106 protein-coding genes (1 of these 106 running past the window's edge) are annotated in these 115,343 nt (G+C 40.1%); 32 read left to right on the top strand and 74 right to left on the bottom strand.

Annotated elements, in window-relative coordinates; translation table 11 throughout:
- From ACFPA1_RS04000 to ACFPA1_RS03970, 7 genes are all read right to left on the bottom strand, one after another.
- Positions 1-398, bottom strand: partial view of a nucleoside deaminase gene (locus ACFPA1_RS04000; RefSeq protein ID WP_378581390.1) — the 5' portion only. It extends 58 nt beyond the left edge of the window; only the first 398 of its 456 coding nucleotides appear in the window; it begins with the start codon at positions 396-398; its stop codon lies beyond the left edge, outside the window.
- A gap of 40 nt (positions 399-438) precedes the next feature.
- A complete protein-coding gene (locus ACFPA1_RS03995) occupies positions 439-1,980 on the bottom strand; it encodes a xanthine permease (RefSeq protein WP_378581389.1) in 1,542 nt (513 codons plus the stop codon).
- 31 nt (positions 1,981-2,011) lie between these two features.
- Positions 2,012-2,974 (bottom strand): carbamate kinase, encoded by a 963-nt coding sequence (gene arcC, locus ACFPA1_RS03990; RefSeq protein ID WP_213140491.1) that lies wholly within the window; start codon positions 2,972-2,974, stop codon positions 2,012-2,014.
- Positions 2,975-2,989: 15 nt separating this feature from the next.
- Positions 2,990-4,162 (bottom strand): ankyrin repeat domain-containing protein, encoded by a 1,173-nt coding sequence (locus ACFPA1_RS03985; protein WP_378581388.1) that lies wholly within the window; start codon positions 4,160-4,162, stop codon positions 2,990-2,992.
- 119 nt (positions 4,163-4,281) lie between these two features.
- Positions 4,282-5,709, bottom strand: coding sequence for a DUF1116 domain-containing protein (locus tag ACFPA1_RS03980; protein WP_213140493.1), 1,428 nt, complete (start codon positions 5,707-5,709; stop codon positions 4,282-4,284).
- Between the two features lie 2 nt (positions 5,710-5,711).
- Positions 5,712-7,259: an acyl-CoA synthetase FdrA gene (gene fdrA, locus ACFPA1_RS03975; RefSeq protein ID WP_213140494.1), complete on the bottom strand. Its 1,548-nt coding sequence runs from the start codon at positions 7,257-7,259 to the stop codon at positions 5,712-5,714.
- The gene (locus ACFPA1_RS03970; RefSeq protein WP_213140495.1) at positions 7,237-8,142 is read right to left on the bottom strand and encodes a DUF2877 domain-containing protein; all 906 of its coding nucleotides are present in this window, start codon (positions 8,140-8,142) and stop codon (positions 7,237-7,239) included. Before ACFPA1_RS03970 ends, fdrA begins: the two co-directional genes overlap by 23 nt.
- Before the next feature lie 253 nt (positions 8,143-8,395).
- Between ACFPA1_RS03970 and ACFPA1_RS03965 the strand changes: the two genes are divergently transcribed.
- The gene (locus tag ACFPA1_RS03965) at positions 8,396-10,105 is read left to right on the top strand and encodes a PucR family transcriptional regulator (protein ID WP_213140496.1); all 1,710 of its coding nucleotides are present in this window, start codon (positions 8,396-8,398) and stop codon (positions 10,103-10,105) included.
- Positions 10,106-10,389: 284 nt separating this feature from the next.
- Positions 10,390-11,697 (top strand): cytosine permease, encoded by a 1,308-nt coding sequence (locus ACFPA1_RS03960; RefSeq protein ID WP_378581387.1) that lies wholly within the window; start codon positions 10,390-10,392, stop codon positions 11,695-11,697.
- A gap of 146 nt (positions 11,698-11,843) precedes the next feature.
- On the opposite strand, the gene ACFPA1_RS03955 is transcribed toward ACFPA1_RS03960, so the two are convergent.
- The 7 genes from ACFPA1_RS03955 to ACFPA1_RS03925 form a co-directional block, all read right to left on the bottom strand.
- Positions 11,844-12,551 carry an ankyrin repeat domain-containing protein gene (locus tag ACFPA1_RS03955; protein WP_378581386.1) on the bottom strand — a complete coding sequence of 236 codons (708 nt, stop codon included), beginning with the start codon at positions 12,549-12,551 and terminating at the stop codon, positions 11,844-11,846.
- 49 nt (positions 12,552-12,600) lie between these two features.
- Positions 12,601-13,290: a response regulator transcription factor gene (locus ACFPA1_RS03950; protein WP_213140499.1), complete on the bottom strand. Its 690-nt coding sequence runs from the start codon at positions 13,288-13,290 to the stop codon at positions 12,601-12,603.
- 13 nt (positions 13,291-13,303) lie between these two features.
- Positions 13,304-14,761, bottom strand: coding sequence for a sensor histidine kinase (locus tag ACFPA1_RS03945; protein ID WP_213140500.1), 1,458 nt, complete (start codon positions 14,759-14,761; stop codon positions 13,304-13,306).
- Positions 14,762-14,886: 125 nt separating this feature from the next.
- Positions 14,887-15,882 carry a DUF4822 domain-containing protein gene (locus ACFPA1_RS03940; RefSeq protein ID WP_378581385.1) on the bottom strand — a complete coding sequence of 332 codons (996 nt, stop codon included), beginning with the start codon at positions 15,880-15,882 and terminating at the stop codon, positions 14,887-14,889.
- Positions 15,883-16,130: 248 nt separating this feature from the next.
- On the bottom strand, positions 16,131-17,351 hold the full coding sequence (locus ACFPA1_RS03935) for an amidohydrolase (RefSeq protein ID WP_213140502.1): 1,221 nt from the start codon (positions 17,349-17,351) through the stop codon (positions 16,131-16,133).
- A 17-nt stretch (positions 17,352-17,368) separates the two neighbouring features.
- Entirely contained in the window at positions 17,369-18,607 is a 1,239-nt protein-coding gene (locus tag ACFPA1_RS03930; RefSeq protein ID WP_213140503.1) for an amidohydrolase family protein, read from the bottom strand.
- Positions 18,608-18,690: 83 nt separating this feature from the next.
- Positions 18,691-20,247 carry a glutathione ABC transporter substrate-binding protein gene (locus tag ACFPA1_RS03925; protein ID WP_213141279.1) on the bottom strand — a complete coding sequence of 519 codons (1,557 nt, stop codon included), beginning with the start codon at positions 20,245-20,247 and terminating at the stop codon, positions 18,691-18,693.
- Between the two features lie 362 nt (positions 20,248-20,609).
- Between ACFPA1_RS03925 and ACFPA1_RS03920 the strand changes: the two genes are divergently transcribed.
- The 8 genes from ACFPA1_RS03920 (at position 20,610) to ncs1 (ending at position 28,768) form a co-directional block, all read left to right on the top strand.
- Positions 20,610-21,464 (top strand): ABC transporter permease, encoded by an 855-nt coding sequence (locus ACFPA1_RS03920; protein ID WP_241113662.1) that lies wholly within the window; start codon positions 20,610-20,612, stop codon positions 21,462-21,464.
- Between the two features lie 15 nt (positions 21,465-21,479).
- Positions 21,480-22,400 carry a nickel ABC transporter permease gene (gene nikB, locus ACFPA1_RS03915; RefSeq protein WP_213140505.1) on the top strand — a complete coding sequence of 307 codons (921 nt, stop codon included), beginning with the start codon at positions 21,480-21,482 and terminating at the stop codon, positions 22,398-22,400.
- A 16-nt stretch (positions 22,401-22,416) separates the two neighbouring features.
- Positions 22,417-23,433 carry an ABC transporter ATP-binding protein gene (locus ACFPA1_RS03910; RefSeq protein ID WP_213140506.1) on the top strand — a complete coding sequence of 339 codons (1,017 nt, stop codon included), beginning with the start codon at positions 22,417-22,419 and terminating at the stop codon, positions 23,431-23,433.
- The gene (locus ACFPA1_RS03905; RefSeq protein ID WP_213140507.1) at positions 23,433-24,428 is read left to right on the top strand and encodes an ABC transporter ATP-binding protein; all 996 of its coding nucleotides are present in this window, start codon (positions 23,433-23,435) and stop codon (positions 24,426-24,428) included. The genes ACFPA1_RS03910 and ACFPA1_RS03905 overlap by 1 nt, the downstream gene beginning before the upstream one ends.
- A 98-nt stretch (positions 24,429-24,526) precedes the next feature.
- Positions 24,527-25,294 (top strand): sensor histidine kinase, encoded by a 768-nt coding sequence (locus ACFPA1_RS03900; RefSeq protein WP_213140508.1) that lies wholly within the window; start codon positions 24,527-24,529, stop codon positions 25,292-25,294.
- Complete coding sequence (locus ACFPA1_RS03895) at positions 25,291-25,983, top strand: response regulator transcription factor (RefSeq protein ID WP_213116054.1); 693 nt, start codon at positions 25,291-25,293, stop codon at positions 25,981-25,983. The genes ACFPA1_RS03900 and ACFPA1_RS03895 overlap by 4 nt, the downstream gene beginning before the upstream one ends.
- Complete coding sequence (locus ACFPA1_RS03890; protein WP_213140509.1) at positions 25,980-27,281, top strand: hypothetical protein; 1,302 nt, start codon at positions 25,980-25,982, stop codon at positions 27,279-27,281. Before ACFPA1_RS03895 ends, ACFPA1_RS03890 begins: the two co-directional genes overlap by 4 nt.
- A gap of 29 nt (positions 27,282-27,310) precedes the next feature.
- Complete coding sequence (ncs1, locus tag ACFPA1_RS03885; protein ID WP_241113645.1) at positions 27,311-28,768, top strand: NCS1 family nucleobase:cation symporter; 1,458 nt, start codon at positions 27,311-27,313, stop codon at positions 28,766-28,768.
- A gap of 38 nt (positions 28,769-28,806) precedes the next feature.
- Here the strand turns inward: ncs1 and ACFPA1_RS03880 are convergent, their stop codons facing one another.
- The 4 genes from ACFPA1_RS03880 to aspA form a co-directional block, all read right to left on the bottom strand.
- Complete coding sequence (locus tag ACFPA1_RS03880) at positions 28,807-30,027, bottom strand: amidohydrolase (protein ID WP_378581384.1); 1,221 nt, start codon at positions 30,025-30,027, stop codon at positions 28,807-28,809.
- Between the two features lie 78 nt (positions 30,028-30,105).
- The gene (locus ACFPA1_RS03875) at positions 30,106-31,674 is read right to left on the bottom strand and encodes a glutathione ABC transporter substrate-binding protein (protein ID WP_213140511.1); all 1,569 of its coding nucleotides are present in this window, start codon (positions 31,672-31,674) and stop codon (positions 30,106-30,108) included.
- Positions 31,675-31,784: 110 nt separating this feature from the next.
- A complete protein-coding gene (locus ACFPA1_RS03870; protein WP_213140512.1) occupies positions 31,785-33,269 on the bottom strand; it encodes an amidohydrolase family protein in 1,485 nt (494 codons plus the stop codon).
- A gap of 220 nt (positions 33,270-33,489) precedes the next feature.
- Entirely contained in the window at positions 33,490-34,914 is a 1,425-nt protein-coding gene (gene aspA, locus ACFPA1_RS03865; RefSeq protein ID WP_213116060.1) for an aspartate ammonia-lyase, read from the bottom strand.
- 431 nt (positions 34,915-35,345) lie between these two features.
- Between aspA and ACFPA1_RS03860 the strand changes: the two genes are divergently transcribed.
- Positions 35,346-37,760 carry a cytochrome P450 gene (locus tag ACFPA1_RS03860; protein WP_378581383.1) on the top strand — a complete coding sequence of 805 codons (2,415 nt, stop codon included), beginning with the start codon at positions 35,346-35,348 and terminating at the stop codon, positions 37,758-37,760.
- A gap of 43 nt (positions 37,761-37,803) precedes the next feature.
- Here ACFPA1_RS03860 and ACFPA1_RS03855 read toward each other — a convergent pair whose 3' ends face one another.
- Positions 37,804-38,232, bottom strand: coding sequence for a MarR family winged helix-turn-helix transcriptional regulator (locus ACFPA1_RS03855; RefSeq protein ID WP_378581382.1), 429 nt, complete (start codon positions 38,230-38,232; stop codon positions 37,804-37,806).
- A gap of 183 nt (positions 38,233-38,415) precedes the next feature.
- Between ACFPA1_RS03855 and ACFPA1_RS03850 the strand changes: the two genes are divergently transcribed.
- The gene (locus ACFPA1_RS03850) at positions 38,416-39,657 is read left to right on the top strand and encodes an MFS transporter (RefSeq protein ID WP_378581380.1); all 1,242 of its coding nucleotides are present in this window, start codon (positions 38,416-38,418) and stop codon (positions 39,655-39,657) included.
- A 52-nt stretch (positions 39,658-39,709) separates the two neighbouring features.
- On the opposite strand, the gene ACFPA1_RS03845 is transcribed toward ACFPA1_RS03850, so the two are convergent.
- The 7 genes from ACFPA1_RS03845 to ACFPA1_RS03815 all read right to left on the bottom strand — a co-directional run bounded on the left by ACFPA1_RS03845 (position 39,710) and on the right by ACFPA1_RS03815 (position 45,378).
- Positions 39,710-40,552 carry an aldo/keto reductase gene (locus ACFPA1_RS03845; protein WP_213140516.1) on the bottom strand — a complete coding sequence of 281 codons (843 nt, stop codon included), beginning with the start codon at positions 40,550-40,552 and terminating at the stop codon, positions 39,710-39,712.
- Positions 40,553-40,803: 251 nt separating this feature from the next.
- Positions 40,804-41,586 carry a sirohydrochlorin chelatase gene (locus ACFPA1_RS03840; protein WP_241113646.1) on the bottom strand — a complete coding sequence of 261 codons (783 nt, stop codon included), beginning with the start codon at positions 41,584-41,586 and terminating at the stop codon, positions 40,804-40,806.
- A gap of 15 nt (positions 41,587-41,601) precedes the next feature.
- Positions 41,602-42,201 carry an adenylyl-sulfate kinase gene (cysC, locus tag ACFPA1_RS03835; protein ID WP_213140518.1) on the bottom strand — a complete coding sequence of 200 codons (600 nt, stop codon included), beginning with the start codon at positions 42,199-42,201 and terminating at the stop codon, positions 41,602-41,604.
- A gap of 11 nt (positions 42,202-42,212) precedes the next feature.
- Positions 42,213-43,361 carry a sulfate adenylyltransferase gene (gene sat / locus ACFPA1_RS03830; protein ID WP_213140519.1) on the bottom strand — a complete coding sequence of 383 codons (1,149 nt, stop codon included), beginning with the start codon at positions 43,359-43,361 and terminating at the stop codon, positions 42,213-42,215.
- A gap of 27 nt (positions 43,362-43,388) precedes the next feature.
- Positions 43,389-44,438: an inorganic phosphate transporter gene (locus ACFPA1_RS03825; RefSeq protein ID WP_213141281.1), complete on the bottom strand. Its 1,050-nt coding sequence runs from the start codon at positions 44,436-44,438 to the stop codon at positions 43,389-43,391.
- A 34-nt stretch (positions 44,439-44,472) separates the two neighbouring features.
- Complete coding sequence (locus ACFPA1_RS03820) at positions 44,473-45,192, bottom strand: phosphoadenylyl-sulfate reductase (RefSeq protein WP_378581378.1); 720 nt, start codon at positions 45,190-45,192, stop codon at positions 44,473-44,475.
- 75 nt (positions 45,193-45,267) lie between these two features.
- The gene (locus ACFPA1_RS03815) at positions 45,268-45,378 is read right to left on the bottom strand and encodes a YezD family protein (protein WP_378581377.1); all 111 of its coding nucleotides are present in this window, start codon (positions 45,376-45,378) and stop codon (positions 45,268-45,270) included.
- Positions 45,379-45,756: 378 nt separating this feature from the next.
- Between ACFPA1_RS03815 and ACFPA1_RS03810 the strand changes: the two genes are divergently transcribed.
- The gene (locus tag ACFPA1_RS03810; protein WP_213140521.1) at positions 45,757-46,626 is read left to right on the top strand and encodes a cation diffusion facilitator family transporter; all 870 of its coding nucleotides are present in this window, start codon (positions 45,757-45,759) and stop codon (positions 46,624-46,626) included.
- 72 nt (positions 46,627-46,698) lie between these two features.
- Complete coding sequence (locus tag ACFPA1_RS03805; RefSeq protein WP_378581375.1) at positions 46,699-47,556, top strand: MBL fold metallo-hydrolase; 858 nt, start codon at positions 46,699-46,701, stop codon at positions 47,554-47,556.
- A 191-nt stretch (positions 47,557-47,747) separates the two neighbouring features.
- Here the strand turns inward: ACFPA1_RS03805 and htpG are convergent, their stop codons facing one another.
- Positions 47,748-49,628: a molecular chaperone HtpG gene (gene htpG / locus ACFPA1_RS03800; protein ID WP_213140523.1), complete on the bottom strand. Its 1,881-nt coding sequence runs from the start codon at positions 49,626-49,628 to the stop codon at positions 47,748-47,750.
- Between the two features lie 167 nt (positions 49,629-49,795).
- Positions 49,796-51,268, bottom strand: a complete 1,473-nt coding sequence (locus ACFPA1_RS03795) for a PAS domain S-box protein (protein WP_241113663.1) — start codon at positions 51,266-51,268, stop codon at positions 49,796-49,798.
- Positions 51,269-51,617: 349 nt separating this feature from the next.
- On the opposite strand from ACFPA1_RS03795, the gene ACFPA1_RS03790 reads away from it, so the two are divergent.
- Positions 51,618-52,235 carry a YitT family protein gene (locus tag ACFPA1_RS03790; RefSeq protein WP_213140525.1) on the top strand — a complete coding sequence of 206 codons (618 nt, stop codon included), beginning with the start codon at positions 51,618-51,620 and terminating at the stop codon, positions 52,233-52,235.
- Positions 52,236-52,283: 48 nt separating this feature from the next.
- Here the strand turns inward: ACFPA1_RS03790 and ACFPA1_RS03785 are convergent, their stop codons facing one another.
- From ACFPA1_RS03785 to ACFPA1_RS03760, 6 genes are read right to left on the bottom strand one after another with little or no spacing between them, the layout of a single operon-like run.
- Positions 52,284-52,838 carry a hypothetical protein gene (locus ACFPA1_RS03785; RefSeq protein ID WP_241113647.1) on the bottom strand — a complete coding sequence of 185 codons (555 nt, stop codon included), beginning with the start codon at positions 52,836-52,838 and terminating at the stop codon, positions 52,284-52,286.
- A 32-nt stretch (positions 52,839-52,870) separates the two neighbouring features.
- Entirely contained in the window at positions 52,871-53,470 is a 600-nt protein-coding gene (gene cysC / locus ACFPA1_RS03780) for an adenylyl-sulfate kinase (RefSeq protein WP_213140526.1), read from the bottom strand.
- Positions 53,457-54,626 (bottom strand): sulfate adenylyltransferase, encoded by a 1,170-nt coding sequence (gene sat / locus ACFPA1_RS03775; RefSeq protein WP_213140527.1) that lies wholly within the window; start codon positions 54,624-54,626, stop codon positions 53,457-53,459. The genes cysC (ACFPA1_RS03780) and sat (ACFPA1_RS03775) overlap by 14 nt, the downstream gene beginning before the upstream one ends.
- Positions 54,627-54,655: 29 nt before the next feature.
- Positions 54,656-55,369: a phosphoadenylyl-sulfate reductase gene (locus ACFPA1_RS03770; RefSeq protein WP_213140528.1), complete on the bottom strand. Its 714-nt coding sequence runs from the start codon at positions 55,367-55,369 to the stop codon at positions 54,656-54,658.
- Positions 55,370-55,388: 19 nt separating this feature from the next.
- On the bottom strand, positions 55,389-55,922 hold the full coding sequence (locus tag ACFPA1_RS03765; protein WP_213140529.1) for a histidine phosphatase family protein: 534 nt from the start codon (positions 55,920-55,922) through the stop codon (positions 55,389-55,391).
- The gene (locus ACFPA1_RS03760; RefSeq protein WP_213140530.1) at positions 55,907-56,674 is read right to left on the bottom strand and encodes a phosphosulfolactate synthase; all 768 of its coding nucleotides are present in this window, start codon (positions 56,672-56,674) and stop codon (positions 55,907-55,909) included. The genes ACFPA1_RS03765 and ACFPA1_RS03760 overlap by 16 nt, the downstream gene beginning before the upstream one ends.
- Before the next feature lie 187 nt (positions 56,675-56,861).
- Between ACFPA1_RS03760 and ACFPA1_RS03755 the strand changes: the two genes are divergently transcribed.
- The 3 genes from ACFPA1_RS03755 to ACFPA1_RS03745 all read left to right on the top strand — a co-directional run bounded on the left by ACFPA1_RS03755 (position 56,862) and on the right by ACFPA1_RS03745 (position 59,372).
- Positions 56,862-58,088: an MFS transporter gene (locus ACFPA1_RS03755; RefSeq protein WP_338088249.1), complete on the top strand. Its 1,227-nt coding sequence runs from the start codon at positions 56,862-56,864 to the stop codon at positions 58,086-58,088.
- A gap of 14 nt (positions 58,089-58,102) precedes the next feature.
- Positions 58,103-58,387, top strand: coding sequence for a hypothetical protein (locus ACFPA1_RS03750; protein WP_213140532.1), 285 nt, complete (start codon positions 58,103-58,105; stop codon positions 58,385-58,387).
- A gap of 220 nt (positions 58,388-58,607) precedes the next feature.
- Positions 58,608-59,372, top strand: a complete 765-nt coding sequence (locus ACFPA1_RS03745; protein ID WP_213140533.1) for a sulfite exporter TauE/SafE family protein — start codon at positions 58,608-58,610, stop codon at positions 59,370-59,372.
- 54 nt (positions 59,373-59,426) lie between these two features.
- On the opposite strand, the gene ACFPA1_RS03740 is transcribed toward ACFPA1_RS03745, so the two are convergent.
- From ACFPA1_RS03740 to ACFPA1_RS03725, 4 genes are read right to left on the bottom strand one after another with little or no spacing between them, the layout of a single operon-like run.
- On the bottom strand, positions 59,427-60,530 hold the full coding sequence (locus tag ACFPA1_RS03740) for a GerAB/ArcD/ProY family transporter (protein WP_213140534.1): 1,104 nt from the start codon (positions 60,528-60,530) through the stop codon (positions 59,427-59,429).
- Positions 60,527-60,745, bottom strand: a complete 219-nt coding sequence (locus ACFPA1_RS03735) for a hypothetical protein (protein WP_241113648.1) — start codon at positions 60,743-60,745, stop codon at positions 60,527-60,529. Before ACFPA1_RS03735 ends, ACFPA1_RS03740 begins: the two co-directional genes overlap by 4 nt.
- 3 nt (positions 60,746-60,748) lie before the next feature.
- Positions 60,749-61,903, bottom strand: coding sequence for a Ger(x)C family spore germination protein (locus tag ACFPA1_RS03730; protein WP_213140535.1), 1,155 nt, complete (start codon positions 61,901-61,903; stop codon positions 60,749-60,751).
- Positions 61,900-63,459 carry a spore germination protein gene (locus ACFPA1_RS03725; RefSeq protein ID WP_378581369.1) on the bottom strand — a complete coding sequence of 520 codons (1,560 nt, stop codon included), beginning with the start codon at positions 63,457-63,459 and terminating at the stop codon, positions 61,900-61,902. The genes ACFPA1_RS03730 and ACFPA1_RS03725 overlap by 4 nt, the downstream gene beginning before the upstream one ends.
- Positions 63,460-63,623: 164 nt before the next feature.
- Between ACFPA1_RS03725 and ACFPA1_RS03720 the strand changes: the two genes are divergently transcribed.
- Positions 63,624-63,899, top strand: coding sequence for a YqhV family protein (locus tag ACFPA1_RS03720; RefSeq protein ID WP_213140537.1), 276 nt, complete (start codon positions 63,624-63,626; stop codon positions 63,897-63,899).
- Positions 63,900-64,013: 114 nt separating this feature from the next.
- On the opposite strand, the gene odhB is transcribed toward ACFPA1_RS03720, so the two are convergent.
- Positions 64,014-65,267 (bottom strand): 2-oxoglutarate dehydrogenase complex dihydrolipoyllysine-residue succinyltransferase, encoded by a 1,254-nt coding sequence (gene odhB, locus ACFPA1_RS03715; protein WP_378581366.1) that lies wholly within the window; start codon positions 65,265-65,267, stop codon positions 64,014-64,016.
- Positions 65,268-65,661: 394 nt separating this feature from the next.
- Positions 65,662-68,550, bottom strand: a complete 2,889-nt coding sequence (locus ACFPA1_RS03710; RefSeq protein ID WP_378581364.1) for a 2-oxoglutarate dehydrogenase E1 component — start codon at positions 68,548-68,550, stop codon at positions 65,662-65,664.
- Between the two features lie 168 nt (positions 68,551-68,718).
- Here ACFPA1_RS03710 and ACFPA1_RS03705 point away from each other — a divergent pair, with 168 nt between their 5' ends.
- Positions 68,719-69,603 (top strand): LysR family transcriptional regulator, encoded by an 885-nt coding sequence (locus ACFPA1_RS03705; protein ID WP_213140540.1) that lies wholly within the window; start codon positions 68,719-68,721, stop codon positions 69,601-69,603.
- A gap of 55 nt (positions 69,604-69,658) precedes the next feature.
- Here the strand turns inward: ACFPA1_RS03705 and ACFPA1_RS03700 are convergent, their stop codons facing one another.
- The 3 genes from ACFPA1_RS03700 to ACFPA1_RS03690 all read right to left on the bottom strand — a co-directional run bounded on the left by ACFPA1_RS03700 (position 69,659) and on the right by ACFPA1_RS03690 (position 71,364).
- Positions 69,659-69,883, bottom strand: a complete 225-nt coding sequence (locus ACFPA1_RS03700) for a hypothetical protein (protein ID WP_378581362.1) — start codon at positions 69,881-69,883, stop codon at positions 69,659-69,661.
- A gap of 117 nt (positions 69,884-70,000) precedes the next feature.
- Positions 70,001-70,675: a 3-oxoacid CoA-transferase subunit B gene (locus tag ACFPA1_RS03695; RefSeq protein WP_378581360.1), complete on the bottom strand. Its 675-nt coding sequence runs from the start codon at positions 70,673-70,675 to the stop codon at positions 70,001-70,003.
- Positions 70,675-71,364 carry a CoA transferase subunit A gene (locus tag ACFPA1_RS03690; protein WP_378581358.1) on the bottom strand — a complete coding sequence of 230 codons (690 nt, stop codon included), beginning with the start codon at positions 71,362-71,364 and terminating at the stop codon, positions 70,675-70,677. The genes ACFPA1_RS03695 and ACFPA1_RS03690 overlap by 1 nt, the downstream gene beginning before the upstream one ends.
- Positions 71,365-71,834: 470 nt before the next feature.
- On the opposite strand from ACFPA1_RS03690, the gene ACFPA1_RS03685 reads away from it, so the two are divergent.
- A complete protein-coding gene (locus ACFPA1_RS03685) occupies positions 71,835-73,217 on the top strand; it encodes an MFS transporter (RefSeq protein ID WP_378581356.1) in 1,383 nt (460 codons plus the stop codon).
- A gap of 97 nt (positions 73,218-73,314) precedes the next feature.
- Here the strand turns inward: ACFPA1_RS03685 and ACFPA1_RS03680 are convergent, their stop codons facing one another.
- Positions 73,315-73,959: a GntR family transcriptional regulator gene (locus tag ACFPA1_RS03680; RefSeq protein ID WP_378581354.1), complete on the bottom strand. Its 645-nt coding sequence runs from the start codon at positions 73,957-73,959 to the stop codon at positions 73,315-73,317.
- Between the two features lie 255 nt (positions 73,960-74,214).
- Entirely contained in the window at positions 74,215-75,459 is a 1,245-nt protein-coding gene (locus ACFPA1_RS03675; RefSeq protein ID WP_378581854.1) for an aminopeptidase, read from the bottom strand.
- Positions 75,460-75,708: 249 nt separating this feature from the next.
- Between ACFPA1_RS03675 and ACFPA1_RS03670 the strand changes: the two genes are divergently transcribed.
- The 4 genes from ACFPA1_RS03670 to ACFPA1_RS03655 are packed head-to-tail and all read left to right on the top strand — an operon-like array spanning position 75,709 to position 78,407.
- Positions 75,709-76,269 carry a tyrosine-type recombinase/integrase gene (locus ACFPA1_RS03670; protein ID WP_378581351.1) on the top strand — a complete coding sequence of 187 codons (561 nt, stop codon included), beginning with the start codon at positions 75,709-75,711 and terminating at the stop codon, positions 76,267-76,269.
- 52 nt (positions 76,270-76,321) lie between these two features.
- Entirely contained in the window at positions 76,322-76,822 is a 501-nt protein-coding gene (locus tag ACFPA1_RS03665; protein ID WP_213140547.1) for a cation:proton antiporter regulatory subunit, read from the top strand.
- 6 nt (positions 76,823-76,828) lie between these two features.
- The gene (locus ACFPA1_RS03660; RefSeq protein WP_213140548.1) at positions 76,829-78,085 is read left to right on the top strand and encodes a cation:proton antiporter; all 1,257 of its coding nucleotides are present in this window, start codon (positions 76,829-76,831) and stop codon (positions 78,083-78,085) included.
- A gap of 16 nt (positions 78,086-78,101) precedes the next feature.
- Positions 78,102-78,407, top strand: a complete 306-nt coding sequence (locus ACFPA1_RS03655) for a hypothetical protein (protein ID WP_378581349.1) — start codon at positions 78,102-78,104, stop codon at positions 78,405-78,407.
- Positions 78,408-78,442: 35 nt separating this feature from the next.
- Here ACFPA1_RS03655 and ACFPA1_RS03650 read toward each other — a convergent pair whose 3' ends face one another.
- The 11 genes from ACFPA1_RS03650 to ACFPA1_RS03600 form a co-directional block, all read right to left on the bottom strand.
- Positions 78,443-79,162 carry a LutC/YkgG family protein gene (locus tag ACFPA1_RS03650; RefSeq protein WP_378581347.1) on the bottom strand — a complete coding sequence of 240 codons (720 nt, stop codon included), beginning with the start codon at positions 79,160-79,162 and terminating at the stop codon, positions 78,443-78,445.
- A 4-nt stretch (positions 79,163-79,166) separates the two neighbouring features.
- Entirely contained in the window at positions 79,167-80,591 is a 1,425-nt protein-coding gene (locus tag ACFPA1_RS03645) for a LutB/LldF family L-lactate oxidation iron-sulfur protein (protein WP_378581345.1), read from the bottom strand.
- Positions 80,592-80,630: 39 nt separating this feature from the next.
- Positions 80,631-81,347: a (Fe-S)-binding protein gene (locus ACFPA1_RS03640; protein ID WP_378581343.1), complete on the bottom strand. Its 717-nt coding sequence runs from the start codon at positions 81,345-81,347 to the stop codon at positions 80,631-80,633.
- Between the two features lie 163 nt (positions 81,348-81,510).
- Positions 81,511-82,173 carry a hypothetical protein gene (locus ACFPA1_RS03635; RefSeq protein ID WP_378581342.1) on the bottom strand — a complete coding sequence of 221 codons (663 nt, stop codon included), beginning with the start codon at positions 82,171-82,173 and terminating at the stop codon, positions 81,511-81,513.
- Positions 82,174-82,268: 95 nt separating this feature from the next.
- Complete coding sequence (locus tag ACFPA1_RS03630; RefSeq protein WP_378581340.1) at positions 82,269-83,096, bottom strand: GNAT family N-acetyltransferase; 828 nt, start codon at positions 83,094-83,096, stop codon at positions 82,269-82,271.
- Positions 83,097-83,125: 29 nt separating this feature from the next.
- Positions 83,126-83,851: an amino acid ABC transporter ATP-binding protein gene (locus tag ACFPA1_RS03625; RefSeq protein WP_378581853.1), complete on the bottom strand. Its 726-nt coding sequence runs from the start codon at positions 83,849-83,851 to the stop codon at positions 83,126-83,128.
- A gap of 51 nt (positions 83,852-83,902) precedes the next feature.
- Complete coding sequence (locus ACFPA1_RS03620; RefSeq protein ID WP_378581338.1) at positions 83,903-84,559, bottom strand: amino acid ABC transporter permease; 657 nt, start codon at positions 84,557-84,559, stop codon at positions 83,903-83,905.
- Between the two features lie 12 nt (positions 84,560-84,571).
- Positions 84,572-85,360 (bottom strand): transporter substrate-binding domain-containing protein, encoded by a 789-nt coding sequence (locus ACFPA1_RS03615; protein WP_378581336.1) that lies wholly within the window; start codon positions 85,358-85,360, stop codon positions 84,572-84,574.
- A gap of 32 nt (positions 85,361-85,392) precedes the next feature.
- Complete coding sequence (locus ACFPA1_RS03610) at positions 85,393-86,502, bottom strand: mandelate racemase/muconate lactonizing enzyme family protein (protein WP_213140556.1); 1,110 nt, start codon at positions 86,500-86,502, stop codon at positions 85,393-85,395.
- 95 nt (positions 86,503-86,597) lie between these two features.
- A complete protein-coding gene (locus tag ACFPA1_RS03605) occupies positions 86,598-87,935 on the bottom strand; it encodes a hypothetical protein (protein WP_213140557.1) in 1,338 nt (445 codons plus the stop codon).
- 115 nt (positions 87,936-88,050) lie between these two features.
- Entirely contained in the window at positions 88,051-88,749 is a 699-nt protein-coding gene (locus ACFPA1_RS03600) for a pirin family protein (RefSeq protein WP_213140558.1), read from the bottom strand.
- A gap of 204 nt (positions 88,750-88,953) precedes the next feature.
- Between ACFPA1_RS03600 and ACFPA1_RS03595 the strand changes: the two genes are divergently transcribed.
- Together ACFPA1_RS03595 and ACFPA1_RS03590 are read left to right on the top strand one after the other, a co-directional pair.
- The gene (locus ACFPA1_RS03595) at positions 88,954-89,808 is read left to right on the top strand and encodes a chemotaxis protein (protein WP_378581334.1); all 855 of its coding nucleotides are present in this window, start codon (positions 88,954-88,956) and stop codon (positions 89,806-89,808) included.
- Between the two features lie 46 nt (positions 89,809-89,854).
- Positions 89,855-91,120 carry an erythromycin esterase family protein gene (locus ACFPA1_RS03590; RefSeq protein WP_378581332.1) on the top strand — a complete coding sequence of 422 codons (1,266 nt, stop codon included), beginning with the start codon at positions 89,855-89,857 and terminating at the stop codon, positions 91,118-91,120.
- A gap of 45 nt (positions 91,121-91,165) precedes the next feature.
- On the opposite strand, the gene kduD is transcribed toward ACFPA1_RS03590, so the two are convergent.
- From kduD to ACFPA1_RS03520, 14 genes are all read right to left on the bottom strand, one after another.
- On the bottom strand, positions 91,166-91,948 hold the full coding sequence (gene kduD / locus ACFPA1_RS03585; protein WP_213140561.1) for a 2-dehydro-3-deoxy-D-gluconate 5-dehydrogenase KduD: 783 nt from the start codon (positions 91,946-91,948) through the stop codon (positions 91,166-91,168).
- Positions 91,949-91,992: 44 nt separating this feature from the next.
- Positions 91,993-92,823 (bottom strand): 5-dehydro-4-deoxy-D-glucuronate isomerase, encoded by an 831-nt coding sequence (gene kduI / locus ACFPA1_RS03580; protein WP_378581330.1) that lies wholly within the window; start codon positions 92,821-92,823, stop codon positions 91,993-91,995.
- 267 nt (positions 92,824-93,090) lie between these two features.
- A complete protein-coding gene (locus ACFPA1_RS03575; protein WP_378581328.1) occupies positions 93,091-93,906 on the bottom strand; it encodes a sulfite exporter TauE/SafE family protein in 816 nt (271 codons plus the stop codon).
- Positions 93,907-93,968: 62 nt separating this feature from the next.
- Positions 93,969-95,540 carry a class I adenylate-forming enzyme family protein gene (locus ACFPA1_RS03570; RefSeq protein WP_378581326.1) on the bottom strand — a complete coding sequence of 524 codons (1,572 nt, stop codon included), beginning with the start codon at positions 95,538-95,540 and terminating at the stop codon, positions 93,969-93,971.
- A gap of 28 nt (positions 95,541-95,568) precedes the next feature.
- A complete protein-coding gene (locus ACFPA1_RS03565; protein WP_378581324.1) occupies positions 95,569-96,741 on the bottom strand; it encodes an acyl-CoA dehydrogenase family protein in 1,173 nt (390 codons plus the stop codon).
- 159 nt (positions 96,742-96,900) lie between these two features.
- Positions 96,901-97,809, bottom strand: coding sequence for a LysR family transcriptional regulator (locus tag ACFPA1_RS03560; protein ID WP_378581322.1), 909 nt, complete (start codon positions 97,807-97,809; stop codon positions 96,901-96,903).
- Between the two features lie 102 nt (positions 97,810-97,911).
- The gene (locus ACFPA1_RS03555) at positions 97,912-99,147 is read right to left on the bottom strand and encodes an MFS transporter (RefSeq protein ID WP_378581320.1); all 1,236 of its coding nucleotides are present in this window, start codon (positions 99,145-99,147) and stop codon (positions 97,912-97,914) included.
- 326 nt (positions 99,148-99,473) lie between these two features.
- Positions 99,474-101,465 carry an alkyl/aryl-sulfatase gene (locus ACFPA1_RS03550; protein WP_378581318.1) on the bottom strand — a complete coding sequence of 664 codons (1,992 nt, stop codon included), beginning with the start codon at positions 101,463-101,465 and terminating at the stop codon, positions 99,474-99,476.
- 205 nt (positions 101,466-101,670) lie between these two features.
- A complete protein-coding gene (locus ACFPA1_RS03545; protein ID WP_378581316.1) occupies positions 101,671-102,786 on the bottom strand; it encodes a M20 metallopeptidase family protein in 1,116 nt (371 codons plus the stop codon).
- A 102-nt stretch (positions 102,787-102,888) separates the two neighbouring features.
- Positions 102,889-104,310 carry an amino acid permease gene (locus ACFPA1_RS03540; protein ID WP_378581314.1) on the bottom strand — a complete coding sequence of 474 codons (1,422 nt, stop codon included), beginning with the start codon at positions 104,308-104,310 and terminating at the stop codon, positions 102,889-102,891.
- 176 nt (positions 104,311-104,486) lie between these two features.
- On the bottom strand, positions 104,487-105,131 hold the full coding sequence (locus ACFPA1_RS03535; RefSeq protein ID WP_213140571.1) for a GntR family transcriptional regulator: 645 nt from the start codon (positions 105,129-105,131) through the stop codon (positions 104,487-104,489).
- Between the two features lie 90 nt (positions 105,132-105,221).
- Positions 105,222-105,545 (bottom strand): hypothetical protein, encoded by a 324-nt coding sequence (locus ACFPA1_RS03530; protein ID WP_378581312.1) that lies wholly within the window; start codon positions 105,543-105,545, stop codon positions 105,222-105,224.
- Between the two features lie 58 nt (positions 105,546-105,603).
- The gene (locus tag ACFPA1_RS03525; RefSeq protein ID WP_378581310.1) at positions 105,604-106,572 is read right to left on the bottom strand and encodes an NAD(P)H-dependent flavin oxidoreductase; all 969 of its coding nucleotides are present in this window, start codon (positions 106,570-106,572) and stop codon (positions 105,604-105,606) included.
- Positions 106,573-106,635: 63 nt separating this feature from the next.
- A complete protein-coding gene (locus tag ACFPA1_RS03520; protein WP_378581308.1) occupies positions 106,636-107,361 on the bottom strand; it encodes a metallophosphoesterase in 726 nt (241 codons plus the stop codon).
- A 669-nt stretch (positions 107,362-108,030) separates the two neighbouring features.
- Between ACFPA1_RS03520 and ACFPA1_RS03515 the strand changes: the two genes are divergently transcribed.
- Genes ACFPA1_RS03515 through ACFPA1_RS03505 form a run of 3 tightly spaced genes read left to right on the top strand, consistent with a single transcriptional unit; the run spans position 108,031 to position 109,923 of the window.
- Complete coding sequence (locus ACFPA1_RS03515) at positions 108,031-108,231, top strand: PLD nuclease N-terminal domain-containing protein (RefSeq protein WP_213140574.1); 201 nt, start codon at positions 108,031-108,033, stop codon at positions 108,229-108,231.
- A 31-nt stretch (positions 108,232-108,262) separates the two neighbouring features.
- Entirely contained in the window at positions 108,263-109,168 is a 906-nt protein-coding gene (locus ACFPA1_RS03510) for an ATP-binding cassette domain-containing protein (protein WP_378581306.1), read from the top strand.
- Positions 109,165-109,923 (top strand): ABC transporter permease, encoded by a 759-nt coding sequence (locus tag ACFPA1_RS03505; RefSeq protein WP_378581304.1) that lies wholly within the window; start codon positions 109,165-109,167, stop codon positions 109,921-109,923. Before ACFPA1_RS03510 ends, ACFPA1_RS03505 begins: the two co-directional genes overlap by 4 nt.
- A gap of 82 nt (positions 109,924-110,005) precedes the next feature.
- Here the strand turns inward: ACFPA1_RS03505 and ACFPA1_RS03500 are convergent, their stop codons facing one another.
- Complete coding sequence (locus ACFPA1_RS03500; RefSeq protein ID WP_378581302.1) at positions 110,006-110,443, bottom strand: universal stress protein; 438 nt, start codon at positions 110,441-110,443, stop codon at positions 110,006-110,008.
- A 200-nt stretch (positions 110,444-110,643) separates the two neighbouring features.
- Here ACFPA1_RS03500 and ACFPA1_RS03495 point away from each other — a divergent pair, with 200 nt between their 5' ends.
- The gene (locus ACFPA1_RS03495) at positions 110,644-112,401 is read left to right on the top strand and encodes a glycoside hydrolase family 27 protein (RefSeq protein ID WP_378581300.1); all 1,758 of its coding nucleotides are present in this window, start codon (positions 110,644-110,646) and stop codon (positions 112,399-112,401) included.
- 71 nt (positions 112,402-112,472) lie between these two features.
- On the opposite strand, the gene ACFPA1_RS03490 is transcribed toward ACFPA1_RS03495, so the two are convergent.
- Positions 112,473-112,622, bottom strand: a complete 150-nt coding sequence (locus tag ACFPA1_RS03490) for a hypothetical protein (protein WP_213140579.1) — start codon at positions 112,620-112,622, stop codon at positions 112,473-112,475.
- A gap of 261 nt (positions 112,623-112,883) precedes the next feature.
- Here ACFPA1_RS03490 and ACFPA1_RS03485 point away from each other — a divergent pair, with 261 nt between their 5' ends.
- Positions 112,884-113,558, top strand: a complete 675-nt coding sequence (locus ACFPA1_RS03485; protein ID WP_378581298.1) for a YetF domain-containing protein — start codon at positions 112,884-112,886, stop codon at positions 113,556-113,558.
- 119 nt (positions 113,559-113,677) lie between these two features.
- Here ACFPA1_RS03485 and ACFPA1_RS03480 read toward each other — a convergent pair whose 3' ends face one another.
- Both ACFPA1_RS03480 and ACFPA1_RS03475 read right to left on the bottom strand, forming a co-directional pair.
- Entirely contained in the window at positions 113,678-113,971 is a 294-nt protein-coding gene (locus ACFPA1_RS03480) for a Dabb family protein (RefSeq protein WP_378581296.1), read from the bottom strand.
- A complete protein-coding gene (locus ACFPA1_RS03475; RefSeq protein ID WP_378581294.1) occupies positions 113,971-115,233 on the bottom strand; it encodes a flavin-dependent oxidoreductase in 1,263 nt (420 codons plus the stop codon). The genes ACFPA1_RS03480 and ACFPA1_RS03475 overlap by 1 nt, the downstream gene beginning before the upstream one ends.
- Between the last annotated feature and the right edge of the window lie 110 nt (positions 115,234-115,343).

Below are 115,343 nucleotides of genomic sequence, written 5' to 3'. Positions count from 1 at the left end.
TCTACTTTAACCATTTTTATAACGCTATCATCTTCACCTTTTAAATATTTGCGCAGGTGCATGTCGGAGAACCCATGCTTATCCGCATCTTCTTTTGTATTAACGTAATATACCTCTTTAATCCCCGCCCAAATCATGACAGCCACACACATTGGACATGGCTCACAAGTTGCATACATTACGCAATCTGATAAATCAAAAGTCCCTAATTTTTTACAAGCTTCTCTAACCGCAACCAATTCTGCATGTGCAGAAGGGTCAGTATCTCTCATCATCGTATTGCTTACTGCAGCAATAACTTCACCATCGCGTACAATTGTGGCACCAAATGGTCCGCCGATCTTATTGTTCATACCTTCAATCGTTGCATCAACAGCCATTTTAATGTATTTTTCCATAGCCAAATTCCTCCAAGCTTTGTTTATAACACTTTCACTTTTACTCTGTAACAGGTCCAATATTTTCTTTCTTATTTACATAAAGTTTATAAGCTAAAAATGCTGCAATTAGTAGATATCCCACAACGAAAGGCATTGCAATATCTTGTGCAAATCCAATAGTGCTTGTATGAATTGCACCAACAAAAGTTAATAGGGCTCCTAACACTGCAGCTATTATACCTCCAATAGGCGTGTTACGGATCGTAAATACCGCGATGCAACCCCAAATAACACTAGAAATCGGCGCGCCATTACCTAGAGCAACCAAGCCATCGTAGAATAGTCCAGCATTATGAAGGGCAAGTGAAGAAACTTGATTTTCAGCTGTCCCTACCGATGTACCAGCAGCCGAAAGTGCATTATTAACAGCTACAAGTGCCCAGTTGGCAACCCATGGGAAGAAACAGACAAAGATTGCCGGAGCTTCAAATTTCGGACTTTCTTTAACCACTTGATGTCCTGTTACGATTGCAATAAATACCAGCATCGGAACAATAGCAGCAATTGGGACTACAGCAAGCAACAGACCCATAAGACTGAAAATTGATATAAAGAAAATGGCTGCAGAGCTAGCAATAGAATAACCTAAACCTGCACCAACTTCTTTCCAGCCAGCATGACCTACATATACTGTTACTGGGAATGGGTTACCACAAAGGTTGCCTATTAAAGTACAAAAGCCGTTTGTAAGCATAACATCTCTAGTTTTGTACTCATCCCCTGAAACAGCAGCAGCTTCAACGTTTTCTAAATTAAAAATGTAGTTAGCCAATCCAAGTGGTACAGCAGTTAATAAATATGGCAAAGCAGCTTGAAAACTGTCGGCAAAACCAGTTAAATGCAACATAGGAGGGTTAAAGCCAAATGATTTCAGCGCTTCTGTTACATCAGCAGGATTTTGATATCCAGCTATCCAAGCAATTGCAGTTCCAACTACGATCAATAATAAACCCGTAGGTATTTTCTTAAATACTGGATGTTTACTTAACCAGTTCATGAAGATGATTATTAATGCAACAAATGCTACTACAGGCATTTCAAAAGATTGTAGCATTGGGTTCATGCCCAAGAATACAAATGCCAGACCTGCCAAGGCTGCCAACAAGACAGTTCTTGGAACGATCTTTCGAATAGTTTCACCAAGGAATGCTCCTAGGAATAAAATGCTTGACTCAACAAAACCCCAAAGGATAGCAACTGTTGTTGTGAAAACAGGGTCCTGTGTTTGATGATACAGAGGAAGCATAATCACAAAAACGATAAGAAAAATACCAGGTGAACTAGAGCCTGATGGTAGTGCGGTAACATCAGTTCTGCCAGTTTTCTTAGCTAATTTATAAGCAAAAAATGCAAATACAATACCAGATAGTAATACAGCAAATCCAAAGCCAGGAACAATCCGTTCAAAAACAAACTCTTTTGGCATCCCAACCACACCAATTAATAATGAGATCATAACCAAAAAGTCTGTCAAAACATTAACGAATAAACCGAAGGAAGCAGCAAAGTCTCCTTTTTTCCATAAAGAAATATTTCCCATGTGAAATTCTCCTTAAGACCGTCTTAGATGGTCATGAATTGTTTTTTTTAACAATATGGGTACCTGCTTTTTCTTGAATAGCATCCTTTAGACTCTCAGGGTTTGTGATGATGACCCTGGAACCTCCCTTTTCCAAGAAGTTTAAACTTGCTTCAATTTTGGGAAGCATGCTGCCTGGAGGGAAGTGACCTTCTGCAACATACTGTTTTGTTTCTTCAATTGAAATATTTTCGAGTGCCTGTTGATTTGGCTGGCCAAAATGAATGCAAACTTTGGAAACACCTGTTGTAATGATTAATGTATCCGCCTGAACTTGTTCTGCTAACAAACTTGTTGCAAAATCTTTATCAATAACCGCATCAATGCCTACATATGAACTTTTTTCTGTTTTAACAACAGGAATTCCGCCCCCGCCAACAGCAACGACAACAAATCCTGCCTCTATTAATGTTTTAATTGCATCTTTTTCAACTATATTTATTGGTTTCGGCGAAGCAACCACCCTTCTATAGCCGCGGCCGGAGTCTTCAATAAAGATCCAATCCGGATGTTCTCTCTTCATTTCTTCTGCTTGTTCAAGCGTAAAGAAGGAACCTACAGGCTTTGTAGGGTTTTTAAAATTAGGGTCATCAGGATTTACCTCTACCTGTGTAATAACAGTTGCTACTTTTTTGTTCATACCTCTTTTGGCAAATTCATTAATCAAAGCTTGTTGAATTTGATAACCTATTCCACCTTGAGTTTCAGCGCCGCAATTGACTAGGGGTACTTCTGGCATTCCGGCAACTTCATTCGCAATTTCCGATCTTCTAAGACCGAACCCTACCTGTGGTCCGTTACCATGTGTAACAACCACGTTTAAGCCCTCAGCAACCATATCAGCGATATTTACCGCCGTTTCGCAAACAGCCTCATATTGATCTTGAACAGAATCACGTCCATTTTCCCGGACTAAAGAATTCCCCCCGATTGCTACAATAACTAATTTTTTCACTGCTTCTTCTCCTATCTAACTTCTTGTTTTATTTAATAATTCAATAGATTGCTCTTTATGAAGATGATATAAAGAGTTCGACGGGTCATGTTTAATAGCATTCTCAATTGCTTCAATCGCTTCCTCATGTCTCCCTAAAGATCTTAGACTGTTAGCCTTGTGGAAGGAGAAATCATAGCGATGCGTCTGCATTGCAAGCAGCTTATCCATTTCCCGTACTGCTTCCTCATGTCTGCCCAATTCTCTTAAATAATTGGATTTATGATAACGATAAAATGTTTCGTCAGGGTTTAATTCACAAGCCTTATCATATTCTGTAAGCGCTTCCCTAGACTTGTTCATTAATCTCAAGCAGTTTGCTGTATAGAAGTAAAAATCTAGATCATTGGGATTAATAGCTAAAGCTTTGTTGTACTCTTCCAGCGCTTCTTCGTACCGCCTTAGTTCTTGCAGGTTATATCCTTTGTAGAAATAGTAATCAAGATTGTTCTGGTCCTCTGAAAGAGCTTGATTGATTACTAGGATAGCTTCTTCAATTCTATTTTCTTTATATAGCTTTTTGGCTGTTTGAATTGTTTGGTTATTTTCCTGATATTCTTTTTTAAGAATTTTAACTACTTTTTCCTGATTTAATTCTACTGCATGATGAAGAGATGATTTTCCATCTCGATCCTGCAAATTCACATCAGCTCCAGCTTCTACAAGAACTTCTGTAATATTCGAGTATAAACGGCCCCCATTGCCCAAAATGACCGCTTCGAGAAGTGCTGACCAGCCTAAATTATTCACATGATTGACAGGAACCCCTGCATCAAGGCAAACTTGTACTGTTTTTAAATAGCCTTTCTCACTAGAGGGCAAAAGGGCTGTACCGCCAAAACGATTGACACTGTTTAGGTCTGCACCATATTGCAGCATCTTAGCTAAGATTTTATGAAAACCATTTGCACCAGAACAAATGAAAGGTGTTAGCTGTGTAATATCTCTGGTATTGACGTCACTGCCTGCTTCTAACAACAGTTTTACTGTATCAAATTGATTTCTTTGAGTCGCAGCCATTAATGCTGTCCGGCCGTTTTCATCTTTAAAATCTACACTTGCTCCCTCTTCGAGCAATCTTTGAACAGAATTGACATCTCCCCGTTCACTTGCAAAGATCAATTCCAAATTTAAAGACTTATTGTCCATCAACAATCGCTCCTGTTCTTATATCCTGTTACACAGTTTCCAATGGAGCTTTCGGGGGAAGGTTTCCCAAACCAAGGATTAAGGCTTGGGATATCCCCCTCCCCAAAAAGCATATTTGATTAATGAATATTTTCGCTTAAAGTCAACATTGCCTTTTCGAAAGCTTCTACCGGCGGATAAGTGATACCCGCGCCAATCATTCCGATTCCAGCTTCTTTATGGGCAATGGCAGTATTAATGACTGGCATTATTCCTGTTTGGACAACTTTTCTAACATCAATTCCAGTTGGAAGACCCATAAAATCAAGCAATGGGATTGTTACATTCGGATTCTGAGTTGTTGTGATTTCCTTCATTTTTGTAGAAAAGCCGATTGCTTCTTCAACTGTGCCGCCTACTAATGCAACAATCGCAGGAGCAGTAGCCATTGCAAAGCCGCCGAAACCATATGTTTCAGTTATCGCACTGTCACCGATATCAAGTCCTGAGTCTTCCGGCTTGTAGCCAGCGAACATTGGGCCGATAACTTTTTGTGCAGGACCAGTGAACCATGTATTACCAGGCATGCCGCTGACACGGATTCCGAATTCCACACCATTACGGGCCATAGTGGTTACGATTGTACTATTTTCAATACCGTGTGCGGAATCAAGAGCACATTTCGCCATTGCCATCCATGTTGGACCTGAGAAATAATCACTGCTGGCTACGAAATCAAATACTTCTTTTTTCTGAGCGATTGTATAATCAGTTTGTAAAATATAAGGTGTTAAGGCTTGGATTAAGAGAGTTGTTCCAGCAACATTGCGGTTGTGGCACTCATCACCCATGTGAAGTGCTTGAGCTAGCATTAAACGCAAGTCAATGCCATCCGGATTAAGTTTCATTGCATCTCTTAAAATAGGTCCAAAAACATCGCGCATCCATACTAATCGGTCGATTACGCTTTGGTCATTGGCACCCATACGAAGAATTTTCGCTAACTGTTCACTTAAGTTTGTATAGGCAATATTGCCATATGTTTTGTTCTCAACAATATGCATGAACATTGATGCAGAAGTCACACCTGCCATAGAACCAACACAATTGTGTTCATGACATGGCGAGAAGGTAATTTCACCAGATGCTGCAAGTTCAGCGGCCTCGTCAATATCCTTTGCAAGGCCTTCGAATACTAGCGCACCGGTGACAGCACCCTTCATTGGGCCATTCATTTTATCCCAAGTGATTGGCGGGCCGGCATGAAGAATGGTTTTCTTTGTCATACCTGGCACACAGTTAATCGCTTGGTCATAACCGATTAGAACCGGATGAGATTTAATAATTCTTTCCACCGCCAACTTATTTGCTTCTTCAATTTTTTGCAAAATGGCAGGGTTTTCAAACTTATCAAGCGCTGCAATTAACGCAGGATTTCCTCTTCCTGGTGGTGTCCATTCTAAATGAATGACTTCTGCACCTTGTTTTGCTAAATCCTCTTTGAAAGATTCAATGCCTACGTTAATAACATTTGGTTTACCTTTAAAAAGTTCGTTAATTTTACTCATGGCTATTCTCCTTTCACAACAAATTCTCTTGCTAATAAACCTGCGTTCTGGCTGCTGCTTGCATGAGTCACACCTGCAGCCAATAATTTATTGATTTGCTCTTCATAATCTTGCGGATCTAATTCTGTACCAAGAACATATCCAATAATCTCCAAATGTCTTCCTTCTTGTTCTGCCAGCAGTTTAGCTTCCATGATTGCAGGAAGGAATGCTCCAACCGGATCTTCGTGAGCACCGTAACCTAATACAAAGTCCATTACAATAACACCAACGGATGGATCTTTTGCTTCTTGCATAAATCTGTCAAGACGTGTAGAAGGATCAATCATTGGATGTGGCTTGCCTTGTGTATATTCGTCATCACCAAAGTCGATGAATGTATGCTCTTGACTTGTATAACGATCTTTTAAACGATACTCAGGATCTCTTGCGATATTGCTGTAAACATTATCGAATTTCTCCATAGCTGCGTGCATCGCCTCATCGCAAAGTGTACCGCCGCTGAATAAACCGCGAATATATCTTTGCTCTGGCTTTAATTTAGTACGAACTTCTTCAATAAGCGGAATGTTTAATGCACGCTTATTAAGTTTGCTCTCATCTGCACCAGCAAGTAAAACTGCTTTAAGTGCTGCTTCCTTTGACATTTTGGCAAAATGACCGCCAGCTGCAGTAATTTTCTCCTCATTGCCGCCAATAAACCAAACAACAACAGGCTTTTTACATGTTTTAATTTTCGCTAGCACTTTTTCTTCCACACTTGGTGCAGGCGGCTTCGAAACAATTACAATAACCTTTGTTTCCTCGTCATCTTCTAGCGCTTGGATTCCATCAAGCATCATGATTCCGCCAACTTCTTCTTTAAGGTCTCTTCCGCCGGTGCCAATCAACTGAGAGATCCCGCCGCCAAATTCATGGATACGAACACTCACTTCTTGGGACCCGGTACCAGATGCAGCAACAATCCCGATATCTCCTTTTCTAACTGCATTTGCAAAGCAAAGGGCAGTATTACCGATAATTGCTGTACCACAATCAGGACCCATCATTAATAATCCTTTTTCATGAGCCAATTTCTTTAAAGCAATTTCGTCCTGGACGCTGACATTGTCACTAAACATCATGACATGCAGGCCATTTTCAAGAGCTTTTCTCGCTTCTCTAGAAGCGTAAGCCCCATTCACAGCAATAATCGCTAGATTTGCATCCGGATTATTTTCTGCAGCTGAGGAAATAGTAGAGTATTTAATATCACTTTTTCCTTTTTTACCTGAATCCCTTTTAGTGAATAATTCATTTATGCTCAAGAAAGCGTTTTCGAAGAGCTCCTCAGTTTCAGCTTTCACAACAATAATTAAATCACTTGCGCCGGCTTCCTCGACTTCCGGTGTCATTAAACCGACATTTTTCATTACCTCTTTGTTCATTTCAGTACCCATTGCGATAATCGCTTGTTCAACACCATCAATTTGATTCGCTTTAGTAGATAGCGACATTAATGATACCGAATCGAAATACGTGTTAGGTTTAATCAATGCTTGTACTAACATATACTTTTCCTCCTGCTTTTATATTGGCCTCCAATCCGCCGACAAGACCTAAGGCGATGTCTGTTCCGGATGAAGAACCTATGTCTAATAATTTATTTAAAGAGAGAATTAAGTCTTCTTCATCCTCTACGAGCAAGGCGTTGAGTAACGATATGATTGACTCTCTCACTTTACCTATGGATGCTTTTTGTAATGCCATCCAGCTAATGTCATTCGTTAAGGTTTTGGCCTTGCTAACGACATCTTCACAGAATGACCTTCGTGGATATAATGGACCGTTCAACATACTAAAAGAGGTAAATAGCCCAACTAAAAAATCGTCCCCTGATGGTGTGAGCCCTGGTCCTAGACCAATAATCGAAATGGCATGTTCAAAGGCAGATGACATTCGATCTTCCGCTAAATCGTCTAAAAGGAGGTTAGTTCGTTGTTCGAGCATGCTGGACATTTTAGCTTCAAATAGGCTATTGGGTAATTCGTGTTTTTTTATTCCGCCGCTTTTACCATGAATGTCGATAAATTTTTTCATCTTCTTTAAATTTTGATTTAAAATTTCTTCATTCAAAGGATATCCGGGTACTACACTGGACCATTTAGTAACGCTTTCAAAAGAAATGGCAAGCTTATTTCCAATGTGCAAAATATTTTTTTTAGTAAATACGTGATCACTTACTGCAATTTCCATCGGCCTAATATTATCAACATTGATAATTAAGGTATTGGGTCCATTATCTACGTTTCTGCAAGCAATGGTGTATAACTCACCATTTTGATGACATTTAATATTAAATGTCCGATTAAATGTACTATGAACACTGCCTGTGAATTTTGAGCTATTCAACTTCTGTAAAAATTCAACATCACCCGATACTGTTTTTAACATTTAAAGCACCTCATAAATCTGACTCAGGGAGCCTAATTTATAATTGGACAAAACTTGCCTCCTTTTAAATAATGAACTTAGTCTTGAGAAAGCTTTATACAATTTTCATTTGACAAAGTATGAAGCTTACATGATTATTCTAGATATAATGCATAACACCGTCATCGTTTATAAAATCCAAAAAGCCATCTATTCAATTGTGCAACTTGCATAATGGATTGTGTTTAAATTTTGACAAAGGAGCGAGAGAAGTTTGCTTACGGTTAAAGAACTATTTAATATAAAAGCGATTGATGGCATAAAGATTGTTGCGGGAGAAAAAGGAATTAACAATGAAATTTCAATTGTAAATATTATTGAAAATCCCGATGCTTTCGACTGGCTTTCACCAAATGAATTGTTGCTATCGACTGGTTATATTTTCAAGGATAATGAGGAATTACAAAACAGAATCATTAAAGAGCTTGCTGAAATTAACTGTGCTGGACTGATCGTGAAAATGAAACGTTACTTCGATACACTTCCGAAAAATATGATTGATAAAGCGAATGAGTATGGTTTTCCTCTTATAGAGCTTCCCTATCAATACACCCTTTCAAGGGTCATTTCGATTATCAATGAGAAAGCATCAGGCAGGTATGATTTATTAAATCGAAAAACATTAGATATGCATAGTTTGTTCTTCAGAATTACACTTGAAGGCGGAGGAATAGAGCGGATTTCCTCCATGTTGTCAGAGACAATTGGTAATCCGGTAATCATAGTCGATCAAGATTGGAAGCTGGTGAACGCAATTGAGCACATCAACAACAAAGTACCGCTTTCGTATTGTTTTGATTTAATTAAAAATAGACCTTCCTTTCCTAAAGAGTTCATAGACGCTATACCTGAAGATATAAGTGATATGAAAAGATCAATTAAAAGACTTTTCCGTTTGGAGGATATTGAAGTTAAATGCCGTATCTTGCCTGTAGCTGCCGCAAGTAATATTTACGGGTATATAATCGTTTGGGAAACTGTACGTGAGTTAACCGAGTTTGACTTTATCATTTTGGAACAAGCATCAACGAACATTGCCCTGGAAAGAATTAAAGCGAAGGAAATCGAGGAAGTGAAGTTAAAAATTAGGCAGGACTTTTTTGATGATTTGCTCACCGGAAAAATCGCCTCAACTGAATCCATTCAGACTTTAAGTGAAATGCATGGATTAAATTCACAATATAAGTACCATAGTATGGTGATTAATATAGATTCCAATGATCAGGATCAATTTGAGGATTTGGTCGCCAGAAGGGTTCAAGTGGAGAACAGATCCAAAAAATGCGTGGATTTAGTTTATGAGCATTCTAATTATTCCAATGGAGAAGTTACCTGCTTTCACCGTAATAACCGAATTATTATTTTGATTGGACAGCATGAAAATAGAGCACCGATTTCCGTTTATGAAGCGAAACAATATGCCCAAAAAATATACGATGTTCTAGGGAAACATATTAAGAATACGACTTTCTTAATTGGAATTGGCAGACAGTATGAAAGAATACAGTCCCTGCATAAGAGCTTCTCAGAAGCCAATGAATCCATAAGACTAATGCAAAAGTTCGATGACCGTGGGGGTATCTCGCATTTTGAAGACCATAGCATCTATCACTTTTTGGATTCAAATGTAAAAGATATGGAGCTTGAAGACTTCTTCATGAAACGTCTCGGGAAAATATATGAGCATGATAAATTCCATGGTACCGGCTATATTAATACCTTAGAGAATTATTTTCACAATAACCTTAATATTAGTGAAACTGCAAAAGCAATGTTTTTGCACCGTAATACTCTCATATATAGAATTGAAAAAATTAAAGAAATCTTGAACAGTGATTTAAAAAATGCAGAAGAACTGCTTCAAATCCAATTAGCATTAAAAATATACAGACTGCTCAACAAAAAACTTCAAATAGATTCATAAAAAAAGTATTAAACTCTCTCCCTGCTTTGCAAGCAGAATTTATACTCCTTGCAAAGCAGGGATTATTTTTTTATTTTGCATGCAACTTCAAAGTTCTTTCACAAACCTTTGTACGGAATGCATAAGCATTATGGTTGTTTTTTAGTTGCTATATCTAAAGACCGTTAAAATTTTCCACTTTAAAATAAGAATAAGGATCCTAAGAAAACGCTTTAAACAAGTAAAGGTGGTGAGAATGACGCAACTAAAAATAAACCAACATTATATCTACTAGGAGGAATTGTATGTCTACTAATAAAAAGGAAAATATGCTTTTGGATCCAGAATTTGAAACCACTCCTGTACCAAAAGAATATAGAAAATCACTGGCTTCCGTTGCAGCCGTTTGGTTTGGATTTCCAATGGTTTTAACAAGTGCTGTAATTGGCGGCGTAATTACTGCCATGCTTGGATTTAAAGTTGGTGTTACTGCAATTCTGACCGGAAACTTGCTTTTGTGCCTGATTGTCGGCTCATTAAGTTATTTGGCGGGAAAAACTGGAGAAAACTTTGCAATGGCCGCTCAGAAAACCTTTGGACGACTTGGATATATAGCTGTTTCAGGATTACTTTCAACAGTTGTTGTTGGATGGTTTGCCTTAATGACTGGCCTTACAGGGGATACCATGGCCCGCTCATTTGGTGCTCCGATGCTATTAATGACCTTACTAGGTGGGGTTCTTTATGTAGCCGCAACGTTTATTGGAATTAAAGCGTTAACCATATTAGGCTGGATTGCGGCACCGCTATATCTCATTTTGGGCTTTGTTGCAATAGGTTTCTCGATTAAAACGGGAAATTCAGATATTTTTAATTATGAACCAATTGCCGGTGCGGGCCTAATGTCATTTGGCGCAGCAGTCACTTTGGTATTTGCCACATTCGCTGATTCTGGTACGATGACCGCTGACTTTACTCGTTGGTCCAAAAATGGGCGTGAAGGATTTTTGGCAGCATTTACTGCCTTCCCATTTGGGAAGTTCATTGCCGAAGTGGTTGGTGCAATTATCGTTGCGACAGGTGTCATTCAAAACCCTGTAACGAACGGCGGGGACTTTATGCCAATTTTATCTGGACAAGGACCGCTGCTTTCCATGTTGGCTATCATATTCGTGTTTATTAATCTGGGAGTTGGATGTACACACTGTTTATATAATGGAGCCGTCGGTTTTTCCCATATGACCGGAAAGAGTATGAGATTGCTGACAATTATTCTAGGAATTATTGGAATAATTGCAGCTGTATCCGGGATTTGGAGTGCATTCCAAAGCTGGCTGGAGCTTTTAGGCCTCATTGTTCCACCAATCGCCACAATCATCATTATGGACCAACTTATCCTCCGCAGGAACCAATCTGTTGATTCGGCTAAATGGAAACCGCTGGCGTTTGTTGCATGGGGAATGGCAGCCATAGTTGCACTGGTGGTCAATTTCTCCGCTCCACAGCTTTCCGTTGTGGCATTTGGTATAGGTTCAGCTGCATTGTTCTACTACTTTGGCAGTCTTTTAGTGAAATCCAAGAATTCAGAAAGTGCCAAAAAGAATGCTGTCTAGGTAATTATACGAGATTGCACACTATAGGGATTTAGCTTCTTCACACAAAGAATTTTTAATATGATTTATTATAAGAAAGAGCGAGCACTTTTAATTAAAAGTCTCGCCTTTTTTGTAGATGAGTATTCTCAAAAACTATTGCCTTTCTAGCGTTTTGCACCCGCTTGAAGGAGAATTTTTTCAATTTCAGAAAAATTTCTTTCTTTTGCCTGTTGCAGCGGTGTGACACCCTCAGAATCCGGTATGTTCACGTTAGCCCCATGTTCTATTAATAGCTTAATGGTTTCCTGTTGTTTCCTACCCCCGTCGTTTAGAACAATAGCTTCCATTAAGGCTGTCCAGCCTAAATTATTTACATGATTAACATCTATTTCTGTATTTTCTAGGAGTTCTTTAACAACTTCAACAAACCCGTGCTCAGAGGCTGGGATTAAAGCTGTGCCGCCATATCGGTTAAGGAGTTTGGGATTAGCACCTGCTTCGATTGTCAGTTTCAATATTTCAATATACCCTTCTGCTCCAGAATAAAGGAAGGAATTATTTTTCATATTATCCTGAATATTAACATCAGCCCCCTTTTCAATTAAGGCTTTGGCTGTTGCAACATCATTAGCATAGGCAGCAATCATGATTGCTGTCCTGCCCAAATCATCCTGGCTATTTATATTTACTCCCTTATTTAGTAAGTTATTAATCTCGGCTATATCCCCCTTTTCTACAGCATTAAAAAATTGTTCTTTCATGTTATCCACCTTTACAATCTGATTTTTAATTGAATTTTCCGATGTTACTGAGTTTTGACAACCTACTAAAAAAAATAACATTATACAAATAGATCGTTTTATAAGTATCATAATCATATCCTATCAAATATTTCTGAAAAAAATTAAAGTCAACCTTCGATTAAACCGACATCATATATCCCGCACCCCAAACAGTTTCAATAAATTGAGGATTCGAGGGATCCTTTTCGATTTTACCGCGAATCTTCCTGATATGAACCGTGATAGTGGTAATATCCCCAGATGAATCCAATCCCCAAATGCTTTCGAAGAGATCTTCTTTACTAAAGACCCGGTTTGGGTGCTGAGCTAAGAAAAGTAATAAATCGAATTCTTTTGCAGTTAAAGAGATCTTTTGATTATTCACATAAACCTTTCGCGCCATTTCATCAATGACAAGCCCTCGGATTCTTATTTCCTTTTTGGCTGTATTCATATTTCCTATTAAACGCTCATATCGTGCTAAATGGGCCTTTACCCTAGCAACTAGCTCACTTGGACTGAAAGGTTTAATAATATAATCATCGGCACCAAGCCCTAGGCCTCTTATTTTATCAATATCTTCTTTCTTGGCCGAGACAATTAAGATCGGGATATTCTTTACAGCTCTTACTTGTTTGCAAATTTCGAACCCATCCACCTCTGGAAGCATGATATCGATAATTAATAAGTCATACTCTTTATTTAGTGCACGTTTTAATCCTTCCTTTCCTGAGGTTTGTAATTCAACATCATATCCATTAATCTCAAGGTAGTCTTGTTGCAATTCCCCAATATCAAGATCGTCTTCAATGATTAAAATTTTTTTCAATGTACTCACCACTCTAAATTGACTTCTTCAATGTAAAAAAGATACTCGTTCCTAGCCCTAATTGACTTTCCACCCAAATATCTCCGTCATGCTCCGTAATAATCTGCTTTGCAATTGCAAGTCCAAGTCCGCTGCCGCCGGTTGATTTATTTCTTGATGTATCCACGCGATAAAAACGATCAAAAATATATGGGAGTGACTGCTCCTCGATTCCGGAACCATTATCACGGACTTCAATTGCAACAAAATCTGCTTCTTCATTTATATTAATACATATATTTTTTTCAGACTTTTTCATATGTTTTACCGAGTTATTAATGATATTTGTCATTACCCGCCTTAATTTATCGCGGTCGGCAATCACCATCACTTCATTTTTCGTCCTATTTTCAACATTAACTTGAATACCTTTTTCCTCTAAATCAAAACTTGCTTCCTCAACAAAATTTATGATAAAACGGTTAATTTCAATGTCTTCGAAGTAAAATGGAAACTTCTTTAAATCTAATTTAGAAAAAAGGAATAAATCATCAATTAATTGATCCATATCTGTCGCTTTTCGTTTGATTGTTGAGAGGTATTTCTCCATTTTCCCTTGCGAATCTGCAACACCATCCTGTATTCCTTCAATATAACCTCTGATAGCCGTTATCGGAGTTTTTAAATCATGTGAGATATTGGAAATTAACTCCTTTCTGCTTTCTTCATATTGAAGCTGAAGCTCTATGGAATCCTTAAGCTTTTTCCTCATTTTGTCAAATTCATAGCTAAGCTGACCAATTTCATCCCGCCTCGCAAGATTAATCTTCACGTTTAAATTACCTTCACCCATTTGTTCTGTTGCAGTTTTCAAAGAAAATAATGGCTTAATAATACTCTTAGAGACCAAATAACTTAATAAACCATTTACAAGAATTAAAGAAAGAAATAGTAACCCAAATATTAATGGAAATAAGCTTCTTGACAGTTCAACAAAAGGACTCACTTCCCTCATAATGATAACACTGCCTTTTTCCTGATCCGGAAAATAAAAATCGAACTTTACATATAAATAAAATTGATGACCTATACTGATCGTCTCTCGTACTTTAATATTTTCCGGTTCAAAAGAAGGAAGTTTTTTTTCATCCTTTATAGAATTTAAAATTTTTGAAGAGTGGACAATTCTTTTTCCTTTACGGATGATTAATCCAGAGGAAACTGGATCTAACTTTTGATCAAATTGTTTAAGTGTGGTTTCATTTAATAATTGACTTGGTTGTTTTTTCGCTAAATATTTAACATCTAGGAATACATTTTCCTCTGGTTTTGTTAATGGCTTAAGCGCATATTGACGTGTATACAAATCTTTAATACTTCGAATATCCCCTGTAATTGCCACTGGAATCAGCAAAGCGCTTATTAAGAAAAGTACTAGCGTCACGATTAGCATCGTTGTATGTGAAATGAATAATCGCCACCGAATGGACATGAGAGTGCCTCCTGCCGAGGTACAGTTTTTTTACTTTACCGTAAAGGAAACAAGGTTGTCACCTTTTTGTAGACAACCTTGCTTTTAATTCATTTATTTCCCATCCATTTATATATTAACTGCTTTTAAAAACTAAATTTAGGTTTAAAATCACCTTTATAAGGTTCATGTTCAACGAATATAGTTATGTCCTTGCCATCTTTGTCTTTACCAATTCTTTTATAAGTAAATTTATTTTTATTAAGCTCAGTAATTTCAAGAGCGGCACCATACTTATTAGCTCCAATTGAAACATGGGCTCTTATCTTATTTTCGTGTACCACATCGAAGTATCCATAATCACCGCGGCTTTTGCCAGTTTCTTCATTGAAAAACTCATATTTATTCGTCTTATCATCAAATTTTGCCAGACTTATAAACATGGAATTATATTGTGTTACATCATTGCCGTTTTCATCCAATACCTTTGTTCCGTGCCAAAGGGTGCTGCCTAAAATTTTATCTCCATCAATGTTTTTAACAATATCTCCTGTAGTAGTATCCAACTGCCTGTCCGGATCAGTAAATGACAGCTCTTTGTCTTTATATGGAACATGTTCAACGAATACTTCTACTTCATTGCCATTAGCATCTTTTCCCATTCTTTTATAAGTAAAAACATCTTTATTTAGTTTTGTCATATTAACAACTGCTTGGTACTTCATTGATTCAGAAATTAAAATTCTCTTCTTCCCATCGTTTGTGATAAAAAAAGTTCCTTTATCCCCACGACTGTTACCCGTTTTAGCATCAAAAAATTCATATCTGCCTGATTTCGCATCATATTTCGCAAGGCCGATGAAATTTGCATTCTCTTTTGTTAAGTCATTATTATTTTTGTCGTATACTCTTGTACCTTGCCAATTTGTGCTGCTAAGAATGTTAGCCATTTTCTGACCTTTAGTCATTTTATTTTCGGTTTTGTTTTTTTTATTTGAATCTTGGGCAATATTTGTTTTCGTTTGTACTATTTTTGTTGCATTCTTTTGTTCACTTGCGTTGACGTGTGTACTTATGCCACATACTGTTAATGCTAATGTCAATCCGAGTAAAGGTGTTAATATTTTTGTTTTCTTGATCATTTTTACATCCCCTAATTCAATAATATTATTTACTGGCCCTAAAGGGTATTATTTCATTTGTATGCTTGATTTATGACTTCGTCGACGTACATTGATTGTACCTGACAGAACTTAACTCCTCGTATAAAAAACATTATCAAATTATTAACTTTTTAGTTTGATTTATAAAGTTAAAGGTTTCCATATTCCATTTAAAAAAGCCCATTACGGGGCTTTTTCTTTTAGAGAATATTATCTTCCATGAAGGATTAAATTTGACCCGAAACGACTTTCCCTCTAAAAATAACAGCTTCTCGTTTTGGTGTTCTTGCAACCGCTTCTGCCGTACAAGATGCATTAACAAGAACAAGGTTGGCCTCGTCTCCTGCAAGCGGCCAAGCCACTTTCCCATCTTTCGTTAATGCTGTTGGTCCTCCAGTTGCAAATTTTAACGATTGAGAAAGAGACAGTTCATCGCTTTTGCGATATAACTCTCCATAGCGAGTCACCTTTTCAAGTACATCACCTGTTCCAAACGGTCCCCATGAATCATAGAAACCATCACAGCCTAAATAGACATTAACCCCTTTGCGGTCTAATAAATCAATTGGAGGAAGCGTTCTATTAATTGGAATCGTGGACATAATCGACATCCCTAAATTGCTAAGCTTTTCAGCGATCTCTTCCTGCTGCGGGACCGGCACGTCCCCTAAACTAAAGGCATGACTGACGGCTGCACGATTATGCCATTTTGCCTCTTCAACCAATTCAGCTAATTTATCTACCGTATAATAGCCAACATGACCGCCGTCATGCAAATGGATATCGACGTCAGCATCAAATTCTGTTGCTAGGTTCATAACTTCATATAAAGATTTTTCAATATTACGATCAATCCCTGCTGGGTCCAGCCCGCCAACAATATCTGCGCCATTTCTCATGGCATCCTTCATTAGGGAAATAACATTGTCCTTTAAAAGTCCGTGCTGAGGAAATGCAACAATTTCATAGGTTAGTTTATCAGAATAGTTCTCAAGAGCAGCTTTGACACCTTCCAAGTTTTTCAACCCGATATATGGATCAATATTCACATGAGAACGAATATGCGTAGAACCTTGGGATAGTAGCAGTTCAATCATGGCACTTGCCCGCTGTTTAGTAGATGGAGCCAATGCATCCAGTTCCATTGCTTCTAAACGTAAACGTTCAGTCAAATTTTTTGCTGGAATGGGTGCCTTCCAGTCAAGAGAAAGATAAGTTTTATCAAGGTGGTTATGCATCTCCTTAAATGTCGGAACCGCTAATAATCCTTTTCCATCTACCTTTGTTTCCCCAGATGGGATAACAAAACTGGCGTCCTTTTTCTCAATAATTTTCCCGTCCGCTATTTTTAAATGGAAGAGTGATGTTTTCGTTTCATAAACACCCTTCTCATCTTGTTGATATCCAGTTTCTAATCGAACGTTTGTCAACCAATATGAAGCAGTCATTCTTCATTCCCCCTCATTTACACTCTTACTTCATTTGTTTCCGTTAGCTTACTTTCGACCTTTTTCCCTTTAAAAAATAAGGCTTCTACAGTGGCCCGCCTTGCGATTGCTTCTGCTGAACAAGATGCATTTACTAACATCATGGTTGCGTCATCGCCAACATTTGGCCAGACACGTTCCCCTTTTTCATTAAGTGGCGTTATACCGCCAGTTCCATATTTTAAGACAGTTGATAAAGAGTATTCATCGCTCAATCGGAATCTCTCTGCAAGGGTTCCAAGCTTTTGAATGGTATTTCCAGTGCCAAATGGAGACCAGTGGTCCGTGATGCTATCATGGCCTACGGAAACCGGAACAGCCAATTTATCAAGAGTCGGAATTGGTATAGTAGGACGATTAACCGGTACAGTTGTTGTCACATCAAGCTCTTGTTCTCTTAAAATAGCCGCCATTTCAACGAGTGCTTCCCCCGATAAATCGCCTAGTGCTATCCCATGGCTGATGGTTGCTCTTCCCTTTAACCCGGCTTGCTCCGTATAGTGAGCCATTCTTTCAAAAGTAAATGTACCTAATGTGTTAGGATCATGAAGGTGAATATCGACACCCTTATCGTTTTCAACAGCAATTTCAAAAATCGTCGCTAATGATTTTTCAATATTTCTATCAACCGTTGCCGGGTCAACACCCCCTACCAGGGTAGCTCCATTTTTCATCGCATCGCGAATTAATTGAACAGAATCACTCCTGAGAAGACCGTGCTGCGGGAAGGCGACGATTTCATAGGTTAGGACATCCTCATATTTTTTCAAAGCATTCACAGTTGCTTCCAAATTTTTTAATCCTATGACCGGATCGACGTTACAATGGGTGCGGATATGGGTATGCCCATTTCGAATATATAATTCAATCATTTTTTCAGCGCGTTCCTGTGCAGTTGGTAAAAGCTTTGGCAAAAGCACCTTTTCTTCTTCTAATCTGGTAAAGATCCCTTTTGTGATTGGAGTACACGCTTTCCAAGGTCCGCCATAATAGGTTTTATCGATGTGAATATGCATATCTCGTAAGGATGGCAGTAATAGCTGCTGCTTCGCATCAACCTGCTTTTCACCCAAGTTAGGAGATTCACTAGTGATTTCGGTGATTTTGCCTCCTTCAATTTTCAAATGGCAAATTTCTGTTTCAGTAGCGGCAATACGTTCATTTTCATATTTGAAGCCTTTTTCTAAACGAACATTTGTTAACCAAAAAGTCGTCATTTCATTTCCTCCTATGAAAAAAAATTAGGAAAAGCACTTTTGTTAAAAAGTACTTTTCCTTCATCAACATTCAATCAAGCTTTTTACTTAATAACTACATCATCAATCATTAGGTAGTTTGAAGCGTTTAACCAATAGCCGCTTACATTTTTATTACTTACTGCTAAGTACTCGTAATTGCGGATTGGAATATAAACTGCATCGTCAATTTCTTTTTGCATAACTTCCTCATACAGTTTTAAGCGTGTTTTCTCATCAGTTTCTCTACGCGCATCTTCAATCAATTTGTCTACTTCAGGATTACTATAGTAGAAATGGTTCCCTGCAGGTCCTTGTGAAGAAGAATGGAATAAGTTGTATTGGTTATAATCTCCATCGCCAGTGGCATTTCCCCATCCGTTGATGACCATTTCATGTTGTCCCTTATTAAGAGTTTCAATAAATGCACCATATTCCATCACTTGAATCTTCACATTTACCCCAATCCCTTTTAACTGAGATTGAATAACTTCAGCCATATTTATACGTTCTTTACGATCGCTGGTAACTAAGGTAATCTCTAACCCTTTTTCATAGCCTGCTTCTTTTAACAATTTTTTGGCTTCATTTAAATCATAATCATACGGCTTTACCTTGTCGCTATAACCGAATACTTTAGGGCTCATGGCAACGTTAGCAAGAGTCCCCACATTATTATAAACACCTTTAATGATGGCTTCTCTTTCAATCGCATGGCTGATTGCTTTACGGACTCTTACATCATCAAATGGTTTTTTCTTTACGTTAAAGCCGAGGAATTCAACAGCAAGTCCTTCGGTGCGATAAAGCTCCATGGTATCTGAAGCTTCGATCCGTTCAATTTCAGTGACAGGGACTTGATCGTTGATATGCGCTTCGCCCGTTTCAATCATGGCTAGACGAGTTGCATCTTCTGGAACAACTTTAAATACTACGCCATCGATATTTGGCTTTTTCCCCCAGTAATTTTCATTTTTCGTAAGTGAAATTTCTTGACCGCTTTTCCATTCTTTAAAAACAAATGGGCCAGTTCCAACTGGATGTTCAGCTAGTTTTTCTGGATTTTCAGCCAACGCTTTTGGACTAATGATGCTTCCTTCTTGGCTAGCTAATATAGATAGAAGTGGAGCATATGGATAGTCAAGCAAGAATTGAACGGTATAATCATCAACAATTTTTACTTCTTTAATCATGGCAAATTTCGTACGCTGTGGCGATCCAGTTTTTGGATCTAATAAACGATCAAATGTCGCCTTCACAGCTTCTGCATTAAATGATGCTCCATCATGGAATTTAACACCTTCTCTTAATTTAAATTCCCAAGTTGTATCATTTACGACCTTCCATTCTTTTGCTAACAGTGGTTGAATTTTAAAATCTTTGTCTGGTACAACCAGTCCCTGATATACCTTTTGATAAACAACATTAGCAGAAGGAATATCGGTTATAAAATGTGGGTCTAATTTCGTTGCATCAGAAAGACGAACTACAGTAAGAATTCCACCTTTTTTAACTTCATCTTTCTTCCCAGCTGTTTCGTTGGTATTAACTGATTTTGTTGAACAAGCTTGAGCAAACAGCAGCATTAATCCTATTAAAACAAATAGAATGCCATTTTTCATGGTGCGTCTTTTTTTCTCCATAACTCTTTCCCCTTTATGATGTTATTTAAATTCTGTATCTACGCTATATCCGTTTTTTCACCTGCCTCTAAATTTGCTTATCTGCATTATAGAAGATGATGATTTGAAATATTTACAGAATATTTACTTAAATTTTAACTATTTTGACAAACAATTTAAAAAATATTTACTTTCGCTTAAATTTTGATAATTTTGTACATATTCCACTTAAAAAAATTAGCTTTCATAAGGAGGAACATGACAACCAGAAACTACAGCATTCTTTCAAATAAAATAATTAAGGAGGGTTTTGCATGACACTTGAAGCAAAAACAAAACAAACAGTTGCAGTAACACAAACTATGAATCATCCAAAAGAATCTAAACTGAAAGATTTTCTTTCCATTTTAATGCAGAATAAAGCGGCAATGGTTGGTGCTATCATTATACTTTTCTATATAATAGTTGCACTCTTCGCACCATTACTTGCTCCTTATGATCCATACGAAATTAAATTGGAAAATAAATTAATACCTCCATCCCCAGATCATTGGATGGGAACAGATGATAAAGGAAGAGATATTTTAAGTCGGATTCTATTTGGATCAAGACTGTCAATGGGGATTGGAATCACCGCCGTAATCTTCGGTGCCTTTTTTGGTATTATTTTTGGACTTGTTGCGGGCTACTATGGAAAATGGATTGACTCTACGATTATGAGAATCATGGATATCCTGCTAGCTTTCCCTGGAATTTTACTAGCATTGGCAATCATCAGTGCACTTGGACCTGGCTTAACAAATGTAACCATTGCAGTAGGAGCATACTCGATTCCGTTATTTGCCCGAATTGTTCGCGGTTCGACTTTAGAAGTAAAGCGGCTTGAGTACATTGATGCCATCCGTTCGCTGGGAGCGAATGATATAACAATTATTTTTAAACATATATTACCGAATATCCTGTCACCTATCATTGTACAAGGGACACTAAGACTAGCAACAGTCATTCTCTCAGCAGCTGGCCTATCCTTCCTTGGGCTTGGTGCCCAGCCTCCATCTCCAGAGTGGGGGACGATGCTAAGCAATGGAAGGGATTTCTTATTCTCAGCACCTTATATCGCTATTTTTCCAGGGCTGGCCATTTCCATACTAGTTTTAGGTTTTAATATTTTTGGTGATGGATTACGAGATGCATTTGATCCAAGAATGAAGAAATAGGGAGGTTGACCAACGATGTTAATGTTTATCTTACGCCGTTTAATGCAAACAATTCCTGTGGTTATTGGGGTAACGTTTGTAGTGTTCATTATTATGCAGCTTGTTCCGGGGGACCCCGCTGTATTGCTTGCTGGCGAAGGTGCTTCAAAAGATACCATTGAAGCCATTCGGGAGCAATTAGGGTTAAATAGACCACTATACGTACAGTATTTTGATTACTTGATGAACGTTTTTCGTGGTGATTTTGGAGTATCCCTTAAAAATAGCCAGCCTGTTCTAGAGGAAATATTGGTTAGATTACCAATAACTATGGAGCTTGCCTTATTCAGTATTATCATAACGATCGTTTTAGGGATGGCTGCTGGCATCATATCTGCAGTTAAACCATATTCCCTAACAGATACAACGGTTATGATTGTCGCTTTATTAGGGATTTCATTACCAAGCTTTTGGTTTGGTTTAATGATGATGTATTTCTTTTCTGTAAAATTGCAGATACTGCCAGTCGCCGGATGGGAAAGCATTCTTCACGTGATCCTTCCAGCTCTTACATTAGGTGCTGGCGGCGCAGCTATTGTTGCCCGAATGACGAGGTCAAGTATGCTTGAAGTTATTCGTCAGGATTATATTAGAACTGCTCGTGCTAAAGGTCTTCGTGAGCGAGTAATCGTATATAAGCATGCATTACGTAACGCATTAATTCCTGTAATCACCGTTGTTGGCCTACAGTTTGGCGCATTGCTTGGCGGAACCGTTTTAGTCGAGTCGATTTTCGCTATTAATGGATTAGGAAGGATGATCGTAGATTCTATCAGGATGCGCGATCTTCCAATGGTACAAGGAGGAGTATTAGTAGCCTCGCTAGTTTTCGTTATCGTGAATTTATGTGTTGATGTACTATATCGATTCTTTAATAAACGGATTGAACTAAATTAAAAGGCGGTGAACGGTCATGAATGCTGAAAACAGACCGATTTTAGAAGTGAAAGGTTTAAAAACACATTTCCACACGAAGCGTGGTGTCAGTAAAGCCGTTGACGGCATCGATTTTACACTAAGGAAGGGCGAAACATTAGGGATTGTAGGTGAATCCGGCTGTGGAAAAAGTATGACATCCCTTTCCATTCTTAGGTTAATCCCCTCCCCTCCCGGAAAAATTGCCGGTGGGCAGATTCTGTTTAAAGGTAAAGACTTAGTCTCCCTTTCAGAAGATGAAATGAGGAAAATTCGTGGAAATGAAATCTCGATGATTTTCCAGGAACCGATGACCTCGTTAAACCCTGTCATCCCTGTTGGAGAACAAATCGCCGAAGCATTAAGACTCCATCAAAAGATGGGTAAAAAAGAGGCATGGGACAAGGCAGTAGAAATGCTGAAGTTAGTTGGTATACCCTCTCCTGAAAAAAGAGCAAAACAGGAACCTTTTCAATTAAGCGGCGGCATGAGGCAGCGTGTCATGATTGCAATGGCACTAGCTTGTACTCCTGAGGTGTTAATTGCGGATGAACCGACAACAGCCTTGGATGTAACTATTCAGGCGCAAATCTTAGAATTGATAAAAGATTTACAAACAAAGCTCGGGATGGGCGTTATTATGATTACCCACGATTTGGGAGTTGTTGCTGAAACCTGTGATACAGTTGCCGTCATGTATGCCGGTAACATTGTAGAACATGCGCCAACTAATAAGATTTTTTCAGATCCAAAACATCCTTACACGCAAGGTTTAATAGCCTCATTACCTAAAATCCATGAGGATCAAGATGAATTGCGAACCATTGAAGGCAGTGTCCCAAGTCCCTATAATATGCCTCCTGGGTGCCGATTTGCATCCAGATGTCCCTTTAAACAGCCAATTTGCCATGAGCGTCTACCAGAACTGGCGGCACAGCCGGATGGTGTAAAGGTCCGTTGCTGGATGTATACCAGTCAATGGACAGAATTCCAACAACAGGAGGCTGTAAAATAATGCAGGCACAAGCTGAGAAAAAACTATTATTACAAGTAGAAAATTTAAAGCAGTATTTTCCTGTCAAATCAGACTCCCTTTTTAAACCAAAGTCTTATGTAAAGGCAGTTGACGATGTTTCTTTCCATCTTTTTGAAGGTGAGACTTTAAGCATTGTCGGCGAATCCGGCTGCGGCAAATCTACCACCGGGCGGGCAATTTTAAGACTTGATGAACCTACAGATGGAAAGGTTTATTATTCAGGACAAAATATTTTGGATTTAAATAAAAAAGAAATGCGAAAGTTAAGAGGAGACCTGCAGGTAATTTTTCAAGATCCTTTCGCCTCTCTTAATCCAAGACAAACAGTAAAACAAATTTTGAATGAAGCGATGGCCATTCAAGAGGTCGTTCCAAAACCAAAAAGAATGGAAAGAATGTTAGAATTACTCGGGTATGTTGGTCTCCCGCCAGAAGCATTAGATCGATATCCTCATGAGTTCAGCGGCGGCCAACGTCAGAGGATTGGGATTGCCAGGGCACTGGCGGTGAATCCGAAATTAATCATTTGTGATGAAGCTGTCTCAGCTTTGGATGTATCGATTCAGGCACAAATTCTTAACCTATTAAAAAAGCTGCAAAATCAGTTTCAGCTCACTTTTCTTTTCATCTCACACGATTTAAGTGTGGTACGGCACATTTCTGACCGAGTCATGGTGATGTATTTAGGTAAGGTAGTCGAGATTGCTGAGAAAAAGGCTTTGTTTGATTCACCGCTCCACCCTTATACCAAAGCATTATTATCATCAATTCCGGTACCTGACCCGGAGTTAAAAAGAGAGCGGGTCATATTAAAAGGTGATGTCCCCTCCCCTATTAACCCGCCAAGCGGATGCCGGTTCCATACACGTTGCCCGTTTGCAACAGAAAAGTGTAATAATGAGGAACCAGCCCTTAGAAAATTAGGGGAAAATCATTTTGTCAGCTGTCACTACGCCGAGGAACTTGCAAAATAAAAATATTTTCAAATAATAAAAAATATGTATAAAATATTATATTAAAAAAGGGAGTGAGTCATACTCCCTTTTCGACATGTAAAGGAGAATTACTTTATATGCTTTCGATGGATGCTTTCTCCCTTTATATTATGTTTTGTGTGCTAGCACCTTTATTAGGTGCATTCACACTGCTGTTTTTATTCATTTTCGAAAAACGGATTGACCTTTTGGAAAAACAAACACGGGAAATTGCGTTGCAAAGAGAACTTCAAACTGCCCTATATAATCAATTAAACCAGGAAATACAGCCGCATTTCCTTTTTAACACATTGAATTCCATATTAAGTTTGGCAAGGCTCGAACGTAAAACTGAATTAATACGTTCTATTGAAGCTCTTTCAAGGCTGCTTAAATTTAAGTATCAAACGAATTCTCCCTTAATAACGATCAACGATGAAATGACTTATATTAAATATTACTTAGAAATTCAAAAGATAAGGTTTCGGGACAGACTCCATTATGAAATCGCTTTGGATCCTTCTGTTGGACAGGCCGTTATTATCCCCTTTTTAATCCAGACATTTGTGGAGAATGCATTTAAGCATTCATTTGAAAAATATGCAGGAGAAGCGTTCTTAAAAATAATTGTTGAGAAAAAAGAGAAGTATGTACATGTAACGGTATGGAACAGTTCCAGTGAAAAACATGAAGACCAGCCTCATAAGGGGGGGCTGGGGTTAGAAAATATCGCCAAAAGACTGGAGCTTTTATTTTCACCTGAACATACTTCTATTCAATTAACATCGTTAAATGATAAAACCAACATTTTGGCTGTTTTTCCATTTGTAAATAAGAACGAAAATCAAGGAGATAAACGATTATGAATATCATGTTAGTTGATGATGAGCCGCTAGAGTTAGAGCAGCTTGAATACTTAATCCAAAAAAGATTTCCAACATGGAAATTTTTCAAAGCACAAGATGCATCCCAGGCTGTTCAAATTCTGAAACAACATGATATCATGCTTGCCTTTTTGGATATTCAGCTTCCGGGAAAATCAGGATTAGAATTAGCCGCGGAACTAACTCGTTCTCATAAAATGGATATCATTATGGTTACAGCTTTTCAAAATTTTGAATATGCTCAAACTTCTATACGACTTGGTGTTGTTGATTACATTACTAAGCCGGTTATTGAAGATGAATTACTTGAAGTGTTAAAAAGATACGAACGTATTGGACGTTACTCTGAACCAATCATGAACGCCCTGCAAATTATTCACCAAGAATATAGTGAGAAATTGACATTGAATTATTTGGCTTCGAAAATTCATATAAATCCAGCTTATTTTAGCAGAAAATTTCATGAGGAAGTTGGGATGGGGTTTTCAGAATATTTAAATGACTATCGATTAAAGGAAGCTCAAAGAATGTTAATTGAAAATCCCGAACTAAGTATTAATACTATTTCAGACAGATGTGGATTTAACAGTCAGCATTATTTTAGTCAAATTTTTCGTAAAATAACTGGATATTCCCCACGTGACTACCGACTGAAGGAGACATTGCGTTGAGTAGGAAGGATTATCAATTTTACATTAGTGGTGCTGTAAAATTAGGAGTAAGCTTCGGAGTTGTCAGCTTATTGGCACGCTGGATTACCGGAAATACGATACTTTCTGCACCGGAAACACTAGTAAAATACGGAATCACCGGTGCCATCGGTTATTCGTTAATGGGGGCTCTTGCTCTCGTCTTATTTGGATTTTTAGCAAAAAAAATCCGAAAGAATTTTCCCAATGAACAAACGATTGGGGATGTGATGCGGCAAAAGCTGACTCCTAGCGGATATTGGTATATAATGTTTATTCTTTTGGTGACGAGCTTTTATTCGCTTTTTATTCAAGCAATGGGTGCAGGGATTCTCATACATATTATTTTCCCTATTCCCGTATTTATCGGGATGATACTGTTTATGGGCTTTTGTTTTTTTGTAGGTGGAGTAAGCGGAATGCAGAGAATTCATCAGTTTTCCGGCGTTAATGTGGCTTTGATATTTGGCGCAGTCCTCCTGATTCCTGTCTATTTTTATATTCAAGAAGGGGTCCATCCCGTATATGACGGAATAAAGCTTTACCATCCCTATATTTTATACTTTAAAAATATGGATGCGATATGGTTTATATTTACCGCCCTTTTAATCTTCTTTGGACAGATTATGATGGACCGTGCCACCTGGCAAAGAGTATTTATAATTCAAAAAGAAAAGGTAACAATGACCTTTTCTTTAGCGGGGGGGATCTGGGCAACCATCCCTCTAGCCTTATCATCTTTATTAATGATTATTATGTTCGGTAGAAGCTATAAGAATATATATTCGCTTTTGTTTGAATTAGTTGACAAAATTCAGTCCACAATGCTGATTATATTATTTGTATTATTTTGCTTTAGCGCAATTTCTTCTGCGATAAATGCTGAATTGCACGCAACTACTACCTTGTTTGTAAAAAATGTGTTGGAATTGTTTCGGCCATTAACGAACCATGAAAGATGGAAATACTCCTATATTTTTTCTGGAATAGTTTGTGTTTGTTTGCTAGTAATTGTCAGTATTCTTACGCCGAATCCATTGAAATTATTGTTCTTTTTCGGAAATATTTATGCCTCGATAATTATTCCAATGCTGTACATCATTCTTAGCAGCAAACCCATTCCCATGGTCATACCATATTCCTCATTGATTGGAGCCGCGGGGGGCTTTTTATTCATTCCGTTCACCAATGACCTTAAAGCGGTTTGGATTAGCTTTGCGATATCGGGTGTCATCTGTTTGTTTGTATACATTTTTAAAAAAGCACCTATAGAATCTTAGGTATTTTACGACTTTTGGAGGGAGCAGCATTGAGACAATCACAATCCCTATTCGAAGATTTATCCATGTTAAGCCATGACCTATTACCAACACAACCTGAAGCAAGAACATGGAAAAAAGGACATTTTTTCTCTATTTGGATGGGGTCGGTCCATAACATCCCTTCTTATGTTACAATTGGCGGCTTCTTCGCGTTGGGTTTAACAATATGGCAGGTTTTTTTTATCATCATGATTTCATCTGTACTTCTTGCAGGTATGTTAGTTTTGAATGGTCATGCCGGTGCTAAGTATGGAATTCCGTTCTCTATTCTGCTTCGGTCAAGCTTTGGAGTTAGGGGAGCAGTTTTTCCGGGAGTGCTCAGAGGTATCATTGCCGCCATCATGTGGTTTGGACTGCAAACCTATGCCGGCAGTTTGGCCGTTTCCATATTAATTGGGGAATTTTGGCCAGGTTTTTTTTCACTGGGAGGAAATTGGAGCTTTTTAGGGTTAAATTTAACCAATTTTCTTTCCTTTCTCCTCTTTTGGTTCATTAACGTCTTTTTTATTTTTGCCGGTATTGACTCATTAGGAAAACTAAATAAAATCATTTCTCCATTAGTTTTCGTTGTTTTTGGCGGAATGTCTGTTTGGGCGGTTAACCTCGCCGGCGGGATTATTCCCATTTTGAACTATAGTCCAAAAGGAATTGAAGGAAGTCCCGTATTGATTTTCATTAGTTGCATTTCTGCAATATTGGCAACCTGGGTTGCCCAAATTGTAAGTGTTTCCGATGTCACCAGATTTGCACGCTCGAATGGAGACCAGTCAATTGGGCAGATAGTGGGATTAATTCTTACCTATTTTCTTTTTGCTATTGCGAGTATTACGATTATTATTGGTTCGGAAATTGCTTTCGGGGTTCCCATCTGGAATGTGTTAGAAGTGATAGACAAATTTGATAGTACATTTGCCATCGCAATCTCCTTGTTGACGCTTTGCTTATCCACCATATCTGTCAATATTGTTGGGAATATTATTCCGGCAGGCTATCAGTTGGCCGCACTCTTCCCCAAAAAATTAGGCTTTAAATCTGGTGCTTTAATTAGCACCATTATCGGAATTCTAATCATGCCTTGGAAGCTGATGGAAGATTCAACGAGTATTTTTTCATTTTTAAATCTAGTTGGTGGCTTGTTAAGTCCTGTAATTGGGATTATGCTGGCTCATTATTTTTTTATAAGTAAGAAAAAAATTAATTTACAAGACTTATATTCTTCAAGGCAAACTACAAAACCAGTGAATATTCCTGCATTATCTGCTACACTTTTAGCTGGGATTTTTAGTTTAATAGGGAATTTTCTCCCTATTCTAAAACCGCTTTATAGCATTTCTTGGTTTACAGGAATATTTTCAGCAGTCATATTATATCTATTTTTCAATTGGGTAAACTATCGGACAATAAAAGCGGCAAAGTATTTTCCAGGAGCTGCAAAAAGGGGATGACCGCGTCATCCCCTTTTTGTTAGGTTTCATTTTGTGTTTTAAAGTGAGCCAGATACGATATTTCCATTATAAAAAACCGCTTTCCGCTTGGCTCTTCTTGCAACAGCTTCGGCCGAGCAGCTCGCTTCAACCAGAATCATATTGGCGGTGCTCCCTGGTTTTGGCCAAATCTGATTACCTTCTTTGTCCAACGGTGTTAAACCGCCGGTAATATATTTAAGTGCCTGCCCTAAGGAAACTTCATTTGTCCAGCGGCTTCTTTCTACTAATCTGCCCACTCTTTCAAGTACATCCCCGTTACCAGTTGGCCACCATGAATCAAAGATATTATCATTCCCCACAGCCACTTCTACACCACATTCAGTAAGAAGCGGAACAGGAGGTATGTTGCGGCCAATTGGTAGACTGGTCACAATCGATATTCCTGCATCCTTTAAAATCTCAGCCATTTCTACGGCCTCTCCCTGCGAAACATCGCCAAGGCCAAATGCATGGCTTATGGCAACTCTTCCCTCCCAGCTTGCCTGCTTCGTTAAATAGGCTAGCCGTTTCATCGTGAAGGTTCCTAAGTGTCCAGGGTCATGTAAATGCAAATCGATATCGGCATTTGCCTCGACTGCCAAATCCATTAACTGTACTAATGATGCTTCGATATTATTATCAACAGTTGCAGGATCGACAGCACCCACAATCCCGGCACCATTTCTTAATGCTTCTTTTACGAGTTCAACTGTCCCTGGCCGCAGCAAGCCGTGCTGAGCAAAGGCAACAATTTCTGAACTTAATTTATAGGAATATGTTTCTAAAGCTTGTTTTACTCCTTCTAAATTTTGCAATTTTACCTCAGGATAAATATCCACGTGGGTTCTAACATGAGTGGATCCGAACGATAATAACACCTCAAGCAGCGCTTCTGCACGTTCCTGCGTACTGGATGATATCGAAGTAAGAATGTTTTTTTCTATTTCACACCGTTCAATCACACCTGATGCTGGTATACAGGCCCTCCAGCGATCTCCCATATAGGTTTTGTCTAAATGAACATGCTTTTCAACAAAGGACGGGATGAGAAGCAGGCCTTCCGCGTTCATCACGGGTAATTCATTCAAGAGTGTCTCTGATGCATCGATTATTCTAGTAATCTTGCCATTTTCAATTAATAACTGAAATAGCCCTGTTTCTGTCCCTGCAACTCTTCCGTTCTCTTTAATGTAACCTGTTTCCAAACGAACATTCTTTAACCAAAAACTTCTATTCATTCTCTAACTTCCTTTCTTTTCAGAGCAAAAGATAAAAGGGGGTACCCCACAGAGATATCCCTTTTATCTGTTTTAAAGTTATTTAATAGATACATCGTTTATTTCTAAATAGCCTGATGGGCTAATCGCAAAGCCTTCTACATTTTTTGAGACAGCTGCTAGGTTTTCTATCACACGGACCGGAATATAAACTACATCCTTCATTTCTAATTCTTGTGATTGCGCATAAAGCTCCTTGCGTTTTTCTTGATCCTTTTCTCTCCTAGCTGCTTCAATTAAACTATCAACCTCTTTGTTGCTGTAGAAAAAGGTGTTTCCTGCCCCACCTTGGGAACTTGTATGGAAAAGATTATATTGATTATAATCAGCATCTCCAGTAGCATTTCTCCAGCTGATAATAAACATTTCTGAATCACCTTTGTTTACTTGCTCTACAAATGTTCCATACTCCAATACTTGAATATTAACCTTAACGCCGATCCCTTTTAATTGAGATTGAAGAACTTCGGCCATATTGATTCGCTCTTTGCTATCCATCGTTTTAAGAGTTATTTCCAATCCATTCGAATAGCCTGCTTCTGCAAGCAGCTTTTTCGCTTCATTTAAATTATATTCATAGGCCTTCATTGCATCATTGTAGCCAAATACTTTAGAGCCCAATAAGGAATTCGCTTTTTTCCCAACATTGTTATAAACACCTTTAATAATGGAATCCATTTCAACAGCGTAGGATATAGCCTTTCGAACACGAACATCGTTAAAAGGTTTCTTCTGAACATTAAAACCAATATACTCTGTTCCATATCCTTCACTGCGGTAAACATCGATTGCCTTTGAAGTTTTTACTGTATCCATCATCGGTACGGAAAGCGGTTCAGCTATATGAGCTTCTCCCGTTTCAAGCATCGATATTCTTGTCGTTTCTTCAGGAACAACCTTGAATACAACTTTATCCACCCTTGCTTTTTCTCCCCAATAATCGTTGTTCTTTTTTAAGACAATTTCTTGACCCGGTGTCCAGGATTCGAATACAAATGGACCTGTTCCATTTGGCTCTTGGATAATTTTCTTGCCATATTTCTCAATCGTTTTTGGATTGATAATACCGCCTTCATGGCTCGCTAAGATAGAGAGTAACGGAGAGAACGGCTCAGATAAGATAAACTGAACGGTATAATCATCAATAACCTTTACTTCCTTGACCATTTTAAATACAACTGCTCTCGGTGAACCAACGTTTGGGTCTAATAAACGATCAAAGGTAGCTTTGACAGCATTTGCCTTAAATTCAGTTCCATCATGGAACTTTACACCTTTTCTTAGGGTAAACTCCCAGGTTGTATCGTCCTTTTGCTCCCACTTTTCCGCTAGCAAGGGCTTTATTTGAGCATTTTTATCACGGCCAACTAAACCCTCATAAATCTTCCGATGAGTAATACTTGCGGCATTAATGGTAGACATAAAATGGTGGTCCAAATTTTCAGCATCAGATAAGCGTGCAATGACCAAAGTTCCCCCTTCTTTAGCGGCTGAGTCACTTTTTTTGGTGTCACTGCTAACATCTTTTTTTGTTGAACAACCCGCCATGATTACCATCATCATTAGCATGACAATAAAGAATCTTCCTAACCCCCTATTTCTCTTCATCAATCTTACCTCCTGAATATTTTTTAAAAGGGTTTAACCTTTGTCTAATTATAAAAAATATTCAGATAATAATATTTCAAATATCTTTACTTCCTTTTTTAATATCTTTACTACTTTCTTTCATTTTTAATAGATTCTACAACTCTAAAGGATGTTGGAAATAATTGTCGTTCCGGAAGCTGCTGATAATCTCTTTCCATATATCCCTTTCTCATTTTATTAAAATATTGTTGCCCTTTGAATTTAATTTCTTCTAAATTAACGTTTGGAATTTGCTGATCCTTCATGACAATCCTGCCATTGATGACAGATAATTTCACATCTCTTCCAGTTCCGCCTGCTACCATCGTGCGAATTGGGTCATCCAGAACCCCCATGTGAAATCCATCCAAATCAATGGCAATAATATCAGCTTTCGCACCAACAGCGAGCCTGCCGAGATCGGCCCTGCCGAGGAATTTAGCACCACCGAGTGTTGCTGCCCTAAAGAAATCAGCGTATGTTGAATCTTTGACTTCTTTTTCAATAAAACGAGCAAACATGCTTCCGGTCCGGATGTTTTGGAAAATATCCGGAGGGAAGGTATCCGTTCCGAGGGCTATATTAATTCCTGCTCTTTTATATTTCGCAAATGACTCTAAAGCTGACATGTGCCTGCCAATAATTAACGGACAATGAATCACTGTCGTCCCAGTTTCTTGCAGAAGTGCGATATCGTTCCCTTCACCAACTTTCGCTTCACTATATCCGGCAATATAGTGAGCGTGTGGGATCCCAGTTTTGGGCCCTAAGAAGCCAAGGTCGTATAAGAAGCGAATCGGAGTAACCCCATATTTTTCCACAATAGTATGATATTCAAAGGTTCCTTGTGCCGCATGGAGTTTAATTGGAACTCCCAGCTTTTCGCTAAAATACTTCGTTTGTGACAAGCTATCGATTGTTTGGCATTCTATCCGTTCAGGTGCAAGCATGCCCCGAACTAGTCCATCAAAAGCACCGTCAAATTCCTCCACAAATCTAACCGCCCGTTTTAATCCCTCTTTACCGGCTTCTTCATCCATATACAGCTTGATAGTACCATCGGGTTGTACTACCCTGGTCCCAGATTGATAGCTAGGACCAAGATAAATTCTTAACCCAAGGTTCCCCGCATGGTTTGCAGCTGCGGCTAACTCCTCATATGTTTCAGCCCATTTTTTATAAAAAACTGACGTAATTGGCATCGCCGTTGTAATCCCGTGGAGAATTAGCTGCGTGTAGGCATAAAGAGATTTAAAAGCTTCTTCTTCAGCGGTCATCACTTCATGGTGTCCATCCTTAATATATTGCGCGGACCAGAGCAAGTTTTTCTGTCTGTTTGTACTTGCCTCAAGGTGTAAAATATCATGGTCGATATCTCCTAACGCATTTAAATCAATAAAACCAGGGCTAATGACGGCATTCCCTACATCGATTAATTCATTTATTTCACCTGTGTAATTTTTACCGACATATATAATAGTGTCTTGTTCATAAACAACTTCAGCATTTTCGATGATAACATGGTCTTCCCCGTCATAGCCTATGACATACCTTCCCTTTATCTTTGTCTTCATCCACTTTCCCCTTTCTTCCTTTTACCTTTATTATAAAAAACTCTCGATGCCCCCATTTTCGGAATTATTACTCTTTTTTTAAATTTTTCTACTTTATTAAAACAGAATATACTTCAAGTTAAAAAAAGAAAGGTTGTCAACTTTTAGACAACCCCTCTTTATACATCCAAATTTAAATTTAAAAAAGCGAACAGTTCACTAACTGTTCGCTCTTTGGGTTTTAATCCCGATCTAAAAGTGCAGCTCCGGCAATCCCCGGTTTTGTCATTTCATAGATATTAAGGATTTGATCCAATTCTTCCTCAGTTAAAACATCATGCTGGAGGCACAGCTCACGTACCGATTTCCCGGTCAGGGTAGCTTCTCTTGCAATTCTTGCGGCTGCTTCATAACCAAGATGCGGATTTACAGCGGTAATAATGCCGACACTCTTTTCAACATATTCTTTTAATCTAGCTTCATTCGCCTCAATGCCAGCTAAACAGTGGTCAGTAAATGAACGGAAACCATTGTTCATGATACTGATGGATTGCAGCAGATTGAAGACTAAAACAGGCTCCATTACGTTTAACTCAAGCTGCCCTGCTTCCGATGCCAAACAAATGGTATGGTCATTGCCAATCACCTGAAAAGCAATTTGGTTAATCAGTTCCGGCATAACTGGGTTTACTTTACCCGGCATGATGGAAGATCCAGGCTGGCGTGCCGGCAGTGAAATTTCAGCCAGACCTGCCCGTGGTCCTGAAGCCATCAGGCGAAGATCGTTAGCAATTTTCGACATATTCATCATACATACTTTTAGAGCGGCAGAAACCTCCGTATAGGCATCGGTATTCTGGGTGGCATCCACCAGGTGCTCCGCATTGACCAATGGTAACCCGCTGATTTCAGCCAACTGTTTAACCACATCTTCAATATACTGAGGGTCAGCATTTAATCCTGTTCCAACTGCAGTTGCCCCCATATTAACCTCATATAAATGATTCCGTGATTGAGAAATTCTCTTCATATCCCTTTCAAGCACACGGGAATACGCTTCAAATTCCTGCCCGAGGCGAATTGGTACTGCATCTTGAAGGTGAGTTCGGCCCATTTTGATTACTGTTTCAAATTGCTTTGCTTTTGCCTTGAAAACGCTATGCATGTACTGCATTGTCTCTAATAATTTGCTCAATAGATTTAGTGTTGCAATATGGATTGCCGTTGGGAAGGCATCATTTGTCGATTGCGACATATTGACATGGCTATTTGGGCTTAAATGCTTATAATCCCCTTTTTTGTGTCCCAGCAATTCAAGTGCGCGGTTGCCGATCACCTCATTTGCGTTCATATTCATGGATGTCCCGGCACCACCCTGAATTGGGTCAACAATAAACTCGTCATGCCACTTCCCTTCAATGATCTCCTCGGCTGCCTGAACGATTTTTTCCCCAAGTCCGCTGTATAAACGTTTGGTATTCATATTAGCAATAGCTGCTGCTTTCTTGACCATTGCTAATGCCTTAATTAATTCCTCATGGATTCGGTATCCTGTAATTGGAAAATTTTCAACGGCACGTAATGTTTGAATCCCATAATAAGCATTTTCCGGTATTTCTTTTTTTCCTAAGAAGTCTTGTTCAACCCTTGTTGTATTCGCTTCCATTTTCTTACCTCACCTTTGTATTTAGGCATTCTATTTTAATAGAATCCTATTATAAATAATAACATTTACAAAGTTATTGTATTACATTCCTGCTTTAATTTCATTCGTAAAGCAAAAATTCTTTAAAAATATTATTTCAAAAAAATATCATCCAAACAACAACCACCTTTAAAAAGACTTTGTAATCTTCTTAAAAACTACTTCACTCTCTTTATAATATACGATATTATGAAATCGTTTTCAATGATTTGTTTATTTTTCAACCTTTTTAATAAATCAAAAAATGAAAAAAATGTAGAAATTTGTCTGAATATTTACTCATCAAATGCTTTATATTAGTAATATATACATGGTATAATCTTCTAAAATATTATTTTAAAATTATTTAAAATTAAATTTCTCGAGGAGAAAGGAAGGTCGTAAAAACAAATATGTCTACTTCCGAAATTACTGCGATACCGCAGCCGAAAACGTATGGCCCACTAGGCAACATGCCTTTGATTGATAAGGAGGCCCCGACACTCTCCTTATGGAAAATTGCGGAAAAACACGGTCCGATTTTTCGCATGGAATTTTTCGGCGGATTTTCTACCGTTTTTGTTTCCGGCCATAAATGGGCCGGCGAGGTTTTGAACAGCGGAAAATTTGATAAAAGTCTGCTTGGCGGCCTCCATCAAGTCCGCGATTTCGCTGGCGATGGGCTGTTTACAGGTAAAACATCTGAGCCAAACTGGCAAAAAGCCCATAACATTCTAATGCCTTCGTTTAGTCTGTCAGCTATGAAAGGATATCACTCCATGATGGTAGACATAGCAAGCCAGCTCGTCCAAAAATGGGCCCGGTTGAATCCAAATGAGAGTATTGATGTTCCGGATGATATGACCAGACTTACACTTGATACGATTGGCTTGTGCGGCTTTAACTATCGTTTCAACAGCTTCTACCGTGAGACGCATGACCCTTTTATTATCAATATGGTAAATGCCCTAGATGAAGCCATGCATAAAGGGACCCGCCTCCCGATTCAAGATAAATTCATGCTAAAAAAACGACAGGAATTCCAAAAGAACATCCAAGCGATGTTTTCCTTGGTAGACAAACTAATCGCTGAACGGAAGGAACACGGTGATCAAGGGGAAACAGATCTGCTTGCTCGGATGCTAAGTGCTAAAGATCCGCAAACAGGCGAAATGCTCGATGATGAAAATATACGTTACCAAATCATCACCTTCCTGATTGCCGGGCATGAAACAACCAGCGGCCTTTTGTCCTTTACGCTTTACCTGCTGTTAAAGCACCCGGAAATCCTGGAAAAAGCACGTGCGGAAGTTGACCGTGTATTGACCGGACCAGTTCCAACCTTTAAACAAGTTTTGGAGCTGAAATATATTCGGATGATTTTAAATGAATCGTTGCGGCTTTATCCGACAGCACCGCAATTTACCCTATATGCCAAGGAAGATATGGTTCTTGGAGGTAAATATAAGATAAATAAAAAGCAGACGGTTGCCATTCTCCTCCCTCAACTGCACCGCGACAAAGAAGCTTGGGGTGAAGCTGCTGAAGAGTTTCGTCCTGAACGGTTTGAAGACCCGAAAAAAATACCGCATGATGCCTACAAACCTTTCGGCAATGGACAACGTGCATGTATCGGAATGCAGTTTGCCCTTCACGAGGCAACATTATTAATAGGAATGATTTTGCAAAACTTTGACTTAATTGACCATACGAACTATCAATTAAAAATTAAACAAACATTGACACTTAAGCCCGAAAACTTCACAATGAGCGTCCAGCTGCGTGATAACCGATTCGTTGAATCATTTGTATTGCCTGTTGAAGAAAAAAGCTCTTCTTCCTTACATTCAGCTAACCAACAATACGATTCTTCGATAGGAAATAATACACCATTATTTGTTCTATACGGTTCCAATATGGGGACTGCGGAAGGAATCGCAAAAGATTTGGCAACAAGTGCTCGTTTTAAAGGTTTCAAAAGTGAAATAGCTCCGCTTGACGAATACGTCGACGTACTACCGAAAGAAGGAGTTACTCTAATTGTCACTTCCTCTTATAATGGCAATCCGCCAAAAAACGCTCGTAAATTTGTCAAGTGGTTAAAAGAGTCTGACAGTGAAGTGCTCGAGGGTGTTCGTTACGCTGTTTTTGGCTGCGGAGATACGAACTGGGCGAACACTTATCAAAGTGTTCCTAATTTGATTGACGTAAAGCTTGCTGAAAAAGGTGCCAATAGAATATCTCCAAAAGGCCAAGGGGATGCAAGCAGTGATTTTGATCAGCAATTTGAAGATTGGCATGAGCAATTATGGCCAAATGTGTTCGAGGCATTAGGGCTAAAAGTTGAAAATAAATCAGAAGAAACGAACCAGGCATTGACAGTCCAATTTGTCGATGAAGTACAAACCGCGGAGCATGCTTCAGGAGGTACTGCGGTACAGACTGTGAAAACGCGCAATTCTTTTAAGACGGTTGAACGTGTTCTTAACCGCTTCGAATTAGATACAAACACACAGGTTGTCTTGAGCGGGAATCAGCAATTTGCGAACCGGCTGCCACTAGATATCCCTGTCCGGGCCAGCGACTTACTAAGTCTAAAGGTTGATTTGGAAGAAACTGTTACCCGTCCGCAGCTTCAAGAGCTGGCGGAACATACAGTATGCCCGCCTCATCAAAAAGAATTAGAAGCACTTCTAACTGAAGATGCCTATAAGGCTCACGTTGTAGATAAAGGCATTACGATGCTGGATTTACTTGAAAAATACCCAGCCTGCCAAATGCCATTTGAAAAATTTTTAGAGCTATTAGCACCTTATGAGACACACTAAAATAATTAAAAAAGAGGATGACCTGGTTGGTCCATCCTCCTTTTTATTCTTGAATGGCTGCAATATTAAATCTTGTTAAAAGTTTGCCAAATGTAGCACGTTCTTCATCGGACCAGTCCTTTGTCACTTCTCCTACCCTTATCTTCCTCGCTTGTCTCTCTTCTCTTAATTTCCTTAAACCCAATTCAGTAATTTCTAAGAAATATGCCCTTCCATCTGTTGGATCAGGAATTCGATAAAGGCAGCCTTTTTGTTCTAACGCGGATGCCTGCCTGCTTATTGTGGAAATATCCAGTTGGGATTGTCCTGCTAATGTTTTTACTCCTGCTGGACCATTTGTTGCGATTTGATGTAAGAGAAGATACGCGGAACGATCAAGATTGCCAATTTTTTTATGGGAAGAGTAGGATGTGATACGGCGAATCATAATCGCCATTTCAAGTTCGATCGTTTCAAGGGATTCTTCTGACATAATTATCACCTCACAAGGTGTCATTTCTTGTTCTTATGATATCATACGAGCGCCCAAAATTATAACTTATAGGCGAATTCACTATTGACGTAGTGGAAAATGGTTGTATAATACAAATATATAGTTTCATTATACAACTATTTTTTATACTTACAAAGAAAAGATAAAACAAGGGGGATTCAGATGTCATCAACATCACAAACTGTTGTACCAAGAACTACTAGCATGTCTTCTATAGAAGAATCAAATCTTCTTAAGCAGCCAAAGGCCGTTTGGGCTGTCTTCTTTGCCTGCATAATTGCCTTCATGGGTCTGGGACTTGTCGACCCGATTTTACCTGCAATCGCTAACCAATTACATGCTTCCCACAGTGAGGTTACACTTCTTTTTACAAGCTATAATGCTGTAATGGCCGTTGCCATGTTAATCACCGGCATGATTTCATCGAGACTAGGCATTAAATGGACATTAATTGCCGGAATAATCATCATTGCTGTCTTTTCAGCGCTTGGCGGTTATTCAAATGGTATTTGGGCTCTTGTCGGCCTTCGCGGCGGATGGGGCCTTGGCAACGCTCTGTTTGTTGCAACTGCTTTGGCGGCGATCGTATCTCTTTCTAACAGTGGGACCGCAAAAGCCATCATCCTGTACGAAGCTGCTATTGGTTTAGGGATTTCTGTAGGTCCTTTACTTGGGGGCTGGCTTGGGGCCATTTCCTGGAGAGGTCCGTTTCTCGGTGTTGCCACACTTATGATTGTAGCCTTCGTTGGGCTTTTGATATTAATGCCGCGAACACATCAGCAGCAGAACACACAACAAAAGAAAACTTCCTTGCTTGATCCATTCCGCGCCCTAAAATATCGTTCATTATTGGTATTTGGCATTGCTGCGGCGCTTTATAACTTTGGTTTTTTCACCCTCCTTGCCTACGCTCCATTTGTAATGGGTCTTGACGAACACGGTTTGGGGTATGTATTTCTAGGCTGGGGTATTTTGCTTGCCATTACATCAGTTGTTACTGCTCCAAAGCTTCAGCAAAGGTTTGGAACGATCAATTCAATGAGCGCAATGTTAACAATATTTGCGTTAGTCCTATTGGCAATGGGTATTTGGACTTCAACCCAGTGGGTTATTATTGCTGCTGTTATTTTTGCAGGGGCTTTACTTGGGAATAATAATACTCTTATTACAACGGCAGTTATGAACTCGGCACCGGTCGAACGAGCGACTGCATCCGCTGCATATAGCTTCCTGCGCTTTATTGGCGGCGCCATTGCACCATATACGGCAGGTAAGCTTGCGGAAATTTATTCACCGTCAACACCATTTATTGTAGGTGCAGGATTTGTCCTTGTATCGGTAGTATTTATCTTAATGAACCGCCGCCATGTCAAGCACGTCGACGATGTGGAGTTAGGACATTAATTTAAACGTAAAAAAGCGAACAGTTTTGCGGCTGTTCGCTTTTTTGTGTGCTTTATTCGGTAAATCCATTCATAAAATTATCCGGATCTGGACCGACCCGCTCATCTTTGTTCAAGCTATCGATTCTTGCCATATCCTCTGTTGATAGATCAAAATCGAAAATATCGGCATTTTCAATGATACGCTGTTCCTTAATTGATTTTGGTATTGTCACTACTTTTGATTGTAAATCCCAGCGTAAAATGACCTGGGCTACTGACTTTCCATATTTACGAGCAATATCACTTAAATTAGGATCATTCAATAATTTCCCCTGTTTAAGAGGAGACCATGCTTCTAGTTGAATCCCTTCTTTTTGGCAAAAAGCAAGTAAATCCTTTTGAGTTAAGTGTGGATGATATTCCACCTGATTCACCATCGGCTTAATCTCGGCATCCTTTAATAGTTCCTCTAAGTGATGGACCTTGAAGTTGCTGACGCCGATGGCACGAACGCGGCCATCCTTATATAATTTTTCAAGGGCTTTCCAAGTGTCTTTGAATTTGTTTTTTCCTGGCCAGTGAATGAGGTATAAATCAAGGTAATCTAGTCCCAGCTTATTTAAACTAGTTTCATATGCTTGAAGTGCGGACTCGTAACCTTGATCAGAGTTCCATACCTTTGATGTGATGAATAACTCCTCACGAGAAACACCGGATTCTCTGATGCCCTGACCGACACCTTCTTCATTTTGATAAACCGCTGCAGTATCAATACTGCGGTAACCATTTTTGATAGCAGCCTTAACAGAGTCAATTACCTCTGAACCTTCCTGCACTTTAAAAACACCAAGGCCAAACCAAGGCATTTCAACACCATTATGTAATGTAGTCGTATCCTTTAAGCTTTTAACCATTGTTCTCACCTTTCTCATGGTTTTTTAGGCATATACCAACCTATTATGGCACTTATACCCAATGAAAATTCTATCTCAACAAGAAAAATCAATCCAATAAAAAGCTTATTTGGGAAGCATTTTCGTATATCTGCGAATTATGTGACGATATCAGCGAATATTTCATTTTATCTGCGAATTTCTGAATATATCTGCGGATTTTTCATTTTATCTGCGAATTTCTGAATATATCTGCGAATCCCAGAAAAAACTTATTCGTCTTCAATTGCCCGCTTAATAATGACATCTTCAATAACATGGTGCCTGCTTAATTGACCTGTTTGTATAATCGAGTACCCTTCTTTTTCTTTTTTCCGCACCTTTTGGGCCACTTCCGTTAATAGAAGTCCTGTAAACAGCAAGTAAGGAACGACAATGACCCGGCCCGCAGCATCGTTGCAGACAGTTTCCAATCCCTCATCGAACCTGGGTTCAGCGGCAGCTAAATAGCAAACAGAAACACGATTAATTCCTAGACGATTTCGGATTCCATCAACAATGTTTGCAAAATCCGCTAGTATATCCGGGTCGCTGCTCCCCCTGCCGACAAGTAAGATGCTGTCTTTAGCTGTCAGCGTCCCTGCTTCTTCATTAACAAGTTCCGCCAACCCATCAAGAATGTTCCCCTGCACCCCAAAAGGGTCCTTCACTTTTACCTTAACATGAGGATATTTCTCTCGAAGCCCTGCCAATGCATTTGGAATATCCTCTTTAATATGCCCTGCGGCAAGCAGAAAAAGAGGAACAACCGTTATTTCGGCGGCACCCCTTTCTACACAATGCTTGAAACCATCTTCAATCAGCGGCTCAGCCAGTTCCAGAAAACTCATTTCCTGAATCGGCACATCGATTCGGGCCATGATCCGCTGGATAAACGCCGTTGCCTCATCTGCCCCTTTCCTTGAGCGAGTACCGTGTCCAATGTAGAGAATTGCTTTCATGCAGGCTGCTCCTTTCACCTTTTTTCCATTCAAACGGGTACTATGTAATTTCATAGTACCCGCTTCTTGTTAAATAATATTCTTGTCTCGTAAATATCCTAACACTTGTTCCACTGCTTCTTCAACTGTCACCAAATCAGAGCGGATGATGATTTCCGGATTTTCCGGTGACTCGTATGGTGAATCAATCCCCGTAAAATCCTTAATTTCACCTTTACGAGCCTTTACATAAAGCTGTTTTGGATCACGGCGTTCGCATTCTTCAAGAGAACAATCAATGAAAACCTCTATAAATTCCCCTTCTGCAAATAACGCACGGACATTGTCCCGGTCGGAACGGAATGGTGAAATAAACGCAGTAGTGACAATCTGACCGCTGTCAACAAACAGCTTTGCCACTTCCCCGATGCGGCGGATATTTTCTGTTCTATCTTCTTCAGAAAAACCAAGATCCTTATTTAAGCCGTGACGGATATTGTCACCATCAAGAACGTATTCGTTAATTCCCTGCCGAAACAATTCGTTTGAAACTGCATTCGCAATTGTTGATTTCCCAGAACCAGATAGCCCTGTAAACCATAGTGTACAGCTTCCATGACCGTTTTGCGCACGTCTGTCTTCTTTTGTAATGGTAGCGTTATGCCATGTAATATTCGTTGATTTGCTCATTCTCCTACTCCTTATACTGTCGCTTTTTCTCTCATTCCTTCAATCAGGACTTCAACCACTTCTTTACGGCTGAAGGTTGCTGGCGGAAGAACTCCTGAGCGGAGCATCTCTCTAACTTTTGTTCCCGACAGGATTACACGATCTTCCTTGCCATGCGGGCAAGTTTTGTCAGATGCCATGCCATCGCATTTTGTGCAATAGAAGCTGTGTTCAAAGAATAATGGTTTAATACCAAGTTCCTCTTCAGTGAAATTGCTGAAAATATACTGGGCATCATAGGTTCCGTAATAGTTTCCTACCCCAGCATGGTCACGGCCGACAATAAAGTGTGTGCAACCATAATTTTTGCGGGCAAGAGCGTGGAAAATAGCTTCTCTTGGACCTGCATAGCGCATTGCAGCTGGGTGAACGCCTAACTGGACCCGTTCTTTTGGATAATAGTTTTCCAATAAAACACGATAGCTTTTCAGACGTACATCAGCTGGAACGTCATCAGATTTTGTTTCACCGACTAGCGGGTTCACGAACAAGCCATCAACGATTTCAAGGGCAGCCTTTTGAATGTACTCATGCGCACGATGAATCGGATTTCTTGTTTGGAAACCAACAACTGTTTTCCAGCCTTTCTCTTCAAAAAAGGCGCGAGTCTGCTTTGGTTCGAACCAGACATCACCGAACACGCCTTTTTCAGGTTTCTTAACAAGCACAACTTCCCCAGCCACATAGACAGGTCCTCTCTCGAATAGCCGCTTAACGCCTGGATGAGCAAGTTCTTCCGTTTTATAAACTTCTCTTGCTTCTTTGTTTAAATCCGGCTCATACCATTCGGAAACCTTAATCACACCGTAAACTTCATCGTTGTGTTTTAATTTAATTTCTTCACCGACTACCAAGGATTCCGCAATTTCATAGGATACAGGAAGAGTTACTGGAATGGACCAGATCGTATTGTCGGCTAAACGCATATTGCTGACAACAGATTCATAATCCGCTTTACCAAGAAAACCTGTTAACGGGCTGAAAACCCCCACACCAATAAGTTCAAGATCGCTTAAAGCAATCGCATCAATTTCTATTACTTTTGCTGCATTGGATAAATCATAGTTTGGATCAAAAGCTTGAATAAGTTTGCCTCCGTGAGGATTTGGTAAAAATGACATGTTTGATATCAACCCTTCTATTTGTTTTTATTTATTTGCAATATCGGTAGGCGCTCCAATCGATGCGGATGTAGTGCGTTTCATTAAGAATAGCACTCCCAAAACAGAGATAAGGACGCCTGCCATGACAATAATCGGATAAAAATTCCGAACTATCACTAATTGAATAATGGTGTATGAGAGCACCATTGAAATAACCGGTGAAACAATCCAGACCGTGAGAAGCTGTACGACAATTCCCTTTTTCAAGACTGATTTGCCGTATTTAGCAAAACCAATCCCAATGATGGAGGAAGTCGTGATTTGCGTGAGCGGAACAGGAATTCCAAACAGCGATGCAACTGTTACGATGCTGGCACCGGTACCGGATATGATACATCCCTCTTCCAAGCGAAGCTTTGTTATTTTCTTCCCATTGGTTTCAATTACTCGGTGACCGAGCAGGAATGCACCAAGCGCTACGGCCAAACCTCCCCAAAGGACGGCTGTCTCTTTAGACATTAATGATGCGGCAACAAGGGGGCCAACGGCATTGGCCACATTGTTCATCCCTGCCGAAAAGGCTTCGAACAATCCCATAAAGACGACAAGTACCGCAAGAAGAGGTCCTGCTTTTGGTTTCTCGACAAATTTTTTAATAGGTTTGATTTTTAAAAGATTAGCAGCAAGGATTGCCAGCACGAAAGCTGCAACTGGAGTTAACAGCCAAAACACCATAATCCATAGGAGCTTGCCGACAAAAACGGATTGATAGACAATCCCCGCCCCTACCACGGCGCCCACTGCTACTTCACTTGTCGAGAGCGGTATTCCAAAAATATTCGCTAAAAACAGCGACATAGCTGCTGAAGCTAACACGATTAAGGCAATAGCATTTGTAAAGGTACTGCTTGGAACGATACCGCCGCCAATCGTCTTTACGACCTCGCCGCCGCCAAGCCATGCACCAAGGAACACCGCTATTCCACAAAGGAATAAAGCCAGTTGCTTTTTGACAACGCCGGCTCCATAGGAAATTCCCATCGAAGCAGCTGCCCCGCTGGCCCCGATATTGACTGCAAAAAACAAACCTATCATTATAGCAATGATTGTGATCGTTTTGACCGCCCCCTTACGATGAGTGTAATCCACACTCGGTTTTACTGCTGCCGGTCCAGCGTCCGGCACGGGAATCGCCGTCACCGGCAACTGCTTGCGTACAAGGGAAGCAGCCGATGCTTGGATAGTTGCGGTCATGCAACTCGTTATATGGAAGGTCTTTTTCCCGAATATAGGACCACACCTCATCCCATGTCCAATGAATCAGAGGGCATATTTTAATATTTTTAAATTTTTCATCTTTGTTAACAAACTCAGTATCTTTCCTTGTCGGTGACTGTTCTCTGCGAAGACCTGAAATCCAAGCATCTCTTGCTGTAAGAGTTTCCCTAAGAGGAATGACTTTTCGGATTTGGCAGCATTGGTTAGGGTCGCGTTTCCATAACGCTGTCCCATATTGCGCAGCCTGTTCATCAAGAGTTAATGCAGGTTTCTTCTGCTCGATTTTCAATGATGGAAAACGTTCTTCGATCCTTTTGATAACATCGTAGGTTTCTAGAAAGTGAAGATCTGTATCCAAGAAAACGATGTGCGCATCAGGTTTCACCTGAGCAATCAAGTCAATCAACACAATCGCTTCGGCCCCAAAGCTCGAAGCATAAACAATTTTATTATCAGCGTAATTCTGATAAGCCCATTCCAATACTGCTTTAGCACCTTTCGTTTCATCTTGAATCGAAAAAGAATCAGAAATGGAATTCCAATTTTCATATGTCACTGCGTTTGTCATCATGCAAGCCTCCTTATTCCTTTAAAAAAAAGGCAGCCTTCAACCATTAATGGTGAAGACCGCCTCTAGTTTGTCTAGTCAGCGTGTTTTATTCGATTGAAGACGAACCTTTTCGTTTTTCTCAATTTGCACAACCTTACCGTCCTGAACAACCAGTGTAATCGATCCGAATTTGATTGATTCGAGCATCGGCCTAAGGTGTGCCGCAATTTCTTGCCATTCATCTGGTGTTTTCAGCCGATTCGCCCCCTTTTCCTAAAAAACTCCTCCTATTCCAGGAAAGGCATTTTACTGTTTCAATTTCTCAAAATTAATCCCACTAGACCAATAGGAATTTACATATATAGTTGATGAAATTAATCCTACTAGACACATAGGGATTTGTCAATATAAATGATGAAAATATTTTAACTATTTTTTGATTAAAGCAGATGTCTATTTTGCCCGTACTAAACTTTTTTTCCTGATATAAGAATTTTAAGTCAGGACTAAAAAGGTTTCTCTAGACCCACATAATAATAGATTGCTAAGATAATGAAGGGAATGAAAAGCTAAGGGGCAATACATATGGAAAATGAAAAGTATTTAGCACTAAAAAAAGGAGAACAAGCCGCATATATCAGTATTTTGGCATACATTTTTCTATCCATTTTAAAACTGGCAGTTGGCTATGCATCCGACTCCGAGGCACTAAAAGCCGATGGGTTAAACAACAGTACAGATGTAATCGCATCTATTGTTGTATTAATTGGGCTAAAACTTTCACAAAAGCCTGCAGATAAGGACCATCCTTATGGTCATTGGAAAGCGGAAACTGTTGCCTCCATGGTTTCTTCTTTTATCATGATGGCCGTGGGTATTGAGGTGCTATATGATGCGGTTACCACCATCATCAATGGAAAGAGTGAGTCTCCAGACCCCCTTTCTGCCGTAACCGGAATTTTTTGTGGCGCAGTCATGTATGCTGTCTATCATCATAACCATAAGCTTGCCGCAAAAATTAACAGCCAGGCGGTAATGGCTGCCGCGAAAGACAATCTCTCTGATGCCTGGGTGAGCATCGGAACTGCTGCAGGGATTATTGGCGCTCAATTCAATCTGCCATGGCTGGATCCAATTACAGCAGTAATCGTAGGACTTCTTATCTGTAATACGGCATGGGATATTTTTCGCAATGCCTCCCACAGCTTAACCGATGGTTTTGATGTGAAGGAGATGTATTCTTTTAAAAATACAATTGAAGGGATTACTGGGGTTAAAGGAATAAAGGACATCAAAGCACGGAATTATGGCAACAGCGCTGTCGTTGATGTGGTAATCCTTGTGAATTCCAATCTAAATATTCGTGAGGCACATGATGTTGCCACAAAGGTGGAAAATGCCCTAATCAAGGAACACGATGTGTTTGATGTTAATGTCCATGTGGAGCCTAACTAAGCTGTTTTTGAATAATCGTTTTAAACTGCGGAAAACTATCCCTAATTAGGAAATTGATAAGGGGATCGTTTAATGGAAAAAGAAATGTCATATGGTAGTGATTATAAAATTATTCCGGCCACTTCTATTGGCAGCGGGGTCGGGATTCAGGTTTTGCCGGATTTATTTTCTTATACCATCCAAATCGTCAATATTTGTTTTGTCGGTAACCCTGATAACGGCGAGTTTGTTTTAGTAGATGCTGGTATGACAGGGTCTGCAGACGAAATTATCGAAGCAGCAGAGGAACGGTTTGGCGAGGGGTGCCGCCCGAAAGCGATTATTTTAACGCACGGTCATTTTGACCATGTTGGAGCAATAATCGAACTGGTGAATCATTGGCAGGTACCCGTATATGCTCATGAAATTGAATTGCCTTATTTGGTCGGGCAAAAGAGCTACCCTGAGCCAGACCCCAGTGTGGAAGGCGGGATGGTGGCAAAGATGTCACCGCTGTTTCCGAATGAGCCGATTAACCTCGGTAACCATGTAGAAAAACTTCCTCCTGATGGGAGCGTTCCACATCTGCCTGGTTTTCGCTGGATCCACACCCCAGGCCACACACCTGGACATGTTTCCTTTTTTAGAGATGAAGACCGTGCGTTGATTGCAGGAGATGCATTCATCAATGTGAAACAGGATTCTTTATATAAGGTCATAACCCAGGAGGAGGAAGTAAATGGTCCTCCTAGATACTTCACAACGGATTGGAGGGCCGCTTGGGACTCGGTTAAAAAGCTGGCTGAACTAAATCCTTCGACCGCGATAACAGGGCATGGTGCTCCGCTGGCAGGCGAGGCATTAACCAGCGGACTTGAGCGACTGGTAAATAATTTTGATAGCTTAGCGATTCCGGATTACGGTAAATATGTGGATGGGAATATTCATTAAGCTTGTATATGTTGAGGTTCTATAGACACTTTCCGGTTTTTCTGTGGAAATATTTGGGTTTAGAGGGTGATTAAGGACATTTTCATCTGTTTTTCGCCTCGTTTTGTCCTTGATCCCGCCTCTACTCTAAAAATGAAGAAAAATAAAAAGGATTGCCGCATCACGTATCACGGCAATCCTTTTTTCAACCATTACACCATTATTTTGCAAATATTATTCGTAAATTCAACCGGATCATCAATCGGCAGGCCTTCAATTAGTAGTGCCTGATTATACAATAGGTGCGTATACAATTTCAGCTTATCTTTGTCTCCGGCAAATGATTCTTTTAAGGATGCAAAAACCTCGTGATTTGCATTGATTTCTAGTACCTTCTCAGCTTTAATTCCCTGGTTATTCGGCATGGCGTTTAGAATTTTTTCCATCTCGATCGAGACTTCTCCATCTGTTGATAAGCAAACCGGGTGCGACTTCAGTCGTTTAGAAACACGGACATCCTTCACTTTGCCCGCCAAAGTCTCCTTCATATACTCAAACAGTTCTTTGTTATCCTGCTCTTCCGCTTCCGAATCCTGAGACTTTTCATCTGCCTCAAAGCCTAAATCACCACTAGAAACGGACTTAAACTCTTTATCTTTGTAGCTCATCAGCATTCTAATCGCGAATTCGTCAATTTCATCTGTAAAATACAGAATTTCATAGCCTTTATCTGCAACCAACTCCGTTTGCGGAAGCTTTTCGATCCGCTCATTGGAACCGCCAGTGGCGTAGAAAATATATTTTTGGTCCTCCGGCATTCTAGAAACATATTCATCTAACGTTACGAGCTTCTTCTCTTTTGAGGAATGGAACATCAATAAATCTTGCAATTCTTCTTTATGAGCGCCAAATTCGCTATAGACACCGTACTTTAACTGGCGGCCAAATGCCTGATAAAACTGCTCATATTTTTCCCGTTCATTTTTCAATAAGCTTACCAGCTCACTTTTGATTTTCTTGTTAATATTTTTCGCGATTAGCTTTAATTGACGGTCGTGCTGGAGCAGCTCACGTGAAATATTCAAAGATAAATCTTCTGAGTCGACCATTCCCTTAACGAAGCTGAAATAGTCAGGCAGGAGGTCGGCGCACTTGTTCATAATTAAAACACCGCTCGAATAAAGCTCTAGACCCTTTTCATATTCTGCAGAATAATAGTCAAACGGCATGCTTTCTGGAATATAAAGAATCGCGTTATAACGGACCGCTCCATCCACACTGATATGAATATGCTTCAGCGGTTTGTCAAAGCCGTATCGCTTTTCCGCATAAAAATTTTCATAATCCTCGGCTGTCAGTTCGTTTTTATTTTTTCGCCAAATCGGCACCATGCTGTTGATGGTTTCTTCGACTTGATAATCTTCATACTCCGTTTCGCTGCCCTCTTTAAGACGGCTTTTCGAGACATCCATTTTAATAGGGTAGCGGATAAAGTCAGAGTATTTCTTGATAATTGCTTTTAAACGATATTCCTCTAAATACTCATCATAATTTTCTTCTTCGGTATTATCTTTGATCTTTAAAATAATCTCAGTACCGACTGTTTCTTTTTCGCAAGGAACGATAGTGTAGCCCTCGGCACCCTGTGACTCCCATTTATAGGCTTCGTCGCTTCCTAATGCCTTGCTGATGACAGTTACTACGTCCGCAACCATAAACGCTGAATAAAAACCAACACCAAATTGGCCGATGATATCATAGCCATCCTTCAGTTCATTCTCGCTTTTGAACGCTAAAGATCCGCTCTTGGCAATCGTACCAAGGTTATTTTCCAATTCTTCCTTGGTCATCCCAATCCCAGTATCAATTAATCGTAAAGTTCTATTTTCCTTGTCAGCGATTACCTTTATGTAGTAATTGTCTTTATCGAATGCCAAGGAATCATCTGTTAATGCTTTGTAATAGATTTTATCGATCGCATCACTGGCATTGGAGATTAACTCACGCAGAAAAATTTCGCGATGCGTATAAATCGAATTAATCATCATGTCTAATAAACGTTTCGATTCCGCTTTAAATTGTTTTGTTTCCATACCCAATTCTCCTTCCATTTTTACCCTTTCCATCATAATTGCAGGAAGTCAATAAATCAAATGATTAGCACTCTATCACATTGAGTGCTAACAACTATTTAAATATCATAAAATCCACTTATCGTCAATAAAAAAAAACGGACGGTTTTTCCTCCGTCCGCTACCATTCACTGTATTGGCAGTAATATCTCCATCGTAGTTCCATTTTCATCACTTGAGATATTTATTGTGCCATTGTGATTTTCAATAATTTGCATGCTAATCATCAATCCTAATCCATTTCCATTATCCTTGGTTGTAAAAAATGGCTGGCCGATTCGCTCGAGATGCTCTTTCGGGATCCCGCATCCTTGGTCAATAAACCGAATCTTTATTTGGTTAGAATCTGTACATTGAACCTCTATGATGATTTCTCCGCCCTTAGGCATGGCCTCAACAGAATTTTTGAGGAAATTAATAAACATTTGCTTAAGCTGGTTTTCATCGCAATAAACTTCAGGGATTTCAGTCAGGTAAAGAATATGAATTCCTATATTTCTCATAATTGCCTGTGTATCAGCAAGCGTTTTAACATGTTCTAAAATGGTCGACAAATCACGTTTCTCAAATTTCATAGACTGCGGTTTCGCTAGCAGCAATAATTCACTGAGAATCAGTTCAATGCGGTTCACTTCTGAATTGATAATATCCAAATATCCAGAATTAAATTCACGGCCTGTATCCATTAGTTTAATAAAGCCTTTTATAGCGGTTAATGGATTTCTTATTTCATGGGCGATTCCAGCGGCAAGCTGCCCTGCTACTGTTAACTTTTCAGACTGGAGAAGCAATTTTTGCGTTCTTTTCTTCTCCATTATGTCCCGAATGATAATATGACGTGCAGGTTCGTTTTGAAAAATGGCCGGAATTGCTTTTACTTCGACTTCAATAATCGTGCCATCTAAACGGACCAGCTTTTCCACGATAAAATCAACAGCCTTGCCGTTTTCAACGTTCCTGGCCCGTTGTTTCACAATGTCAGAGTAGGGGCTGTCCAAAAAATCGTATATGCTTTTTCCAATCACTTCATTTTTATCCTTCGCACCAATTAATTCCACGGCCGTATCGTTGGCAAATAGAATTTGCTCATCTTTAACAATCGCAACGGCATCAGGTGAATGCTCAACAATATCCCGATAGGTATTCTCCCGCTGCTGAATATCTTCCATAAGCTTTTTCCGCTTTTGTTTGAGTTCCGTAATATCCTTGGCTACTGCATAAACGCCCACAATTTCACCATCGATGACAATCGGATAGTTTGTCATATTTAAATCTATTAATTTCCCGCTTTTATGAACGATTTGACAATCGAAATTCTGCAATTTGCCATCAATTGCCTTGTAAAAAAATGAAATGGCTCGATCCAGGTGCTCCAATTTCATTACTTTCATATACGTTAATTTTGAAAATTCGTCCGAATTATATCCAAAAATGAGCGCACAAGCAGGGTTTAATGGAATGAAATAACCATCTAAATCCATAGCATAAATGGCATCAGAATCGCATGCGAACAAAGACTGATAACTATTCAGGCTGCCATTTAAATGCTTTTCTAACAGGATCCGCTTTTCCTTTTTAATATCAGTTATAGAACTTTGCATCACGATCAAAAGTTCCTTTCATTATTTATAAAAAAGCCAAATTAGAAATAGTCAAATGATCCTACTTCCAATTTGGCTTGTCAAAGGTCTAGGTGTACTAGTTCATTTTCACTATTTCATATGATAATAGTCCATTAATCTTATTATAATATTAATCTTAATAATTTTGATTTTCAATCCTAATATTGCAATTTAAAACATTGGTAGATTGGGAAAACTTTGTTTTTTCACAAAATATTCCTACATATTCTTTTTTCTTCGCTCATAAAATGGACAAGAAAGGCATGTCCAGGGAGGTAAAACAGTGAATGGTATGAAGAGTATTTTTAGAGATTATTTCTTTTAAATAATGAAAAAAACAGTATTAATTTACCTATGTTTGCTTTTTGGTGCAACCTTGCAAGGATTGTCAATGTCCCTGTTTTTATTTCCCCATTCCATCCCTTCCGGCGGTGCGGCAGGACTGGCCATCTTAATGAATTATTGGTTTGGTTTATCGCTTGGCTTCTCCCTATGGCTGGCCAATATTGTCTTCTTACTTTTTGCGCTAAAATATTTTGGCTATACATGGACATTTCGAACCATTCTATCAGTCGCTACAACCTCTACAGTTGTTAGCGTGATTACAACCCAAATACCACATCATCACGTTCATATGGTGTTTGATATGGTTTGCGGCAGCATCTTTTTTGGCATCGGCGTTGGCCTTTTGATTCGTGCAGGGGCATCAAGCGGCGGGATGGTCATTCCTGCGCTAATGATTGCCACCTATAAAAATTGGAGTCCAGGAAAAGTGATGATGGGCATCAATATGATGATATTTTTATTAACCGGGTTGGTGATTGATTATAAAATTGTCGTGTACGCCATTGTTTGTCAATTCTTTTCAACCAATATTATTGATTTCATTTATGAATTAAGATTTAATCGATTACTTTTCCTCTCTGCCAATTGGCGAAGACGATAAAGAGGCTGTCTTGAATTGACAGCCTCTTTTTCATCAATTTCGTTAAATCTAAAAATACCTCGATAAAAATACAAATACTCGCTTACTTAGACACATCCAGATTAAACTGTAGAACAAAGAGAATAGGAAAATTGTTATGGAAGTTTTAAAATTAAGTATAGATGAAACTGCTGGCCCTAAAACAGGAAAACGAAGAACGTAAAGCAAAAACATAATTCCAATTGAGAGACCAAATCCGCCGGCCAAAGTGATAGAAATCCAACTTTTCCACAGCTTGAATGCGATTCCCAAGGAAAGTCCTAATAATCCTGTTGTAAAAGGAAAGACAAACAACTCGCTGGGCTGGATAATAGCCAATAGGAAAACGGTAATAACATAAGACATGAACCCAATCCTCAAAGATAACTTGGAAGCAAGAACAATAGGCAGTGTAGTTAACATACTGAAGGCATAGCCAATTCCCGTAAAAAATCCAGCGGCCTGCAGGATGGCTGCGCTTCCAGCAAGGAGAGATCCTAGTACTAATTTCGTTGTATTGGAGTAATTTTGAGTCGAAATGGATTGGGGATTTTGTCCTGACATATTATTTATTCTCTTTTTCACGGTAGCCCCCAAATAAGGTAAAGGAAGACCTGTTAAAGGATCTTCCTTTCCTTTAAATATTTTAAAATTTCTTTTACCGATTCCTCAATCGACATTCGACCTGTTTCAATAATGATTTCTGGATTGTCAGGAATTTCGTATGGGGAGGAGATTCCGGTAAATTCGGGGATTTCTCCAATTCTCGCCTTCCTGTACAAACCTTTAGGGTCCCGGTCTTCACAGATTTGAATCGGGCAATTCAAGAAAATTTCAATGAACTCCCCGTTTTCAAACATATTACGAACCTGCGCCCGGTCCTCAAGAAAAGGGGAAATAAAGGCAGAAGAAACGATTTGACCACTGTCCACGAATAGTTTTGCCACTTCCCCAATTCGCCGGATATTCTCTTTCCTATCACTAACACCAAAACTTAAATCTTTATTCAAACCATGACGAATATTATCCCCATCTAATACATAACTTCTAAAGCCTGCTTTAAAAAGTGCCTGATCTACAGCATTTGCCAGCGTAGACTTTCCTGAACCTGATAAGCCAGTAAACCAAAGAACGCAGCTTTTATGTCCATTCTCCTGATGCCGGTCTGTTTTTGTGATCGTTGATTGATGCCAGGTAAGATGATTACTTTTCCCCATTTCCTACACCTTCTAGTTTGTAGACTTCCCTCATCCCCTCGATAAGGATTTCAACGACTTCTGGGCGGCTGAATTCCTTTGGAGGCTGCTCGCCATTTTTGAGCATCCCCCTGACTTTAGTACCAGATAAGATGACATGATATTGCCTGTCATGCGGGCAGGTTTTTGCAGAAGCCATGTTCTCGCATTTTTTACAATAAAAGCTATGTTCAAAAAACAGCGGCTTGATGCCAAGCTCCTCTTCGGAAAAATGTGAAAATATTTTTTGGGCATCATAAGTGCCATAGTAGTTTCCTACCCCAGCATGGTCTCTTCCGACAATAAAATGGGTGCAGCCAAAATTTTTCCGGACAAGGGCATGAAAAATCGCTTCCCGCGGTCCGGCGTAACGCATCGCTGCCGGGAAAACGGACAGGAATACCCGGTTCTTTGGATAATAATTTTCAAGTAAGGCTTGATAGCTCTTCATTCTGATTTCGCCCGGGATATCATCTGCTTTTGTCTCACCGACAAGAGGATTAAGGAACAGCCCGTCAACCGTTTCCAGCGCCGACTTTTGAATGTATTCATGAGCCCGGTGTACCGGATTACGCGTTTGGAACCCTACAACTGTTTTCCAGCCTAATTGCTGGAACATTTCCCTTGTTTGTAAGGGGTCCAAATAAAAATCCTCAAACCGGCCTTTTTCGGGCCTTTTTATAAGTGTGATCGGTCCAGCCAGATAAACAGCGGGACGTTCAAAAAGTTTTTTTACACCGGGATGGGCAAGTTCCGTTGTCTTGAATACTTTTTCAGCCTCTATCCGTTTATCTGGTGAAAACTTTTCGGTTACCTTCATGACACCATAAACCTTGTCATTATGAATGAGGTTAATGGTCTCACCGATTGTTAATTCGGCCGCTTTGGTCTGGTGGACTGCCAGAGTAATCGGCAGTGACCACGGCAGTCCCGATACAAGCCTCATATCGTGTACAACCGACTCATAGTCGGCTTTTCCCATGAAGCCTTCAATTGGACTGTAAGCACCGTTAGCGATTAATTCCAAATCGCTTAATTCCAATTTATCGAGGCCAACATAATTGAGAGAATAGTCCACTACATAATCTAGATTGATTCGATTGACTAATTTCCCGCCATGGGGAATACTCTTGTTCAACGGTTTTACCTCCCAAAATTTCTTTATCTCTAAGTTAAATGGAGTCCGCACTCCGTTTTTGATTGTCCTGCCCAGCGACCCGCCCTCTGGTCACCAGAATCACTAACCGGCTGGGTACACGGTGCGCAGCCGATACTTGGATAACCGTTATCATGTAATGGGTTATAAGGCAATTTGTTTAAGTCGATGTAAGTCAATATATCATCCCAAGTCCAATGAATAAGTGGACAAATCTTGATATTTTGGAACTTTTCATCTTTATTGATGTACTGAGTTTTGCTCCTTATAGCCGATTGTTCCCTTCTCAGCCCTGAAATCCATGCCTTTACGCCCTGCAGCGCTTCCTTTAAAGGGGCAACTTTTCTTATCTGGCAGCACAAATTTGGATTATGACGCCAAAGCTCTTCACCGTGCTCCTTTGCCTGTTCCAATAAAGTTAGCTTCGGTTCGATCATTGTGATGTTTAATGATGGGTAGCGGTCTTTCACCTGATGTATTAATTCGTACGTTTCCGCGAAATGAAGGCCCGTATCAAGGAAGATGATTTTTGCCTGTTTGCTAACTTTATGAATTAAATCGATTAACACCATTCCTTCTGCTCCAAAGCTGCAGGCGTAAACAATTTCCTCGCCATCATATTCCTGATATGCCCATTTTAAAATATCGAAATAATCCCTGCTTTTCCCGCTAATTTCTGCTATTTTTTGTTCGTCCCAATTTTCATACGTTAGTATCGAAGCCATTCCCACCCCTCCAAATTGATTATGAATCCATCGTTAACGTTACAAAGGAGTTATTTTCCAATAATACTTTGTTCATCTCATCGATATGACCATGCTTTGAAAAGGAAATCATAGCTCGAATCCAACAGCCGTGGCCAAATACTAACATGTTTTTATATTCCCGATATTTCTCCAAGAACATGGAAATGCGTTTTTCAAGGTTATGAATGCTTTCACCTAACACGAGCTTGCTTGGGTTCTCTAACCAGGCTTCTCCGAATGCTTCAACTAGCATTGCCTTTGGCTGGCCTTCAAATGGGCCAAAATCCAATTCATCCAATAAGCATTCAGTTTCCGGCTGAAACCCATAATGCTGTGCTGTTTGTCGCGTTCTTTTTAAACTGCTGGCCAAAACAACTTCAAATGGAGCAAGACCATTCAACATGCCTTTGTTTTCGGCAATACCTTTGCGAAATTCCTCAGTTAACTGAGTAATTCCGATATCCCTTCTCCCTTGAAGCATATTGTTGTTATTCCATTCGGTAGGCAAATGGCGGATTAAGGTAATTTGCATTCCTGTGCCTCCAAATAAAATGTTTCACTTCTCAGACCGCAGCGCTGGGCCTCCAACATTAAAACATCCGAAAGCTTCACATTACCCAAATTTACATTAGGCCCAAGCTCCCTAATAAAGTACATTTGATGCTTTGCTGATGGCGCCTCGAAAATAATCCTATTCGGATCCAAATCTCTGACTAATTCCTGAATCAGGTCAGACTTAATCGTACCGCATGCTTCATAAATGCCGGAAGTCCCGGAATCGCGCCCTTCTGTAATAACGTATTGACAGCCGGCCTCAAGAAATTGCTTGATTTCTGCTCTCCATTCTGAAATGGGCATCTCTTTCTCGGTATCTTTTGAGCCCACCTCGGCAATCACGTTAAAATTATTTTTTAGCATATAAATCAATTCCAGCCTATGGTCAAGTGGAATATCCAAGGTCCCATTTGAAACTTCAACCCATTCAATCCCGAGTTCACATAAATAAGAGAGGTATTCCGGGATTTTGTTTTGGTAATAACATTTTTCAAATAATGTGCCGCCACAATAAGGCTTAATACCGTATTCCTTATACAGGTCCACCTTCTTCTTTAAATTGGGGGTGACATACGCAGAACCAATTCCAATTTTGGCAATGTCAATGATATGGCTGTAATCGGCCAATATATTCCTTAATTCTCCCATTGGAGTTCCAAAGTCGGCGACAGAGGTTAACCCATAAGTTCGACTGCCGGAAGTCCGTTCAGGAAGTGTTAAAAAATCCATAGGCATTACGCCTCCTCTTTTTTTCTAGGATAGATTATTCAAAAACTAGGTGAATGTGTAGATATTGGGCCTATTCCTCAGAAATTAGGCATTCGCCTTGTATAAACTTATGTCCCCAGTCAAACAATAAAAGAGCTTATTTAAACGATAGGGGTGCACTCCATTGCCAAAACAAAAACACAAAGGCATGACGATTTTTGCAATTGGTTCAATCCCGATGATTTTAGTCTTAGGAAACTCAATGTTAATCCCAATCCTCCCGAAAATGAAATCGGAGCTAGATATTTCTCAATTTCAGGTAAGTTTGGTTATATCGGTGTTTTCGATTGCAGCTGCAATTTCGATTCCGGTATTAGGGTATTTTTCTGATCGTTTTTCAAGGAAAGCGGTCATCATTCCATCCCTCATTTTATATGGTATCGGCGGGCTTTTAGCAGGTGCTTCAGCAGCGTGGTTTGGCAGCTCCTATACTTGGATTCTTGCCGGCAGGGTCATGCAAGGAATAGGCGCAGCGGGGACAGCACCAATTGCCATGGCGTTAACAGGAGATTTATTTAAGGGCGGAGAACAAAGTAAGGTATTAGGGTTAGTAGAAGCATCAAACGGTTTTGGCAAAGTTATTAGTCCAATCATCGGCTCATTATTGGCCCTCATTTTCTGGTACGCCGCCTTCTTTGCCTTTCCGATTTTCTGTTTCTTATCAGTGTTATTGACCATCTTTTTTATCAAGGAAAAGAAAACAAAAAAAGAGCCGCCGCCAGTTGGAAAATATGTAAAAGGCCTTGTTTCCGTTTTTAAAACTGAAGGACGCTGGCTTTTTGCCGCTTACTTGACTGGAGCAGTATGCTTATTTACCTTGTTTGGCATTTTATTTTACATTTCAGATATTCTTGAAAAGGACTATCAAATTGATGGAATATTAAAGGGGGCTATCTTGGCCATCCCACTTTTATTTATGACCACAACCTCTTACATCACTGGAAGTAAAATCGGTAAGAGAATGAAGCTGATGAAAGCACTGATTATTATTGGACTTCTCTTGATGACCGGCTCATTTGCATCGTTAATTTTCACTAAAAAGCTGATTCCGTTTTTTTCTGTACTTGTTATAAGCAGTATCGGAACAGGGCTTGTGCTGCCTTGCATTAACAGCTTTATTACCGGCTCAGTTCCGGCAGACAGGAGAGGATTCGTCACCTCCTTATATGGCTCCGTCCGTTTCTTAGGCGTCGCCATAGGGCCGCCTATCTTTAGTAAACTAATGGATTGGTCTCGGTCCGGAATGTTTTTAACGACGGCCGGTTTAACCCTTATTTGCGCTTTACTATGTATGGTATTGATTCATGTGGCGAAAAAAGAGTCTTCGAAGGAAAAGGAAAATGATACGCTATTTGAAAAATTGCAGTTTACGTAAGGGAGCTGAAAACAGTGCAAATATATTTTTCACCTGAAGTCATCACTCCTCATTTTCAGGTCCTAAATGTTGTCGATTCCACCAATAAAGCCGTCGGCAATGTTGCCTTCTTATTTGATGAGAAAAAACTGTTCGTATATGGAATTTTGGAAGAGGAGGGGGTCGGACTCGACTTTAAGGATCTTGTTACCCCTTATATCAAAGGGATGACAAAAGCGAAACCAGGGCTTGATATTTTCTCTTGTTTATATGTTGGCTGTAAGAAAATTAAATTGAGTGAGGAAGAAGAAGAAAAATAAATGAAAACTCACCGATTGGCGAGTCCGATAGGACGAAGACAGAGGCGTAGTTGAATTTATGCGTTAAGAAAATTTAGGGGAATTTTCTTATTAGCTAATATTTTTCGCAAAAGAGGGCCATTGTCCTCTTTTTTATTTGAATAAAATGGGCTGACAAGGCATTTGACTACTTCATATTTTATTGATGAAATGCAGTTTAGAGATATTGGAGTGTTTGCCTATGAGTGTCGGCATCATTATCATGGGGCTTTTCATTGGCTTTATGGTCGGATTAACTGGGGTTGGCGGAGCTGCTCTTTTAACACCAATCCTCATTTTATTAGGAATCAGTCCTTCGATAGCGGTTGGTACAGACTTATTTTATAACTCGATTACAAAGCTATTTGGTTCCATCCAGCATTGGCGGCAGAAAACCATCAATCTTAAACTTGTTAAGTATCTTGCCATCGGCAGCATCCCCAGCGCCCTTTTAGCGGTTGGACTGCTTCATTTATTTGATTCCTTTTTCCATAACCAGGAGCAGATTATCAAGCATGCCCTTGGATATGTACTTATTTTGGTTGCAGCGGCCACCCTGTTTAAAACATTTATGAAGAAGAAAATAGAATGGAACCCTATGCAGCTAAAACCTCTGGAGGAGAAAAGGGCCTTAACCATCACAATTGGAGCGGTATTAGGCTTTATTGTCGGGTTAACCTCGATTGGTTCCGGTTCATTATTTGCCATAGCCATGCTTTACTTATACCGGATGAATTCGTCTGAACTGGTTGGAACAGATATTGCCCATGCATTTTTGTTGGTTACCGCTGCAGGTTTTATGCATGCTGGAATTGGCAATGTTGATTATTTATTAACTCTAAATTTGTTGTTAGGCTCCATCCCCGGAGTTCTAATCGGAAGCACGTTATCGTCAAAATTCCCCGCAAAACCATTACGAACAATCATGGCCTTGATGATTTTATTTAGCGGTATAAAATTAATCTAATAGCAGGATGTCCCATAAAGAAACACGGCTTTTATACCGTGTTTCTTTCCTCATTCAAGACGTATTAGCTGGTTTAGTTTCCTTCTTTTTAAGAACCGTTCTTTTCAAAAGGAGGAATAAAATAACAATGGATCCTTCCAAAAAGATTCCGAGTGAATTCCATGCATAAAAGGAAAAATGGATATGTTCCATGCTGTTTTTAAACAATAGAATCGATAAATACCCGAGTGTAAACGCAATCGGCAGAAGAAATTTATTTGTATTGGATTTATAGAAATAACTAAAACAAAAATTAATCACATACATTAGAAATGCTACTTTGCAGAAGAAAACCGGAATCCAAACTGACACAATGACTAAATCCAGCCGGTCAAGAAAATCAGTTAAGTTGATTTGCTGGACAAGTACGTAGGTTGGATAGGCTGCTTCACGGACTATTTTTGTTCCTAAAACCGAGATGTTCAAAATAAGAAGTACCAAAAACAGAAACACACCTAAAGCCGTACCGGTGATAACTGCTTTTCGGGCTGCTTTTAGCGGATTAACATTTGCAATGATCAGAATGAAAAAAAACAGCTCCCCTATCCAGGAGAAAGATATAAAAACAGATTTCGTTAATGCTTTAAATGATTGCAGGCCAGGAAGCGGCTGCAAATTTCCCGCATCCAGTTCGTTGAGCAAAAGAAATGGCAGAAAAAGGACCACAATGATGAAAATAAAAAAATGGATGGCATTAATTCTTGCAATCACCTCTATTCCAGCCATGCTGATATAAATGATGACCAAGGTCGATAGAACCATTAACATATTAATAGGGGTGTTTGGCAAAAGTACGGATGCCACAAAATCAACAAGCGCCCGTAAATCACGTACAAAAACAAATAGAGCTAAAAAGAAAAATAAAATGATGATCCCTTTTTCCAATAGGCTCCCTTTCTTTCCGATGGCAAAGAGATGTTCAAATCGTTCCACCTTCCCTTTCTTTCCAAAAATCAGATAAATGATCAATATTAAAAATGGAAATGAAAGAATCGGGACAAGCCAAGCGTTCTGCCGTCCCGTATGAACGATAATTTGCGGCAGGCTGATAACGGCTGCACTCATAATAAAGTTTGCAATTAGAAAGATTAACTGAAGATTGGAGATTTTTTCCTTCATATGTTCACAACCATTCTTGACAGCCTTCCAAAGGAATCATTTAAAAATGTAGTAACACTATTTAAAGAAAGATGCAAACCCGTCAAAACAGTGCATCCGACAGTTAACATAATGAACAGGAACACCCACTTACGCTCTTTTTTATCAATAATTTTCGCCTTGAAAATAATCACAACATAAATGGTAAGAGATAACCAAACAATTGCTATATCCATATGTTAGTTCCTTTCCACATTCCCGGTATTCGTTGTTCTTTGAATATCGGCGTCCACCTTAACCGTTACCTTTAAGTGAGGCAGCATCGATTTCCAATTCTGCTTCCACTCATGCTCCCATTTTTGATGATGACGTTTAAATAAAAACCATCCGAATCCATAAATATCTATACCTTGTGTATGAGCACGTTTCAATATTGAATGGATATCATTCTTTATTTTCTCTTCCATATTTTCAATAATTTTGTTATAGGTTGCTGGGTCTTCGATTCGTAAATTTGCTTCATTTTCCACTAGATGCCCTGTTACCCTGACGGAAATGGCAAATTCAGGGTTCCCATTCACTATTTTTAAGTTTGGGTGGACACTATTTTCGTTAATATGAACTGTCATTTCCTTATTTTTCGAAACGGAAAAAGAATAGCTTTTCTTTTTCATCCGTTCGAGCAGCCATAAGATGCCGTGAGATTCCCTTTTACTTGTAAAGAAGGAAAGCTTGTCAGCCTTAAACACAGCAAATCTGCCCATTAGTACCTCTTTTCCATCGCTTTCCTTTTTTAATGTCCCAGTTGGTTCAACCATCGGAATGATCAGAGACTTTCCTTGCCGGTCTAAATTTTGCAGGACATCCATCACGGTCAAGTTCGCACCTGCTTTGGCCATTTCCCGCATCGCTTCAGCGGACGATAGTTCCATTCGCGGCTGGGCTTTTAACATTTTAACAGCCTCTCCTTTTGAAACAATTAGAAAGGTTGATAATCTTGACTGAGGCTGGGTAAAAACAGCATTAAGAATTTCCCTTATTCCTTCTTTTGCCTGATCCTCACCAATTACCAAGACCCTGCGGTGAGCAAAATAAAGCTTTCTTGATAATCTTGCCTGGATGTCTTCAACACCTTCCCTGATGTTTCGTCCGGTCCCGGTTGCGATAAGAAAAGGCCCCTCACCGCTAGTCCCGCCGCCTCCCCCGCTCGAGCCAGTTCCGCCTAAAGAGCTTGGCAAAGGTACCTGCACAGAAAAACGGTATTGCTGCTTCGGGCCCTTATCAACTCCCGTTCCAACTACAAATGCCAAATCGTTTATTTCCGTTCGATCCCAACAGCCCGTTAGTGGTATGAGAAGGAACAGGATCAATAATAAAATCCGGGCCTTCTTCATGATGGACTCCCTTCTTCGCCAGCCTTGGGAGGGCTAGGCATTAAATGATCAGCTTGTCTGATTACATCCTCTTTTACCAACTGATTTGGTCTCTCGTTCATTGCCCACCATGGGACCCTGATTAAGGTATCCTTTAGAGCTTTAAATGACATTGGGGCGATAGGCCAAAAATATGGAATCCCAAATGATCGTAGTTTGCATAAATGTGTCAATATAATCAAGAATCCCAATATCACACCAAACAGCCCAAACATACCGCCGAGAATCATCAGCGGAAAGCGGAGCATCCGTACAGAAATGGACATATTGTACCTTGGAATTGTGAATGATGCGATACCGGTAAGCGCAATCATAATAACCGTTGGCGCGGAAACAATTCCGGCTTCTACCGCCGCCTGCCCAATAACCAGGGCACCAAGAATCCCTACTGCCTGTCCGACAATTTGCGGAAGTCGAATTCCCGCTTCCCGCAATGCTTCAAACGCCAATTCCATAATCAGCGCTTCTACAAACATGGGAAACGGTATGGCTTCCCGGCTTGCGGCAATTGATAAAAGCAGCGAAGTGGGAATCATCTCCTGATGATAGGTGGTTACAGCGACATATATACCCGGTAATGTGATGGCAATAAACACGAAGGAAATTCTGAGCAGCCTTAAAAAAATAAAAATATGAAACCGATCGTAATAATCTTCACTTGACTGAAAAAACTGCCAAAAGGTTGCCGGCAAAATTAATACAAAAGGTGTCCCGTCAACGATGATGGCAATTCTGCCCTCGAGGAGGTTGGCGGCCACTGTATCAGGTCTCTCGGTGTTTTGGATTTGGGGGAACATGCTCCACGCACTGTCCTCAATGAACTCTTCAATATAGCCGCTTTCTAATATCCCATCGATTTTTATTCGCTCAATCCTTGAGAGGACTTCTTCCACTAATTCCGGGGGCGCCAAACCTTCCACATACAAAATGGCTAAGTTCGTTTGCGTTTCTTCCCCGACGTCTTTTGAAAGAATTTTTAATCGATTGGAGCGGATCTTATGACGGACCAGAGCCGTGTTTACCCTTAATATTTCGGTAAACCCTTCACGCGGTCCGCGGACGGCAGATTCTGTTGTGGGCTCTGAAACCCCTCTTCGTGCCCCCCCTTTAGCATCGAAAATAATCGCCTTCGTCAGCCCATCAACCAATAGTACGGTATTGGCTTTCAATACGTTGCTGACCACTTCATCCAATTTGATTGTTTCTGATACAGAACTGATCGAAATAACTCTTTCTGTCAAAAACTCTGCTGTAATCCGGTTTACTTCATTTTCTTCTATTAGTTGTTTTAACCCATGAAGTTCAATGGATTTCGTATCTACAAAGCCATCTACAAACAGCAAACAGGCATGGACGTTGCCAGCAATCACCGGTCGGAAGACAACATCAGTACAATCCTGAAAGAGTTCTTTTAAGATCTCAATGTTGACCTGTAAGTCAGCCTGGATCTCCTTATGAGTCTCATCACTTGATAGTGATTTTTCTTTAGAGGATTTCAATTTTTTTAATTTCTTCATTGGAGTCCTCCGTGTCGATAATTTTGGCCGTGGATATTCCAAAACCATTTTTAATATTACCCAGTAGTTGAAAATTATCCCTTTTGGTATTTTTAAAAACTTGTCCTTGTATACGGATTGTCTTCATATAATGAGGATGACTAACTGTTTTCAGGGGGTTACATATGTTTATTTTTATTGAAAAAGCAGTTTTGGCCATGGCTATGCTGAGGGTCTTGTCTGGCAGTATCGAAATATTTGCTGCTGTGCTGATGATAAAATTTAATTCAATTGAAAAAGCACTTATCGTTAATAGTTCCCTTGCACTGGTCGGGCCAGTGATCCTCATATTGACAACCACCATCGGCGTTCTTGGAATGGCAGGGGGAGAATTATCGATTGTAAAAATATTGTGGATCTTTTTTGGGGTAAGCTGTATTTTAATTGGGGTGAAATGGTGACTAAAAAGGGAGATTACTGGCTGCTCTGCCGCTCCTTGATGAGTAAAAAATAACCTACTCACGTTTAAGAGTAGGTTATCCTGCTATTATTCCAACGGATTCCTCAGTAACTTTTTATCCTTCTAATAAAAGAGAGTGAGGATCTTCCAATAATTCTTTTACTGCTGCCAGGAAGCTGACAGCTTCTTTACCGTCGACAATTCGATGATCGTATGAAAGAGCGATATACATCATGGGGCGGTTTTCCATTCTTTCTGCATCAATGGCAACCGGCCTTGTTTGGATTTTATGCATGCCGAGAATACCCACTTGCGGGCTATTCAAAATCGGTGTGGACATTAATGAACCAAACACTCCGCCATTTGTAATCGTAAATGTTCCGCCTTGCAAATCATTTAAAGTAAGGGCGTTATCACGAGCTTTTTTACCAAGAGTGCTGATTTCTTGCTCGATTTCGGCAAAGTTTTTCTGGTTGGCATTACGGACAACCGGTACAACCAAACCCTCTGGGGCGGCTACGGCAATTCCAATATCATAAAACTTTTTAAGAATCAATTCATCGCCTTGAATTTCAGCATTTAACAGTGGGAATTGTTTTAAGGCTGAAACCACGGCTTTTGTAAAGAACGACATAAACCCTAGTCGAACACCATGTTTTGCAAGGAATGCATCCTTCCTCTTATTACGTAAATCCATAATGGCGGACATATCAACTTCATTAAAAGTAGTTAACATCGCAGCTGTATGCTGGACTTCCACTAAGCGCTTAGCGATCGTTTGACGGCGGCGTGACATTTTTACACGTTCTACTGGTTTATCAAACTCAACATCTATTTGTTGTGCTGGTGCCGTTTTTGGGCTTGCCTTTTCCACTTTTGGAGCTTCCGGTACTGCCGGTGTTTGCGTATGTGCTTTCACATCATCCGGACGAATTCTGCCAAGCGGGTCACTGCTGTTCACTTGGTGTAAATCAATTCCCAACTCTCTTGCCAATTTTCTTGCCGCTGGTGAAGCAATCGGACGGGCTGCTATAGATAGTTCCGGCTCAGGATGGCTGATTGGTTGATTGGTTGTTTCTTGTGCCGGTTTTTCCGGTGCTGCTGTCGGAGCAGCCGGAGCAGCTCCCTCAGCTGCATTCTCTTCGATAATGGCAATTACATCGCCTACTTCTACTGTATCGCCAGGCTCTTTTAATAGCTTAGTGATAACCCCTGAGTCTTCGGCATTTAATTCAATATTCACTTTGTCCGTTTCCAACTCTACGATACTATTCCCCTTGGTGACTTTGTCTCCAATATTAATGAGCCATTGTGAAATGGTTCCTTCTGAAATGGATTCCGCAAGCTCTGGTACTTTGATTTCAATCATGTGTCAAATCCTCCTGAGTATTTTGTTAAGTCTCCTATTAATTTCTATTTTGCAAATGATGTGGCTCTATTGGACATTTCGCATGGCATTCCCAAGTGTTTTGTCCGATAAATCGTTTCCTATTGGACAGTTTCCTCTGAATTCACCAGCGGATTGTCCTTTAGAACTCCTCTATTGGACAGTTTTCTCTGAATTCACCAGCGGATTGTCCTTTAGAACTCTTCTATTGGACAGTTTCCTCTGAATTCACCAGCGGATTGTCCTTTAGAACTCTTCTATTGGACAGTTTCCTCTAAATTCACTAGCGGATTGTCCTTTACTTCTATTGGACAGTTTCCTCTGAATTCACCAGCGGATTGTCCATTAAAGCTTTGCTAATAGACTTTTTTCATTTTCAGCGTGTAACAAATTGTGTTTCTTGTTTCTGTGTATCTACTAGACTCTCAGAATTTAATGCCTGTTGGACAATGCGTTCTTGTTCCATTTTATGAACGAGTGGATCTCCGCCTGCTGTGCTTGAACGGTATTGGCGGCCAATGTAACCGACGGACATTCTGCCTTCTGCAAGTTCAAATAAGGTTGGGGCAATATAATGCCACGCTCCCATATTTTTCGGTTCTTCCTGCACCCAAACGATTTCCTTCAAGTTTGGATAACGCTTGATAATTGCTTCTATTTTTTCGAATGGGAATGGATACAATTGTTCAACACGAACGATGTGTATCTCATCCAAATTTCGATTTTCTTTACTTGAGTCGATTTCAACTGCCAAATCAATGGCCATCTTACCCGTTGTTAACACTAATCGTTTTACTTTATCTGTCGCTTTTCCGAGCTGCGGCTGTTCGATCACCGTTTGGAAACTGCCTTCGCTGAGAGCGGAAGCAGGAGAAGCGACCTGCGGGTGACGGAGCAGACTCTTTGGTGTCATAATTACCAATGGGCGAACAAATTCTGAACCTAAAGTGGCTGCCTGACGGCGTAAAATATGGAAATATTGGGCCGCACTTGTCAGGTTGGCAACAGTCCAGTTGTTTTCAGCTGCCAGCTGTAAGAACCGTTCAGGTCGAGCGCTGGAGTGCTCAGGGCCTTGGCCTTCATAACCGTGTGGCAGAAGAAGAATTAACCCTGATTTTTGCCCCCATTTTGCTCTTGCTGATGACACAAATTGATCGAACAAAGGTTGTGCCGTGTTAGCAAAGTCTCCATACTGCGCTTCCCACATGACAAGTGTCTCTGGTGCAAATACATTATAGCCATATTCATAGCCTACTACTGCAGCTTCTGATAGCGGGCTATTATGAACCGCAAACGAAGCGTTTGCCTGCTGAAGTTGGTGCAGTGGTGAATATGTTTCGTTTGTTTCTTCGTCATGAAGAACAATGTGTCGCTGTGCATACGTTCCACGCTCAGAATCTTGGCCCGTTAGGCGGATCGGTGTACCTTCTTGTAACATCGTAGCGAAGGCCAGTACCTCTGCTACTGCCCATTCCACTTTCCCGTTCTCTTCCAATGCTGTTTCCCGGCGCTCAAGAATCCTCTTTAGCTTTGGATAAACATGGAACCCTTCCGGCCAATTCAGCAGTTCCCGATTTAATTCTTGAAGAGTATCAAGCGGTACTTTTGTTTCCAGCGGTGGAATTCCTTTCGCTATAACACCCGGAACCGCTGCTTCTGCCGGTGGTTCACCCTGCTTCTTCTCTGATGCTTTGTCATACTCAGCCTGCAATAGTTCCTGCACGCTAAGATCGATTTGTTCAACTTCTTGTTGATTTAGAGTTCCGTTAACTAACAGTTGAGTAGAATACAATGCTCTTACAGTTGAATGCTTGGCGATTTTTTTGTACACCTGTGGCTGGGTAACCGCAGGATCGTCCATTTCATTGTGGCCAAATCGGCGGTAACCGACTAAATCAATCACAAAATCCTTTTGGAAACGAACACGGTATTGATAAGCAAGGTGAACAGCTGCCAGACATGCTTCTGGATCATCTGCATTCACATGGACAATCGGAATCTCAAATCCTTTTGCTAAGTCACTGGAATATCGAGTTGAACGAGAGTCGTGGCTATCTGTCGTAAAACCGACCATGTTATTCGCAATAATATGGATGGTTCCTCCTGTTCCGTATCCTTTTAATCCACCTAAATTCAAAGTTTCCGCTACAATTCCCTGGCCTGGAAAGGCTGCATCGCCATGGACCAAAATCGCAAACGCTCTTTTAACATCCTGCTCCGGATAACCTGGTTTCTTTCGTTCCTCTTGGGCGGCCCTGGCAAAACCTTCGACTACCGGATTGACAAATTCAAGATGGCTTGGATTATTCGCCAAGGTAATACGAGTGCGAACGGTACCAGTGCCTTCAACGAATCGATTGCGTCCTAAATGGTATTTCACATCCCCTGTCCAGCCCTCGCTAATGTCGACTAAATCTGCTGACGGACCTTGTTGTTTGGCGTGGGAGTGCTGAAATTCAGAGAAAATCTTGCTGTATGGTTTTTTTAACACATGTGCGAGAACACTTAAACGTCCGCGATGCGCCATCCCAATTGCAACGTTGCGGACTCCTTCTTCAACACCTTCACGCACTGCTTCATCAAGCATTGGGACAAGCATGTCTACACCTTCAATGGAAAATCTTTTTTGACCAACGAAGGTTTTGTGTAAAAATTGTTCAAATCCCTCAACTTCTGTCAAACTCTTTAACAGGTTTGTTCGTTCTTCTTTAGATAAGGAGCGTTGTAAGAAACCCGTCTCCACCATCTGAGTCAGCCAAATTCGTTCCTCCGAATCACTAACATGCGTAAACTCGTATGCAAGGGATGATGTATAGCGTTCCATTAAACGGTTCATGGCATCAAATGCGGTTTCAACATCTTCCGGTGCCTCTTCCCAAACCAATTTAGCTGGTATCGCTTTCAAATCCTGTTCACTTATTCCATGTTTTACAGGATTGAACAACTCTTGACCCTTTCGATTCTCCTCCAAAGGATTTATGTTTGCTGCCAAATGGCCATTTGTACGAATGTTTTCAAGCAGTTTAGCCGCTTTCATTACTTTCTCTATACTTGCTGAAGGAAGAGCAGGTACATTTTCAACGGTTTCTTTTATTTGAATTGTTTCATAGGACAATGGTGAGCCCCATTTAATGAAAAGCTCTTTTAATTCTTGATCAACGGATTCTTCTCCGTTCGTGAACCGTTCATATTGTTCAATTACGTATCCAAGGTTCGGACCAATAAATTTTTTCCATGGATTTGGTTGGTTGTCCTTTACTCCCATTTACAATACCCCCATGATTCAGTTCTGATGTTTTATATTTAAATAGATAAATAGTAATAATTATCAATTGCCTATGGATAAGGATAATGTAATAATTGAAATAAATAAAATGCTAAAAAATTATATTTTATTATAAAAATTATTTATATCAGATAGATAGGTGGAACAATGGATTATCGCGATTGGGAAATATTGAAGGTACTATATAATCAAAAAAATCTAACGAAAACAGCTCGTCTATTATTTCTGACTCAACCTGCATTAACGAGCCGATTAAAACATATGCAAGAAGAACTGGGTGTTAAAATCGTAACCCGTGAAAGCCGTGGTGTACATTTTACCCCGCAAGGAGAATATCTTGTCCAATGTGCCGAGGAAGCACTGGCCCATTTTCAAAAAATCAAAGAAAATGTCCAAAGTATGAGTAATAACGAAAAGAATGAAGTGGCAGGTACGTTGAAATTGGGGGTATCCAATTATTTCGCGAATAATGAACTTCCTTATCTTTTAAAATTATTCAAAAATCAATATCCTCATGTGGAATTCAAAGTGATAACAGGATGGAGCAGAGACGTAACACAGCTCATTCACAATAAGGATGTTCATATCGGTTTTGTTCGAGGAGACTATGGCTGGAGGGGGTTATCGATCCATCAATTATTTGAGGAAACCATCTGCATCGCTTCTACGAAGCAGATTGATATAACGGATCTTCCTCGTCTCCCGAGAATTGATTATAGAGGGGATTACTTATTAAAATCAATAATTGATCATTGGTGGGCTGAAAATTATGCGGAAGCACCCTTTATCAGTATCGAAGTGGACCAAGTGGATACGTGTAAAGAGATGGTTATAAATGGTTTAGGCTATGGCATCTTGTCCAGCAGGGTACTTGCCGGAATAGAAGACTTATACAAAATTCCATTAACGGATCAAGAAGGAAGTCCTATCTTGCGAAGAACTTGGATGTATTACCATAAGGAATCTATGGAATGGAATGTTGTCAATGCATTCGTCCATTTCATCGAAAATTTAGATTGGAAAAATCATTAAAAAGACATGTTCAAGATAAAAAGATTCAGACTAATTTGGTCTGAATCTTTTTATCTTACGGCCGATTTGCCGGCGGTTTGTCGGCACCATCATACCATTCAAAATATTTAAGGGCGAATTCCTTTCCGGATTTCACAAGTGCTTCTTTTCTTTGGCGGTCAAGGTCAAAATCTGTTGTCTTAACGCCTAAAGTGTCGATATAGATTGTTCGTTGCCAATCATCACTATGCAGATGCTGATTTTCTTGGACCTCGAGGATTGTTTCAACCAAATTCCACATGTAGGAAAATAAATTCTCAATTTCATGGCGCGGCGGTTCGGATTGATCCCGGAAAGCAGCAATTTCTCCGGCTGAATCCAGACGAAATCCAAGCGTTTCCTTATTAAAAACATAAATTTAACGTTGATTAATCAATTCTTTTCTATTAAAAATTTTAAAATCATTTGCTATTTCATAGTAGGCAGGTGTTATTTTTTTTAGTTGTTCCATTGTGATTTCATCACTCATTTCCACTAACCAAAGTTGCTGATCTCGAAATTTAAAAACGGCGTACTCTGTGATAATCGTATCAACTCTTTTTTTAGCAGTAAGTGGGTACGTGCATTCACGGAGTATTTTTGGCTCTCCTTTTTGATTCAAATGTGTCATCGCTGCAATTACCCTTTTTGCCCCGACTACTAAATCCATAGCGCCGCCAACCCCAAGCACGTCTTTTCCTGGTATTGCCCAACTTGATATATCACCTTGTTCCGATACTTGCAGTGCTCCAATAACGGTTGTATCGATATGACCACCCCGCATCATTCCAAAAGAGATAGAACTATCAAAATAGGACACATGAGGCAAAACTGTTACCGGAGCTTTTCCGGCATTAACTAAATCAGGGTCGATTTGATCCGGACTAGGGTCTGATCCCACCCCAAGAATCCCATTCTCCGAGTGGAGCGTCACCAGACCTTGTGGAAGATAATCAGCAACTAGAGTAGGAATACCAATTCCAAGATTCACGATGCCTGATGTTAATTCTTGTGCACAACGCCATGCAATATACTCTTTCATTGATTTTCCCATTACAGCTCCTCCCTTTGAACCACAATATCTACAAATGCAAAAGGAGTGACAATCGATTCTGGATCAAGCTCACCTATTTCAACGATTTCTCCTACTTCAACAATTGTAAGATCAGCTGCCATTGCCATGATTGGATTGAAATTTCGAGCGGACTTCCTATATATGAGATTACCGGCCTTATCTGCTTTATACGCCTTTATTAGGGCAATATCGGCAAATAAGCTTTGTTCAAGAACATATTCCCGCCCATTGAAGATCCGCGTCTCTTTCCCTATTGCAAGTTCTGTCCCAGCTGCTGTCGGAGTGTAAAAGGCAGGAACTCCTGATCCGCCTAAACGAATAGCTTCCGAAAAGGTTCCTTGTGGTAATAATTCAATTTCTATTCGGCCTTCCCGATAAGCCTGTACTACCTCTTTATTGGTAGTAAAATACGACCCAATCGCTTTCTTAATCCGATTTTGTTGAAATAGAACATTCAAATTCGTCTCTTTTGTAATATTGTTGCTAATGATGGTCAGATCTTGAAGTTCCGTTCTATCGATTACTCCTTGCAGTAAATATTCCGGAACCCCTGTTGCACCAAATCCCCCTACTAACATGGTTGCACTCTTAGGAATTTGCTTTATCGCTTCATCGACTGAAAGAAATTGGACATTCGTCTTAATTGGATTCTCCAACTCAGATTGCAAATTTCATTCCCCATTTCATTAACAAGACCACTCTGACCTAGAGTGGAAAAGTTAGATAATTTTAAAATTTTAGATATTTTTAATTTTAAAATAATATACGATTTGAGTCAATCGGATATCTTTTAAAATAATATATGATTTTATCGAATCATATATTATTTATCTAAATCATATATTTTTTATTGACAATATTCAGAAATTTAATTATATTTTCAAATAAGAATAATATTTTTATAGTTAAAATAGAGATGAATCGGAAATGCGATTCAGAAGTACGTACTTTCGGCAGAATTAAGTGAAGGAGTTGATATATTCTAGTTTTTAACAAACTTTAACAAATAAAATTAACTGGTTAGCAGCGAGGCTGGCCCATAACATTATTTTACAGACTTTTAAGTCGGTATCAGCAATCATGCATCTAAGATTTTTTGGGCTCTGGACAAATTACTTATTTAATTGGGGGCTAGATAATGCAAAATGCACAAAAAATTCAAGTAAGCAATGATGGTGGCGCACCTTATGAATTACAAAAGCCTAGCAAAATGGAAATCTTCGGCTATGGACTTGGAGATTTCGGCTATATTCTATTATGGACGATAGTAGGTTCGTTTTTATCGTTTTACTACACTGATGTAGCAGGTATATCGGCTGGAGTCGTTGGTACAATCATGTTATTTGCACGGATTTGGGATGGTGTTACCGATATTGCCATGGGGGTTGTTGTAGACAAAACAAAATCAAAACATGGCAAGGCACGTCCTTACTTACTTTGGATACCTATCCCTCTCGCTCTTTCAACGATATTTTTATTTACCGTTCCTGATTTCGGAATGAACGGTAAGATTGTGTATGCGCTAATCACTTACAGTTTATTTATTTTAATGTATACGATGTTAACAATTCCTTTTAAGACATTGCTTGGGTTAATCACTCAAGATCAATATTCCCGTTCACTGATTGGTGTCGTGGGCGCCCTTTTCATTCAGTTTTCCGCATTGGTTGTAAATGTTTCCACCCAGCCGCTTGCTAGTTCAATAGGCGGACAAAAGGGATGGACCATTTCAGTAACTTTATTCAGCATCCTATCAGTCATTATGCTTTTTTTCACATTTCGCTTAACAAAGGAAAGAGTCGGAGATACAGGTACCTTTAATAAACAAAAGAAAGCTCCTTTTTCCATCACAATGAAAGCGTTATTAAAAAATAAATATTGGAGATTGGTAACTGCCTTTTGTATTATTTATTACATTCTTCTAGGTCTCGGAGGCTCTGAACTTTATTATGCTTCTTATGTTCTTGGCAGCCCGTCATATTTTTCCATCATCAGTATGGTCAAAACAATACCAGGTCTAATAATTCTTTTCCTAATAAGTCCATTCATCAAACGCTTCGGGAAGCGAAATACTGCCATTTTGGGTGCAGCACTTGTTGTCTTGTCTGCTTTGATAAAATTTATTGACCCTTATAGTTTAACTTTCTTTTTGACTGGCAGCATGTTTTACGGTATTGCCAAAGGGCTTTTTTCAGCAACAGTTTATGCAATGATTAATGACACCGCAGAGTATGGAGAATGGAAATCCGGAATACGTACAACTGGTCTTGTAAATAGCAGTGCAAGTTTCGGGATGAAAATAGGGACAGGTGTTGGAGCAGCCATGGTTGGCTGGTTACTAGCCTTTGGAGGATATGTTGGGAAGGCTGCAGAACAATCAGCATCGGCACTTCAAATGATTTTCGTTCTAAATATTCATCTTCCCCTTATTATTGGTGTATTTCTACTCATTATCTTATCGATGTATAAATTGGATAAGCTTTATCCAGAGATTATTGCTGATCTTCAAAAGCGTACATAAAAGTGCTTAAAGTAATAAAAAAAAGTCCCCACGATTGGGGACTTTTTTCTTACTTCACTTATACTTAAATTACTTTTTACTCCAATTTAAGAACCTGCTAAATATCCATCGACCTGACAATTTCAGTTATTTTAGGAATTACCTCGAGTAAATGATTTTTAGTCAGTTGTTCAGCTAATTCTCCATCGCGCTCAGAAATCGCCTTCAAAATTTCTTTATGTTCATTAAGAGATTTTTGCGTTGTCTCTTTATCCTGATAGTAAATTGGATACCTTGCCGCTAAACTAGTTATATCTTTAATCATTTTAACGAGCATTTGATTATTACAATGACTATATATGGAATTATGAAAGGTTTCGTTTATATGAAAATACCCTTCTAAATTTTCCTCTTCACAAATTCCGATTGACTCCTCTATGATAAGTTCCAATTCTTTTATATGAGCATTTGAGATGTGTTCAACAGCAAGTCTTGTTGCTAATGATTCAAGATTGGCGCGAATTTCAAAGATTTGCCTTACTTCATCTTCCGTTAAGCTAGTCACTGTTGGCCCTGCATGGGGATGCAATTTAACATATCCTTTTTGGGCTAGTCTCTGCATAACCTCGCGTACTGGAATTTCACTCACATTAAATTCTTTCGCGATTTGTGAAATGACTAATCTTGAACCAGGGCGAAAGACTCCCTTAACAATTTTCTCATGTAATTGTATATATACTTTATCGGTCTTTGTCATAGACATTGTCTTTGCCCTCGCGTTCTATAATAAATACTCGTTTTCAATATTAGAAAAATACTTGTTTTCACAACTATTATACAAAAATTTGTACAAAAGTAATATAGATGTAATCGGAGATTTACAAAGATTAATGAACCAATTAAGACGACTTATTTACTGTTATTTGTTATGTGGTAAGGAGTTTGGATGAAAGTATAAAAGTCCAACAGGCAGCAGCTGTTGTAAAACCGCTTTTCCTATTGGACTTTTTTAACATTTTTAGATAGCCCAATCACCATTTCGGAAGATTGGTACGACGGTACCGTCTTGTTTGATGCCGTCTATATTCATTTGGTTAGAGCCTATCATGAAGTCCACATGAACAGTTGATGTATTCATCCCGTTTTGCTGAAGCTCTTCCTGGCTCATTTTTGTTCCGCCTTCAATCGTCGTCGGGTAGGCCGAGCCGATTGCCAAGTGGTTCGAAGCATTCTCATCAAATAGAGTATTAAAGAAAATAATCCCAGATTGAGAAATCGGTGATGGATCTGGCACAAGAGCGACTTCACCCAGACCTGTTCCGCCTTCGTTGTCGAATACCAGCTTCTTGATGGCATCTTCACCTTTTTCAGCAGTGATATCGACAATTTTCCCGTCTTTAAAATGGACTTCAATTCCTTCAATTAACGTCCCCGCATAACTTAATGGTTTAGAACTGCGAACTACCCCATCCATGCGGCGTGTATCAGGAGCCGTGAACACTTCCTCCGTTGGCATGTTGGCGATAAATTCTTCTCCTTTTGGGTTTTGGCTTCCCGCACATGCCCAAATATGGTTTTTCGGCAGGCCGAGCGTTAAATCGGTGCCAGGTGCCGTATAGTGAAGTGAATCAAATTGGATTTCATTTAATTTATCAGCTTTTTCATTCAATTTGTCTTTATGCTGGTCCCAGGCAGATATCGGGTCTTCTTCGTATACACGGCAGGTTTTAAAAATTTGATCCCAGAGGGCATCAACCTGTTCCTCAGGGGTAGCCAAATCAGGGAATACCTTGGCCGCCCATCCTGCTCCGGCAGCAGCAGCAACTGTCCATTTTAAATCATCATTCTGGGTCGCTTTACGTTGGGCATGGAAGGCCTTACCAGCAACCTTTTGATACTCCGCAACTTTTGCCGGGTCGACTTCATTCAACAAGCCCGGATCGCTTGAAAGAACGGAAAGACGGCTGACACGGTGGTTTAATACGTGGTCTTCAGATTCCTGAATTTCATAGTCAGGAATGCTGGTCAACACTTCCACCGGTTGATGCAAGTAATGTTCTTTTGTAATTTCATCGTCAGACCATTTGATAATTACCTTTTCAGCCCCCAAGGCATAAGCCTCTTTCGTGATATGGCGGGCTAAAGGCGCCTGATCAACGTTAATGGTCATTTTCACCCAATCACCAGGCTGAACATTGATTCCCTTCGCCACTAAAAGCTTTGCATACTTATGTAAGTTCTCTTCAAAATTAGGCAGCACTATATATTTACCTCCCGAAATTTTTTGTCTCGATATTATAGTAGCATAATTGGGAGAAAAAGATGCAACTGGGGAATGTGCAGCTGTTGGCACGCCGGCATTTTAATTGATTTTTGCTATCAGGTTCTTATTTTTTTAAAATAACTGCAAACTAACCAAAAACTAATGGTGAAATTTTAAGCAGATTTTTTGAATGTTACATAATATCTTGTTACAATATGATTATGTAACATGGATTAAGGAGCGTTTAGCATGGAATATGTTGAAGCATTAAGAGATGTTAAGCAAATCAATGCAATTAAGAAATATTTGAAAAAGCATTCCGAGCGTGATTATCTTCTCTTTGTATTTGGCATTAATACTGGGTTAAAAATTACCGAAATGCTTGAAATTAGGGCGTCCGATGTTTTAGAGAATGATCACACAGCCAAGAATTTTTATCAGTATTCACACCTCGATACTATGAAGGAGGTTTACCTTAACCAAAAGGTCAAAAAAGCCCTCCTCCATTTTGTCCAAACCAACCAACTGGACACGGGAGACTATTTATTCAAATCCAACAAAACAGAAAAGCCTATCACTCGCCAACAAGCCTATCGAATCATTCATCAGGCTGCTGAAGCCATTGGTATTGAGGGGAAAATCGGGACCAATTCAATGAGAAAAACATTTGGATATCATGCGTATAGACGCGGGGTGGCCATCTCCCTTTTGCAAAAACATTTTAATCATTCAACCCCATCTGAAACTCTAAAATATCTTGGCATCTCTAAAGAGGAGAAAATTAAAACTGAAATTGATGTAAATTTATAATGTCAAACCCGCTTAATCCATGAAACAAATTTTTAAGAGGAGGAATCAAAAAATGAACGTTCGCGAAATTGAACTCCCGGGAATTGGGAAAAAATTTGAAGTCATCACCAAAAGCAAGGATAAAATTGTGGTGATTATTCACGATGACGGCAGAAGGGATATTTATTATTTTGATCAAGATGATTACGAGGAGGCAATCGCCAGCACAACATTTGATGATGCCGAAGCCCGGCAGATTGCTGCAATCATTGGCGGAATGACGTATGCGCCAAAGGCATTGGAAACGATTGAAATGGCCTTTGATGAATTGGTTATAGAATGGTTTAAAGTGCAAGACGGGTCGGAAGCAGCGGACCAAACGATCGGGCAGCTCAATATCCGTCAATCCTATGAAGTCAATATCGTCGCTATCATAAAACAAAAGAATCACAAAGAAATTCATACCCCTGGACCTGAAACACTTTTAGAGGAAGGTGATACCGTGATCGTATCCGGACAGCGGAAGCAAGTAAAAATGTTCGTAAAAGAAGTTCTCACAAGAAGGGAAGGGTGATACTAGATGACTAACACTTTACTTTTTGAAGTCGGAACAGCTCTGGTCTTGGTTGCCTTAACCGCCTTCCTGGCAAACAAATTAAAATTCTCCTTCATCCCATTTCTCATCCTTTTAGGGATGGCACTTGGCCCCCATGCCCCTGAAATTGGTATATTTGATTTCACATTTATTGAGAGTGCAGAAATCATCGAGTTCTTCGGGCGCATTGGTGTTTTGTTTTTATTATTTTATTTAGGAATTGAGTTCTCAGTCGGAAAATTAATACGCTCTGGGCGTTCTATAGTTGTCGGCGGGACCATTTATGTAGCGATGAATTTTTTCCTTGGCCTGATTTACGGGTTCGCTACAGGATTCCCGATTATGGAAACGTTAATCGTTGCCGGACTCTTAAGCGTTTCTTCAACTGCCATTGTGGCAAAAGTGGTTGTTGATTTAAAAAGAACAGCCAATTCCGAAACAGAATTGATTCTAGGGATCATTCTTTTTGATGATATATTCCTGGCGTTATTCCTCTCTGTCATGTCGGGCCTCTTGTTAGGCGGCTCAACTACTATATTTGGTACCATCATATCGGTTCTCATTTCTCTCGGTTACATGCTGCTATTTTTCGTTATCGCCCGTAAAGGTACCCCGGTTCTAAACAAACTGTTAGATATTAAATCGAATGAAATCTTTATCCTCGTCATCTTTGCGTTGCTGTTTTTTGTAGCAGGATTTTCTGAAAAACTCCATGTCGCTGAAGCGATCGGCGCTTTATTATTAGGTTTAGCCCTTTCAGAAACAAAACACCGGGAACGAATCGAGCATTTGGTTATTCCCTTTAGAGACTTCTTTGGAGCCATCTTTTTCTTCAGTTTTGGGTTAAGCATTGACCCATTTAGCTTAGGCGGGGCAATATGGCTTGCTCTAGGTGCCGTGATTCTCACAATCATTAGCAACTTTGTAGCTGGAATGATTTCCGGGAGAAAAGCAGGTTTATCACACAAAGCTTCCTCCAATATCGGATTGACAATCGTTTCAAGAGGCGAGTTTTCGATCATTGTTGCTAATTTGGGACTTGCCGGAGGGCTGATGCCTATTCTCAAACCCTTTACCGCAGTATACGTTTTAATTTTGGCAATCCTCGGACCGTTGCTGGCAAAGGAATCTAAGAATATATACAAATTTTTGAACAAGATATTCAAATGGGAGAACAAGGCAAAGAAACGGCTCACCCCTGTCCCACAAAAGTCAGTAGAGGATCAAAACAATACCTTTTAAAGGAGGCCTCATAAAAGTGGGCATCGAGTTAGCAATTGCATTGTTAACATATGTCTTATTGGTTGTCATGGCTTATCTTGTCTTTGTCTTATCTAGTGAGAAGGAGGAACGCGGCTCTCTCATTATTAACCAGGCCTATAACTATGCGTTTGCCATATTATCCTTCGGCATTCTTATCGTCATTGCCCTGGCCAAACTGCCAAACGTCACGTTGGATAACCAGACTACCAATTATTTAATTTTGGCTAGTAAGTTTATTTCGGTTATCACGCTAGGCGGAAGTGTGTTTATACTAACCAAAAAGTATAAAAGCCCAAAATAAAAATCTGCCTACACACTGGGGCAGATTTTTTACTATCAGATGTCATTAATAACAATATAAGTTGCTTTCACCGGTCCATGCACCCCAACCACGAGGTTCAGTTCAATATCCGCCGAGTTGCTTGGTCCAGTGATAAAATTGATGCATGACGCGACGCGGCCCGTTTTATCGTGGATTTCCCGCATTTTTTGAGCGGCCTGCGTCATTCTTGGTACTAACGAGCTTTTTGGAATAAGGACTACCGATGCGGCAGGTAAAAAGCTTACTGTCCTCCCCTTATTCTCGTCACTAAATAAGACAGCTGTACCAGATTCAGCAAGCGTGACCTCACTGATTGTGATGCCAATATTGGCGTTTTCCGCTTTTGAAATGTTCTCTGCTCCTTTTGCAGGATCCCATTCAAAGACATCAATATTCTGTGATTGCCATTCTGACTTCATTAGGGAATTAAGGCCCCATTCCGCAAATCGCTCATCTTTCCAAGTTACAATTGGACCTCCGCCAAAATCAGCTACCACTCCATTGAGGGTGGAACCCAAATTGATAAGATCAGTGGTATAAATCGTTGTATGAATCCTTTTACACTGCTCTTTTAACACTTCTAATAATTCATCCTGAGAAGCGTCTTTTAACACCTCATCCTGCGGACGGAATTTCCATTGAGGGCGCTCAACTGGTGTGGTAATTCTTGAACGCCCAAGCTGTCCGGCAATTTTATTTAAAAATGCATCGCGATTTTGGATTGTACCAGTCATCGTTCTATTTGCCCCCCTTCTCGCGATTTTTAAACCAATCTCTGAATCTCTCTTTATTCGGTGCTGGGAATTCACGAATCTCTGTCCAGGCCTTCAATGGTCCGGGTCCCTTTGAGATTTTGTCCCCTACTGTAAATGGATTCATCGCCGTTGGTGCAATTTTCGAGCCAATTTTATATAAAGTCGGTGACGCTGCTCCTAAACCGAAAGCCTTCATGGCTAGCTTTTCCGAAATAGGTGCTTTGCCTTCCCTTTCCACGATCACTTCACGATGTTTATGAAGCAGGTTATGCAGCGGAATTTTTACAGGACAAACCTCTGTGCAGGCACCGCAAAGTGTAGATGCGTAAGGCAGTTCTTTGTATTCGTCATAACCGCCAAGCAATGGAGACAACACGGCCCCAATCGGTCCGGAATAGATAGAACCGTATGAATGTCCGCCGACATGACGATAAACTGGACATACGTTAACACAGGCCGCGCAGCGAATACATTGCAGGACGGATTGGAATTCCCCGCCTAAAATATTAGAGCGGCCGTTATCCACGATTACCAAATGAAACTCTTCAGGACCATCTACATCCATTTTTTCGCGTGGTCCAGTCAACACAGTAATGTAACTAGTTAGTTTCTGCCCGACCGCACTCCTTGTTAATAAAGAAACGAGCACTTCCATTTCCTCGAAGGTAGGAACAATCCTTTCCATTCCCATCACGGTTATTTGCGTTTTTGGCAATGCCGTAACTAAATCCGCATTGCCTTCATTCGTAACTAGAGTAATCGAGCCTGTTTCTGCCACCGCAAAATTACAGCCGGTGATACCAATATCAGCAGACAGGTATTCCTGGCGCAGCATTTGCCGGGCGTGTCCAGCCAATTCTACTGGTTCAGAGGATTTATTATAACCAAGTTTTTTTTCAAAAACTTCACGGATTTCCTCTCTATTCTTATGTAGAGCAGGAGCAACGATATGGGAAGGGGGATCGTGATCATCCACTTGGAGAATGTATTCGCCAAGGTCTGTTTCAATAACCTCGCAGCCTTCTTCCTCCAACACCTGATTTAAGCTGATTTCTTCGGTCACCATTGATTTTGATTTCACGATCTTTTTAGCATTTTTCCGTTTAGCCACTCCGCGAATATATTCAACGGCTTCTTCCTTCGTCTGGGCAAAAAAGACATGACCGCCCTGCTTTGCCACATTTTCACTTAATTGCTCCAAATAATAATCCAAATACTCAAGAACATGCTGGCGAATTTCTTCGCCGTGTGAGCGCCATTCTTCCCAGTTCCCCAGCTCCTCAGCCGCCAGGCGTCTCTTCAGGCCCATTCCGTCCTGGGCACTTGAAACCGCACCGCGCATAAAATCATTATGGATTCCCTTATCGACACGTTCTTTAAATTGCTCATTGCCAATTTTCATAGCCATCCTAAAACCCCCCCATTTCTATCAATCTTGCAACAACTATTAACGGCTATTCAATACCTCAGCAATATGCAAAACCTTAACTGGTTTTCCTTTTCTATCGATACGGCCGCCGATATTCATGAGGCAGCCGGCATCTGCGCCAATCAAATAATCCGCACCTGTTTCTTCGACGTGGCACACTTTTTCATCGACCATTTGCTCAGAGATTTGTGCCATTTTTACAGAAAAGGTCCCGCCAAAGCCGCAGCATTGTTCCTTGCCAGGCAATTCAGTAAACTTTAAACCTTTTACATGTTTTAATAGAGTCATAGGGGCTTCGTTTACTCCTAGCAATCTCGTCATATGGCAGGAGGTATGATAGGTGGCATTCCCTTCAAATGTGGCCCCGACATCCTCAACCTTTAAAACATCTACAATGAATTGAGTAAGTTCATAGGTTTTCTCCGCCAATTTCCTAGCTTTCGGTTCCCAAACAGGGTCGCCGTTAAAAATATGAGGATATTCCTTAAACATAAACGCGCAAGAACCGGAGGGCGATACGACATATTCAGCGTCCTCAAATGCTTCGATCATCCGTTTCATGGCTTCCTTAGATTCTTTTACATACCCGCTATTATATGACGGCTGTCCGCAGCAGACTTGTGATTCTGGAAAATCTATCTCGCAGCCAAGCTCCTCGAGCAGTTCAACCGAAGATTTCCCTACATTGCCCTGAAACATATCAACCAAGCAGGTTACAAATAGACTCACTCTCATTGTTGTATGCCATCCCCTTTGTCCGAATAATTTGTTAAAAATCGGATCTGTTTTTGTTTTATTATAATATATTTCAGTTTATTTTGAATTGTTATATGGGAAATTATTAACCTAATGTAGAAAAAGCTGCCTCAATGAAACCGTGGCAGCTCTAATAGTTCTATTATTTTTGAACAATTTTCCCTTTTTCAGTGATAAAAATAGCCTTTCGGTTGTTGTAATCTTCCGTTTGAAAGAAGATTCTCGTAAGAACAGGTAAATGAATTGACTGGAGATAGGTTGCAAGCTTTTTAATATTTTCCATATATATTTGTTGTTCTTCGGGAGTTTTCAAAAACCAATCTTCTGGCAGATTGACGATCAGGACGCTTTGATAGCCCATATCATAATGAAGCGACCTGTATGTCGGTATATGTGGACCTGCGTCCTCACTTAATTGACGTTCGATGATAAAACTGGATTGCTCTAGATGTGGAAATAGTTGGAGAATGTATTCTTTGATGGGTTTAGCTTCAGGAGAATTCCATAATACCGCGGGGTACAAATCTTCATATCCCGAATCTGAATCGTGCGAAACAGCTACCTCAAAAACTAACTCAGGATTGCGGTTAGGTGCGGCCTTTGCATAATAGCCAGAACCAAGGCCATTATATTGCATACTTTTAATAGAAAAATCCATTTGATATTTTGCATCCAAATAAGAAAGCATCGCCTGCTTTTGCTGGTATTTCCTCCAAGGAGTTCCGTTAAAAATCGAATAAATGTAAAAACCTAATACTACAACTAAGCCGAAAAAAATAGTCATAACGATCTTCCGAGGCTTCATAAAATCTCACTCCCTTTTTACCATTTTATTCGAGGCTGCTTTCCTTAACAATAAAAAAAGAAGACCCGACGAGTAGCCGGGTTTCAACTGTGCTTTTATCTTTCAATCACCTTTTGCAATACATAATAATAAAGAGATGATTGATCACTTTTCTTTAAGGCTGTTGCCATCCAGCCATTATTAAAGTAATGGGTGAATACATCCCGCGTCCGCATCCTCCACTCTAAGGCGAGAGACATCCGCTGGATTTTAATTTCCTGGATATTACCCGGAACTGGAACATATAAAAGCTCTGCATTATTTCCGTAACCAAGGTGGACGGACTCTGGCACAGGAAATCCCAGCTCATCATAGATCACATTTATCAATCGTGGAACGTCACCAGTTTCGTTCACATCAGGGGCCACTTCAGCCTTTTCTTCGACAATTCGCCACTCCACTAGAAACCGGTCAGACGGCATGCCGGCATTAAGGACGTCGGGCATATCCCCATAGCAATTTTCAATATATTTCTTACAAATCCCGCCTAACTTGCTTAAATTCAAATATCCGTTTACGGTTTCAAGCGGATCATATGTCCACTCAATATGCTTGTAGCCTTTTTCCAAGGCGACTTCCCGCTGCTTTCGTTTTAATTTTTCGCCAATCCCGATTCTTCTATAATCAGGATGAATCCCCATACTATGTGAGCATAAATAGACGCTCGAGCCGTTAAAGCCTGGAAAGCTGTATTGGAAACCGATTAGTTTTTCATTCAGGAAAGCTCCAATGACCAGCCCTCCGTTTTTTACTACTGCAACGTAATGGTTGACAGGCACGGGATCATCATCTGCCCAAACAATGCGTTCAAGGTTGGTGACTAAAGCCAGTTCCTCGGGAGAAGTAATTGTTCGTAAAGAGATGTTTTCTATTATTTCTTTCAAAATTATTCCTGCTTTCTTATAAACAATGATTATACGACCCTTTTTAAAAAGCTTTTTAACCGATCACTTCTTGGATTGCTGAAGAGTTCGGCCGGCGGACCTTGCTCCTCAATCACACCGTTACTCATATAAATTACTCTATCCGCAACCTCTTTGGCAAACATCATCTCATGCGTTACGACAACCATGGTCATGCCTTCCTCTGCTAGCTGTTTCATAACGTTCAGAACCTCACTGACAAGTTCTGGGTCAAGGGCAGAGGTTGGTTCATCAAATAACATGATTTTCGGATTCATGGCAAGTGCACGTGCTATGGCTACCCGCTGCTGTTGTCCACCCGATAACTTGCGGGGGTAGACATCTTTTTTGTCTTTCAGTCCCACTTTATCTAAAAGGGTTAAGGCTGATTCAATTGCTTCCGCCTTTGATTTTTTCAAGGCGTGCATCGGTGCTTCAATGACATTTTCCAAGACAGTCAAATGCGGGAATAGATTAAATTGTTGAAAAACCATCCCTACCTCATGACGTCGGATTTGTTGGATAATTCTTGGTGTATAATTTAGCTCAATTCCGTCAATGACAATTTTCCCGCTGGTTAATGTTTCGAGTCCATTCAGGCAGCGAAGAAGGGTGCTTTTTCCGGATCCGCTGGAACCGATTAGGGAAACTACTTCTCCGGGATAAACCTGCAAATCTATTCCTTTTAATACTTCCAACTGGTTAAAACTCTTATGGACATTTTCAATTTGAATAATAGGATGAAGATGATCCTTTACTTTATTTGACACCCACAAGCCCTCCCTTCTTTAATGTTCGCTGATGGACATTTTAAATTCTATCTTGCTTAGGAAAAATGATAAGATCGTTGTCATAATTAAGTATAGCAGAGCTGCGGAAATATAAAATTCGATAAAGGCATAGTTTGTTGAGGCAAACCTTTGTGAAGTCATCATCAACTCTGAAACGGTGACAAGGGAGGCTAGTGATGAATCTTTTAATAGTGTAATAGATTCATTGCCGATTGCCGGAATGCTGACCCGAAATGCCTGCGGAAAAATAATTCTGCGCATAATGGTCGGATAGCTTAACCCCAACGATTGGGCCGCTTCCATTTGACCCTTCGGGATTGAAAGAATACCGCCCCTTAAAATTTCCGCAATATACGCACCGGCATTGATTCCGAGCGCCAAGACGGCTGCAGGGAATGGCGCTAATTCAACCCCTATTTGCGGCAAACCGAAATAAACCAGAAATAATTGAACCAATAAAGGCGTTCCACGCAGTGTCCAAATATAAAAGTTAGCAAACAATGAAAATGGCTTAAATTTTGAGATCTTCATGATGACAATGATAATTCCCATTACCAATCCTAAAGCGATGGAAAAAATGAAGATTTCAAGTGTCGTCACAGATGCTTTTAGCAGAAATGGAACGTATTGCTCCACTAGAGAAAAATCTAACATTTATTCAGCCCCTTATCGGATGTCTTTTCCGAACCACTTTTTGCTGATGGCTTCAAAGCTTCCGTCTTTTTGCATATCAGCTATTACCTTATTGATTTCTTTACGAAGTTCATGATCTTCCTTGCGAATGGTCATACCAGCCTTCTCCGTATTCAATAAGCCATCAATAGCCTTAAAGGAATACTTTTGATCGATAATGATTTTAGCACCGACACCTTGGTCCGTTGCTACGCCATCAAGCCTTCCTGCTGCCAGGTCCTCAAAAGCAAGAAAGTCATTTTTATATAATTTGACATCTGCTCCATTCTTAGTAGCCATTTCTGCAGCTGTAGTCGAAATCGTTACACCGATTGCTTTGCCTTTCATATCTTTTGCTGTTTTAATAGAAGAATCGTTTGGAACAAAGAGCTGGTTTCCGGTCGTGAAATAATTGTCGCTAAATGAAACCTTCTTCTTTCTTTCTTCCGTAATAGCCATATCAGAAATGATAATATCAAACTTTTTACCTATTAATGCAGGAATCATACTATCCCAAGGAGTGGCTACAAGGACGGGTTTCACACCAAGTCTTTTGGCAACTTCATTAGCGATTTCCACATCAAATCCTTCTAACTCATTGCTTTTGTTGATGTAGTTATACGGAGGATACGCTCCTTCAATGGCAACATGAATTTCACCTTTATCCTTTATCGCCTTAAGGGTACCGCCATCTGCCGAACCGTTGGTCTCTTTACTGCCTCCGCACGCTGCCATAATCATCATTAAAAAAATTAAACCCATTCCTAGTACATACTTTTTCATTTGTAGTTCACTCCTTTATATTAGTTTTAAAATTAAGATACCGTCTCTTTTTTAATCATTAATTCCTGGAGCGTATTCTCATTAACTTCGATGCCCAGTCCCGGTTTGCCACTTAAATGAACGAATGGGATTTGATATTCCAGGTTGCCAATGTCCTTACTAAAAAGTAATGGCCCGGTTAATTCTGTACTGGTAATATTTTTTCTGGCAATGGCGGTATGATAGCCGGCCGCAGAACCGATAGAGGATTCGACCATCGAACCAATCTGGCAGGAGATTCCTGCAGATTCTGCGGTTTTTGCAATATGAATGGCTGGATAGATCCCGCCTGTTTTCATTAATTTAATATTGATTTTATCTGCAGCACCTTTTTTAATAATTTCGATCACATCTGAACCGCCATGAACTGTCTCATCAGCCATAATCGGAATAACCGTTTTCTTTCGCAATTCCGCGAGCCCATCAAAATCTCCCATTTTAATCGGCTGCTCCAGCCATGAAATACGAAGCGGGTCAAGTAATGGCAGGACTTGAGCTGCTGTCGCATAATCATTCCAGCCCTGATTAACATCAACACGAATTGGGACGCCGTATCCAACTGCTTTACGGACAGCCTTTATTCGTTCAACATCTTTAAAAGCCTCCGTTCCAACCTTTAATTTTAAGGAGCGGTATCCTCTTTCGACGGCTAGTTTTGCTTTTTCCGCCATTACCTCTGGCTCCTCGATACTTAACACTTTAGGAAAAGTAAGCTCGTCATGGTATTTTCCGCCAATAAGATCATAAACCGGCTTCGCTAAATACTTCCCCATCAGATCATAACAAGCTATATCAACTGCTGCCTTGGCTGCCGGGTTGGCATAGATGCGACTGTCCATAATATGGTGAATTTTTTCAATTTCAAATGGGTTCTCCCCCATCACAGCAGGCAATAATTGGTGCTTTAATACCTCAATTGCGCTAAAGAAAGATTCCCCTGTCACATGCTCATCAGGAACTCCTTCCCCATATCCTGTTAAACCATCATCCGTTTCCAGCTTTACAATGACAGAAGGCATATAGTCATAAGTTTCATATGAAATAATAAAAGGTGTTTCTAAAGGCAGGTGAATGCCAATGATGTCTGCTTTAATGATTTTCATGTTGATCTCCCCTTCACGTTAGCGACAAGTGTCGTTTCACTGTCGCTAATTGGATGTTTTTATAATATACTGAAAAATCCTAAAAATCAATCGTTTTATTGGTTTAATATAAAATAGTTTTTTAGTTTCTCAGAGATGTTATAAAGCGCACGCGGACGGCCTTGATCATATGGCTGCTCCTCCCCTGTAATGTGTATAAAATCATGATCAAGAAATCTTTTTATAAACCTCTCTGCTGAACGCCTGCTTACCGCTAAGTAATCGGCCAATTCCTGCGCTGAAAATGAACGAAATTGGTTAAGCCTAATAAAATCAAAAAACCTTAGCAAATTTTTAGAGGTCATTTTAAGCTCATCGGCTAATAATTGAATATCGTGATCTTCATTTTTTAAAATATATTGTTTTTCATTTTCAAATAAGGGACCTATTAATTTTTTGTCTTCGTCCAGCAGGAAAATAGTTGTCTTTTCTGTTGAATGTTTTTCAGTAAAGTATAATGCCCCTTTTGCATGGTTTTCCGCATCTTTCATGGTATAACCATAGCCGATACCAATTTGCATTGAGGATTTAATTTTCTCTTCTAGTTCAAAAACTTTTTGCAAATGTTCCTTCTGAACTTCCTCTAAGGATCCTCGATTAGTATAAATAAGAAACGGCTGATAGTGATCTAATGAAACCTTTGCATTTAATTGTCGTGCCATTTCGTTTAAATATTGCAGCATTTGGAGCCGGAATACCTGATCATCCTGAGGGTCTGGCTGATTTACTTTCAATGAAATGACAGCAATTTGCGAATCCTTGGTTTTCTTCAGTTTAGTCAATGTAATGGCTTTTTCCAGACTCTCTTTTAAGGCTTGCTTGGGCTGGACCATATTAATGGTCGGAACACCGAAATTCTGAAGCTCTTTATAAACAGCATGTATACTTGTTAAAGCAAACTGTGTTTTTTTTGCAAAATAAAGGTCTTTGTGAAACCGGACAAACTGTGAAATATCAAAAGCAGACTTCTCTTTTTCTAACTGATAGATCCACGGGTAATCCTTTACATAAAGAGGACCATTTGAAATCTTTATTTCTTTTAAGACATTGTCCAGGAAGTCCTTTTTGGGCAAGTCAATTGAAATCTTTTCAAGCGAAATTTTCTCATGAAGGTAAACCGAAAATAAGGATAAGGAAACCATAAACTCGTTAAATGTAGAGTACGTTGCCAATATCCGAGATTCGTTTATTTTTTCCTGTCCGTAATAATAGGCAATAACTCCTGATAATAGCAAGATATCAGTCTCTATCCCCGCCTTTTCAATCAAATGATCGATTTCCCACGGAGAGTCATACGTGTAGTTGATAAATTCGACATCAGGAAATAAGTCGTAGAATTCGGAAATAGCATCAATAAATAAATTTGAACCAATTACACCAATAACGTCCAACATAACACTCCTTCCTAATTTATTTAATTTCGAGTATATCATGTAACAAGAAAAGTGTAACCAAGTATTTACATATTAAATAGTTTTGCCAATGCCAATGAAAAAAGACTGAGCAGACTCAGTCTTTTTTCATCTCAATCAATAATAGATGGGATGTTTCATTTGCTTTAATTTGAATATCTTCCTCAACAATTTCCATGGCATCTCTCGTATTTAAAGAAAGATCATTGATTGTTGAACTTCCTTCGATTTGCACCAAATAGGCTTGTCTTCCTGCACTAACTGGAAAACTGATTTCTTTGCCTGCTTCAAGTTCCAATGAATAGATGTTTGCATCCTGGTTTATTTTGATTGGGGCGTCCCCTTCCTTACTTGAAACCATATGAAGCCACTGGTTGTGCCGATCTTCCCAATTAAATCGGTAATCACCATAATTCGGCTCATACCCCGCCCTATCTGGGAGAATCCAGATTTGCAAAAATCGTAATGTCTCGCTGCCAAGATTATGCTCGCTATGGAAGACACCTGTCCCCGCACTCATATATTGGACATGGCCGCGTGTAACCGTATTTTTGTTTCCCATACTGTCTCCATGTGTAAGATCTCCATTCACCACATAAGAAACAATCTCCATTTCTTTATGGGGATGAAGATTAAATCCAGTACCGGGTGCGACCAAATCGTCATTGATGACTCTCAACTGCCCGAAATGGATATTTTTCGGATTATAGTACTCTGCAAATGAGAAATGGAAAATACTATTTAGCCAGCCTAAATTACTTCGTCCCATTTTTTCGTTATCTAATTTTCTGAGCATGTCATTGGTCCTCCTTCATTGCCTCTATTAAAACCTCAATTTAAATCATTTCGAATTCGAGATAATTCTAGTACTTTTCCTTGTGTTTGTCAAACTCGCCAAAATCCCCACTTGATTTAAAATGAACGGTTATAAAGGCCTTCTTATTTTGAAAAAAACTAAATATATTGTCTTATAACCTTCATTAAAGGGGTGTGGACTTTCGTGAAAAAAATAGCTGTTGCCATTATTCATGGGATTGGCAGACAAGACAAGGACTTTGCTTCAGGCATGATTGGCATGCTAAAAAAGAATTTTGCCAAGAAAATAGGAAATTTGGTCACAGACCCTTCTTCCCAGCTGATATTCCAGCCCATTCAATGGTCAGAGGTATTAGAGGACAGAGAGGAAGAACTTTATGAGAAAATCGTTTTGAACCACAAGTTGGATTATCAAAAACTTCGTCATTTTCTTATTCATTATATGGGAGATGTCATCGCCTATCAGCCTGTGGAGTCAGCAAAGCATAATTACGAAAGAGTCCATGAAAAAATTGCCGAAAATCTTCGTGAGCTTGCTAATAATGCCGGCGGGAATGCCCCATTATGCGTGATTTCCCATAGTTTAGGGTCGGTCATCACGAGTAATTATTTCTATGATTTGCAGTATAAAGAAAATGACGGCACTGTAGATGGGAGTCAATTTTCACCTTTAGAAAATGGGGACACTATTACCCTTTTTTATACCTTAGGAACGACCCTTCCATTATGGAGTCTGCGTTATTTTAACTTTGACCAGCCCATCAAAATCCCTTCGCCCAAACTGAAGGAATTCTATGCCGGCTTAAACGGTGAATGGATCAATTTTTATGATAAAGACGATATTCTAGGCTATCCATTACGGCCGATCAATGACATTTATAAAAATGCGGTTACTGAGGATAGGCAGGTAAACGTAGGAAATATTTTAACAAGCTGGAACCCTTTGTGCCATATGAGTTATTTTAGAGACAAGGATGTAATTGAAGGGATTGCGGATGGGTTGGTTCGGACGTGGAGGCATATAAATAAACCAAACTGAAAAAAATAAAAATGCTTCTTACAAAAAGCAACTGGAGTATGAAATCATGAATGAAAACCAAATTCAAGCCATTAAAAATCACACCATTCCACTAAAAGAGGTGAATGACTTCCAGCCTTTAATAGAGGAAATCAATCACCAGAAATATGTATTATTAGGAGAATCCTCACACGGGACTTCTGAATTCTATAAGATTCGGGCGGAGCTTACAAAAAAGTTAATCCAAGAAAAAGGATTCACTTTTATTGCAGTTGAAGGTGATTGGCCGGCCTGCCAACAGGTTAACCGCTATATCAAAGGTTACGATAACGAATATACCAATGCCCGCGAGGTATTAGCCGCGTTTAACCGCTGGCCGACATGGATGTGGGCAAATGAAGAAATTATTAGGTTGATTGAATGGTTAAAGGACTACAATCATAACCTGCCAACAGACCGACGGATTGGCTTTTATGGAGTCGATGTTTATAGCTTATGGGAATCAATGGACGAAATCATTAAATATCTTGAAAAAACAAATCCTTCAAGCGTCGAAGCAGCAAAAAAGGCATTCGCCTGCTTTGAACCCTTTAATCGCGAGGGGCAAATGTACGGGGTATCGGCTTCCTTTTATGCAGAAGACTGCCATGATGAGGTCATTAACCTTCTGACAGATATTGTGACAAACAAAAAGAAATATTCAAGCTCCGAAGAAGGCCAATTAAACCTGGAAGTTAACGCAATCGTCACAGCTAACGCCGAAAACTATTACCGGACGATGGTCGTAAATGATAATGAGTCTTGGAATATCCGCGACAGGCATATGGTGGAGGTCATTACCAAAATCGGTTCCTATAATGGTAAAAACGCAAAAGGCATCATTTGGGAGCACAATACCCATGTCGGTGACGCACGAGCGACGGACATGGCGGATGAAGGACTTGTGAATGTTGGGCAGCTATTAAGGGAACAGGAAGGACAGGAAAATGTCTATATTGTCGGATTTGGCACCCATCGCGGGACCGTTATTGCAGCAGATTCATGGGGTGTAGATTTTAAAAGAATGATTGTTCCTCCCGCCCAAAAAGGTAGCTGGGAGGACCTGATGCACGAAGCCGGAAATCACGACAAGCTGATTCTTTTCAACGAAACCATTCGGCAGCATTTTTCCAGCAGGATTGGCCACCGTGCAATCGGAGTTGTTTACGATCCCAGGTATGAACACTTTGGAAACTATGTACCATCAGTAATAGCGGAACGATATGACGCCTTTATCTATATAGATTCTACAACCGCACTTGAGCCGCTCGCGGTCGAAACAGTGTTTGTATAATAAAAAGCCGCTCACAACTGAGCGGCTCTTTATATAGTCTCGATATTATCTTGCTAACCAGCCGCCATCAATCGCCAGGATATGGCCATTCATATAATTAGAGGCGTCACTTGCAAGGAATACTACTACGCCCATCAAGTCAGATGGGTCTGCCCAACGTGCGGCCGGGATGCGGGAGAGAATCTCGGCGTTGCGTTTTTCATCCGCCCGAATTGGCGCTGTGTTGTCTGTCGCAATATATCCTGGTGCAATCGCATTAATTTGAATATTATATTCTGCAAGTTCGTTGGCAAACGCCTTCGTCAGACCGGCAACAGCATGTTTGCTGGCTGTATAAGGAGGAACGAACTTGCCTCCCTGGAATGACAGCATGGAGGCAATATTGATAATCTTTCCGGATCTTTGCTTCACCATGACCTTTGCCACTTCCTGACTAAGCAGGTAGATGGAATTAAGATTGATTTCCATTACGGCATCCCAATCCTCTTCCTTATACTCGAGGATAGGAGCACGGCGGATAGTACCGGCGTTATTCACCAGAATATCAATCCTGCCATATTCATTCATACATTCTGCAGCTGCCTGCTTAACCTTTGCCCTGTCGCTTAAGTCCGCCTGGAAAAAGACCGCACGCTGTCCAGTTTCTTCGATTAGCTTCTTTGTTTCATTCCAATCCTCACTGCGGGACACCACAAAAAGATCTGCCCCGGCTTTTGCAAGGGCAACGGCGTATGCCTGACCAAGTCCCTTGTTGCCCCCTGTAACGATGGCGACTTTTCCTGCTAGATTGAAAAAATCAAGGGAAAAGGATCTTAGATTATTCGTCATGTCATTAGCCTCCGCTTTTTTATATTTTCATACTGCCGTAAAAACTAGCGCAAATCTTCCATTTTCACAAAATCCATATCAGTGTAGGTGATATTTTCACCGCACATCCCCCAAATAAATGTATAGTTACTTGTGGCTGTACCTGTATGAATAGACCAGCTAGGAGAAATGGCCGCCTGCTCGTTTTTCAACACTAAGTGTCTTGTTTCATCCGGTTTACCCATAAAGTGGAAAACACGTGTTTCAGATTCCATATCAAAGTACAGGTAGACTTCCATTCTCCGTTCATGGGTGTGGCATGGCATGGTATTCCAAACACTGCCCGGCGCAAGCATCGTCAATCCCATTTGCAGCTGGCATGATTCACAAACATTCGGGTGGACATACTGGTAAATTTTCCGTTCATTTAATGTGCCCGGCTCGCCCATTTCAAGGGGAACAATCTTGTTAATATCAATTTTGACTGTAGGATAGGTAAGATGTGCTGGAGTCGAGTTGATATAGAATTTGGCCGGATTGTTTGCATCATTGGAACGGAACAGGACTTCCTTTGTTCCCTTGCCGACATACAGGCCATCTCTTCCCTGCATCTCATATTCCACGCCATCCAGAATAACCGCACCATCGCCGCCGATGTTGATAATTCCCAGCTCACGGCGTTCAAGGAAATACTCCACGCCAAGCTCTTTATCCAATTTGATTGTCAATTCTTGCTCAGCAGGAGTGACCCCTCCAAAAATCATCCGGTCATTATGTGTATAGGTTAAGTGGACCTGCCCAAGCTCAAATAGGGTTTCCACTAAAAACTCCCTTCTTAATTCTTCCGTTGTGTATTTCTTCATATCCTCGGGGTGAATTGCATAACGAGTTTCCATTATTCATTACTCCTTCATGAAAAATTTATTGTTTCAAAACCTGCCGGCCATTTACCGGCAGGTTTTGTCAAACGTGGATTCTTCCTACTGTCAAGTTACTTTGCAAACGTTAACATTTACCGTTTATCTATAGTCTATCAAAACTAGTAATATATGTAAACCATTATTGTTAACGTTAACATTTTTCGATTATGTCAATAGAATTCCTTGTAAAACAAAAAAGAAGCCACCAAAAAATTTGACAGCTCCTAAAGTTTGATTTCCAAATTAGTTTAAGTACATTCGGAATCCAATGATGATAAGCAATACGGATAACATTTGAAGGACCACTTTACCTGGTATTTTTTGTGACAAAATTACCCCAAGCTGAGCACCGACCATAACGCCCAATCCTCCCCAGATGATCGTCATCCAATCAAAACTGCCATAATAAAGATGAAGAAGAACGCCTGCTGATGAGTATATGCATAAGGAAAAGATGGATGTTGCTGTTGCCTGGTGAGTAGATACATGAAACAGATAAATTAAAATCGGAACCAGCAGCCAGCCCCCGCCAATTCCCAAATAGCTTGAGAGAATCCCCATTATGAAACCTAAAGGAAGCAGCCATTTTGACTGAACAAGAGGAATATCTACTGATTGAATCTCAGCTTTATGTAAAGAAAGACCATCCCTTTCTCCCTCTGAAATAGCTAGTTTTCTCTTTAATGGAACCGAGGAATTTTTCATCATTAAAAATATGCCCAGACAAACTAGAATACTCGCAAAAAGAATATAGAAAAAGTTCGAAGAGTATAATTGCAGCAGCCAAAAACCGATAAATGAACCAGGTAATGCTGCAAATGCAAGTGTCATTCCCATCCGATAATTTATCTGTCCTTTTCTGGCATACCCTACAACGCCGGATATCGCATTGATTAGGACAATTACCAAACCTGAACCAGCTGCAACCTCTGGTTTTAAATGGAAAAACATTAATAGCACCGGGACAAAAATAAATCCTCCGCCGGCCCCAACAATGGTTCCGTATCCTCCAGCGATGATTCCAATTAAGAGAAGCAGCAGGCCTGTTGAGATATCCATATTTATGCCTCCTTTAAGAACGAAAACTGGGAATAATAACATATTCCCAGTTTTCATACTATTTAAATGGTTAGTAAACCTTGGGCATACATTTTCTTCAATTCTTTCTTATCAATCTTTCCAATTGGCGTAAGTGGGAACTGCTCCTGGAGATAAACCACTTTCGGCACCATATACTTTGAAGTGCGCTCCTTACAGAACTGAATAATATCCTCCTCTTTACAGCTGCTTCCTGCTCTTGGTGACACAATGACACAGACCGCTTCACCCCAATCCTGATGGGGAACACCAATACACGCACTCATGGCTACTGCCGGATGCTGATTGACGACCCGTTCAACTTCTGAGGAATAGACATTCATGCCCCCGGAAATGATCATATCCTTCTTCCGGTCGACAATATAAAGGTATCCATTTTCATCCCACTTGCCGATATCTCCCGTGTAGAACCAGCCATCACGAATGGCTTCCTGGGTCTGCTCCGGCCTTTGGTAGTAGCCTACCAGCATGGAAGGTGATTTTACAATAATCTCTCCCATCTCGTTTTGTCCCACATCATGGCCGTTATCGTCAATTACTCGAACTTCAGTAAACAAGCACGGTTTGCCGCAGCTTTTCAAAACTTCCTGGTTATGGTGATAAGCCCAAACATGAGCGCTTTTCGATAATCTGGAAATAACGATATTACACTCTGTCATACCGTATTGCTGGCGCATAATCGGCCCAAACACTTCGAAGGCTTCCTTAAGTCGCTTGGGTGAAATGGGTGAAGCACCATAAAAGATATTGCGCATGGAACTGACATCATATTCCATGGTTTTCACCTGGTCGAGAAGTCTGTACAGCATGGTCGGGACCACAAATGTAGTAGTAATCTGATATCTTTTAATGGCCTTGATAAAATGTTCTGCATCAAAAGCACGCATGACATAAACATGGACCCCGGAAATCAGGGCTCTCCACAGCAGGGAGCCGCCCGCATGAACGATTGGTGTACTTAACAGCAACCGGTCACGGTCATCTATTGGATCCTCCATCGCAGCAGAAAGGATGCCCGCAGCCAAACCTGCCTGGGAATGCATAACGCCCTTCGGTGTACCTGTTGTCCCGCCAGTGTAAGAAAGAAGCGCGATATCTTCCCCTGCCGATACATGGAAATCCAAATCCTTTTTTTCCACAGGCCATTCGAATTTCATATATTTTTCTGGATAGTCGACACCAAAACCTGGAAGCCCAATCACATGAACATTCGGATCATTTGCCTCCTCCAAGTATTCGAGAATGGTCGTAACATGAGGCTTTGTTGCCATGATCACTAATTTCGGTTTTGCTTCCCGCAAAATAAAGCCAACTTCCCTTGTTCCCAGCTTTTCGCCGAGCGGGACTAAGGTTGCGCCAAGCCGCTGGACAGCAAGCCCAAAGATAACCGCTTCTAAGCTATTGGAAATAAGGGTAGCGATATGGGTCCCCCTTCTGGCACCTAAATTGTGTAGATAGGTTGATACAAGCTCTATTTTTTCTAACAGTTCCCGATAGGTTATCGTTTCCTCAGACGGCAGTAGGGTGACTGCTGGGAGTTCTGCGAATCTCCTTAATCCCTTAAGGAGCAATGCCTGAAAAGTCGTCTGCTGCATAATAAGTGGTCCCTCCTTAAAAATTGAATTAATCCTTCAAAAGTTCCTTGGCAATTGTATTTTTTTGAATTTCCGAAGTTCCGGTCAGGATCCGGTACATCCGCGAGCTTCTGTACATTTTTTCAACCGGGTGCCCTTTCACCAAGCCTTGGGAGCCGAATATTTGGATGGCCTTATCGGCGACACGGTTGTTTACTTCTGATGCAAACAGCTTTGCCATGGAAGCCCCTGCCCGCTCTTCTTCCCCCCGGTCGATTTTTTCAACTACATCGTAAACCATACTTCTTGCCGCATAGATTTCCGTGGCCATTTCCGCCAACATGTGCTGGATTGCCTGAAATTCACTAATTGGGCGGCCGAATTGAACCCTCTTTTTGGCCTGTTCCACTGCTAAATCAAGAAGGTGCTGAGCCATTCCTACGAAACTGGCAGCATGAGAGGCGCGATTCGTATTGATTCTCTTTAAGCCTAGCAACAAGCCTCTTCCAGGTGCACCGATAATATTCGAGGCAGGCACCCGACACTGATTGAAAAGTAATTCAGCATGAATTCGTTCTCCTGAAATCGGGACTTGGATGTTTCCGAGTTCAAAACCGTCATTAAGCGGTGTCTTTTTATCAACTAGGAAAGCTGTAATTCTAGGTTTCTCGTCTTCTACTAATTCTTTTGCTATGACAATCGCAAAATCAGCATATGGGGCAGCACTGATAAAATGCTTTTTCCCTGTTAATATGTAGTCATCTCCGTCTTTAACTGCCGTTGTTTCAATGGCAAACGCATCTGAACCGGCATTAGGTTCTGTCAGTGCGAAACAGCATCCGATATCTCCGGCAACTACCGGGATGACGTATTTTTCAATTTGCTCTTTTGTAAAGCTTTCGAGCATCTGGCCGATTCGGAGCGGTCCGCCGATTTCTCCGAGCACCTGTCCCCATAAGACTGCCCCGGAACGAGCTAATTCTTCCTTTAACATGCAAAGTCCTTTTAAACTAATTTCCTGTCCTCCATATTCCCTTGGCAGGTTAATTCCATAGAACCCTAACTCTCTAGATCTTTTTCTGACCCACTTGATCGCCTCCATCGGGATGTCTTCTTCCGCATTAAGGCGCTGCTCCTGCTCATATGGAAATAATTCATTTTGGATAAAATCGCGCAATTTCCCATAAAGCGATTTCAAGTCATCTCCTACCATCATTAGCATTAACGTCCCTTCTTTCATTAAAAATTTTATTAAATATTTTAAATCTTAAATTAATTATATTTATAAATTATTTTTAAGTAAAATAACCATTTATTATATTTACTTAAATAAAAATTATATTAAATATAAAAAAATAGCTCCCTATTTTTTAATAGGAAACTAATATTTTAAGGTTGTTGTATATACTTCAAGACATTTAATAAACTCTTTGACTGCTTTGGAAAAGTGCTGTTTCTTTGAGCGCACATATCCTAATTCCATTAAATCATGATGAAAATTCGTCAATGGAATGGGAACGAGCTCACCGCTCAGGTAATACGGATCACTGTTGATCCCGATTTCATAAGAAAGGGTAATCGCCAAGCCTTCCGCAACTGTTTTCTTAATCACTTCTGTATTATTGGTTAAAAACAAAACATCTAGTTCTCCATATTTTGCGAAAAAATCATCGAGATAAGCTTTCATATTAGGCCCATTGTAAAAAACCAGGGTTTGATCCTGCAGTTCTTGTGGTGTGATACTTTTTTTGCCGGCTAAGGGGGAGTTCCTGCCTACAGTTACAACCACCTTTGCTTCCATCAGTTTGCAAAACTCCAGTTCGTCCTCTTTAGGGTTTTCTTTAGGCATATTTAACAATCCAATGTCTATTTTATTTTGCAGAACATCGTGGATAATTTCTTTGCCGCCTTTTTCATCAATGACAATTCTTACTTCGGGATACTTTTTCTTAAATAAAGCCAACGATTTGGGCAGGACTGTCAGAAACAGGCCCTGTGTAGAGGATAGGCGCAATTCTTTTTCAATTGTGTCCGAATGTGCTTGGGCACTGTCCTTCATTTCCTCAAGCTTACTCATTACCTCATAGGCTTTTTGAATGATGTCCATGCCTTCCTCAGTCGGAATCGTCCCCAATCTCGACCGTTTGAAAATCTTGATTCCTAATTCTTTTTCAAGGCTCGTAATCGCCATACTGATACCGGCCTGGGAAATATGAAGACTTTCCGAGGCGGTAGAAATCGAACGTGTTTCGGCAACTTTAATGATATATTCCAATTGTTCAATATTCATGGATGATTCCCCTTCAATTTCTCATATTAGAATCATACCGCGAATTGTAAGCCCATTCAATCAAAGAGTTTAAGCATAGCTGATGGATTTGGCTTAATAGAATTAAATAGCCGCCGTTTCATTTTCAAATTCCTTTGATGATTGTGAAGCATTATTTTTCATCGAAATGACAATAACCATAGCTAGTAGCGCTGAAATGACTAAAAACCAGAAAGCCGCATTATAGGAGCCCTTAAATAAGCTAATGATCAAGCCAATTGCTGTTGGAGAAACCGCGCCGGCAATTTGACCCGCAAAGGTGACAACACCAGAGACCGAACCGGTAAGTTCCTTTGGTGAATATTTGATAATAATCGTATAAAGAACAGTTCCGAAAAAAGAAAGGGCGATGGAATTTAACGTAAGATACGTAATAAACTGTGCGACTGACGTAGCATTTGCCATAAAGTATAGGAAAATCGCACATAAAAGAGCACCGGCAGCGGCCAAGTATTTTTCACGGCCGACCATCCATTTATCCAATACCAATCCGCTCACATTAAACATAAAGAACCCAAGAATGTAAGGGAGAGCCAGTAAACTGCCGGCGTGAACTATATCCACTCCTTTTTCCTTTACCAGGTAGATTGGCATCCATGTAATCAATCCATAGTTAATAATATTAAATAAAAATTTAAAAGAGATGAGTTTCCATATGTTATCTATTTTTAATAACAGCTTTAAAGGAACCTTTTTTCGAACTTGGGTGACTTTCGTTTTGTGTGCTTCTTTAGGCTTTAAGATAAACCAAAAACCGACAGCAACAATCATGCCCAATATACCTGCGACCGAAAACATGCCTCTCCATCCGAACGAAGCGATCATCGCAGCAGCAAGGGCTGTACCTAGGATTCCGCCTATATTTTGCGCAGATAGGAAAAAGGAATTGGCCCGGCCGCGTTCTTCTTGAGGAAAGTTATCCCGGATGGTTGACATACTGGCTGGATAAAAAGGGCCCTCTCCCAATCCGAAAATGAATCGAATGAATAATAAAGATACAAAGGACCAAGCGAATCCAGTCATTAAGGTAAACAAAGACCAGCCAAACAGGGATAATGTAATCATGACTCTCGCACCGTACTTGTCCGTCATCCATCCGCCAAGCGGCTGCATGAGCGAGTAACTGATGAAAAATATACTGATCAACAAACCAGTCTGAGAGGTATTTAGGTGAAACTCATCGCCAATTGGGATTACCGCAACGTTAATGGCGACACGGTCAAAAAAGCTTAAAACCATTCCTACAAATAAAAGACCGCTTATGATTATTTTCCGTTTTTTACTAGCATACATCTCCATTTCCACTCACTCCATTTTAAGTTCAGTTTAAAATACAACATTAGCAAACCTGCAGCCCACAATTCACTAAAACCGAGGCCGATAGGAAGCGTTTTCAATTTATAAATAATGTCTAGCTAGTTCAACAAAGTTGATACGTCTGATTGATTATGCCAGTTTAATAGTTGGAAATATTCTTAATCTTGGGATTAATTTTATCATAAAATAAATTTAAGAAAATTAAGTAATTATTATGATGATATAAATTAAATTGATAGATAATCATTCAATCAAATTTGAGTTAGGCCGGTTCCGCATAGATTTGGAACCGGCACATATATAAATATTTATGGTGTCACGATATTTACCTTAGGATCAAATTTATCCAGTAAAGATAAAAATTCTTTAAATTGTCCCTTGTTTCCAGTAACGGATACCTTTCCGGAAGCCTCCATTTTATCCAAATCTTCTTTTCCTAGAGCGATTAGATAGAATGTTACTCGATCTACTACTAACGTGGCATCAGGCTCTGATGCCGTTTGACCTTTCTTATAATTGACAACAGAGTTTCCTAAGGTAATCGTATAGTTTGTTTTTAAATCTCTGAACGACACATTAAAAGTCATATATTTGCCTTCTGCCTTCGTTCCGTTTAACTTAATCGAGACTAAGTTTAGGAAATCATCCATCGGCATGTTCAGAAGCGTATCTAGATTCATCATGCCGCCTGAGCCTTTCGATTCTGCCACTCCATTTCTTAGCTCCTGGGCCCCTGTCAGGTAAAAGTTTCTCCAAACAGAGGATTCTGCCATATATCCTAACTGTTCGTATGCTTTGGCAAGTAAATCCTTTGCTTCCTTATTATTGGGGTCTGCCATCACCACATGCTTTAACACTTGTGCCACCCAGCGGTATTCACCTTTGGCATAATCATGTTTTGCTTGTTTAAGAACATTTTTTTCGCCGCCCATGTATTCAACATATTTAGCCCCCGCTTCTTCCTGCGGCAACGGGTCCAAATCGGAAGGGTTTCCGCTGAAATAGCCTAAATAATAGTTATAAACCGCCTTCACATTATGCTTTAGCGTCCCGTAATAACCACGATTCGCCCAAACCTTGTCGAGGCTTTCTGGCAGCTTAATTTTTTCGGCAATTTCATCCGCGGTGTAGCCTAAATTCGCCATATGGATGGTTTGGTCATGAATGTATTTATACAAATCACGCTGGTTTTTAAGTTGTTCGAACACACGATCTTTACCCCATGTTGGCCAGGAATGGGCGGTCACCATGACGTCGATATCTTCACTACCATATAGATCGATTGTTGCATCAAGAGCCTCTACCCATTTTAAAGTATCCCTAGTCTTGGCACCTCTTAACGTGTAGATATTGTGCAAGGTATGTCCTGTATTTTCTGCTACCACCAGTGTTTTATAATCTTTAATATAGTAGTGCATTTCAGCAGGTGCTTCCGTGTTTGGTGTTAATAGAAACGAAAAAGTAATCCCGTCTATTACCATTGTTTGTACAGGATCCTTTATTTCTGCGGTTGGTGGCATATAACTAAAAGTTCCGTTGCTTAATCCTGGTCCAATACCGGACGTGACAAAACCTTGCTCATTGGCAGGCAAGAGATTACCAAACATATACCCCGCCCGGCGGGACATGATGGTGCCTAAAAGAACGTTTTCACTTAGTGCCTCTTTATTGAATCCGTCCGGTACAATAATGGGAACTTTTTTTGGATCGGCAGCATATTGGGCTACCCCTTTAATTCCTCCGAAGTGGTCAACATGGCTATGACTTATGACAATAGCGCTTACTGGTTTTTTAGGACGATGTTGAAAATAAAGTTCCATTGCCGCTTTAGCTGTTTCCACGGTTGAGAGCGTATCCAAAACAATTAATCCTGTTTTTCCCTCGACAATGGTAAGAACAGATAAGTCTTGTCCACGAACTTGATAGACTCCGTCGACGACTTTAAACAAGCCGGAAATATTTTGTAATTGGGCTTGTCTCCATAAACTTGGGTTAACCGTATGTGCCGCCGGGACATCCTCTTTTATAAATGAATACTGATTGCTGTCCCAGATCACATTCCCAGCTGGATTCTTTATTGGATCCATTTGTAAAGGCGCAATAAATCCTTTATGAGCATCTTCAAAATCTTGCCTGTTTGAAAAATCCAACTGGTTGTACACTGCCTTATTGGCCAGGATGGTAGTGCTAGATGCAGGCATCGGCTTACTTGTGTCAGCACTTGTATTAGTTGAACCTAGCAATAACATAAAAGCAACTGGAACCAATACCGTCCCTCTCATAAACGACTTTTTCGACAATTTGTTATAACCTCCCCTTGAAAGTATCCTTCCTTCTAGCTGTTACCTTAGTTTTTGAAATTATCTAAATTCATTTTATAATTAAAATATTTTTAAGTAAATTTACTATTATTGATGGTAACTTCAGTTTTGTTTATATAAAAATTAAAAAAGGGGCCCAAACTATTTAAATTTGGGACACCCTCTAAATTATTCTTGTTAAATTTTACAAATCCGCTAAACCTTTGAAAAGTTCTACACCTGTCTCGATGAGATCATCACGGAAGTTATACTCATAGCTGTGCAGGTTCGGATAATCTTCTCCGTTGCCAATATAAGTATAGGCTCCCTTTGTGAGTTTTGTGTAATGACCAAAATCTTCGGAACCGCGGAACGCTTCCTCTAGCTCAATCAAATCGAATCCTTTATCTTTACAAACCTGACGAATCTTATCGGAGCTTTCTTTGTCATTCGCTGTTTCCGGGAATTCATCTTGGTATTCAAAGCTTACCTTTAGACCATACTTCTCCGCTTCCGCAATCGCCACGTCCTCAAGCTTCTTCTGAAGTTTATCCATTTCTTCTTCGTAAAGGGCACGGATTGTCATTCTAAGCACACCTTTGCTGGCGTTAACACCGAACGCTTTGGCACCGATATCCACTTGGACAATCGTGCATAGAACAATACCTTTGTTCACAGCAGGATCAATGAATCCAGGAATGGCATCGATGACCTTGGCAATCGCAAAGGATGGATTGATTCCCTTCTCCGGTTCGCTGGCATGAGAAGGTACACCCTCCATATGTATGCTCATTCCCTTGGATGCACAATGGGCTGTTCCGTCAATGACTAATACGGAATAGTGTTTAAAACCGCTCATATTATGCCAAGCAAAAATTTCATCAATGTTATTTTCCTCGATAAAAACAGCACACTCTGCTGCACCGTCACCTGTTTCCTCCGCATGCTGGAATAAGAAGTAAACGTTGTTGTCGCAGCCCTTCTGATCAATTTCCAACGCAAATCCAGCAAGGGTTGCGGAGTGCCCGTCATGCCCGCATTTGTGTGACACTCCAGGAATTTGCGAACCGTATGGAAGATTAATAGTTTCCTCTATCGGGAGGGCATCAAAGTCCGCACGGAAGGCAACGTTTCTTTTACCAACATTAGAGTGATAGATCGCATAGAACCAACGGCCCCGATCAACGATTTCAAGCTTTGTGTTTGCTTGTAGGAAATCAATTAAATGTTGTTTCGTCCATTCTTCATAATTGGATAATTCAGGATGTGCATGTAGTTCATGACGAAGCTGCACCGCCAATTCAAGGTTTTTCTTTTCCAATCTGTTTCTCTCCTCTCCATTTAAGGACGAATCCCTAGTTTACATAGTAGCAACTAGGGACCCGCCCTTACACATTACTAATATGAAAATTTGTGAGATTCATTATTTTATTTCTGTTTCTTTAATGTGGGCCTCTAAGAAAGGCTTATAGTCCGGATCTTTCAGTTTTCCTTTTTTATACAAGATGGTACCAATAATGGCGTACAAGACTAGCATTGGTGCGCCGATATAGAATGAAAATCTTGTATCATGACTATAGGCCGTATAAGCGGCGATCGCAACTAATGCGATTAAACAAATAATGGTTGGAAGTGGATAAATATTCGTTTTGAACTTTAATTTGTCCACTGAGCCGCCATTTGCCACCAGCCATTTTCTGAATTTATAGTGAGAAAGAAAACTACCGAACCAGCCAAGTAACGTATTGAAACCAGCGATGGAAATTAACCAAACAAACACCTTATCCGGTGAAACGAAGTTTGTAATCAGAGAAACTTGCCCAAGGAACAATGTTAGGATAACCGCATTCATCGGGATCCCGCGTTTATTTACTTTACCCAAAGTTTTTGGAGCCTTTCCTTCTTTTGACAAGGCGACCAGCGTTCTGCTGATGGCATAAATCATCGAATTTGCCGCAGATGCGAGTGAAGTCAGAATGACAATATTCATAATCGCAGCAGCACCAGGAATTCCTGCCAAACTAAACAGACCAGCATAGCCATTGTTTAAAACGCTTACTTGTTTGTAAGGAACGACCAATCCCATGACCGTCACGGTACCAACGTAAAAAAGCAATACCCGGAAGAAAATAGTATTGATGGCTTTAGGTACATTTTTTTGAGGATTTTCTGTTTCTCCAGATGCAGTAATAACGGTTTCAACCCCAAGATATGACCAGATTACGCCAGTCATCATCAAAATAACTGCTGCGAACCCGTTAGGGAACATGGACATGTCTGTCCAGTTGGATAATCCAATAAATCCTTGATGTCCAATCAAACCAAAAATCATTAACACACCAACAATTAAGAAGATAATAATTGCAACAACCTTGATGCCGGCAAACCAGTATTCTGCTTCCCCGTATGATTTTACATCGATTAAATTCAAGGCCAAGATCAGTAAAGAAATGATGATACAGAAGACAGTAGGAGATACACTAGGGAAAAATTGATTTAGAATCATTCCTCCCCCAACGATTTCAGCGCCAAGGCCGAGGAATCCGTTGATGGATAAATTCCAGCCTACCATAAATCCCAATACAGGATGAACAAATAGGCCCGAATAGGATGTATAGGCGCCCGGAACTGGCATGAAGGTAGACATTTCGCCTAGACCTTTCATTAAAACAAACACTAAAAGCCCTATCACTAAATAGGCAATCGGGCCGCCTAGGGCGCCTGCCTTCGAAACGACATTACCAGAAGCGAGGAACAGACCTGTACCGATTGTTCCGCCAATGGAAATCATCGTAATATGCCGTTGTTTTAAGCCGCGTTGAAGGTCATTGGTGTTATTTTCCATAGATTAATTTCCCCTTTTTTTTAATTTACTAGTTTAATAAAATAAACCCCTTTCAATTTAAATACCTTTTCAAATATTCAGTTATTTGTATACTTTATATTATATATTTTATTTTTAACTGTCAATAAAAAAAGATTCTGTCGAATAATCGAACAAAATCTTTCGGGTTTTTCTTCTTATAGTGGCAGGTTTTCTACCTTTTTAGGGTTCCAATGGACTTCTTTCAATAATCTTTCCAATTCAGCCGTATCTTTACTTTTAAAAAGCTCCAGCATTTTTCGATGCTCATTATTGGTTTGCAATAGTTTTTCTTTCAAGCCGTCCTGTGAGCCGGCTTCCCCTAAATTTTTCAAAAATTTCTTTTCCCATTGAAGCAAAAGGTTGACTAAGCTTTTGTTGGGACAAACGGATAAATAGACACCATGAAAGGCTTCCTGCATTTTATCATACATTCGATAATTCTCGGTATTCAGCGCCAAATCAATGCTCTGTATATAGAAATCCATTTCACTCAAGTGCTTCTCGGTTAAAAGCGGTGCAGCCAAGGAAGCAGCGAGACCATCCAATGCTCCGATGATAAAATAGGTTTCTTCAGCCTCTTCTTTTGTAAGACTTTTTATCACAAAACCTTTCCTTGGTACATTGTCAATCAGCCCCTCCGACGCTAGTTGGATGAGTGCTTCCCTTACTGGGGTCCTGCTGACTTGAAGGCTTTCACAAATATTGTTTTCATTTAACTTTGCCCCTGCAAGCAATTTCCCACTGTTGATTTGATCCACAATATAATTATAAACATGGTCTTTCAGTGATAAATATTCCATAATTAGCTTCTCCAATACATTCTTTATTATATATATTGTATATAAACCTGCGGAATAAGAAAAGACCCACGCTTTCCGCCCAGGTCTATCTCAAAGTACCAGCACATATTGAATTTGATTAGAAGAGATGGGTGTAATGGCCGCAATCCGATAGCCGATACTTAAAAGCTGCGATAAAGTTTCTGCACAGTTGAGTCGGGGAGGCTCAATCGGGGCGTGAAAGCTTTTATAAAGCTGCAGGAATTGATTATTATTTGTACAATGAAGCAGGAGAACATGTTTACCTGTCCATGCCTGCCCGATGATGGGGTGTATTTGCACTTCATTCATGTTTCTCATATTGAACACCTTTTCTAGTTGATACAATAGTTTATGATTGATATCCAGTCCATTGTTCGCAATATGGATATTCAATAAAAAAAACTGACTCCAAAAGTTGAGTCAGTTTTTCCACCTCTATTTTATCCTGCCATCAAACAACAACCAGACCAAGTCTCTCTTTCGCCGCCATATACTCCTGATAAAGTTTGTCAACGAATTCTCCAGCACCGCTAACTTTATTAATGACGCCAATTCCTTGGCCAGAACCCCAAATTTCCTTCCATGCCTTAGGTTTCGAACTGCCGTCTGAAAAACTCATCTGAGACGGATCACTTTCAGGAAGCGCATTAGGATCTAACCCTGCCGCACGTATGGATGGAGCCAAATAGTTTCCTGGAACACCTGTGAACAGACTGCTATAGACAATATCGTCAGATGTAGAATCTACAATTGCCTGCTTATACTCTTCTACAGCATTCGCTTCGTGAGTGGCAATAAATGGCGAACCAATGTAAGCAAAATCAGCCCCCATCGCTTGAGCGGCGAGTACAGCACTGCCGGTAGCAATAGAACCTGCCAAAGCAACCGGACCATCGTACCATTCACGGATTTCCTGAACTAAGGCAAACGGGCTCTTCACGCCGGCATGACCACCGGCACCTGCGGCAACTGCAATCAACCCATCCGCACCTTTGTCAACTGCCTTGTGTGCGAATGTATTATTAATAATATCGTGCAGCACAATACCTCCGTAACTATGTATTTCGGTATTTACTTCTTCACGTGCCCCAAGGGACGTAATAATGATAGGAACCTTATACTTCTTACACATTTCCACATCATGTTCTAGCCGATTATTGGACTTGTGGACAATTTGATTGATCGCAAATGGGGCTGCCGGCCGCTCTGGATGACGGGCGTTATATGCCGCGAGCTCCTCCGTGATTTCGTGCAGCCATTCATCAAGAAGTGATGCCGGTCTTGCATTCAACGCCGGCATGGAACCAACTATGCCTGCTTTACATTGGGCAATAACCAGCTTGGGATTACTAATAATAAAAAGTGGTGAACCAATTACGGGTAAACGCAAGTCCTTCAGTACTGTTGGGATATTGGACATTTTTTCTTGTCCCTCCATTCAAATTTTTAACATTCTACTAAATTTTAATTCTCCAAATAATGTTTATTTTCCTTCTTTTATTTTTAAAACAGATTCCGTCTCAAAACTTCCATCCTTTATGATTAATGCGTTTAACTGGCCGTCGAAGGCACAGCCTCCATCGATTCCGATTACCCGGTTTGGACCAAAATAAACATTGTTTTGTTTATGGATCCTTCTTGTCGGGGTATGGCCAAAAATGACCGTTTCCGGATGCTGATATTCGTAAATAAATTCATCCCGAATATTTAGAAACTCCACTTTTGTCGTTTTTTCAAGCCCTTTTTTCGGATGGATTCCTGCATGGACAAAAACAAAATCCTGTTCCTTGATAAATAAAGGGAGAGATTGCAAAAAAGAAATTTGCGAAGAAAAATGAGCTTGGATAATGTTTCTTATGTCATTTTCCTTTTTCATGTCATTCAGCAATTCTGAGTATTCAACCCGATCCATACCAAGTCTATGTAAACAGCTATTTATCGTCGCTATTCCGCCAACCCTGCCATAATAAAAGATAATTTCTTTTTCATCTAGCCATTGCAAAAACATATCATCATGGTTGCCCAGCAAAGCAGTTGCCCCTTGACTGCACCATTCTTGTACTCTATCAAGTACAGCCATACTGTCGTGGCCTGTATCGACATAGTCCCCTATAAAAAGAACCTCTTCCGGTTGTGCATTAGTTTTTGTCAACAATTGATCCAGCTCTGCTGCACAGCCATGAATATCAGAAATCACAATTTTTCTCAAGGTTTCACCTCATAAAAATTGACTTGTCCATTACATCTATAACAATTTAAGTTCAATAACAAGTATGGAAATTCCTTTGATAATCTTATTTTTATACGCACTTACATAAAAAAAGAGCCCCTAAGATACTCGGGGCCCCGCAGAATGATGTTCTATGTGAGCTTTTTGCTTCAGTAATCTAAGTTTCTGGTTTCTTGTTAACAATCTCCAGAATGCTACCTTGAATACCATGTAAACCCCTCCCTCTAACCAATCATTTTCTTAAAAAATTTTTTATCGATTTCCTCCGACATTCCTTCACGTTTTTTATTGTAACAAACTTCGCAGGTTATTAAAATTTAAAAATTCCGACTACTTAAACCCTTTTTTTACAAATTAATTCCTTATTCTATGTGGGACCTTCAACATAAGAATGAAAAAAACAAGAACTTTGTATGTGAGTGTCGAAATATACAACAAAGAAATTGATAAAATATGTCAATAGTGTGAAAGGAATATTCAGCATTCACTGAAAGTTCTTGTCATAATTTCTCTAAAAGTCAGAAAATTGTACTAATTCCCCTGAAATTCCAGCATCTTTTTCGGTAAATTATAATTAATAGCACTTTACATAATTTTCTATTTCAAGATTATGATTTTAATAGATGAATAGTAAAGGAGGCGAACCAAATGGAATTTTCAGATCTGAACTGGGCTTTAGTCGCACCGCTTATTGGGATCCAACTTCTTCTAATCATTATTGCATTGGTCGATCTTTCAAAAGTCGAGCATACAAATGGCCCGAAATGGATGTGGGTGCTCATCACTCTTTTTATAAGTATTCTTGGCCCAATTTTATACTTCATCTTTGGCAAAAAACATTCATCATAACTAGCTTCCTTAAAAAAGGGGTGTGTAAAAAATGAATATTATGGAAGTCAAGTCGTTGACCAAGGCATTCGGCAAGCATATGGCCGTAAATGACCTGTCCTTTTCCATTGAGGAAGGCCGCTGTGTGGCGATGATTGGTCCGAACGGTGCAGGAAAAACCACGACGTTGGAAATGGTCGCTGGACTGCAAAAACCAACAGACGGAACCATTACATTTCTTGGTGTTGAAAAAACTGATTTTCGAGAGCACATCGGATATTTGCCCCAGCAACCGGTATTTTTCCCATGGATGAATGCTGTTGAGTACCTTGTTTTTATGGGGGAGCTCTCTGGTTTATCCAAGACCAAGGCAGCAAAGCGCGCTGTGGAGTTACTTGAACTTGCGGGAATTGCCGGTGCCAAGAAACGTAAGATTGGCGGTTACTCTGGGGGAATGAAGCAACGGCTTGGAATCGCCCAGGCATTGATTAACGAACCAAAACTGCTAATGCTTGACGAGCCTGTTTCCGCATTGGATCCCGTCGGACGCCGGGAAATTCTTGAGATGATGAAAATGTTGAAGGAGAACATGACGATTCTGTTTTCAACCCATATTCTCCATGATGCAGAGGAAGTTTGTGATGATGTGCTCATGATCCATAATGGCAAACTGGCCATCACTGGTTCTCTTCCCGATCTACGCAAAAATTATCAGGAAGACGTCATTATTATTTCCGCGGCTGAAAACCTGGAAGGCTGGGCCCGCAGCCTTGAATCATGGGATGTAATCACAAAGGTCATCTCCAAAAATGAAACAGTGGAGATTTTTATCAAGGATGTTTTATTAGCAAGAAGCCTGATTCTCGCTGAAATTACCGAAAAGCACCTTCCTATCACGAGCTTTACAGTAGGGAAAACCACACTTGAGGACCTATTCATGAAGGTGGTGGGAAAATGAAAACGTGGTTTGTTTTATTTCGAAAAGAATGGCTGGAAATGAGCCGAAATTATAAAGTAATCTGGATTCCTTTGGTCTTTATGTTATTCGGGCTTATGCAGCCAGTATCAAGCTACTATATGCCAGAAATCATGAACAACGCCAGCAACCTTCCGAAAGGTACAGTCATTAAAATACCTTTGCCTTCTAGTGGCGAAGTCCTTGCACAGACACTGGGACAGTTCAACCAAATGGGCGTACTCATCCTCGTGCTTGCTTTCATGGGGATCGTGGCCGCCGAACGGAGAAGCGGGGTCATGAAAACCATCCTAGTTAAGCCGGTAAGGTTTGCCTCCTATATCACAGCAAAATGGGTAAGTGCGCTGCTCCTTGGTGCGGGGTCAATCATTCTTGGCATGCTCTCAGCATGGTATTATACAGAGCTATTGATTGATGATTTCCCGTTTATCAATCTAGTAAAGGGAACCGGGATTTATTTCATATGGATCTTATTTTTGCTTACATTCACGGTTTTCCTCAGCAGCCGTTTGAAAAGCAGCGGTCTTGCAGCCGCTTTTGCGCTTGTTTTCAGCATTCTTTTGTCTTTGTTGACCTCTCTTCTCGATAAATGGATGGAATGGAGCCCAGCACAGCTGACAAATGCCGCTTCCTCTCTATTGACAGCAGGAAAAGTAGAAGGTCCCTTTCTTCTCCCGCTTGGTATTACTTTTGCCCTGGTACACCTTTTCCTTTATCTGGCATCCGTCCGTAAATAAAGCTATCATTTTTTACACACCAATTTTACTTGTTAAGTTTAAAAAAAAGGTTGTCCTCATGGTTAAGGACAACCTCTTGTTATTATTTTACAACCAGAACAGGACAAGTTGCTTTTTGTACAACATAATGGCTTACACTTCCCAAGAACAATTCCTTCAGCCCGCTTAATCCTCTGCTTCCCATGACAATAAAATCGGCATCATTCTTTCTAACAAAATCGATAATGGTTCCTGCAGGGTCCCCTTCCAACACAAATGTTCTTGTCTTATTTGGAAGCTTAAGCAGCTCTTGGTTTATTTCTTCGCGGATCGGTTCGATCGCTTTAAGCTGTTCCTCACGCCGATCTTGTATCGGAACTGCATAATGGTAAGCTAGCTGAATTTCCGGTTGAATAACCATGACAACATATAATTCAATTTTTTCGTCTTGCTTTACTAGATTCATTGCCATTTTTAAAGCTTTTTTGCTTAATTCGGAATGATCGTAAGGAACCGCGATTCTTGAATAATCAGTCAGCATTTACTTATCCCCCTCATTTTGGTATAAATACCATTTATTCACTTTTATTATATAACTTTTTCACTCTTCCGATCATGGGTGGATTAGAACATTATGTGAATTTTTTCATATATTGCTGGAACATATTGTTCATTAAAATATAGACTTTTCTGTATTATGATAGATTTATTAATACCTATCTGCTTATAGGGGAAATGTCTATGCTTAAGAAAATTATTACAACATTGCTATCATTCTCATTTTTACTTTGTGGAAATTTTCCCGTATCCATTTTTGACATAGAAGAGGCAAAAGCTTCTTCATATAATAGTCTAGGAGACCGGCCATTTATGGGCTGGAGCAGCTGGAGCTCAATCCGGAAAAAACCTACGGAGCAAAACATCAAAGCAGCCGCCGATGTAATGGCTGCAAAATTCAAGTCGCACGGATACCAATATATTAACTTGGATGATTACTATATGCTTGATTGGACCACCGCCGTTGATAAATACGGCCGGTGGGTGGTAGATCCAAAGAAATTTCCAAACGGGATGAAAGCACTTGGAGATTATATCCACCACAAAGGCTTAAAGTTTGGTCTCTATGTTACGCTAGGTATTCCAAAAGGCGCGGTGGATCAAAACACCCCGATTGAGGGAACACCCTATCACGCCAAAGATATTGTGAATTTTAGTAAAGGGCAAAAAGTGAATTTTAACTTCAAGAATATGTATGCCATTGATTTTTCCAAGCCGGGGGCACAGGAGTATATTGATTCGTGGGCTCAGATGTTTGCTTCTTACGGGGTGGATTATCTAAAAATTGATGGTGTCCGCAACCAGGATATTCAAGATGTCGAGGCCTGGGCAAAGGCGTTGAAGAAAACTGGAAGACCGATACATGTGGAGCTGTCCAATAATCTTGATATCAAACATGCTTCAACATGGAAGGAATTATCGAATGGCTGGCGGACCGATCACGACGTAGAGGCATATGGAAAGCCAACTCTCACAAATTGGAAAAAGGTGTCTAGAAGGTTTGATGATGCCGCAGAGTGGCACAAGCATGCCGGTCCGGGCGGGTGGAACGATTTTGATTCACTCAATGTGGCAAACGGGGGTAAAGATGGCCTGACAGAGGAGGAAAAACGATCTTATGTATCTCTCTGGGCGATTGCGTCATCCCAGTTTGTGATTGGGAATGACTTAACGAAGCTAGACGATTATGGGATCAGCCTGTTGACAAATGACGAAATTATTGGGGCCAACCAAAGTGGCGCGGCAGGGAAACGTTTATACAAAACCGCTGCCTCTCAAGTATTCTATCAAAAACTACCAGACGGTTCTTACAATATCGGACTCTTTAATACCGGAACATCCTCACAAAACGTAAGTGTGAAATGGGCAGATTTGGGAGTTGAGGGATCAGCAATGGTGCATGATATGTGGAGCCATCAGGATTTAGGCAGCATGGATTCAGGATTCACCACAGAACTTTCCACTCATGCTTCTCGTATGGTTCATGTAATTCCCACTTCCTTGAGTGGAAACCGATATACTCCCTATGATGTAAAAATATCGTCGGTACCTGCTGCCCCAGATTGGGTAATGGTTGACAGGAAAGATCAAAATTCCGTTACGATTACTTGGAATCCCATATATGGAGCAGAATCCTATACCGTTTATCGTAAAACCATCAATAGATTTGGATTCAGCAGCGGCTATACACTTATTGCAGCAAATCTAACAGAACCCAATTTTGAAGATAAAACCGCTACATTCCGTGCCGGCGGCAGTTATTCGTATGTGGTAACCGGAAAGAATGCTATTGGAGAAAGTGCAAAGTCTCCGAAAGCTCAAACAGACAGCCAATCCCTCATGCTTGTTGCCATTCCAATGATGTTATTTTTTACTGTTATCATCTTATTAAAACTCTTTAGTACGATAAGGGACAAATATCAATTATATAGAACAGCTTGATCTCAATACTAAAAGCCGCACTATAAATGGTGCGGCTTTTAGTTATGATGTTGCTACTCGATGGTTTAATTTTAAAATTCCACTTCTTCGCCTAAAATTTTTATCTTCGTTCCGTCTAATATTAACCGATCTTCCTCAGCTGCTACCATTAGTTCAACGCATTCAATAAACTCAAGTGGACTTACTTTCATTCCATACACCTCTTTTAGTGTTTTTTTCATAAATCCCTTGCACCCAAATCCTCTTCGCGTCACTAATAAAGCGCTTACATTGTATTTAAAACCCAATTTCTACATTTTATTAACGTGTTTATATTTTAATTCTGTAAAATTTTTCTATTTCCTCTATTTTAGTTTAAATTTTCTAAAATTAAAATTGTTCTAAACAAAACTAGTTCAATTGCCCTAATATCATGAATTATTCGTTTAGGAAATAGCCCCCATGTCCATAACAATACAGTATGAATAAATTGGAGGCAGCTCATGAGTTACGTGGATATTATCTTTGAACTGGTAATTGGATACATTGCCCTTTTTATTACGGTGAAATTTTTAGGAAAAACCCAATTAAGTCAAATTACTCCATTCGATTTTATTTCAGCATTAGTCCTAGGCGATTTATTAAGTAGTGCCGTCTTTGATGAAGGTGCTGGCATTTTGAAAGTCCTTCTAGCTATTGGTGTGTGGGGATTCCTTATTTATTTTACCGAAATGCTTACACAGAAATCGCGAAAATTACGCGTGTTTTTTGAGGGCAAGCCTTCGATGATTATTAACAGAGGGAAAATTGACTGGCGAGAAATGAAAAAGAACCGGTTAGATTTGGACCAATTAAAGCAAATGCTGCGTTCCAAAGACGTTTTTTCTCTCGAAGAGGTAGAGTATGCCATTTTTGAAAACAGCGGCGGAATTAGTATCCTAAAAAAACCAGAAGCGGATACTCCAACATGCAAGGATTTAAAAATCAAAGCGGAACAGAAAACAATTCCACTTACCATTATCAGTGACGGCGAAATTTTAGAAGAGAACCTTAAACAAGCCGGGCTAGATGAGAATTGGCTTTATAAGGAATTGGATAAAGGCGGGGTTAAAAATCCAAAGGAAGTTTGTTATGCTGAATGGCAAACGGGAAAGTCGCTTTATTTTCAGAAATATTGATACTATTTTTAGAAAAAGGACCTCTAGGGGTCCTTTAAATATATTTATCACAAATTATAATTTTGTTTTCTTAAATACTAAAACGCGTTTAAGTATTAAAGCGTAATGTTAAAAAAATATTAAAATTCAAAATCAACGACAATGATGTCTTCGACCCCAATTTCCTGTAAATAGGCGAAAACCTCTTGGTGCGCCGGATGTGGTCCATAGTTTTCCAAGGACGTTCTGTCCTCAAATCGTACCGTTAATCCAATTTCAAAACCTTTGCTCCTATTTGAAAAATTGATTCCTTGCTGTATATCTATAATACCGGGAATCACTTCTTTTAGCAGCAGGGTCCTGCTAATTGCCTCTTGCTTTTGTTCTATGGTTGTCTCTGGTGAAAATTTCAGTAAAACAATGTGTTCTACCATTACTGTTTTCCCGCCTGACTGTTTAATTTTTCGCGATCAAAACCGGCAATTTGCTTGTATTGATTGGCGATATCCTGTAATTCCTGCTGGGAAATGACATCACTTAATTCCTCAAAACCATTAGGTGCGCGGTCTTCGACGATTTGCATGACCACTTCAGGACCATTTTTCCGGTTTGCCATAACAATATTTGCAGTTGGTTCTAATCTGGCTTCTTCATATGCCTTCAATGCCTGTTCTGCAGTCGGATATGCTAAAATAGCCTCTCCCAGGGCATCTGCATCCAAAATCGCCTGTGAAGCACCGTTTGAACCAATTGGATACATAGGATGGGCTGCATCTCCAAGTAAAGTGATTCGTCCGAAGGTCCAAGTGGGAAGCGGATCACGGTCGACCATCGGGAACTCATATACTGCATCTGTTTCCTCAATTAACTGCGGAACATTCAGCCAGCCAAAATCCCATGCTGCAAAATGCGGAGCAAACTTTTCCTTATCAATTTTCTTATTCCAGTCCGCACGGTCAGGCATTTCGTCTTTAATCGCCAATTCTGCAATCCAGTTAACTAAAGAGCCCCCTTTTGCTGCGGTTTCGGGACATACCGGATAGGCGACAAACTTTTGATCTTGGTAACCCGCCATGATCATTGATCTTCCGGTCAAAAATGGATCAGCTTCAGTAATTCCGCGCCATAAGATCCGGCCGCTGAATTTTGGCAGGCCTTCATTTGGATAAAACGTTTTTCGGACAACCGAGTGGATGCCATCGGCGGCAATCATCATGTCCGCACTGTATGGGCCAAGAGACTCTCCTGTTTTACGATTGATAAATCGAGCCGCTACCGTGTCTCCAACCTGTTCAAACGATTGTAAATGATGCCCGGTTAAAACGGCATCCTCCCCTAATTTTTGAATGACGGCATTTAACAGCAGCATTTGCAGGCGTCCGCGGTGAATCGAATATTGCGGCCAATGGTAGCCGGCAGCTTTGCCACGTGGTTCCTGCCAAATTTTCTTGCCGAATTTGTTAACATACATGAGCTCGGCGGTTGGCAGGCCAGTTTTTTCAAGTTCATCTGCGAGGCCTAGCTCGGTGAGGACCCTAACAGCATGAGGCAAAAGGTTAATCCCGACTCCCAGCGCTCTTATCGTTTCGACACTCTCGAAAACGCGGACAGACACTCCGGCCTGATTAAGTTTAAGTGCCGTTACAAGGCCGCCGATTCCGCCGCCGACAATGAGTGCGGTTTTTATCTCTGACATTGCGTTCCCTCCTATAAAAATACCGCTTTAGTATTTTGATATTTCTTAATTATTGCAACAAAATAAAAATATATCAATATATTTGTTCACCAGCCTGTACATACAAAAGA

The sequence above is a fragment of the Neobacillus sp. GCM10023253 genome (assembly GCF_042653105.1).
GTDB classification, from domain to species: Bacteria; Bacillota; Bacilli; order Bacillales; family Cytobacillaceae; genus Neobacillus; species Neobacillus citreus.
Note: the sequence above shows the minus strand (reverse complement) of the source record. Positions and strands in the feature narration are given on the sequence as shown.

Excerpts from the sequence above, each read along its gene's own strand:
- ACFPA1_RS03955 (WP_378581386.1), bottom strand. The coding sequence starts at position 12,551 with ATGATACTTATAAAACGATCTATTTGTATAATGTTATTTTTTTTAGTA.
- ACFPA1_RS03760 (WP_213140530.1), bottom strand. The coding sequence starts at position 56,674 with ATGGATTTTTTAACACTTCCTGAACGGACTTCCGGCAGTCGAACTTAT.
- ACFPA1_RS03560 (WP_378581322.1), bottom strand. The coding sequence starts at position 97,809 with ATGAATATTGAACAATTGGAATATATCATTAAAGTTGCCGAAACACGT.
- ACFPA1_RS03935 (WP_213140502.1), bottom strand. The coding sequence starts at position 17,351 with ATGACTGCTTCATATTGGTTGACAAACGTTCGATTAGAAACTGGATAT.
- ACFPA1_RS03880 (WP_378581384.1), bottom strand. The coding sequence starts at position 30,027 with ATGAATAGAAGTTTTTGGTTAAAGAATGTTCGTTTGGAAACAGGTTAC.
- ACFPA1_RS03790 (WP_213140525.1), top strand. The coding sequence starts at position 51,618 with ATGAAAAAAACAGTATTAATTTACCTATGTTTGCTTTTTGGTGCAACC.
- ACFPA1_RS03960 (WP_378581387.1), top strand. The coding sequence starts at position 10,390 with ATGTCTACTAATAAAAAGGAAAATATGCTTTTGGATCCAGAATTTGAA.
- ACFPA1_RS03995 (WP_378581389.1), bottom strand. The coding sequence starts at position 1,980 with ATGGGAAATATTTCTTTATGGAAAAAAGGAGACTTTGCTGCTTCCTTC.
- ACFPA1_RS03635 (WP_378581342.1), bottom strand. The coding sequence starts at position 82,173 with ATGAAGCCTCGGAAGATCGTTATGACTATTTTTTTCGGCTTAGTTGTA.
- ACFPA1_RS03860 (WP_378581383.1), top strand. The coding sequence starts at position 35,346 with ATGTCTACTTCCGAAATTACTGCGATACCGCAGCCGAAAACGTATGGC.
- ACFPA1_RS03870 (WP_213140512.1), bottom strand. The coding sequence starts at position 33,269 with ATGAAGACAAAGATAAAGGGAAGGTATGTCATAGGCTATGACGGGGAA.
- sat (WP_213140519.1), bottom strand. The coding sequence starts at position 43,361 with ATGTCATTTTTACCAAATCCTCACGGAGGCAAACTTATTCAAGCTTTT.
- aspA (WP_213116060.1), bottom strand. The coding sequence starts at position 34,914 with ATGGAAGCGAATACAACAAGGGTTGAACAAGACTTCTTAGGAAAAAAA.
- ACFPA1_RS03815 (WP_378581377.1), bottom strand. The coding sequence starts at position 45,378 with ATGCTCGAATCAATCAAATTCGGATCGATTACACTGGTTGTTCAGGAC.
- ACFPA1_RS03825 (WP_213141281.1), bottom strand. The coding sequence starts at position 44,438 with ATGATAGGTTTGTTTTTTGCAGTCAATATCGGGGCCAGCGGGGCAGCT.
- ACFPA1_RS03670 (WP_378581351.1), top strand. The coding sequence starts at position 75,709 with ATGGAATATGTTGAAGCATTAAGAGATGTTAAGCAAATCAATGCAATT.
- htpG (WP_213140523.1), bottom strand. The coding sequence starts at position 49,628 with ATGGAAACAAAACAATTTAAAGCGGAATCGAAACGTTTATTAGACATG.
- ACFPA1_RS03510 (WP_378581306.1), top strand. The coding sequence starts at position 108,263 with ATGAATATTATGGAAGTCAAGTCGTTGACCAAGGCATTCGGCAAGCAT.
- ACFPA1_RS03535 (WP_213140571.1), bottom strand. The coding sequence starts at position 105,131 with ATGGAATATTTATCACTGAAAGACCATGTTTATAATTATATTGTGGAT.
- ACFPA1_RS03605 (WP_213140557.1), bottom strand. The coding sequence starts at position 87,935 with ATGTTGGACGTTATTGGTGTAATTGGTTCAAATTTATTTATTGATGCT.
- ACFPA1_RS03810 (WP_213140521.1), top strand. The coding sequence starts at position 45,757 with ATGGAAAATGAAAAGTATTTAGCACTAAAAAAAGGAGAACAAGCCGCA.
- ACFPA1_RS03855 (WP_378581382.1), bottom strand. The coding sequence starts at position 38,232 with ATGTCAGAAGAATCCCTTGAAACGATCGAACTTGAAATGGCGATTATG.
- nikB (WP_213140505.1), top strand. The coding sequence starts at position 21,480 with ATGTTAATGTTTATCTTACGCCGTTTAATGCAAACAATTCCTGTGGTT.
- ACFPA1_RS03940 (WP_378581385.1), bottom strand. The coding sequence starts at position 15,882 with ATGATCAAGAAAACAAAAATATTAACACCTTTACTCGGATTGACATTA.
- ACFPA1_RS03590 (WP_378581332.1), top strand. The coding sequence starts at position 89,855 with ATGAATGAAAACCAAATTCAAGCCATTAAAAATCACACCATTCCACTA.
- ACFPA1_RS03600 (WP_213140558.1), bottom strand. The coding sequence starts at position 88,749 with ATGCTCAGAAAATTAGATAACGAAAAAATGGGACGAAGTAATTTAGGC.
- ACFPA1_RS03620 (WP_378581338.1), bottom strand. The coding sequence starts at position 84,559 with ATGTTAGATTTTTCTCTAGTGGAGCAATACGTTCCATTTCTGCTAAAA.
- ACFPA1_RS03575 (WP_378581328.1), bottom strand. The coding sequence starts at position 93,906 with ATGGATATCTCAACAGGCCTGCTGCTTCTCTTAATTGGAATCATCGCT.
- cysC (WP_213140518.1), bottom strand. The coding sequence starts at position 42,201 with ATGAGCAAATCAACGAATATTACATGGCATAACGCTACCATTACAAAA.
- ACFPA1_RS03485 (WP_378581298.1), top strand. The coding sequence starts at position 112,884 with ATGAGTTACGTGGATATTATCTTTGAACTGGTAATTGGATACATTGCC.
- ACFPA1_RS03705 (WP_213140540.1), top strand. The coding sequence starts at position 68,719 with ATGGATTATCGCGATTGGGAAATATTGAAGGTACTATATAATCAAAAA.
- ACFPA1_RS03695 (WP_378581360.1), bottom strand. The coding sequence starts at position 70,675 with ATGGGAAAATCAATGAAAGAGTATATTGCATGGCGTTGTGCACAAGAA.
- ACFPA1_RS03845 (WP_213140516.1), bottom strand. The coding sequence starts at position 40,552 with ATGGTTAAAAGCTTAAAGGATACGACTACATTACATAATGGTGTTGAA.
- fdrA (WP_213140494.1), bottom strand. The coding sequence starts at position 7,259 with ATGTTAGTACAAGCATTGATTAAACCTAACACGTATTTCGATTCGGTA.
- ACFPA1_RS03980 (WP_213140493.1), bottom strand. The coding sequence starts at position 5,709 with ATGAGTAAAATTAACGAACTTTTTAAAGGTAAACCAAATGTTATTAAC.
- odhB (WP_378581366.1), bottom strand. The coding sequence starts at position 65,267 with ATGATTGAAATCAAAGTACCAGAGCTTGCGGAATCCATTTCAGAAGGA.
- ACFPA1_RS03615 (WP_378581336.1), bottom strand. The coding sequence starts at position 85,360 with ATGAAAAAGTATGTACTAGGAATGGGTTTAATTTTTTTAATGATGATT.
- ACFPA1_RS03755 (WP_338088249.1), top strand. The coding sequence starts at position 56,862 with ATGACGATTTTTGCAATTGGTTCAATCCCGATGATTTTAGTCTTAGGA.
- ACFPA1_RS03685 (WP_378581356.1), top strand. The coding sequence starts at position 71,835 with ATGCAAAATGCACAAAAAATTCAAGTAAGCAATGATGGTGGCGCACCT.
- ACFPA1_RS03650 (WP_378581347.1), bottom strand. The coding sequence starts at position 79,162 with ATGACTGGTACAATCCAAAATCGCGATGCATTTTTAAATAAAATTGCC.
- ACFPA1_RS03740 (WP_213140534.1), bottom strand. The coding sequence starts at position 60,530 with ATGAAGGAAAAAATCTCCAATCTTCAGTTAATCTTTCTAATTGCAAAC.
- ACFPA1_RS03745 (WP_213140533.1), top strand. The coding sequence starts at position 58,608 with ATGAGTGTCGGCATCATTATCATGGGGCTTTTCATTGGCTTTATGGTC.
- ACFPA1_RS03970 (WP_213140495.1), bottom strand. The coding sequence starts at position 8,142 with ATGTTAAAAACAGTATCGGGTGATGTTGAATTTTTACAGAAGTTGAAT.
- ACFPA1_RS03645 (WP_378581345.1), bottom strand. The coding sequence starts at position 80,591 with ATGGCTATGAAAATTGGCAATGAGCAATTTAAAGAACGTGTCGATAAG.
- ACFPA1_RS03610 (WP_213140556.1), bottom strand. The coding sequence starts at position 86,502 with ATGAAAATCATTAAAGCAGACATCATTGGCATTCACCTGCCTTTAGAA.
- ACFPA1_RS03555 (WP_378581320.1), bottom strand. The coding sequence starts at position 99,147 with ATGGAGATGTATGCTAGTAAAAAACGGAAAATAATCATAAGCGGTCTT.
- ACFPA1_RS03945 (WP_213140500.1), bottom strand. The coding sequence starts at position 14,761 with ATGTCCATTCGGTGGCGATTATTCATTTCACATACAACGATGCTAATC.
- ACFPA1_RS03850 (WP_378581380.1), top strand. The coding sequence starts at position 38,416 with ATGTCATCAACATCACAAACTGTTGTACCAAGAACTACTAGCATGTCT.
- ACFPA1_RS03640 (WP_378581343.1), bottom strand. The coding sequence starts at position 81,347 with ATGAGAGTGAGTCTATTTGTAACCTGCTTGGTTGATATGTTTCAGGGC.
- cysC (WP_213140526.1), bottom strand. The coding sequence starts at position 53,470 with ATGGGGAAAAGTAATCATCTTACCTGGCATCAATCAACGATCACAAAA.
- ACFPA1_RS03505 (WP_378581304.1), top strand. The coding sequence starts at position 109,165 with ATGAAAACGTGGTTTGTTTTATTTCGAAAAGAATGGCTGGAAATGAGC.
- ACFPA1_RS03540 (WP_378581314.1), bottom strand. The coding sequence starts at position 104,310 with ATGGAAAATAACACCAATGACCTTCAACGCGGCTTAAAACAACGGCAT.
- ACFPA1_RS03795 (WP_241113663.1), bottom strand. The coding sequence starts at position 51,268 with ATGCAAAGTTCTATAACTGATATTAAAAAGGAAAAGCGGATCCTGTTA.
- ACFPA1_RS03710 (WP_378581364.1), bottom strand. The coding sequence starts at position 68,550 with ATGGGAGTAAAGGACAACCAACCAAATCCATGGAAAAAATTTATTGGT.
- ACFPA1_RS03875 (WP_213140511.1), bottom strand. The coding sequence starts at position 31,674 with ATGAAGAGAAATAGGGGGTTAGGAAGATTCTTTATTGTCATGCTAATG.
- ACFPA1_RS03805 (WP_378581375.1), top strand. The coding sequence starts at position 46,699 with ATGGAAAAAGAAATGTCATATGGTAGTGATTATAAAATTATTCCGGCC.
- kduD (WP_213140561.1), bottom strand. The coding sequence starts at position 91,948 with ATGACGAATAATCTAAGATCCTTTTCCCTTGATTTTTTCAATCTAGCA.
- ACFPA1_RS03910 (WP_213140506.1), top strand. The coding sequence starts at position 22,417 with ATGAATGCTGAAAACAGACCGATTTTAGAAGTGAAAGGTTTAAAAACA.
- ACFPA1_RS03725 (WP_378581369.1), bottom strand. The coding sequence starts at position 63,459 with ATGAAGAAATTAAAAAAATTGAAATCCTCTAAAGAAAAATCACTATCA.
- ACFPA1_RS03480 (WP_378581296.1), bottom strand. The coding sequence starts at position 113,971 with ATGGTAGAACACATTGTTTTACTGAAATTTTCACCAGAGACAACCATA.
- ACFPA1_RS03475 (WP_378581294.1), bottom strand. The coding sequence starts at position 115,233 with ATGTCAGAGATAAAAACCGCACTCATTGTCGGCGGCGGAATCGGCGGC.
- ACFPA1_RS03565 (WP_378581324.1), bottom strand. The coding sequence starts at position 96,741 with ATGCTAATGATGGTAGGAGATGACTTGAAATCGCTTTATGGGAAATTG.
- ACFPA1_RS03700 (WP_378581362.1), bottom strand. The coding sequence starts at position 69,883 with ATGTGGAATTTGGTTGAAACAATCCTCGAGGTCCAAGAAAATCAGCAT.
- ACFPA1_RS03730 (WP_213140535.1), bottom strand. The coding sequence starts at position 61,903 with ATGAAGAAGGCCCGGATTTTATTATTGATCCTGTTCCTTCTCATACCA.
- ACFPA1_RS03570 (WP_378581326.1), bottom strand. The coding sequence starts at position 95,540 with ATGCAGCAGACGACTTTTCAGGCATTGCTCCTTAAGGGATTAAGGAGA.
- ACFPA1_RS03495 (WP_378581300.1), top strand. The coding sequence starts at position 110,644 with ATGCTTAAGAAAATTATTACAACATTGCTATCATTCTCATTTTTACTT.
- ACFPA1_RS03515 (WP_213140574.1), top strand. The coding sequence starts at position 108,031 with ATGGAATTTTCAGATCTGAACTGGGCTTTAGTCGCACCGCTTATTGGG.
- ACFPA1_RS03905 (WP_213140507.1), top strand. The coding sequence starts at position 23,433 with ATGCAGGCACAAGCTGAGAAAAAACTATTATTACAAGTAGAAAATTTA.
- ACFPA1_RS03920 (WP_241113662.1), top strand. The coding sequence starts at position 20,610 with ATGAATCATCCAAAAGAATCTAAACTGAAAGATTTTCTTTCCATTTTA.
- ACFPA1_RS03925 (WP_213141279.1), bottom strand. The coding sequence starts at position 20,247 with ATGAAAAATGGCATTCTATTTGTTTTAATAGGATTAATGCTGCTGTTT.
- ACFPA1_RS03500 (WP_378581302.1), bottom strand. The coding sequence starts at position 110,443 with ATGCTGACTGATTATTCAAGAATCGCGGTTCCTTACGATCATTCCGAA.
- ACFPA1_RS03840 (WP_241113646.1), bottom strand. The coding sequence starts at position 41,586 with ATGAAATTACATAGTACCCGTTTGAATGGAAAAAAGGTGAAAGGAGCA.
- ACFPA1_RS03490 (WP_213140579.1), bottom strand. The coding sequence starts at position 112,622 with ATGAAAAAAACACTAAAAGAGGTGTATGGAATGAAAGTAAGTCCACTT.
- kduI (WP_378581330.1), bottom strand. The coding sequence starts at position 92,823 with ATGGAAACTCGTTATGCAATTCACCCCGAGGATATGAAGAAATACACA.
- ACFPA1_RS03765 (WP_213140529.1), bottom strand. The coding sequence starts at position 55,922 with ATGCAAATTACCTTAATCCGCCATTTGCCTACCGAATGGAATAACAAC.
- ACFPA1_RS03900 (WP_213140508.1), top strand. The coding sequence starts at position 24,527 with ATGCTTTCGATGGATGCTTTCTCCCTTTATATTATGTTTTGTGTGCTA.
- ACFPA1_RS03930 (WP_213140503.1), bottom strand. The coding sequence starts at position 18,607 with ATGACGACTTTTTGGTTAACAAATGTTCGTTTAGAAAAAGGCTTCAAA.
- ACFPA1_RS03735 (WP_241113648.1), bottom strand. The coding sequence starts at position 60,745 with ATGGATATAGCAATTGTTTGGTTATCTCTTACCATTTATGTTGTGATT.
- ACFPA1_RS03525 (WP_378581310.1), bottom strand. The coding sequence starts at position 106,572 with ATGTCCAATATCCCAACAGTACTGAAGGACTTGCGTTTACCCGTAATT.
- ACFPA1_RS03660 (WP_213140548.1), top strand. The coding sequence starts at position 76,829 with ATGACTAACACTTTACTTTTTGAAGTCGGAACAGCTCTGGTCTTGGTT.
- ACFPA1_RS03720 (WP_213140537.1), top strand. The coding sequence starts at position 63,624 with ATGTTTATTTTTATTGAAAAAGCAGTTTTGGCCATGGCTATGCTGAGG.
- ACFPA1_RS03895 (WP_213116054.1), top strand. The coding sequence starts at position 25,291 with ATGAATATCATGTTAGTTGATGATGAGCCGCTAGAGTTAGAGCAGCTT.
- ACFPA1_RS03680 (WP_378581354.1), bottom strand. The coding sequence starts at position 73,959 with ATGTCTATGACAAAGACCGATAAAGTATATATACAATTACATGAGAAA.
- ACFPA1_RS03665 (WP_213140547.1), top strand. The coding sequence starts at position 76,322 with ATGAACGTTCGCGAAATTGAACTCCCGGGAATTGGGAAAAAATTTGAA.
- ACFPA1_RS03820 (WP_378581378.1), bottom strand. The coding sequence starts at position 45,192 with ATGATGACAAACGCAGTGACATATGAAAATTGGAATTCCATTTCTGAT.
- ACFPA1_RS03985 (WP_378581388.1), bottom strand. The coding sequence starts at position 4,162 with ATGGACAATAAGTCTTTAAATTTGGAATTGATCTTTGCAAGTGAACGG.
- ACFPA1_RS03770 (WP_213140528.1), bottom strand. The coding sequence starts at position 55,369 with ATGGCTTCGATACTAACGTATGAAAATTGGGACGAACAAAAAATAGCA.